The sequence below is a fragment of the Streptomyces sp. NPDC085932 genome, assembly GCF_044540525.1.
Lineage (GTDB): Bacteria > Actinomycetota > Actinomycetes > Streptomycetales > Streptomycetaceae > Streptomyces > Streptomyces levis.
Genome location: NZ_JBITSJ010000008.1, coordinates 169338 through 281573 on the forward strand (window position 1 = coordinate 169338; position 112236 = coordinate 281573).

General features: G+C 72.5%; 104 protein-coding genes (2 of these 104 running past the window's edge). 77 read left to right on the forward strand and 27 right to left on the reverse strand.

Translation table 11 applies throughout. The features are described from left to right. Positions 1-914, reverse strand: the 5' portion of a protein-coding gene (locus ACIGAQ_RS33460) for a RecB family exonuclease (RefSeq protein WP_311684108.1). The gene continues 154 nt to the left of window position 1, outside the view; 914 of the gene's 1068 nt are visible here — the first part of the coding sequence; the start codon lies at positions 912-914; its stop codon lies off the left edge, out of view. A gap of 188 nt (positions 915-1102) precedes the next feature. Here ACIGAQ_RS33460 and ACIGAQ_RS33465 point away from each other — a divergent pair, with 188 nt between their 5' ends. From ACIGAQ_RS33465 to ACIGAQ_RS33475, 3 genes are all read left to right on the forward strand, one after another. Then, positions 1103-3121, forward strand: coding sequence for a site-2 protease family protein (locus ACIGAQ_RS33465; RefSeq protein ID WP_399789670.1), 2019 nt, complete (start codon positions 1103-1105; stop codon positions 3119-3121). Positions 3122-3194: 73 nt separating this feature from the next. Next, positions 3195-4097 carry a tRNA (adenine-N1)-methyltransferase gene (locus ACIGAQ_RS33470; RefSeq protein WP_031114607.1) on the forward strand — a complete coding sequence of 301 codons (903 nt, stop codon included), beginning with the start codon at positions 3195-3197 and terminating at the stop codon, positions 4095-4097. Between the two features lie 337 nt (positions 4098-4434). Next, the gene (locus tag ACIGAQ_RS33475; RefSeq protein ID WP_311684114.1) at positions 4435-5013 is read left to right on the forward strand and encodes a hypothetical protein; all 579 of its coding nucleotides are present in this window, start codon (positions 4435-4437) and stop codon (positions 5011-5013) included. A 60-nt stretch (positions 5014-5073) separates the two neighbouring features. Here the strand turns inward: ACIGAQ_RS33475 and ACIGAQ_RS33480 are convergent, their stop codons facing one another. Further along, positions 5074-5379 (reverse strand): ferredoxin, encoded by a 306-nt coding sequence (locus ACIGAQ_RS33480; protein WP_311684116.1) that lies wholly within the window; start codon positions 5377-5379, stop codon positions 5074-5076. Between the two features lie 246 nt (positions 5380-5625). Between ACIGAQ_RS33480 and arc the strand changes: the two genes are divergently transcribed. The 5 genes from arc (at position 5626) to prcA (ending at position 11530) form a co-directional block, all read left to right on the forward strand. Next, positions 5626-7392 (forward strand): proteasome ATPase, encoded by a 1767-nt coding sequence (gene arc, locus ACIGAQ_RS33485; protein ID WP_094055291.1) that lies wholly within the window; start codon positions 5626-5628, stop codon positions 7390-7392. A 234-nt stretch (positions 7393-7626) separates the two neighbouring features. Further along, positions 7627-9138 (forward strand): depupylase/deamidase Dop, encoded by a 1512-nt coding sequence (dop, locus tag ACIGAQ_RS33490; protein WP_362279009.1) that lies wholly within the window; start codon positions 7627-7629, stop codon positions 9136-9138. 178 nt (positions 9139-9316) lie between these two features. After that, the gene (locus tag ACIGAQ_RS33495) at positions 9317-9535 is read left to right on the forward strand and encodes a ubiquitin-like protein Pup (RefSeq protein ID WP_030244016.1); all 219 of its coding nucleotides are present in this window, start codon (positions 9317-9319) and stop codon (positions 9533-9535) included. Positions 9536-9872: 337 nt separating this feature from the next. Beyond that, on the forward strand, positions 9873-10718 hold the full coding sequence (gene prcB, locus ACIGAQ_RS33500; protein WP_311684121.1) for a proteasome subunit beta: 846 nt from the start codon (positions 9873-9875) through the stop codon (positions 10716-10718). 68 nt (positions 10719-10786) lie between these two features. Continuing rightward, a complete protein-coding gene (gene prcA / locus ACIGAQ_RS33505) occupies positions 10787-11530 on the forward strand; it encodes a proteasome subunit alpha (RefSeq protein WP_311684122.1) in 744 nt (247 codons plus the stop codon). Between the two features lie 300 nt (positions 11531-11830). On the opposite strand, the gene ACIGAQ_RS33510 is transcribed toward prcA, so the two are convergent. Next, entirely contained in the window at positions 11831-12883 is a 1053-nt protein-coding gene (locus tag ACIGAQ_RS33510; protein WP_399789678.1) for a LacI family DNA-binding transcriptional regulator, read from the reverse strand. A gap of 46 nt (positions 12884-12929) precedes the next feature. Here ACIGAQ_RS33510 and ACIGAQ_RS33515 point away from each other — a divergent pair, with 46 nt between their 5' ends. The 17 genes from ACIGAQ_RS33515 to ACIGAQ_RS33595 all read left to right on the forward strand — a co-directional run bounded on the left by ACIGAQ_RS33515 (position 12930) and on the right by ACIGAQ_RS33595 (position 30387). Continuing rightward, complete coding sequence (locus ACIGAQ_RS33515) at positions 12930-14189, forward strand: MFS transporter (RefSeq protein ID WP_399789681.1); 1260 nt, start codon at positions 12930-12932, stop codon at positions 14187-14189. Positions 14190-14198: 9 nt separating this feature from the next. Then, the gene (pafA, locus tag ACIGAQ_RS33520) at positions 14199-15560 is read left to right on the forward strand and encodes a Pup--protein ligase (protein WP_311684128.1); all 1362 of its coding nucleotides are present in this window, start codon (positions 14199-14201) and stop codon (positions 15558-15560) included. A gap of 132 nt (positions 15561-15692) precedes the next feature. After that, positions 15693-16694: an FKBP-type peptidyl-prolyl cis-trans isomerase gene (locus ACIGAQ_RS33525; protein ID WP_399789684.1), complete on the forward strand. Its 1002-nt coding sequence runs from the start codon at positions 15693-15695 to the stop codon at positions 16692-16694. Positions 16695-16755: 61 nt separating this feature from the next. After that, positions 16756-17127: an FKBP-type peptidyl-prolyl cis-trans isomerase gene (locus ACIGAQ_RS33530; RefSeq protein ID WP_094055282.1), complete on the forward strand. Its 372-nt coding sequence runs from the start codon at positions 16756-16758 to the stop codon at positions 17125-17127. 128 nt (positions 17128-17255) lie between these two features. Beyond that, positions 17256-18233 carry a WYL domain-containing protein gene (locus ACIGAQ_RS33535; protein ID WP_311684133.1) on the forward strand — a complete coding sequence of 326 codons (978 nt, stop codon included), beginning with the start codon at positions 17256-17258 and terminating at the stop codon, positions 18231-18233. A gap of 17 nt (positions 18234-18250) precedes the next feature. Then, complete coding sequence (locus ACIGAQ_RS33540; RefSeq protein WP_362279013.1) at positions 18251-19384, forward strand: WYL domain-containing protein; 1134 nt, start codon at positions 18251-18253, stop codon at positions 19382-19384. A gap of 87 nt (positions 19385-19471) precedes the next feature. After that, positions 19472-19765: a hypothetical protein gene (locus tag ACIGAQ_RS33545; RefSeq protein WP_311684137.1), complete on the forward strand. Its 294-nt coding sequence runs from the start codon at positions 19472-19474 to the stop codon at positions 19763-19765. Positions 19766-19810: 45 nt separating this feature from the next. Beyond that, entirely contained in the window at positions 19811-20005 is a 195-nt protein-coding gene (locus ACIGAQ_RS33550; RefSeq protein WP_311684139.1) for a hypothetical protein, read from the forward strand. A gap of 258 nt (positions 20006-20263) precedes the next feature. Beyond that, positions 20264-20545, forward strand: a complete 282-nt coding sequence (tatA, locus tag ACIGAQ_RS33555) for a Sec-independent protein translocase subunit TatA (RefSeq protein WP_311684141.1) — start codon at positions 20264-20266, stop codon at positions 20543-20545. A 47-nt stretch (positions 20546-20592) separates the two neighbouring features. Next, positions 20593-21555 (forward strand): twin-arginine translocase subunit TatC, encoded by a 963-nt coding sequence (gene tatC, locus ACIGAQ_RS33560; RefSeq protein ID WP_311684143.1) that lies wholly within the window; start codon positions 20593-20595, stop codon positions 21553-21555. Positions 21556-21586: 31 nt separating this feature from the next. Next, positions 21587-22477: a diacylglycerol kinase gene (locus ACIGAQ_RS33565; protein ID WP_399789692.1), complete on the forward strand. Its 891-nt coding sequence runs from the start codon at positions 21587-21589 to the stop codon at positions 22475-22477. A gap of 56 nt (positions 22478-22533) precedes the next feature. Continuing rightward, entirely contained in the window at positions 22534-25380 is a 2847-nt protein-coding gene (locus ACIGAQ_RS33570; RefSeq protein WP_399789695.1) for a DEAD/DEAH box helicase, read from the forward strand. A gap of 373 nt (positions 25381-25753) precedes the next feature. Continuing rightward, on the forward strand, positions 25754-27397 hold the full coding sequence (locus tag ACIGAQ_RS33575) for a sensor histidine kinase (RefSeq protein WP_399789698.1): 1644 nt from the start codon (positions 25754-25756) through the stop codon (positions 27395-27397). Further along, complete coding sequence (locus ACIGAQ_RS33580) at positions 27394-27801, forward strand: roadblock/LC7 domain-containing protein (protein WP_010045319.1); 408 nt, start codon at positions 27394-27396, stop codon at positions 27799-27801. Before ACIGAQ_RS33575 ends, ACIGAQ_RS33580 begins: the two co-directional genes overlap by 4 nt. Continuing rightward, a complete protein-coding gene (locus ACIGAQ_RS33585) occupies positions 27798-28202 on the forward strand; it encodes a DUF742 domain-containing protein (RefSeq protein ID WP_311684154.1) in 405 nt (134 codons plus the stop codon). Before ACIGAQ_RS33580 ends, ACIGAQ_RS33585 begins: the two co-directional genes overlap by 4 nt. After that, the gene (locus tag ACIGAQ_RS33590; protein ID WP_311684156.1) at positions 28183-28803 is read left to right on the forward strand and encodes an ATP/GTP-binding protein; all 621 of its coding nucleotides are present in this window, start codon (positions 28183-28185) and stop codon (positions 28801-28803) included. The genes ACIGAQ_RS33585 and ACIGAQ_RS33590 overlap by 20 nt, the downstream gene beginning before the upstream one ends. Positions 28804-28863: 60 nt before the next feature. Further along, on the forward strand, positions 28864-30387 hold the full coding sequence (locus ACIGAQ_RS33595) for a cytochrome P450 (RefSeq protein ID WP_362279017.1): 1524 nt from the start codon (positions 28864-28866) through the stop codon (positions 30385-30387). On the opposite strand, the gene ACIGAQ_RS33600 is transcribed toward ACIGAQ_RS33595, so the two are convergent. Then, on the reverse strand, positions 30381-31382 hold the full coding sequence (locus ACIGAQ_RS33600; RefSeq protein WP_399789703.1) for an RluA family pseudouridine synthase: 1002 nt from the start codon (positions 31380-31382) through the stop codon (positions 30381-30383). The genes ACIGAQ_RS33595 and ACIGAQ_RS33600 overlap by 7 nt on opposite strands. Before the next feature lie 78 nt (positions 31383-31460). On the opposite strand from ACIGAQ_RS33600, the gene ACIGAQ_RS33605 reads away from it, so the two are divergent. Beyond that, the gene (locus ACIGAQ_RS33605) at positions 31461-32042 is read left to right on the forward strand and encodes a GNAT family N-acetyltransferase (RefSeq protein ID WP_399789706.1); all 582 of its coding nucleotides are present in this window, start codon (positions 31461-31463) and stop codon (positions 32040-32042) included. A gap of 109 nt (positions 32043-32151) precedes the next feature. On the opposite strand, the gene ACIGAQ_RS33610 is transcribed toward ACIGAQ_RS33605, so the two are convergent. Continuing rightward, positions 32152-32994 carry a siderophore-interacting protein gene (locus ACIGAQ_RS33610; protein WP_362279019.1) on the reverse strand — a complete coding sequence of 281 codons (843 nt, stop codon included), beginning with the start codon at positions 32992-32994 and terminating at the stop codon, positions 32152-32154. A 79-nt stretch (positions 32995-33073) separates the two neighbouring features. Then, complete coding sequence (locus tag ACIGAQ_RS33615) at positions 33074-33979, reverse strand: 5'-3' exonuclease H3TH domain-containing protein (protein WP_399790121.1); 906 nt, start codon at positions 33977-33979, stop codon at positions 33074-33076. A gap of 221 nt (positions 33980-34200) precedes the next feature. On the opposite strand from ACIGAQ_RS33615, the gene ACIGAQ_RS33620 reads away from it, so the two are divergent. The 4 genes from ACIGAQ_RS33620 (at position 34201) to ACIGAQ_RS33635 (ending at position 39527) form a co-directional block, all read left to right on the forward strand. Next, positions 34201-35292 carry a glycine betaine/L-proline ABC transporter ATP-binding protein gene (locus tag ACIGAQ_RS33620; RefSeq protein WP_399789709.1) on the forward strand — a complete coding sequence of 364 codons (1092 nt, stop codon included), beginning with the start codon at positions 34201-34203 and terminating at the stop codon, positions 35290-35292. Next, the gene (locus ACIGAQ_RS33625; RefSeq protein WP_399789712.1) at positions 35285-37903 is read left to right on the forward strand and encodes an ABC transporter permease/substrate binding protein; all 2619 of its coding nucleotides are present in this window, start codon (positions 35285-35287) and stop codon (positions 37901-37903) included. The genes ACIGAQ_RS33620 and ACIGAQ_RS33625 overlap by 8 nt, the downstream gene beginning before the upstream one ends. A gap of 335 nt (positions 37904-38238) precedes the next feature. Next, positions 38239-38811 carry a helix-turn-helix domain-containing protein gene (locus tag ACIGAQ_RS33630; RefSeq protein ID WP_399789715.1) on the forward strand — a complete coding sequence of 191 codons (573 nt, stop codon included), beginning with the start codon at positions 38239-38241 and terminating at the stop codon, positions 38809-38811. Then, on the forward strand, positions 38808-39527 hold the full coding sequence (locus ACIGAQ_RS33635) for a helical backbone metal receptor (protein ID WP_399789717.1): 720 nt from the start codon (positions 38808-38810) through the stop codon (positions 39525-39527). The genes ACIGAQ_RS33630 and ACIGAQ_RS33635 overlap by 4 nt, the downstream gene beginning before the upstream one ends. Here ACIGAQ_RS33635 and ACIGAQ_RS33640 read toward each other — a convergent pair. Next, the gene (locus ACIGAQ_RS33640; protein WP_399789719.1) at positions 39439-40590 is read right to left on the reverse strand and encodes a TDT family transporter; all 1152 of its coding nucleotides are present in this window, start codon (positions 40588-40590) and stop codon (positions 39439-39441) included. The two genes, ACIGAQ_RS33635 and ACIGAQ_RS33640, sit on opposite strands and share 89 nt — an antisense overlap. Positions 40591-40660: 70 nt before the next feature. Here ACIGAQ_RS33640 and ACIGAQ_RS33645 point away from each other — a divergent pair, with 70 nt between their 5' ends. After that, positions 40661-41590 (forward strand): LysR family transcriptional regulator, encoded by a 930-nt coding sequence (locus ACIGAQ_RS33645; RefSeq protein WP_399789722.1) that lies wholly within the window; start codon positions 40661-40663, stop codon positions 41588-41590. A gap of 333 nt (positions 41591-41923) precedes the next feature. On the opposite strand, the gene ACIGAQ_RS33650 is transcribed toward ACIGAQ_RS33645, so the two are convergent. The 3 genes from ACIGAQ_RS33650 to ACIGAQ_RS33660 form a co-directional block, all read right to left on the reverse strand. After that, entirely contained in the window at positions 41924-42595 is a 672-nt protein-coding gene (locus ACIGAQ_RS33650) for a gamma-glutamyl-gamma-aminobutyrate hydrolase family protein (RefSeq protein WP_399790124.1), read from the reverse strand. Between the two features lie 29 nt (positions 42596-42624). After that, entirely contained in the window at positions 42625-44070 is a 1446-nt protein-coding gene (gene eat / locus ACIGAQ_RS33655; protein WP_362279026.1) for an ethanolamine permease, read from the reverse strand. Between the two features lie 150 nt (positions 44071-44220). After that, the gene (locus tag ACIGAQ_RS33660; RefSeq protein WP_362279027.1) at positions 44221-44955 is read right to left on the reverse strand and encodes an FCD domain-containing protein; all 735 of its coding nucleotides are present in this window, start codon (positions 44953-44955) and stop codon (positions 44221-44223) included. An 86-nt stretch (positions 44956-45041) separates the two neighbouring features. Between ACIGAQ_RS33660 and ACIGAQ_RS33665 the strand changes: the two genes are divergently transcribed. From ACIGAQ_RS33665 to ACIGAQ_RS33680, 4 genes are read left to right on the forward strand one after another with little or no spacing between them, the layout of a single operon-like run. Continuing rightward, on the forward strand, positions 45042-46406 hold the full coding sequence (locus tag ACIGAQ_RS33665) for a glutamine synthetase family protein (protein ID WP_399789726.1): 1365 nt from the start codon (positions 45042-45044) through the stop codon (positions 46404-46406). A 38-nt stretch (positions 46407-46444) separates the two neighbouring features. Continuing rightward, positions 46445-47818, forward strand: a complete 1374-nt coding sequence (locus ACIGAQ_RS33670; protein WP_399789729.1) for an aldehyde dehydrogenase family protein — start codon at positions 46445-46447, stop codon at positions 47816-47818. Further along, the gene (locus tag ACIGAQ_RS33675; RefSeq protein WP_362279030.1) at positions 47815-48600 is read left to right on the forward strand and encodes a 3-oxoacyl-ACP reductase; all 786 of its coding nucleotides are present in this window, start codon (positions 47815-47817) and stop codon (positions 48598-48600) included. The genes ACIGAQ_RS33670 and ACIGAQ_RS33675 overlap by 4 nt, the downstream gene beginning before the upstream one ends. 47 nt (positions 48601-48647) lie before the next feature. Continuing rightward, positions 48648-49556, forward strand: coding sequence for a DUF2510 domain-containing protein (locus ACIGAQ_RS33680; protein WP_399790127.1), 909 nt, complete (start codon positions 48648-48650; stop codon positions 49554-49556). A gap of 12 nt (positions 49557-49568) precedes the next feature. Here the strand turns inward: ACIGAQ_RS33680 and ACIGAQ_RS33685 are convergent, their stop codons facing one another. Beyond that, the gene (locus tag ACIGAQ_RS33685) at positions 49569-50771 is read right to left on the reverse strand and encodes an amino acid deaminase/aldolase (protein ID WP_362279031.1); all 1203 of its coding nucleotides are present in this window, start codon (positions 50769-50771) and stop codon (positions 49569-49571) included. A gap of 263 nt (positions 50772-51034) precedes the next feature. Here ACIGAQ_RS33685 and ACIGAQ_RS33690 point away from each other — a divergent pair, with 263 nt between their 5' ends. The 3 genes from ACIGAQ_RS33690 (at position 51035) to ACIGAQ_RS33700 (ending at position 55014) form a co-directional block, all read left to right on the forward strand. Continuing rightward, positions 51035-53017 carry a hypothetical protein gene (locus tag ACIGAQ_RS33690; RefSeq protein ID WP_399789734.1) on the forward strand — a complete coding sequence of 661 codons (1983 nt, stop codon included), beginning with the start codon at positions 51035-51037 and terminating at the stop codon, positions 53015-53017. 16 nt (positions 53018-53033) lie between these two features. After that, the gene (mycP, locus tag ACIGAQ_RS33695) at positions 53034-54212 is read left to right on the forward strand and encodes a type VII secretion-associated serine protease mycosin (RefSeq protein WP_399789737.1); all 1179 of its coding nucleotides are present in this window, start codon (positions 53034-53036) and stop codon (positions 54210-54212) included. A gap of 73 nt (positions 54213-54285) precedes the next feature. Continuing rightward, entirely contained in the window at positions 54286-55014 is a 729-nt protein-coding gene (locus ACIGAQ_RS33700) for an SseB family protein (protein WP_311684195.1), read from the forward strand. A 4-nt stretch (positions 55015-55018) separates the two neighbouring features. On the opposite strand, the gene ACIGAQ_RS33705 is transcribed toward ACIGAQ_RS33700, so the two are convergent. Continuing rightward, complete coding sequence (locus ACIGAQ_RS33705; RefSeq protein ID WP_094057204.1) at positions 55019-55375, reverse strand: DUF1844 domain-containing protein; 357 nt, start codon at positions 55373-55375, stop codon at positions 55019-55021. A gap of 397 nt (positions 55376-55772) precedes the next feature. On the opposite strand from ACIGAQ_RS33705, the gene infC reads away from it, so the two are divergent. The 10 genes from infC to ACIGAQ_RS33755 all read left to right on the forward strand — a co-directional run bounded on the left by infC (position 55773) and on the right by ACIGAQ_RS33755 (position 66626). Further along, the gene (gene infC / locus ACIGAQ_RS33710; RefSeq protein WP_218829481.1) at positions 55773-56411 is read left to right on the forward strand and encodes a translation initiation factor IF-3; all 639 of its coding nucleotides are present in this window, start codon (positions 55773-55775) and stop codon (positions 56409-56411) included. 108 nt (positions 56412-56519) lie between these two features. Continuing rightward, positions 56520-56714 carry a 50S ribosomal protein L35 gene (gene rpmI / locus ACIGAQ_RS33715; RefSeq protein ID WP_003977225.1) on the forward strand — a complete coding sequence of 65 codons (195 nt, stop codon included), beginning with the start codon at positions 56520-56522 and terminating at the stop codon, positions 56712-56714. A 94-nt stretch (positions 56715-56808) separates the two neighbouring features. Beyond that, entirely contained in the window at positions 56809-57192 is a 384-nt protein-coding gene (gene rplT / locus ACIGAQ_RS33720; protein ID WP_003989074.1) for a 50S ribosomal protein L20, read from the forward strand. An 88-nt stretch (positions 57193-57280) separates the two neighbouring features. Then, complete coding sequence (locus tag ACIGAQ_RS33725; RefSeq protein WP_311684200.1) at positions 57281-58141, forward strand: RNA methyltransferase; 861 nt, start codon at positions 57281-57283, stop codon at positions 58139-58141. A gap of 53 nt (positions 58142-58194) precedes the next feature. Further along, positions 58195-59346 carry an ATP-binding protein gene (locus tag ACIGAQ_RS33730; protein WP_399789743.1) on the forward strand — a complete coding sequence of 384 codons (1152 nt, stop codon included), beginning with the start codon at positions 58195-58197 and terminating at the stop codon, positions 59344-59346. Between the two features lie 154 nt (positions 59347-59500). Next, positions 59501-60628 carry a phenylalanine--tRNA ligase subunit alpha gene (gene pheS / locus ACIGAQ_RS33735; RefSeq protein ID WP_362279035.1) on the forward strand — a complete coding sequence of 376 codons (1128 nt, stop codon included), beginning with the start codon at positions 59501-59503 and terminating at the stop codon, positions 60626-60628. Beyond that, positions 60628-63141, forward strand: coding sequence for a phenylalanine--tRNA ligase subunit beta (gene pheT, locus ACIGAQ_RS33740; RefSeq protein ID WP_399789747.1), 2514 nt, complete (start codon positions 60628-60630; stop codon positions 63139-63141). The genes pheS and pheT overlap by 1 nt, the downstream gene beginning before the upstream one ends. Before the next feature lie 206 nt (positions 63142-63347). Then, positions 63348-64364: a PP2C family protein-serine/threonine phosphatase gene (locus tag ACIGAQ_RS33745; RefSeq protein ID WP_399789750.1), complete on the forward strand. Its 1017-nt coding sequence runs from the start codon at positions 63348-63350 to the stop codon at positions 64362-64364. A gap of 268 nt (positions 64365-64632) precedes the next feature. Beyond that, complete coding sequence (locus ACIGAQ_RS33750; RefSeq protein ID WP_399789753.1) at positions 64633-65973, forward strand: transcriptional regulator; 1341 nt, start codon at positions 64633-64635, stop codon at positions 65971-65973. Positions 65974-66080: 107 nt separating this feature from the next. Further along, positions 66081-66626, forward strand: coding sequence for an NUDIX hydrolase (locus tag ACIGAQ_RS33755; RefSeq protein ID WP_362279039.1), 546 nt, complete (start codon positions 66081-66083; stop codon positions 66624-66626). Between the two features lie 12 nt (positions 66627-66638). Here ACIGAQ_RS33755 and ACIGAQ_RS33760 read toward each other — a convergent pair whose 3' ends face one another. After that, entirely contained in the window at positions 66639-66896 is a 258-nt protein-coding gene (locus ACIGAQ_RS33760; protein WP_399790131.1) for a hypothetical protein, read from the reverse strand. 219 nt (positions 66897-67115) lie between these two features. On the opposite strand from ACIGAQ_RS33760, the gene ACIGAQ_RS33765 reads away from it, so the two are divergent. After that, on the forward strand, positions 67116-67346 hold the full coding sequence (locus tag ACIGAQ_RS33765; RefSeq protein WP_399789756.1) for a hypothetical protein: 231 nt from the start codon (positions 67116-67118) through the stop codon (positions 67344-67346). 22 nt (positions 67347-67368) lie between these two features. Here ACIGAQ_RS33765 and ACIGAQ_RS33770 read toward each other — a convergent pair whose 3' ends face one another. Continuing rightward, positions 67369-68244, reverse strand: a complete 876-nt coding sequence (locus ACIGAQ_RS33770) for a 3-hydroxybutyryl-CoA dehydrogenase (protein WP_311684215.1) — start codon at positions 68242-68244, stop codon at positions 67369-67371. A gap of 179 nt (positions 68245-68423) precedes the next feature. On the opposite strand from ACIGAQ_RS33770, the gene ACIGAQ_RS33775 reads away from it, so the two are divergent. Then, positions 68424-69653, forward strand: coding sequence for a glycoside hydrolase family 10 protein (locus ACIGAQ_RS33775; protein ID WP_399789759.1), 1230 nt, complete (start codon positions 68424-68426; stop codon positions 69651-69653). A gap of 1 nt (position 69654) precedes the next feature. On the opposite strand, the gene ACIGAQ_RS33780 is transcribed toward ACIGAQ_RS33775, so the two are convergent. Both ACIGAQ_RS33780 and ACIGAQ_RS33785 read right to left on the reverse strand, forming a co-directional pair. Next, positions 69655-69855: a DUF1918 domain-containing protein gene (locus ACIGAQ_RS33780; protein WP_010045242.1), complete on the reverse strand. Its 201-nt coding sequence runs from the start codon at positions 69853-69855 to the stop codon at positions 69655-69657. Between the two features lie 88 nt (positions 69856-69943). Further along, on the reverse strand, positions 69944-70864 hold the full coding sequence (locus ACIGAQ_RS33785; RefSeq protein ID WP_362279040.1) for a DMT family transporter: 921 nt from the start codon (positions 70862-70864) through the stop codon (positions 69944-69946). On the opposite strand from ACIGAQ_RS33785, the gene ACIGAQ_RS33790 reads away from it, so the two are divergent. The 3 genes from ACIGAQ_RS33790 to ACIGAQ_RS33800 all read left to right on the forward strand — a co-directional run bounded on the left by ACIGAQ_RS33790 (position 70863) and on the right by ACIGAQ_RS33800 (position 73446). After that, complete coding sequence (locus ACIGAQ_RS33790; protein WP_399789764.1) at positions 70863-72299, forward strand: PLP-dependent aminotransferase family protein; 1437 nt, start codon at positions 70863-70865, stop codon at positions 72297-72299. The two genes, ACIGAQ_RS33785 and ACIGAQ_RS33790, sit on opposite strands and share 2 nt — an antisense overlap. A 39-nt stretch (positions 72300-72338) precedes the next feature. Then, positions 72339-72779 (forward strand): GNAT family N-acetyltransferase, encoded by a 441-nt coding sequence (locus ACIGAQ_RS33795; protein ID WP_311684222.1) that lies wholly within the window; start codon positions 72339-72341, stop codon positions 72777-72779. A 73-nt stretch (positions 72780-72852) separates the two neighbouring features. After that, positions 72853-73446 (forward strand): histidine phosphatase family protein, encoded by a 594-nt coding sequence (locus ACIGAQ_RS33800; protein ID WP_311684223.1) that lies wholly within the window; start codon positions 72853-72855, stop codon positions 73444-73446. Positions 73447-73693: 247 nt separating this feature from the next. Here the strand turns inward: ACIGAQ_RS33800 and ACIGAQ_RS33805 are convergent, their stop codons facing one another. Continuing rightward, complete coding sequence (locus ACIGAQ_RS33805; protein ID WP_399790134.1) at positions 73694-74134, reverse strand: DUF6314 family protein; 441 nt, start codon at positions 74132-74134, stop codon at positions 73694-73696. 137 nt (positions 74135-74271) lie between these two features. On the opposite strand from ACIGAQ_RS33805, the gene ACIGAQ_RS33810 reads away from it, so the two are divergent. From ACIGAQ_RS33810 to ACIGAQ_RS33835, 6 genes are all read left to right on the forward strand, one after another. Beyond that, entirely contained in the window at positions 74272-76755 is a 2484-nt protein-coding gene (locus ACIGAQ_RS33810) for an alpha-L-arabinofuranosidase C-terminal domain-containing protein (RefSeq protein ID WP_399789768.1), read from the forward strand. A 123-nt stretch (positions 76756-76878) separates the two neighbouring features. Further along, positions 76879-77907: an N-acetyl-gamma-glutamyl-phosphate reductase gene (gene argC, locus ACIGAQ_RS33815; RefSeq protein ID WP_399789771.1), complete on the forward strand. Its 1029-nt coding sequence runs from the start codon at positions 76879-76881 to the stop codon at positions 77905-77907. After that, entirely contained in the window at positions 77904-79055 is a 1152-nt protein-coding gene (gene argJ, locus ACIGAQ_RS33820) for a bifunctional glutamate N-acetyltransferase/amino-acid acetyltransferase ArgJ (RefSeq protein WP_399789774.1), read from the forward strand. Before argC ends, argJ begins: the two co-directional genes overlap by 4 nt. Next, positions 79052-79963, forward strand: a complete 912-nt coding sequence (argB, locus tag ACIGAQ_RS33825) for an acetylglutamate kinase (protein ID WP_311684232.1) — start codon at positions 79052-79054, stop codon at positions 79961-79963. The genes argJ and argB overlap by 4 nt, the downstream gene beginning before the upstream one ends. Beyond that, positions 79960-81159 carry an acetylornithine transaminase gene (locus ACIGAQ_RS33830; RefSeq protein WP_399789777.1) on the forward strand — a complete coding sequence of 400 codons (1200 nt, stop codon included), beginning with the start codon at positions 79960-79962 and terminating at the stop codon, positions 81157-81159. The genes argB and ACIGAQ_RS33830 overlap by 4 nt, the downstream gene beginning before the upstream one ends. A gap of 7 nt (positions 81160-81166) precedes the next feature. Further along, entirely contained in the window at positions 81167-81712 is a 546-nt protein-coding gene (locus ACIGAQ_RS33835) for an arginine repressor (RefSeq protein ID WP_031114708.1), read from the forward strand. 150 nt (positions 81713-81862) lie between these two features. Here the strand turns inward: ACIGAQ_RS33835 and ACIGAQ_RS33840 are convergent, their stop codons facing one another. The 6 genes from ACIGAQ_RS33840 to ACIGAQ_RS33865 form a co-directional block, all read right to left on the reverse strand. Then, positions 81863-82603: an FAD:protein FMN transferase gene (locus ACIGAQ_RS33840; RefSeq protein ID WP_399790137.1), complete on the reverse strand. Its 741-nt coding sequence runs from the start codon at positions 82601-82603 to the stop codon at positions 81863-81865. A 55-nt stretch (positions 82604-82658) separates the two neighbouring features. Then, the gene (locus ACIGAQ_RS33845) at positions 82659-83735 is read right to left on the reverse strand and encodes an FMN-binding protein (protein ID WP_399789780.1); all 1077 of its coding nucleotides are present in this window, start codon (positions 83733-83735) and stop codon (positions 82659-82661) included. A gap of 40 nt (positions 83736-83775) precedes the next feature. Continuing rightward, entirely contained in the window at positions 83776-85158 is a 1383-nt protein-coding gene (locus ACIGAQ_RS33850; protein ID WP_179272624.1) for a ferric reductase-like transmembrane domain-containing protein, read from the reverse strand. A gap of 127 nt (positions 85159-85285) precedes the next feature. Continuing rightward, entirely contained in the window at positions 85286-85984 is a 699-nt protein-coding gene (locus tag ACIGAQ_RS33855; RefSeq protein WP_399789785.1) for a L,D-transpeptidase, read from the reverse strand. Between the two features lie 3 nt (positions 85985-85987). Next, a complete protein-coding gene (locus tag ACIGAQ_RS33860; protein ID WP_311684243.1) occupies positions 85988-86575 on the reverse strand; it encodes a pyridoxamine 5'-phosphate oxidase family protein in 588 nt (195 codons plus the stop codon). A 132-nt stretch (positions 86576-86707) separates the two neighbouring features. Continuing rightward, positions 86708-87631 carry a hypothetical protein gene (locus ACIGAQ_RS33865; RefSeq protein ID WP_399789789.1) on the reverse strand — a complete coding sequence of 308 codons (924 nt, stop codon included), beginning with the start codon at positions 87629-87631 and terminating at the stop codon, positions 86708-86710. A gap of 243 nt (positions 87632-87874) precedes the next feature. Here ACIGAQ_RS33865 and argH point away from each other — a divergent pair, with 243 nt between their 5' ends. The 4 genes from argH to ACIGAQ_RS33885 all read left to right on the forward strand — a co-directional run bounded on the left by argH (position 87875) and on the right by ACIGAQ_RS33885 (position 92663). After that, positions 87875-89308: an argininosuccinate lyase gene (argH, locus tag ACIGAQ_RS33870; protein ID WP_399789792.1), complete on the forward strand. Its 1434-nt coding sequence runs from the start codon at positions 87875-87877 to the stop codon at positions 89306-89308. A gap of 214 nt (positions 89309-89522) precedes the next feature. Then, positions 89523-90494: an aldo/keto reductase gene (locus tag ACIGAQ_RS33875; RefSeq protein WP_399789795.1), complete on the forward strand. Its 972-nt coding sequence runs from the start codon at positions 89523-89525 to the stop codon at positions 90492-90494. A gap of 85 nt (positions 90495-90579) precedes the next feature. After that, the gene (locus ACIGAQ_RS33880) at positions 90580-91131 is read left to right on the forward strand and encodes a TetR/AcrR family transcriptional regulator (protein ID WP_399789797.1); all 552 of its coding nucleotides are present in this window, start codon (positions 90580-90582) and stop codon (positions 91129-91131) included. Then, positions 91128-92663, forward strand: coding sequence for an MFS transporter (locus ACIGAQ_RS33885; RefSeq protein ID WP_399789800.1), 1536 nt, complete (start codon positions 91128-91130; stop codon positions 92661-92663). The genes ACIGAQ_RS33880 and ACIGAQ_RS33885 overlap by 4 nt, the downstream gene beginning before the upstream one ends. A gap of 130 nt (positions 92664-92793) precedes the next feature. Here the strand turns inward: ACIGAQ_RS33885 and ACIGAQ_RS33890 are convergent, their stop codons facing one another. Next, positions 92794-93468: a lysophospholipid acyltransferase family protein gene (locus ACIGAQ_RS33890; protein ID WP_311684394.1), complete on the reverse strand. Its 675-nt coding sequence runs from the start codon at positions 93466-93468 to the stop codon at positions 92794-92796. A gap of 385 nt (positions 93469-93853) precedes the next feature. On the opposite strand from ACIGAQ_RS33890, the gene ACIGAQ_RS33895 reads away from it, so the two are divergent. The 3 genes from ACIGAQ_RS33895 to ACIGAQ_RS33905 all read left to right on the forward strand — a co-directional run bounded on the left by ACIGAQ_RS33895 (position 93854) and on the right by ACIGAQ_RS33905 (position 96158). Beyond that, the gene (locus ACIGAQ_RS33895) at positions 93854-95020 is read left to right on the forward strand and encodes a glycerophosphodiester phosphodiesterase (protein WP_399789803.1); all 1167 of its coding nucleotides are present in this window, start codon (positions 93854-93856) and stop codon (positions 95018-95020) included. 88 nt (positions 95021-95108) lie between these two features. Further along, positions 95109-95603 (forward strand): RNA polymerase sigma factor, encoded by a 495-nt coding sequence (locus ACIGAQ_RS33900; RefSeq protein WP_399789806.1) that lies wholly within the window; start codon positions 95109-95111, stop codon positions 95601-95603. A 57-nt stretch (positions 95604-95660) separates the two neighbouring features. Further along, positions 95661-96158: a GNAT family N-acetyltransferase gene (locus ACIGAQ_RS33905; protein ID WP_311684396.1), complete on the forward strand. Its 498-nt coding sequence runs from the start codon at positions 95661-95663 to the stop codon at positions 96156-96158. Positions 96159-96226: 68 nt separating this feature from the next. On the opposite strand, the gene ACIGAQ_RS33910 is transcribed toward ACIGAQ_RS33905, so the two are convergent. Together ACIGAQ_RS33910 and ACIGAQ_RS33915 are read right to left on the reverse strand one after the other, a co-directional pair. Then, positions 96227-96658: a hypothetical protein gene (locus ACIGAQ_RS33910; RefSeq protein WP_311684260.1), complete on the reverse strand. Its 432-nt coding sequence runs from the start codon at positions 96656-96658 to the stop codon at positions 96227-96229. Next, positions 96639-96998 (reverse strand): hypothetical protein, encoded by a 360-nt coding sequence (locus tag ACIGAQ_RS33915; protein ID WP_311684261.1) that lies wholly within the window; start codon positions 96996-96998, stop codon positions 96639-96641. The genes ACIGAQ_RS33910 and ACIGAQ_RS33915 overlap by 20 nt, the downstream gene beginning before the upstream one ends. Before the next feature lie 69 nt (positions 96999-97067). Here ACIGAQ_RS33915 and ACIGAQ_RS33920 point away from each other — a divergent pair, with 69 nt between their 5' ends. The 10 genes from ACIGAQ_RS33920 (at position 97068) to ACIGAQ_RS33965 (ending at position 110331) form a co-directional block, all read left to right on the forward strand. Beyond that, complete coding sequence (locus ACIGAQ_RS33920) at positions 97068-97718, forward strand: HAD-IA family hydrolase (RefSeq protein ID WP_311684263.1); 651 nt, start codon at positions 97068-97070, stop codon at positions 97716-97718. A 373-nt stretch (positions 97719-98091) separates the two neighbouring features. Beyond that, a complete protein-coding gene (locus ACIGAQ_RS33925; protein WP_311684265.1) occupies positions 98092-99126 on the forward strand; it encodes an ATP-binding cassette domain-containing protein in 1035 nt (344 codons plus the stop codon). Then, entirely contained in the window at positions 99123-99830 is a 708-nt protein-coding gene (locus ACIGAQ_RS33930) for a methionine ABC transporter permease (RefSeq protein ID WP_311684267.1), read from the forward strand. Before ACIGAQ_RS33925 ends, ACIGAQ_RS33930 begins: the two co-directional genes overlap by 4 nt. Positions 99831-99891: 61 nt before the next feature. Continuing rightward, the gene (locus ACIGAQ_RS33935; RefSeq protein WP_399789811.1) at positions 99892-100716 is read left to right on the forward strand and encodes a MetQ/NlpA family ABC transporter substrate-binding protein; all 825 of its coding nucleotides are present in this window, start codon (positions 99892-99894) and stop codon (positions 100714-100716) included. A 139-nt stretch (positions 100717-100855) separates the two neighbouring features. Then, positions 100856-101488: a GNAT family N-acetyltransferase gene (locus tag ACIGAQ_RS33940; protein ID WP_399789814.1), complete on the forward strand. Its 633-nt coding sequence runs from the start codon at positions 100856-100858 to the stop codon at positions 101486-101488. 145 nt (positions 101489-101633) lie between these two features. Further along, a complete protein-coding gene (gene cbiE / locus ACIGAQ_RS33945) occupies positions 101634-102854 on the forward strand; it encodes a precorrin-6y C5,15-methyltransferase (decarboxylating) subunit CbiE (RefSeq protein ID WP_311684273.1) in 1221 nt (406 codons plus the stop codon). A gap of 379 nt (positions 102855-103233) precedes the next feature. Beyond that, on the forward strand, positions 103234-107592 hold the full coding sequence (gene cobT, locus ACIGAQ_RS33950) for a nicotinate-nucleotide--dimethylbenzimidazole phosphoribosyltransferase (RefSeq protein ID WP_399789817.1): 4359 nt from the start codon (positions 103234-103236) through the stop codon (positions 107590-107592). A gap of 202 nt (positions 107593-107794) precedes the next feature. Beyond that, positions 107795-109045 (forward strand): uroporphyrinogen-III C-methyltransferase, encoded by a 1251-nt coding sequence (gene cobA / locus ACIGAQ_RS33955; RefSeq protein ID WP_399789820.1) that lies wholly within the window; start codon positions 107795-107797, stop codon positions 109043-109045. A gap of 64 nt (positions 109046-109109) precedes the next feature. Then, positions 109110-109928 carry an RNA methyltransferase gene (locus ACIGAQ_RS33960; protein WP_311684279.1) on the forward strand — a complete coding sequence of 273 codons (819 nt, stop codon included), beginning with the start codon at positions 109110-109112 and terminating at the stop codon, positions 109926-109928. A 10-nt stretch (positions 109929-109938) separates the two neighbouring features. Beyond that, complete coding sequence (locus tag ACIGAQ_RS33965; protein WP_311684281.1) at positions 109939-110331, forward strand: NUDIX domain-containing protein; 393 nt, start codon at positions 109939-109941, stop codon at positions 110329-110331. 19 nt (positions 110332-110350) lie between these two features. Here ACIGAQ_RS33965 and ACIGAQ_RS33970 read toward each other — a convergent pair whose 3' ends face one another. Further along, positions 110351-111802 (reverse strand): protein kinase, encoded by a 1452-nt coding sequence (locus tag ACIGAQ_RS33970; protein WP_399789825.1) that lies wholly within the window; start codon positions 111800-111802, stop codon positions 110351-110353. A 195-nt stretch (positions 111803-111997) separates the two neighbouring features. Between ACIGAQ_RS33970 and ACIGAQ_RS33975 the strand changes: the two genes are divergently transcribed. Beyond that, positions 111998-112236 carry the 5' portion of a hypothetical protein gene (locus ACIGAQ_RS33975; protein ID WP_311684285.1) on the forward strand. The gene runs 1 nt beyond the window's last position, so 239 of the gene's 240 nt are visible here — the first part of the coding sequence; the start codon lies at positions 111998-112000; only part of the stop codon is in view: it crosses the right edge, with 2 bases visible at positions 112235-112236.

Sequence of the window (112236 nt, forward strand, 5' to 3'; positions counted from 1 at the left end):
GGCCGCGGCCGCCAGTCACCCGTCTCGGTCGCCAGCCGGATCGCCTCCCACAGCGCCAGCAGCTTGCGCTCGACCCGCTCCAGATCCGCCAGGACCGGGTCGTACGTGAGCACCTCGCCACTGCCGAGGTAGACCAGCTGCAGCCGGCGCGGCACCACGTTCTTCAGCCGCCAGACGACGAGGGCGTAGAACTTCATCTGGAACAGGGCGCCCTCGGAGTACTCGGGCCGGGGCGCCTTGCCCGTCTTGTAGTCGACGATCCGGACCTCGCCCGTGGGCGCCACGTCGACCCGGTCGATGATGCCGCGCAGCCGCAGCCCCGAGTCCAGCTCCGCCTCGACGAACAGCTCCCGCTCGGCCGGCTCCAGCCGGCTGGGGTCCTCCAGGGTGAACCAGCGCTCGACGAGCCGCTCCGCCTCGCCCAGCCAGCGCGCCAGCCGCTCGCCCTCGGGGTCGTCGGCGAACAGCTCACCGACCTCCGGCCGCGTCTCGCGCAGCCGGTCCCACTGGCCGGGGATCAGCGACTTCGCCCGGGGCGGCGTACGCTCCGCCGCCGGGGCGTCGAAGAGGCGCTCCAGGACCGCGTGCACCAGCGTGCCCCGGGTCGCCGCCTCGCTGGGCTTCTCCGGGAGGCGGTCGATGACCCGGAAGCGGTAGAGCAGCGGGCACTGCATGAAGTCACTCGCACGGGAGGGGGAGAGCGAGGCGGGCGGTATGGCGCGGGGTCCCGTCACGAGGTCGCTGACGGCGGCCGTCTCGGCAGCCGCCTCCGCCACGGCCTGCGCGGCGGTGTCCTCCGTCCCGGTCTGCGCGGCCGTGTCCACCGCCGCCCCGGGCACCGCCGGGACGGGCGGCTCCACCGCCGGGGCGGGGCCGCTCTCGGGCTGCGCCGTGCCCTCGCTGCTCGTCTCCATGCCACAGACCTTACGGCCCGCCACCGACAGTGAGCCGAGCGCGTCGCGTGGGGGAAGCCGGGAGGGACCGTCGACGTACGGGAAACACAGGGGTGCCGGGGCGGAACGCGCCTCGGCGGACGCATACCATCGACTCGAGACCCTCCCGTCCGGCAGGCGCGGGAGACGCTTCGAACGAGGGGACACCGGTGGAGGAGAGCGGCGGGCGCGGGCAGCCGCGGTCCGGCAACGACGAGTCGGCCGAGCACCACGCCGGACCCCCGGCCCGGCCCGCCGGCCCGGCCTCCCCCGACGAACGCCCCGTCGAGGACCGCCCCTTCACCCCGGCCGGACCGGACACCGCCCCACCGAAGCCCGAACCGGCCACGGCGGAGAAGCGGACATCGGGAACGCCGACGGAGGAGCAACTGGCGGAGGAGAAGCCGGCGGGGGAAATGCCGACGACTGGAGAGCCGGCGGGGGAGGAGCCGACGGCGGAAGGGCCGGCGGGGGAGAAGCCGACAGGGCCGAGCCCGGCACCCGGTCCCGTCGCGGCGGATGCCCCGGCGGCCGGGCCCGCTCCGGCGAACGAGCCGGCGGGAGACGGTTCAGGACCGGGACCGGCAGCGGCCCCCTCTCCGACACCTCGCCCCGCAACGGCGAACACCCCCGAGGCCGGCACGGCAGAACAGCAGGACGCCACGGGGGCTCCCCGGACGGATGCTCCGGCGGGCCCGACCGGCCCCGCCGCCGACGCCCACCCCGACCGCGCCTACGCCGGCGACCCTCACCCCGGTCCCGCGCCCCACGGGTCCACCACGGACGATCACCACGCGCCCCCTGCCGACGGCCGCCCGGCGGCGGACCCTGGCCACCGCGCCCCCGACGCCGACGAGCCCGGCGCGGACCGCGGTCACCCGGGCAGCGCCCCCTCCGGCCAAAGTCCGGACCGCCACGCTCCGGCCCCCGGGGCCCCGGATCACCGGCCCGGGGCCCCGGCCGGACCCCCCTCCGCCGCCGGTCACCGCCCCCTCGCGCACTCCGCCGACGGCAAGGGGCCCGCCCCCCAGCGGCCGGAGCCCCGGGGTGGGCTGCTCATGGGACGGCCCTTCGGGGTGCCCGTGTACGTCGCCCCCAGCTGGTTCCTGGTCGCCGCCCTGATCACCTGGGTGTTCGGCGGGCAGCTGGAGCGCGTGCTGCCGGAGCTCGGCGCCGCCCGCTACCTGGTCTCGCTCTTCTTCGCCGTGGCCTTCTACGCCTCCGTGCTGGTCCACGAACTGGCCCACACCGTCGCCGCCCTCCGCTTCAAGCTCCCGGTCCGCCGCATCCAGCTCCAGTTCTTCGGCGGCGTCTCCGAGATCGAGAAGGAGGCCGAGACCCCTGGCCGGGAATTCGTGCTGGCGTTCGTCGGCCCGCTGCTCTCGCTCGTCCTGGCCGGCGTCTTCTACGCCGGCCTGCAGGCCGTGGACCCGGGCACCGTCCCGGGCGTGCTGCTGGCCGGCCTGATGATCTCCAACCTGATCGTGGCCGCGTTCAACCTGCTGCCCGGCCTGCCCCTCGACGGCGGCCGCATGCTCCGCGCGGTCGTCTGGAAGCTCACCGGCAAGCCGATGAGCGGCACCATCGCCGCCGCCTGGGTCGGCCGGGCCCTCGCCGTCTCCGTCCTCATCGGCCTGCCGCTGCTCACCCAGTCCGGCGCGCTCGGCTCCGACGCGGTGGACAACGTCGGCATGGACACGGTCCTGGACGCCCTGCTCGCCGCCATCCTCGCCGCGATCATCTGGACCGGCGCCGGCAACAGCCTGCGCATGGCACGGCTGCGCGAGCACCTCCCCGAGCTGCAGGCACGCACGCTCACCCGCCGCGCGGTCCCCGTCGAGGGCGACACCCCGCTCTCGGAGGCCCTGCGCCGCGCCAACGCCGCCGGAGCCCGCGCCCTGGTCGTCGTCGACGCCGACGGCCGGCCCCTCTCGCTCGTCCGCGAGGCCGCCATCGTCGGCGTACCGGAGCACCGCCGCCCCTGGGTCGCCGTCAGCGGTCTCGCCCAGGACCTCACCGACGGCATGCGCGTCTCGGCGGAGCTGTCCGGCGAGGAACTCCTCGACGCCCTGCGCGCGACCCCCGCGACCGAGTACCTGGTGGTGGAGGAGACCGGCGAGATCTACGGCGTGCTGTCGGCGGCCGACGTGGAGCGCGCCTTCGTCAAGGCGATGGCCAGGCCGTCCTGACGGGGGCGCGGCGGTGGTCCCGGCGGCCGTCCCGGTGGTCGGAGGCCCTCCCGGAGGCCGGTAGGCTGGTCACATGTCCGAACCGACCGGTGCCGCCCGCAGGCGCGGGCCCTTCAAGGTCGGGGACCAGGTTCAGCTGACCGACCCCAAGGGCCGCCACTACACGTTCACGCTCGAGGCCGGGAAGAACTTCCACACCCACAAGGGTTCCTTCCCGCACGACGAGCTGATCGGCGCTCCCGAGGGCAGCGTTGTCCGCACCACGGGGAACGTCGCCTATCTCGCGCTGCGCCCCCTGCTCCCCGACTACGTCCTGTCCATGCCCCGCGGGGCAGCCGTCGTGTACCCGAAGGACGCGGGGCAGATCCTCGCCTTCGCCGACATCTTCCCCGGCGCGCGCGTCGTGGAGGCCGGCGTCGGCTCGGGCTCGCTCAGCAGCTTCCTGCTGCGCGCCATCGGCGATCAGGGCATGCTGCACAGCTACGAGCGCCGCGCCGACTTCGCCGAGATCGCCCAGGCGAACGTCGAGCGCTACTTCGGCGGCCCGCACCCCGCCTGGCAGCTCACCGTCGGCGACCTGCAGGACAACCTGTCCGACACCGACGTCGACCGCGTCATCCTCGACATGCTCGCCCCCTGGGAGTGCCTGGAGGCCGTCTCCAAGGCGCTCGTCCCCGGCGGCATCCTCTGCTGCTACGTCGCGACCACCACCCAGCTCGCGCGGACCGTCGAGTCCATCCGGGAGATCGGCTGCTTCAACGAGCCGACCTCCTGGGAGACGATGATCCGTAACTGGCACATCGAGGGCCTGGCCGTCCGCCCGGACCACCGGATGATCGGCCACACCGGCTTCCTGCTCACGGCCCGCCGCCTGGCCGACGGCGTCGAGCCGCCCATGCGCCGCCGCCGCCCCGCCAAGGGCGCCTACGGCGAGGACTACGCGGGACCCAACGCCGACGGCGGCACCGCCCGCTGAGACGGCTCACCACCCCGCACAACGCACAGGCGCCGTGGCGCAGTTCCCGGACACCGCACCGGAACTGCGCCACGGCGCCTCTCCGTTGCCGCCCGAGGTGAACGCCGCCCGGGGTGAACCCGCGCGCGACGCCCTTGACCAGCCCCGCGGCACTCGGCTGCCGCCACCCGCGCCGGCAGCGGCCCGAGCGGGCACCGGCCCGCTGACACGACGGCAGGAACCGCAACCCTTCTGACTTCCCCGCCTCAGTCAGCCCACACCCCGCCGTTCCCTCGCGGTGTGACGTGTGGCACCATCTTGGCCACCCCACCGGTACAGCCCTCAGGAGACACTCCTAGTGCAGCCTTCCGCCGTCCCGGAGCTCGCCCACACCCACACCCGCCCCATCCACTGGCTCGCCACCGCCACGGCGCTCGCCGGCGTGGTGGCCCTCTCCTCGGTCCTGCAGCCCGGAGCGGCGACGGCCGCCCAGCCCGATGCCCCCGAGACGAGAAGCGCGCCGGCGCCGTTGGCCGCGCCCGACCCCGCCGCTGTGGAGTTCCCCCTCGAATGCGGCCCCGTGAAGGCCGTGGTGCAGAAGAAGGCGACCGGAGACCTCGACGGCGACGGCAACCCCGAGACGGTGGCCGTGGTTCACTGCGACTCCCCGATGGGCACCCCGCCGGACGGCGTGTACGTCCTCACCCGGGGCGGCGCCGACGGCAAGCCGCGCCTGGTGGCGACCCTGCTCGACCCCAAGGACGGCACCACCGTCGGCGACTTCGCCGTCCGCGCGGGCGCCGTGACGGCCACCCTCCTCGGCTACTCGTCCCCGGACGTGCCGCGTTGCTGCCCCGACGAGAAGAGCGACGTGAAATGGCGTTGGCAGGACGGCACGTTCGTCCGCTCCACGCCGGCCGGTGCCCGCAGCGTGTGAAGCCCGTGTGGCAGCGGTGTGTGAGATATCAGACAGTAGTCACGGAACGTGGAGAACTGGTCACTCCGCGTCCGGACCGTAGACCTCGGCCTTGTCCGAAACTCGCCGTACGTGGATGCACTCGCCCGGACACTCCTTCGCCGAGTCGATCACGTCCGTGAGGAGCGGCAGCGGAACGGGCGTTGTCGCCCCCTTGTCCTGGAGCAACGCGTCGTCGGCGCTCTTCACGTAGGCCAGACCGTCGATGTCCAGCTCGAACACCTCGGGCGCGTACTGGGCGCAGATGCCGTCGCCGGTACACAGGTCCTGGTCGATCCAGACCTCCAGCGCCTCGCCCTCGACCCCGGCCTCCTGCTGCACGCTCATGTCTCCTGCCGTTTCATGCGTCGAGCCGCACCGGGAATCCGGCCAGCTCTGACGGGTGTTGAACGCTTCGACCGTACCTGAGGCTGGGTTCCAATCATGTTCGCTGGGTATCCCCCTGGCGTGAGGGAGAGCGCAAGGGTGAAGATCGGACACACCCCGACCGTCTTTGTGATCTAGGGGTTTCAATCGACACCCGCCCAGGTAGGGTCTGGAAGCGTCCAGCTCCCCTTGGAGGAGGTGAGGACCGTGGCAGCCCACGACGACGACATGAACCGCGGCATCCGCCCGGGACGCGGGTCCGACGACCCGGCCGGGCAGATCGCCTACCTTGAGCAGGAGATCGCCGTCCTGCGACGCAAGCTCGCCGACTCTCCGCGACACACGAGGATTCTCGAAGAGCGGATCGTCGAGCTGCAGACCAATCTGGCCGGCGTGTCCGCGCAGAACGAGCGACTGGCGAACACGCTCCGTGAGGCCCGGGACCAGATCGTGGCCCTCAAGGAAGAGGTCGACCGGCTCGCGCAGCCGCCGGCCGGCTTCGGCGTCTTCCTGACGGCGAACGAGGACGGCACCGCCGACATCTTCACCGGCGGCCGCAAGCTCAGGGTGAACGTCAGCCCCAGCGTCGAGCTCGAGGAGCTCCGGCGCGGCCAGGAAGTCATGCTCAACGAAGCGCTCAACGTGGTCGAGGCCATGGAGTTCGAGCGCGTCGGTGACATCGTCACCCTCAAGGAGATCCTCGAGGACGGCGAGCGGGCCCTCGTGCTCGGGCACACCGACGAGGAGCGGGTGGTGCGGCTCGCCGAGCCGCTGCTGGACGTCACCATCCGCCCCGGCGACGCCCTGCTCCTGGAGCCCCGCTCCGGATACGTCTACGAGGTCGTCCCCAAGAGCGAGGTCGAGGAGCTCGTCCTCGAAGAGGTCCCCGACATCGGCTACGAGCAGATCGGCGGACTCGGCGGCCAGATCGAGGCCATCCGGGACGCCGTCGAGCTCCCCTACCTGTACCCGGACCTGTTCAAGGAGCACGAACTGCGGCCGCCCAAGGGTGTGCTGCTGTACGGACCCCCTGGATGCGGTAAGACACTGATCGCGAAGGCCGTGGCCAACTCGCTGGCCAAGAAGGTCGCCGAGGTGACCGGCCAGGCCGCCGGCAAGAGCTTCTTCCTGAACATCAAGGGCCCCGAGCTGCTCAACAAGTACGTCGGTGAGACGGAGCGGCAGATCCGCCTCGTCTTCCAGCGGGCCCGTGAGAAGGCCAGCGAGGGCACCCCCGTCATCGTCTTCTTCGACGAGATGGAGTCCCTCTTCCGCACCCGTGGCTCCGGTGTCAGCTCGGACGTGGAGAACACCATCGTCCCGCAGCTGCTCGCCGAGATCGACGGCGTGGAGGGCCTGCAGAACGTGGTCGTGATCGGCGCCTCCAACCGCGAGGACATGATCGACCCGGCCATCCTGCGTCCCGGCCGGCTGGACGTGAAGATCAAGATCGAGCGTCCGGACGCCGAGGCGGCCAAGGACATCTTCGGCAAGTACCTCACCGAGCGCCTCCCGCTGCACTCCGACGACCTCGGGGAGCACGGCGGCGACAAGGGTGCCACGGTCCAGAACATGATCCAGACGGCCGTCGAGCACATGTACGCCGAATCCGAGGAGAACCGCTTCCTGGAGGTCACCTACGCCAATGGTGACAAGGAAGTCCTGTACTTCAAGGACTTCAATTCCGGCGCCATGATCGAGAACATCGTGGGCCGGGCCAAGAAGATGGCGATCAAGGACTTCCTCGAGAAGAACCAGAAGGGCCTCCGCGTCTCCCACCTCCTCCAGGCCTGCGTGGACGAGTTCAAGGAGAACGAGGACCTGCCGAACACCACCAACCCCGACGACTGGGCCCGCATCTCCGGAAAGAAGGGCGAGCGGATCGTGTACATCCGTACGCTCATCACCGGAAAGCAGGGCGCGGACACCGGGCGCTCCATCGACACGGTGGCGAACACCGGTCAGTACCTGTAAAAGGCAGGGCGGCTGCGGGTGCCCTCGGCGGGTACCCGCAGCCGACTGTTTTTCAGGCCACGGCTGGAGCAACGCAATGACGCAAATGATCTCCCCACCAGCGCAAAGGCGTTCTAGGCTCTTGCGTACCGCCGAGTCGCGCAGTGCGGGGACGGGCACCGCACACGCAACCGAGCGCCAGCGGTATCTGAGTGGCGCCCACGACCGAGGGTGCCGCCGGGCAAGGAGGGCCGCATGACCGTACGGCGAGTAATGGGCATCGAGACGGAGTACGGGATCTCCGTCCCCGGCCACCCCAACGCCAATGCCATGCTCACCTCGTCCCAGATCGTGAACGCCTACGCGGCGGCGATGCACCGGGCCCGCCGGGCCCGCTGGGACTTCGAGGAGGAGAACCCGCTGCGGGACGCGCGAGGCTTCGACCTCGCCCGCGAGGCCGCCGACTCCAGCCAGCTCACGGACGAGGACATCGGCCTGGCCAACGTGATCCTCACCAACGGCGCACGGCTCTACGTCGACCACGCGCACCCCGAGTACAGCGCGCCCGAGGTGACCAACCCCCGGGACGCCGTCCTCTGGGACAAGGCCGGCGAGCGGATCATGGCCGAGGCGGCGGAGCGGGCCGCGCAGCTCCCCGGTGCCCAGCCGATCCACCTGTACAAGAACAACACCGACAACAAGGGCGCGTCCTACGGCACGCACGAGAACTACCTGATGAAGCGGGAGACCCCCTTCTCGGACATCGTGCGCCACCTGACGCCGTTCTTCGTCTCCCGTCAGGTCTTCGCCGGAGCGGGCCGCGTCGGCATCGGCCAGGACGGGCACGAGCACGGCTTCCAGCTCAGTCAGCGGGCCGACTACTTCGAGGTCGAGGTCGGCCTGGAGACCACGCTCAAGCGCCCGATCATCAACACCCGCGACGAGCCGCACGCGGACGCCGAGAAGTACCGGCGCCTGCACGTGATCATCGGCGACGCGAACCTGTCGGAGATCTCGACCTACCTCAAGCTGGGCACGACCTCGCTGGTGCTGTCGATGATCGAGGACGGCTTCATCGCCGTCGACCTGGCCGTCGACCAGCCCGTGCGCACCCTCCACCAGGTGTCGCACGACCCGTCCCTGAAGCGCCTGGTCACGCTGCGCAGCGGCCGCACGCTCACGGCGGTCCAGTTGCAGATGGAGTACTTCGAGCTCGCGCGCAAGTACGTGGAGGAGCGGTTCGGGGCGGACGCCGACGAGCAGACGAAGGACGTCCTGTCCCGTTGGGAGGACACCCTCACCCGTCTGGAGCACGACCCGATGAGTCTGGCCGGCGAGCTGGACTGGGTCGCCAAGCGGGAGCTCATGGAGGGCTACCGCCGCCGGGACAACCTCGACTGGGACGCGGCCCGGCTGCACCTCGTCGACCTCCAGTACGCGGACGTACGGCCCGACAAGGGCCTGTACAACCGCCTGGTGGCCCGGGGGCGCATGAAGCGGCTGCTGACCGAGGAGGACGTCGAGCGGGCCCGTACGGCGCCGCCCGAGGACACCCGGGCGTACTTCCGCGGCCGCTGCCTGGAGCAGTACGCGGACGACGTCGCGGCCGCCTCCTGGGACTCGGTGATCTTCGACCTGCCGGGGCGGGACTCGCTGCAGCGGGTCCCAACCCTGGAACCGCTTCGCGGAACGCGTAATCACGTCAAGGAGCTCCTGGACCGCTGCCGCACCGCGGAGGACCTGGTCAGGGTGCTTTCGGGAGGATGAACGCGATCAGCGGGTACTCGGGTGGGGCCCGCCGGACAGGGTGGAAAATCCCAGGTCCGGGAATCATCGAGGTGGTCCCCGTACGTTGGAGCAACTGCGGGGCCATCGTCAGACCCGGCGAGTAGGGTCTGATCTTGACCGAGCAACTGTGTCGGGCGAACCGAGCGGGGTGAGGGATATGGCGACCAAGGACACCGGCGGCGGACAGCAGAAGGCCACCCGGTCCACCGAGGAGGTCGAGGAGCAGGCGGCAGAGGCGCAGGCTTCCGAGGACCTCAAGGAGCGTCAGGAGAAGCTGAGCGACGACGTGGACTCGGTCCTGGACGAGATCGACGACGTCCTCGAGGAGAACGCCGAGGACTTCGTCCGGTCCTTCGTGCAAAAGGGTGGCCAGTAAGGCGCCTGTGCCTTCATTCCGAAGGTGAATGGGGTGCGCGGGTGACGGACGGGCGAAGCGCGGAGCGCTGCGCGCGGGACAGGGTGTGACGTGCTGTCCTCGTGTGCGGCGCTCCGGGCGTCGACGGCGTCCCGAGCCCGGTGGCCCGCCGCCGGGGCGCGGCGGGCAAGTGCGGCATCGCTCCGGCGGAGTTGGGGTCGCCGGGCATGTGGATCACCGCCGCAGGACGGGTAGGGTCCGTGGCATACCGTGCCCCCGGTCGCAACCGGACCGGGGTTGTTCCAAAGGATCGGCCCGACGTCACAGGGCGGGCTGTCGCATACGTGGAAGGAATCGCGTGGAAGCCAACACTCGTAGCACCGGGCGTCTACCAGCTGCCTTCCTGACGCCAGGCTCCTCCTCCTTCATGGACTTCCTGTCCGAGCACCAGCCGGAGATGCTGCCCGGCAATCGGCAACTGCCGCCCACCCAGGGCGTGATCGAGGCACCGCACGGGACGACGATCGTCGCCGTGACGTTCCCCGGCGGCGTCGTCCTCGCCGGCGACCGGCGGGCCACGATGGGCAACGTCATCGCGCAGCGGGACATCGAGAAGGTCTTCCCCGCCGACGAGTACTCGGCGGTGGGCATCGCCGGCACGGCGGGTCTGGCCGTGGAGATGGTGAAGCTCTTCCAGCTGGAGCTGGAGCACTTCGAGAAGGTCGAGGGCGCGCAGCTGTCCCTGGAGGGCAAGGCGAACCGGCTCTCGACGATGATCCGCTCGAACCTGGGCATGGCCATGCAGGGGCTGGCCGTCGTCCCGCTCTTCGCCGGGTACGACGTGGACCGGGAGAAGGGCCGGATCTTCTCCTACGACGTCACGGGCGGTCGCTCCGAGGAGCACGGCTACGCGGCCACCGGTTCCGGCTCGATCTTCGCGCGCGGCGCGATGAAGAAGCTCTACCGGGACGACCTGAGCGAGGACGAGGCCACCACGCTCGTGGTCCAGGCGCTCTACGACGCGGCAGACGACGACTCGGCGACCGGTGGTCCCGACGTCGCCCGCCGGATCTATCCCATCGTCACCGTGATCACCGAGGACGGCTTCCGCCGGCTCACCGAGGACGAGGCGTCGCAGATCGCGCGCTCGATCCTGGAGCGGCGGCTGGAGCAGCCGGACGGTCCGCGGGCCGCGCTGCTGTGAGCGGCGCGCTGTCGTGACGAGGTGGTCCAGTGAACCGACGGAATCCTGAAGAGAGGGACGGATAACCGGTGTCGACGCCGTTCTATGTCTCACCCCAGCAGGCCATGGCCGACCGGGCGGAATACGCCCGCAAGGGCATCGCCCGCGGTCGCAGCCTGGTCGTGCTGCAGTACGCCGACGGCATCGTGTTCGTCGGTGAGAACCCGTCCCGTGCGCTGCACAAGTTCAGCGAGATCTACGACCGGATCGGCTTCGCGGCCGCCGGCAAGTACAACGAGTACGAGAACCTGCGGATCGGCGGGGTGCGCTACGCCGACCTGCGCGGTTACACCTACGACCGGGACGACGTGACGGCCCGGGGCCTGGCGAACGTGTACGCGCAGACGCTGGGCACGATCTTCTCCAGCGCGGCCGAGAAGCCGTACGAGGTGGAGCTGGTGGTCGCCGAGGTCGGGGAGACGCCCGACGGCGACCAGATCTATCGGCTGCCGCACGACGGGTCCATCGTGGACGAGCACGGCTCGGTCGCGGTCGGGGGCAACGCGGAGCAGATCAGCAGCTACCTCGACCAGCGCCACCGGGACGGCATGACGCTGGCGGAGGCGCTGAAGCTGGCGGTGCAGTCGCTGTCCCGTGACACCAACGGCAGCGAGCGGGAGATTCCCGCGGAGCGGCTGGAGGTGGCGGTGCTGGACCGCACGCGGCCGCAGAAGCGCAAGTTCAAGCGCATCAGCGGGCGCCAGCTGTCGCGGCTGCTGGAGGAGGCGGCCGGGGCGAGCGGCTCCGAGACGACGCCGAAGGACACCGAGTAGTCGTACCCGGCAGTTGCGCACGGCATCGGCGCCCCGGTCACGGTTGTGGCCGGGGCGCGGGCGTGTGGGGGCGCGCGTGCCTTCGCCTGACGGTGGGGGGTGGCTCGGGGCCGCGCCGGGGGGTGTCCGTCCTCGGAACGGCGCGATGGGGTGAGACACCGACTCGCTGTCCGTTGACGCGCCAACCGCTGCGGGCGGACCCCGGCACGGCCCCTTCCGTGCGTCGGCGGCCGCGGGAGTGTGGTGGCTCGCCCAGCGGACAACGGATGTGGCGGGCCTCCGCCGCAACGCCGGGTACGGCTAGCGCGACGGTGCCGTGGAGGCCCGTTCCACCAGCCGTACCGGGATGTCCCCGCTCTCGGGCTCCCGGCCCTCCAGGACCGCCAGCAGGGCCCGCATGCCCCGTTCCCCGAACAGCTCCGCGTCCAGACGGACCGTGGTCAGCTCCGGGTCGATCGCCGTGGCCAGGGCCAGATCGTCCAGGCCGGTGACCGACAGGTCGTCCGGGATGCGCAGGCCCAGGCGGCGGGCCGCCTTGTAGACGCCCGCGGCCAGGAGGTCGTCGTCGCACACCACGGCCGTGGGGTGCGGCCCCGGGGCCGACAGGGCGGCCACCGCCGCCGGCACGGCGCCCTCGATGGAGATCGGGGAGCGGGCCGTGGAGACCGAGGTGCCCGGCACCGCGGCCAGGCGGGAGGCCAGTTCACGCGAGCGCACCTCGAACGTCCACGAGGGCACGTCCGCCGCGAAGTGGAGGAAGCGGCGGTGGCCCAGGGACAGCAGGTGCTCCACGACCTGGCGGACACCGTCGGCGATGTCCAGGTTGACCGTCGCCGCGCCGAGGCTGCCCGCCGGGTCGCTGTCCAGCATGACCAGGGGGAGCGCCTCGCCGCTGATCGCCGTCAGCGCGTCCGCCGCCATGGACGAGGCGATGACGCCGTCCAGGGCCGCCTGCGCGGAGGCGAAGGGGTCGCGGGCGGGACCGATGCCCTCGGGGGAGGGGTAGAGGACCACGCCGAAGCCGTGCTCGGCGGCGACCCGGGCGGCACCCGTGTAGACGCCGGCGAAGAACTCGGTGGTGAGGGCCGGGACCACCAGCAGGACCGTGCGCGTACGGCCCAGACGCAGGTTGCGGGCGGCCAGGTTCGGGCGGTAGCCCAGGTCGCGGGCGGCCTCGCGGACGCGTTCGGCCGTCGCCTCCGAGACCCGGCCGCGCCACTTGTCGCCGAGGACCAGGGAGACGGCCGCCTGCGAGACGCCGGCGGCCTGGGCGACGTCCCGGCTCGTGGGTCGGGTGCTGCCTCGTGCCACCGTCGGGCCGCTCCTTCGTCTGGACTCGTGAACAGCGGACATGGTACGTATGGAAGCCTACGTTATACGTAAAACCTAGGGCGGGGACATGGCCACGGGATACCTGGAGATCCTTCGGGCGCGACACGCCGCCCGACTGCTCGTCGGCACGCTGGTCGGCCGGCTGCCCAACGCCACGGCCGCCATCGCGATCGTGCTCTTCGTCCGCGCGGAGGGCGGCACGTACAGCCTGGCCGGCGTCCTGGCGGCCGTGTACGGCGTCGCCAACGCCGTCGGGCAGCCCGTGCTCGGACGGCTGGTGGACCTGCGCGGACAGCCGCGGGTGCAGCTGCCCGCCGCCGTGCTGTCGGCGCTCGCGATGGCCGCCTTCGCCGCCTGCGGTATCGCATCGCTCCCGCTCGCCCATCTCGCCGTCGCCGCCGCCGGCCTCTTCACACCACCCCTGGAGGGCGGGCTGCGGGCGCTGTGGCCGTCGGTGCTGCGGCGCGAGGACCAGGTGCACACGGCGTACGCCATGGACGCCGTGGCCCAGGAGGTGATGTTCACCGTCGGGCCGCTGCTGGTGACCCTGTGCGTGTCCCTGTGGTCGGCCCAGGCCGCGCTGCTCGTGCTGAACGTCGTGGGAGTGGTGGGGGCGCTGTCCGTGGTCGTGTCGCCGCCCTCGCGGGCCTGGCGGTCGGCGCCGCGCGAGGCCCACTGGCTCGGCGCGCTGCGCTCGGCGGGGCTGCTGGCCCTGCTCGCGGCGTTCCTGTTCATCGGCATGGCGCTGGGCTCCATCACGGTCGCCTCCGTGCCGTACGCGGACACACACGGCGGCGACGCCGTGTACGGCTGGCTGATGGCGGCCCTGGGGTTCGGGGCGCTGGTCGGCGGTGCCGTGTACGGGGCCCGGCAGTGGGCCGGGGAGCCCGCGCGGCGACTGCAGGTGCTGGTGGCGCTCCTGGTGGTGTGTTACCTGCCGCTGACGCTCATGCCGGACGCCGTGCCCATGGTGGCGCTGACCGCGCTCGCCGGGGTCTTCCTCGCGCCCGCCATCGCCTGCGCGTTCGTCCTGGTCGACCGGCACGCCCCGCGCGGCACGGTCACCGAGGCGTTCTCCTGGCTGGTGACCACCTTCACGGTGGGCCACTCGGTCGGAACGGGCGTCGCCGGGCCCGTGGTGGAGGCGGGTGGGGCGCAGTGGGGCTTCGCCGTGCCGGCCGTCGCGGGTGGCGTGTCGTTGCTGGTTTTGCTGGCCACAGGACGGGTAGTCGCAGCTCCCGGCCAGGGAGCGGTCGTTGCGGCCGGTTCGGAAAATGATCCAAACCGTGCCGTCGAACCCCGTTTCAGTTCAGGGGATCGGGCGTAATGTTCCCTCATGGACCGCCGCATTTTCGGGCTGGAGAACGAGTACGGCGTCACGTGCACGTTCAGGGGACAGCGCCGCCTGTCTCCTGACGAGGTGGCGCGGTACCTCTTCCGCCGTGTCGTGTCATGGGGCCGCAGCAGCAATGTCTTTCTGCGAAACGGCGCCCGCCTCTATCTCGACGTGGGATCGCATCCGGAATACGCCACACCCGAATGTGACAACGTGATCGAACTGGTCACCCACGACAAAGCCGGCGAGCGCATCCTCGAAGGACTCCTGGTGGACGCCGAACGACGCCTGCACGAGGAGGGAATCGCGGGCGACGTCTACCTCTTCAAGAACAACACCGACTCGGCGGGCAACTCCTACGGGTGCCACGAGAACTATCTCGTGGCACGGCACGGGGAGTTCTCGCGTCTCGCGGACATTCTGATCCCGTTCCTGGTCACACGGCAGCTGCTGTGCGGCGCCGGCAAGGTGCTGCAGACACCGCGCGGGGCCGTGTACTGCGTCAGCCAGCGGGCCGAGCACATCTGGGAGGGCGTCTCCTCGGCGACGACCCGCTCCCGGCCGATCATCAACACCCGCGACGAGCCGCACGCGGACGCCGAGCGCTACCGCCGCCTGCACGTCATCGTGGGCGACTCCAACATGTCCGAGACGACCATGCTGCTCAAGGTCGGCGCCACCGACCTCGTGCTGCGCATGATCGAGGCGGGCACGGTGATGCGGGACCTGACCCTGGAGAACCCCATCCGGGCCATCCGGGAGGTCAGCCACGACATCACCGGCCGGCGCAAGGTGCGCCTGGCCAGCGGACGCGAGGCCTCCGCCCTGGAGGTGCAGCGCGAGTACTACGAGAAGGCCGTGGACTTCTGCGAGCGCCGCGGCATCCGCACCGGCACCGTCGAGCGGGTCCTGGAGCTGTGGGGCCGCACGCTCGACGCGATCGAGGCCGAGGACCTCGACCGCATCGGCACCGAGATCGACTGGGTCATGAAGTACAAGCTCATCGAGCGGTACCGGGCCAAGAACAACATGACCATGTCGCACCCCCGGGTCGCGCAGATAGACCTCGCCTACCACGACATCCACCGCCGTCGCGGCCTGTACTACCTGCTGGAGAAGAAGGGGCAGGCCGCCCGCGTCTGCAACGACCTGAAGATCTTCGAGGGCAAGTCCGTACCGCCGCAGACCACTCGGGCCCGGCTGCGCGGCGACTTCATCCGCCGCGCCCAGGAACAGCGCCGCGACTTCACGGTCGACTGGGTGCACCTCAAGCTCAACGACCAGGCCCAGCGCACCGTGTTGTGCAAGGACCCGTTCCGGTCGGTGGACGACCGGGTGGAGAAGCTGATCGCCGGAATGTGAGCCGACGCACCGGCGCGGAAAATCGCCGGAACGCCACACGGGCGCCGTACGTTACCAGTGCGGCGCCCCGCTCACGCCGTAGAGTTGCGCGCACTTCCATCCAAGAGATCAACCGATTACGAGGCCCCCACAGTGCGCCGACGCTCACTTCTTCTCACCGTGCCCGCAGGTCTGGCCACGCTCGCCGCGTGCGGCGACGACAAGTCCGACTCGAGCAAGGCCAGCGACAGCCCGTCGCCCTCGGCGTCCGGCCCGTCCGCCGCTCCGTCGCCGAAGATCGTCGACGGCCCGCTGCCCGCGGTCACGGCCGGGACCAAGTTCGACGAGAAGCCCACGGTCGCGAAGGGCAGCGGCGAGCCGTCCAAGGACCTCGCGGTGAAGACCCTCATCGCCGGCAGCGGCAAGACCGTCGCGGAGAACGACTTCGTCGTGGCGAACTACCTGGGCCAGATCTGGAACACCGGCAAGGTCTTCGACAACTCCTACGACCGCAAGGCCCGCCTGGCCATCCAGCTCACCCAGGGCCAGATCATCGACGGCTGGCGGTACGCGCTGGCCGGCAAGAAGGCCGGCAGCCGCGTCGAGATGGCCGTCCCGCCCACCTGGGGCTACGGCACGCAGGGCAACGCCCAGGCGGGCATCAAGGGCACCGACACGCTGGTCTTCGTCGTCGACATCCAGGAGGCGTTCAACGCCACCAGCTCCGCCAAGGGCAAGGAGGTCCCGCAGCAGAACGCGGACCTGCCCAAGGTCGGCACCAACACCGACGGCAAGGCCCCCTCCATCGAGGTGCCCAGGACGGCCGCCCCGAAGAAGCTCGTCGCGGAGTACGTCCTGGAGGGCGACGGCGAGGAGGTCGCCGCCGAGAACAGCGTCCTCGTGCAGTACAAGGGCGTGCTGTGGGACGGCGGCAAGGAGTTCGACTCCTCGTACGCCAACAAGCAGCTCGTGTCGTTCTCGCTGCAGCAGGTCGTCAAGGGCTGGGCGCAGGGCCTGACGGGCAAGAAGGTCGGCAGCCGCGTCCTGATCGTCATCCCGCCGGAGCTGGGCTACGGCGACAACCCGCCGCAGGGCAGCGGCATCAAGAAGGACTCCACACTGGTCTTCTCGGTGGACATCCTCGCGAAGCTGTGAAGCGTGCGGGATGTAAGACTGTGCGTGTTCGCCTTTCCGCAGACAAGCAGGAGCAACAGACGTGAGCATCGACAAGCCCGAGATCGACTTCCCGGGCGGCGAGCCCCCGGCGGACCTCGAGATCAAGGACATCTGGGAGGGCGACGGCCCGGTCGCCGAGGCCGGCCAGACCGTCACCGTGCACTACGTCGGTGTCGCCTTCAGCACGGGTGAGGAGTTCGACGCCAGCTGGAACCGCGGCACCCCGTTCCGCTTCCCGCTGGGCGGCGGCCGTGTCATCAAGGGCTGGGACCAGGGCGTGCAGGGCATGAAGGTCGGCGGCCGCCGCCAGCTGACCATCCCCGCCCACCTCGCCTACGGCAACCAGAGCCCGACCCCGGCGATCAAGCCCGGCGAGACGCTGATCTTCGTGGTCGACCTGCTCGGGGTCTGAACAAGGTCCGACAGACTCGGTCACGTGGGGCCCATGCCTGCTCGGGCATGGGCCCTCCGCTTTTGCCGTACCACCCTGTGGCGGTACGGTCATCGCTCGTAAGCACCATAGGGAGGCGAAGCGCGTCGATGGCCATTGCCAAGGCCGAGCGGCTGATGAACCTGGCGCTGTGTCTGCTCGGGACACGGCGGCCGCTCAGCAAGCGCGAGCTGCGTGACTCCATCGAGGCCTACGTCGAGGCCTTCGGGCCGGGCAACGGCCCGAGCGGCAACGACGACTCCTTCAACCGCATGTTCGAGCGCGACAAGGACGACCTGCGCGAACTCGGACTGGTTATCGAGACCGTCGAGAGCCTCGACGGCGACATCGGCTACATGGCCCGCCGCGACAGCAACCGCCTGCCGCCCATCACGCTGGACGCCGAGGAGGCCGCCGCGCTGGGCCTGGCCGCCAAGGTGTGGCAGCAGGCCCGGCTCGCCGGCGCGGCCAGCGGCGCGCTGCAGAAGCTGCGCGCGGCCGGGCTGCCCGAGGACGTCGACCCGTACGGCTCGCACGGCGCGCTGGAGCCGCGGATCCCCGTGCACGAGGCCGCGTTCGAGCCGCTGATGCTGGCCTGCCGGGACCGCAGGCCGGTCGTCTTCGACTACCGCAAGGCGACGGCCGCCCACCCCGAGCAGCGGCACGTGGAGCCGTGGGCGCTGGAGTGCTGGCGGGGCCACTGGTACCTGGCGGGCTGGGACCGCGACCGCGGCGCCGAGCGGGTCTTCCGGCTGTCCCGGATCACCGGCAAGGTCCGCTCCCGCGGCGGTCGCTACACCGCTCCCGTGCCGGACGTCGTCACGGTCCGGGAGACCGTCGCCGGCTGGGCCGGGGAGATCGCCGACCGCTCGGCCCGGATCCGGCTGCGCTCGGACGCCGGGTACCCCCTTCGGGCGAAGGCCACCTCGGTCCGGGAACTCGGCGACGGCTGGGACGAGTTGGAGATTCCGTACGGCCACGGGCTGGACGCCTGGCTGGTGGAGTTCGGGCCGGACGTGGTGGTCCTGGAGCCCGCCGAGCTGCGGGCCGACGTGGTGGACCGGCTGCGGGCCGTGGCCAAGGGCTGAGGGGGAGCGGAGCGACAGTGGCAGGCAAACCGGTCAGGGCCGTGAACGCCATCGACCAGACCCGGCGGATGCTCTCCCTGGTGACGTATCTCAGGGAGCGCCCCGGGGCCCGGGTCGAGGACGTCGCGCGCGCCTTCGGGATCACCGAGGACGAGCTGGTCTCCGACCTCGACGTGCTGCCCATGTGCGGCACGAGCTTCCGCGGCGGCGACCTCCTCGACATCGACACCGACGGCGAGCGCATCTGGTGGCACAACCCGGCCGCGCTCGCGGCGGAGGCCGCCGAGCCGCTCAGACTCGCCGCCGACGAGGCCACCGCGCTGCTCGTCGCCGCCCGGGCCGTGTCCACCCTGCCGGGGCTGCGCGAGAGCGACCGGCAGGCCCTGCTGCGGGCGACGGCCAAGGTGGAGACGGCCGCCGGTGAGGCCGCGGGCGCCAGCTCGCGGCTGTCGGTGACCTTCGAGTCCGAGGGCGGCGTCTTCGCGGACGTCGACCGGGCGATCGCCGAGCGCCGGCGGCTGTGGATCCGCTACTACTCACCCGCCCGCGACGAGGTCACCGAGCGGGAGATCGACCCCATCCGCCTGGTCAGCGTCGGGCACACCTACGTCGAGGCCTGGTGCCGCCGCTCCGAGGCGCGCCGGACCTTCCGCCTGGACCGCGTCGCCGAGATCAGGATCCTGGACGAGCCGTCGGCGCCGCCGGAGATCGAGCTGCGCGACCTGTCCGAGGCGCTGGTACAGCCCGCGGCCGAGGATCCGGAGGTCGTGATCGAGGTCGGGCCCGGCGGCCGCTGGGTCGCGGAGTACTACCCGCACGACAGTGCGGATGAGCTGCCGGACGGCGGGCTGCGTATCACTCTGCGCACGCCCGACCCCGCGTCGCTGCGCCGCCTGGCGCTGCGGCTCGGCCGGGACGGCCGGATCGTCTCCCCGCCGGAGCTGGCCGACAGCGCCCGGCAGGCGGCCCGTGAGGCACTGGCGGCGTACGACGGCGTCGAGGCGGCCGCCTCGGACACCGTGGTCGGCACGGCCGGTGCGGCCGGCGCCGTGGGGACCGTCGACGTCCCCGAGCCGGCCGGGCCGGCCCCGGCACGGCCCGTTCCGGCGGCGCAGGCGGTTCCGGACGGGCCGGGCGGCGGGCGCGAGTGAGCCGAGGCGCCCACCGCGCCGGCAGCCGGGCCAGGCCGCCCGGCGCGGCCGCGCAGGCGAACGACCCCAGAAAGAGGAGCGAGGGCTGTGACCGAGTCGGCGACGTCCGGTGTGCGGGGCATGACGGTGGAGTCCGCGTTCGCCGGGATGAGAAGCGTGTCCCCCGTGGTGTTCCGGGCGGGCTGCCCGGACTGCCGGGAGCGCTTCGAGCTCACCGCGAGCGCCCTGCGCCTGGCCATCGGCGCCACGAGCCGTACGACCTTCTACTCCTTCACCTGCCCCGAGTGCGGTGCGGCCGTCCGCAAGCCCGCGGGGGAGCGGATCGTGGAGCTGCTCACCGGCGGCGGTGTGCGGACGCTGCGGCTGCACTCCACCGTCTAGAGGGTCGCGGCGTCCGGCCCCGCGGGACGGTCTAGGCTCGGCGTCATGTTCTGGCCGATGTTCGCGATCGCTGTGGGTTTCGTGGGTCTCGCCGTGCTGGGGGTGCTCGCCGTGCGGGTGTTCGTGGAGGCACAGCGTCTGGGCAGGCAGGTCACGGACTCGGCGCGCCGGATCAGCCGCGCCGCGGAGGACCTGGAGCGGGCGACGGAGAGCGCCGCCCGGGCCGTGGACGCCCTCTGAGTCGCCGGGCGGGCGGCCGTGAGTCGCGTTTTGGGCCACTTCGCCCTGTCACCTCGCCGGTTCGGGCAGGTACGCTGCTGGTCGCGACCCGGTTAACGAGGCACTGGTCGCGGACGGGAGTACGCACAGGGGTTGCAGAGGGATTGCCTGACGTTCACCCCCGGGCGTTACGATCGCTGTCGTGACGATCGTTCGGACGTTTGTCCGACCGGTCGGACAGCACCCCACACAGCCGCCTCGGTGAGAAGGTAAAGACTTATGTTCGGAAGGCTCGGAGCCCCCGAGATCATTCTCATCCTCGTCGTCATCATCCTGCTGTTCGGCGCGAAGAAGCTTCCGGACATGGCTCGGTCGCTCGGCAAGTCGGCCCGCATCCTCAAGAGCGAGGCCAAGGCGATGAAGGACGAGAACAAGTCCTCCACGACCCCGGCCGGCCCGCCCAGCAACGACGAGCCCGCGCAGCGCACCATCCAGGCCGCTCCCGGTGACGTGACCAGCTCGCGCCCGGTCAACGAGCCGACGGACACGACCAAGCGCTGACGCAGGGCCGGTGACCTCCGGCCCGCCGCACGAGATGGGAACGTGGGTTGCTGAAGTCTGCCCGCAAGAAGGAGAGGGACCCCGAGGGGCGGATGCCCCTCGCGGAGCACCTTCGCGAGCTCCGCAACCGGCTCGCCAAGGCGATTTTGGCGATCGTCGTCGTCACGGTCTTCGCCGCCTTCTTCTACAACGACATCATCAACTTGATCACCAAGCCGATCCTCGACTCGGTCGGCTGTGACAAGACCTTCGCGGAACTGGCCAAGTCGCAGGCGGGCACCGAACCGTGTGCCCAGATCACCATCAACGGCCTGCTCACGCCCTTCACGCTTGCTTTGAAGGTGTCCCTGATGGCCGGCGTCGTGCTGGCCTCGCCGGTCTGGCTCTACCAGCTGTGGGCCTTCGTCGCGCCCGGGCTGCACCGCCACGAGAAGAAGTACGCCTACGCCTTCGTCGCCACGGGCGCCCCGCTGTTCCTCGTCGGCGCCTACTTCGCGTACACGGTCCTGCCCACCACCGCGAAGGTGCTGCTGGAGTTCACGCCGGGCGGCACGTCCAACCTCCTCCCGCTGGACGACCTGCTCGACCTGGTCATGCGGATGGTGCTCGTCTTCGGCCTCTCCTTCGAGCTGCCGCTGCTGCTGGTCATGCTGAACCTCACCGGAGTGATCACCGGCAAGCGGATGCTCGGCTGGTGGCGCGCCATGATCATGGGCATCACGGTCTTCGCGGCCGTCGCCACGCCCAGCACCGACCCGCTGACCATGCTGGCGCTCGCGGCGCCGATCTGGATCCTGTACTTCGCGGCCGTCGCGTTCTCCCTGGTGAACGACCACCGCCGCAGCCGCCGCGAGGCCCTCGGCCCCGCCGACGACGAGGCCTCCGAGCTGGACCTCACCCCCGAGGACATCGGCGAGATCGAGCCCGTGACCACCAGTCGCGCCGCCCTGCCCGAGCAGGCGAGCGCGGACCGGACGGAGCGGGTCAACGGTTATGACGACGTGACCTGAGGACCACCGGGCAGCTCATAAGGTCACTCTCGTGACCAGCGAGATCACCCTCTTCGTCAACCCCACCGCGGGCCGCGGCCGGGGCGCCCGCGCGGCGCAGCCGGCCGCTTCCGCGTTGCGGGCGGCCGGCTTCTCCGTGCGTACCGTGCTCGGGGAGGACGCCGACGACGCCCTGGTCCGCGCGCGTGCCGCCGTCGAGGGCGGCACGGGGGCGCTGATCGCCGTCGGCGGCGACGGCATGGCCAACCTCGCCCTGCGGGCGGTCGCGGGCACGCGCACCCCGCTCGGCCTGGTCGCGGTCGGCACCGGCAACGACTTCGCCCGCGCCCTCGGACTGCCCGTGCGCCGGCCGGACGCGGCGGGCCGCATGATCGCCGACGCCCTCAAGTGCGACCGGATCCGGGACGTCGACCTCGGCCGGGTCGGCGACCGCTGGTTCGGCACGGTCCTCGCCTCCGGCTTCGACTCCCGCGTCAACGACCGGGGCAACCGCATGCGCCGCCCCGCCGGACGCCTGAAGTACGACCTGGCGATGGTCGCCGAACTGGCCGCGTTCCGGCCCCTCCCGTACCGCGTCCGGCTCGACGACGGCGAGGTGCGCGAGATCGAGGCCACCCTTGTGGCCGTCGGCAACGGCTCCTCCTACGGCGGCGGCATGCGGATCTGCCCCGGCGCCGACCTGACCGACGGGCTGTTCGACATCACCGTGGTCGGGGACTGCAGCCGTACGACACTGCTGCGGGTGTTCCCGAGGGTGTACCGGGGGACGCACGTCGACCACCCGAAGGTGACGGTGCTGCGCGCGGCCCGGGTCGAGATCGCGGCCGAGGACGTCACCGGCTACGCAGACGGGGAGCCGCTCGGCCCGCTGCCGCTGACCGCGCGCTGCGTGCGCGGGGGCGTGCGGGTCGTCGGCCCCTGAGGTCCGCCGCCCCTGAGCTGCGCCGATTCCGGGTTTGACGGGAACGGATCCGGATAATGATCGTCCTGTTGTCAGTGCGGCCCGGTACGCTCGAAAGCACGATGACAGAGGACCTCTCACCGGCCGAGCGGTACGCGGCAGCCCGCAAGCGCGCTGCCGAGCAGGCCACCGCGCTCGCCTCCTTCCGCGAGATGTACGACTTCGGCCTCGACCCCTTCCAGATCGAGGCCTGCCAGGCGCTCGAAGCGGGGAAGGGCGTGCTGGTGGCCGCGCCCACCGGCTCGGGCAAGACGATCGTCGGCGAGTTCGCCGTCCACCTCGCCCTCCGGCAGGGCAAGAAGTGCTTCTACACGACACCCATCAAGGCGCTGTCGAACCAGAAGTACGCCGACCTGTGCCGCCGCTACGGCACGGACAGGGTGGGCCTGCTCACCGGCGACAACAGCGTCAACTCCGACGCCCCGGTGGTCGTGATGACCACCGAGGTGCTGCGGAACATGCTGTACGCCGGTTCGCAGACGCTCCTGGGCCTGGGCTACGTGGTCATGGACGAGGTGCACTACCTCTCGGACCGGTTCCGGGGCGCCGTCTGGGAAGAGGTGATCATCCACCTGCCCGAGTCCGTCACGCTGGTCTCCCTCTCCGCGACCGTGTCGAACGCCGAGGAGTTCGGCGACTGGCTGGACACGGTCCGCGGCGACACCGAGGTGATCGTCTCCGAGCACCGGCCGGTGCCGCTGTTCCAGCACGTACTGGCCGGCCGGCGGATGTACGACCTGTTCGAGGAGGGCGAGGGCCACAAGAAGGCCGTCAACCCCGACCTCACGCGCATGGCGCGCATGGAGGCGAGCCGGCCGTCGTACCAGGACCGCCGGCGCGGCCGGCTGCGCGAGGCCGACCGCGAGCGCGAGCGCAGACAGCGCTCCCGCGTGTGGACGCCGAGCCGGCCCGAGGTCATCGAGCGGCTCGACGCCGAGGGGTTGCTGCCCGCCATCACCTTCATCTTCAGCCGCGCCGCCTGCGAGGCCGCCGTCCAGCAGTGTCTGTACGCGGGCCTGCGGCTCAACGACGACGAGGCGCGGCACCGGGTCCGCTCCCTGGTGGAGGAGCGCACGGCGTCCATCCCGCGCGAGGACCTGCACGTCCTGGGCTACTACGAGTGGCTGGAGGGCCTGGAGCGCGGCATCGCCGCCCACCACGCGGGCATGCTGCCGACCTTCAAGGAGGTCGTCGAGGAACTGTTCGTGCGCGGTCTGGTCAAGGCCGTGTTCGCGACCGAGACCCTCGCCCTCGGCATCAACATGCCCGCCCGCTCGGTGGTCCTGGAGAAGCTCGTCAAGTGGAACGGCGAGCAGCACGCGGACATCACCCCGGGCGAGTTCACCCAGCTGACCGGCCGGGCCGGGCGGCGCGGCATCGATGTCGAGGGCCATGCCGTCGTGCTGTGGCAGCGCGGTATGAACCCCGAGCACCTGGCCGGTCTCGCGGGAACGCGCACGTACCCGCTGCGCTCCAGCTTCAAGCCGTCGTACAACATGGCGGTCAACCTGGTCGAGCAGTTCGGGCGGCACCGCTCGCGCGAGCTGCTGGAGACGTCGTTCGCGCAGTTCCAGGCGGACAAGTCGGTCGTCGGGATCTCGCGCCAAGTGCAGCGCAACGAGGAGGGCCTGGAGGGCTACAAGGCCTCCATGACCTGCCACCTCGGCGACTTCGAGGAGTACGCGCGGCTGCGCCGCGAGCTGAAGGACCGGGAGAACGAGCTGGCCCGGCAGGGCGCGGCACAGCGGCGCGCTGAGGCCGCCGTCGCGCTGGAGAAGCTCAAGCCGGGTGACGTCATCCACGTGCCCACCGGCAAGTACGCGGGTCTGGCGCTGGTGCTGGACCCGGGCCTGCCCGCGGGCCGTTCGAACGGCCACCGCGGCTTCGACCACCACGACGGGCCGCGTCCGCTGGTGCTGACCGCCGAGCGGCAGGTGAAGCGGCTGGCGTCCATCGACTTCCCGGTCCCCGTGGAGCCGTTGGAGCGGATGCGGATCCCGAAGTCCTTCAACGCCCGTTCCCCGCAGTCCCGCCGGGACCTGGCGTCGGCGCTGCGCACCAAGGCCGGACACATCCCGGCCGACCGGCACCGCAAGCGGCGCTCCCAGGCGGCGGACGACCGCGAGATCGCCCGGCTGCGGAACGCGCTGCGCGCGCATCCGTGCCACGGGTGCAGCGACCGTGAGGACCACGCCCGCTGGGCCGAGCGGTACCACCGGCTGCTGCGGGACACCTCGCAGCTGGAGCGGCGGATCGAGGGCCGTACGAACACCATCGCCCGGACGTTCGACCGGATCGTCGCGCTGCTGACCGAGCTGGACTACCTGCGCGCCGACGAGGTCACCGAGCACGGCAAGCGGCTGGCGCGCCTGTACGGCGAACTGGACCTGCTCGCCAGCGAGTGTCTGCGCGAGGGCGTCTGGGAGGGGCTCGGCCCTGCGGAGCTGGCCGGGTGCGTCTCGGCGTTGGTCTACGAGTCGCGCGTCGGGGACGACGCGATGGCGCCGAAGCTGCCGACGGGCAAGGCCAAGGCCGCGCTGGGCGAGATGGTGCGGATCTGGGGGCGGCTGGACGCGCTGGAGGAGGAGTTCCGGATCACCCAGACCGAAGGGGTCGGGCAGCGCGAGCCCGACCTCGGCTTCGCCTGGGCCGCGTACGAGTGGGCCTCCGGGAAGGGGCTCGACGAGGTGCTGCGCGAGGCGGAGATGCCGGCGGGGGACTTCGTGCGGTGGTGCAAGCAGGTCATCGACGTGCTGGGGCAGATCGCGGCGGCGGCGCCGCAGGGGTCCTCCGTGGTGAAGAACGCGCGCAAGGCCGTCGATCTGTTGCTGCGGGGAGTGGTCGCCTACTCGTCCGTCGGCTGATCGGCCGGTGCGCGGGCGCGGCTCCGTCGCGGTCGTTCGCGCAGTTCCCCGCGCCTCTCCGGCGGCGTCGTACTGAAGCCCATTCACCCGTCACGGTGAGTGGGCTTTCGTACGCCTGTTCCTGACTACGGTGCGCATTCGAACGGTGTCGCAGCGTGCAACCGAGTGAGCCTACTATCCCTCCGTGTCCGCTTTCCGGCACTTGCTGAATATGACACGGCGATGATCCGGTCGGACTAAGCTCGCCCGCAGCGCACCGGCTTGAGGTGAATTCGTGCGCTTGTTCCCCCATGTGTGGAAAGTCCGACAGTTACATGACCTACCCCTCTGCACCTTCCCCTGAACCCCAGCCGACTTCTGTCAGAAGGCCTACATGGTGAGTGTTCAATCCCCCCCTGTTCGCGGTGAACGTCCCTACGCCCGCCTGCTGTTGCTGCCCGCCATAGCGATGGCCGCGGCGACCGGAGCCGCTGTCGCCCTGGTGTCGGCGCCGGCCCGGCCCGCCGTGGGCTGGCTGGGTGGCATCGCCACCGTGCTGGTCATCGCCATGGCGGTCGTAGCGGTGCGCCGCGGCCGTGCGCTGCGCAGGCAGCAGGATGAGCACGCCCGTCACAGCGCGTATCTGGAACAGCGGATCGCCGCCCACGAGAAGGAGTTCCACCGGTTCGCCCGGGAGATCTTCCCCGCGGCGCTCAACCTGCTGCACACCGGAGAATCCCCCAGAGAGGCGATTCGCAAGCTGGGCCTCGCCCACCCCCAGTACCGCGACCTCCCGGCGCCGCTGCACGAGACGCTGCTGACGGCCCTGAAGATCGTCGACCACGAAGTGGTCATGCGGGACGCCGCGGCACGGTCCTTCGTCTCCGTGGCCCGCCGGGTGCAGGCGATCATCCACCAGCAGGCCCAGGAACTCCGGGAGATGGAGGAGGACCACGGCCGCAACCCCGAGGTCTTCGACGACCTGCTGCGCATCGACCACGGCAACGCCCTGATCGGCCGCCTCGCCGACTCCGTCTCCGTCCTCGGCGGCGGCCGTCCCGGCCGCCAGTGGCCCGAGCCCGTGTCCCTCTACAGCACGCTGCGCGGCGCCATGTCCCGCATCCTGGAGTACCGGCGCATCCAGCTGGCCTCCATCGCGAAGGTCAGCGTCAAGGGCATCTACGTCGAGCCGGTCATCCACGCCGCCGCCGAACTCCTCGACAACGCCACGCGCTACTCGCCGCCCCAGACCAAGGTCCACGTCACCGCCACCGAGGTGCAGACCGGCGTCTGCATCGAGATCGAGGACGGCGGCGTCAACCTCAACGAGGAGGCGCGGACCCGGATCGAGGGCATGCTGGAGGCCGCCAAGGCCGGCGTCGACCTCCAGGACATCGGTGAGCACCCGCGCCTGGGCCTGGCCGTCGTGGGCCGGCTGTGCACGGCGTACAACATGGAGGTCTCGCTGCGCGCCTCCGCCTACGGCGGGGTCCGGGCCATCCTCATCGTCCCGAGCGAGATGATCACGCACGCGCCCGGTGTGGGACTCGCCCACGGCATCGGCGCCACCGGCATCCCGATGACGGTCGGCATCCCCGAAGGGCCGAAGCGCACCCCGAAGAAGCGCCGCCCCACCATGCCGAAGCTCCCCGCCACCGTCTCCCTGGAGGACGACGACGTCCCCGAGGTCACCGAGTGGACGGCGAACGGCCTGCCGCAGCGCCGCAGCCGGGTGAAGATGCCGCTCGCCGAGCGCCTCGCCCAGCAGGCCGCCTACGAGAAGGAGGACCGGGAGGCCGAGGAACGGGGCGAGTACAACCCGTGGGCCGCGGCCAAGGAACCCGAGGTGCCGCCGCTGCGCGACATGAGCGCACCCGACGCCCCCGGCAAGGGCCTGGAGGCCTTCTGGGAGGGGCTCAAGCAGGGCATCGAACCCGGCACCCACCCGACCGACTTCATCCGCAACCCCACCAAGTACCTGCACCTGCTCAATGACCCGGCCCCGACCGAGGCCGACGACGAGGGGGACCTCAAGTGATCCAGCAGCGAGGCAACTTCGACTGGATGCTCAAGCAACTCGCCGACGGCGTGCCGGGCATCGAGATGATCGTGGTGCTCTCGGCCGACGGCCTGCGCATCGCCCGCTACGGCGGCGAGCCCGACGCGGCCGACCGGGTCGCCGCGGCCTGCGCCGGCCTGCAGTCCCTGGCGAGCAGCGTCTGCCAGGAACTCACCGTCGGCGACGGCGAGATGAAGCTCGTCATGATCGAGATCGACCGCGGTTACTTCTATCTGATGAACGCGGGCGCCAACGCCTTCCTCGCGGTGCTGTCCGACGTGCGGTGCGAACCCGGACGGATGAGCGCGATGATGCGTGACCTCGTCGTCCGGATCGGTGGGCACCTGACCAGTCCGCCCCGGCGGAACGGGCAGATCGTATGACCCCTCCGCAACGCCAGAGGCGCAGCCCCGCACCCGAACCGCCCCCGCAGCCCGCCCAGGAGGGCGAGGGCAAGGTCAAGAATCCCGAGCGGATGTACGTGGTGGCCGGCCCGGACGGCGAACGGGCCGAGCTCGACCTGGTGACGTTAATCGTGGCGCGTGCCGCGGACCCGCCGCCCTCCGCCTCCCCCGAGCAGGCGGCGCTGCTCCGGCTCTGCGCCGCCCCGCTGTCCGTGGCCGAGCTGTCGGCCTACCTCCACCTGCCGTTCAGCGCGATGGGCGTGCTGCTCACCGAGATGCTGACGGCGGAACTGGTACAGGCGCGCGCCCCGATCGTCCGCAAGGCGCGTTCCGACCGTTCCCTTCTCGAAGCGGTGATGAATGGACTTCAAAGGCTCTGACACCATCCCGGGCCCCCGGGCCGAGGACCAGCTGCCCCACACGGCGCAGGCCGCGGCCAAGATCGTGATCGTGGGTGGCTTCGGCGTCGGCAAGACGACCATGGTCGGCTCCGTCAGCGAGATCACACCGCTGACCACCGAGGAGACCATGACGCAGGCCGGCATCGGTGTCGACGACAACTTCGGCTCCGCGTCCAAGACGGCCACCACCGTCGCCATGGACTTCGGCCGCATCAGCATCACCGAACAGCTCGTGCTGTACCTCTTCGGCACGCCCGGACAGCAGCGCTTCTGGTTCCTGTGGAACGGCCTGTTCGAGGGCGCGCTCGGCGCGGTGGTCCTGGTCGACACCCGCCGGCTGGAGGTCAGCTTCGACGTCATGGGGCGCCTGGAGGAGCGCGGCGTGCCCTTCGTGGTCGCCATCAACACCTTCCCCGACGCGCCCCGTTACGACATCGAGGAACTGCGCACGGCCCTCGACCTCACCCCGGACATCCCGATCATGGAGTGCGACGCACGCCGTCGGGCCTCCAGCCGGGACGTCCTGATGACGCTGATGCGGTTCCTCCACTCGCTCGCCATGCAGGGCGCGACCACCTGACCCCGCCCCGCCCCCGACCCACCTCCCCCCAGACACCTGGAAAGTTTCGGAGCGACCACTGTGACGCCTGAATCCCACGCCCCGGCCGGTACGGACCGGCCCCGGCTCGATCCGCCCCCCGGCTGCCCCGCGCACGGCCTCGGGCCCGGAGGGCTGCACCGGCTGCACGAGTCGGAGGACCTGGGAGCGCTGTACGAGAAGCTGCGGGAGGAACACGGCCCCGTCGCGCCCGTGCTGCTCCACGACGACGTACCGATCTGGATCGTCCTCGGCCACACCGAGAACCTGCACATGGTGCGCTCGCCCTCGCAGTTCTGCCGGGACAGCCGCATCTGGACCCCGCTGCGGGAGGGGCTGGTCAAGCCCGACCACCCGCTGATGCCGCACATCGCCTGGCAGCCCATCGCCTCGCACGCCGAGGGCGACGAGCACAAGCGGCTGCGCGGAGCGGTCATGGGCGCCATCTCGACCATCGACTTCCGCAGTCTGCGCCGCTACATCAACCGCAGCACGCAGGCCATCGTCAACCGCTTCTGCGAGCAGGGCGAGGCCGACCTCGTCGGCCAGTTCACCGAGCACCTGCCGATGGCCGTGATGTGCGAGATCCTCGGCATGCCCGACGAGTACAACGACCGGCTCGTCGAGTGCGCCCGCGACGCGCTCAAGGGCACCGAGACCGCCATCGCCAGCCACACCTACGTCATGGAGACGCTCAGCCGGCTCACCGCCCGGCGCCGCGCCCAGCCGGAGGAGGACCTCGCCAGTTACCTGATCACGCACCCGGCCCGGCTGACCGACGACGAGGTCAGGGAGCACCTGCGTCTGGTCCTCTTCGCCGCCTACGAGGCCACCACGAACCTGCTCTCCAACGTGCTGCTGACGGTGCTCATCGACCCCCGCTTCCGGGCCCAGCTCAACGGCGGCCAGATGACGGTGCCGGAGGCGGTGGAGCAGTCCCTGTGGAACGAGCCGCCGTTCAGCACGGTCTTCGCGTACTTCGCCAAGCAGGAGACGGAGCTCGGCGGGCAGCGCATCCGCCGGGGTGACGGACTGCTCTTCGCCCCGCTGCCGGCCAACGTGGACCCCCGGGTGCGGCCCGACCTGAAGGCCAGCATGCAGGGCAACCGGTCCCACCTGGCGTTCGGCGGCGGGCCGCACGAGTGCCCGGGCCAGGACATCGGCCGCTCCATCGCCGACGTCGGCGTCGACGCGCTGCTGCTGCGGCTGCCCGACGTCGAACTCGACTGCGACCAGGACGAGCTGCGCTGGACGGCGTCCATCGCCTCGCGGCACCTGGTGGAGCTGCCCGTGCAGTTCTCGCCCAAGCCGCCGCAGGACGTGTCGGAGACGCCGCATCACAAGGCGGTGCCCACGCAGCGGGCCGACTGGCAGATCAGCATCTCGCAGTCGGATCCGAAGCCCGCCCCGGCGGCCGCGCAACCCCAGCCCCAGCCCCAGCCTCAGCCCGAGCCGGTCGTGGTGCAGCCGCAGCCCGTCGCGGTGCCCCCGCCGCCCGCGCCCGGGCAACCGGCGCGCCCCAAGGGGGTCTGGCAGCGCTTCCTGCTCTGGTGGCGCGGCTACTGACCGGGCCGCGGGCCGTCGGACGCCCCGGCGGCCCATCGGTCGTACGACGCCCAGGCGGTGAGCACCCGGCCGCTGCGGAAGCGGTGCTCCGTGCCCGTGACCGGGTCGGTGAACTCCAGGACCCTCGCCAGCAGTTGCAGCGGGCGCCGGAAGTCGCCGGCCGGCGCGGGCCCCGTCACCTCGGGGTAGAGCGGATCGCCGAGGATCGGCACGCCCAGCGCGGTCATGTGGACCCGCAGCTGGTGGGTCTGCCCGGTGGCGGGGACCAGCCGGTACCGGGCCAGTGGGCCGGTGCCTTCCGCGGTGGCTTCCGCCGGGCGGTGCCCGAGGAGTCCGACGCGGCTTTCGGCGTTGGGCTCGCCCGGCACCTCTCGGGCGGTCAGCACGCCGCGCTCCTTCACGATCCGGCTGCGGACGGTGCGGGGGAGGGCCAGGGCGGGGTCGTAGGGGGCGACGGCCTCGTACTCCTTGCGGACCCGCCGGTCGCGGAACAGCGTCTGGTACGCGCCGCGTTCCTCGGGGCGCACGGTGAACAGCACGAGCCCCGCGGTGAGGCGGTCCAGCCGGTGTGCGGCGGTGAGCGTCGGGAGGTCCAGCTCCCGGCGGAGCCGGGCCAGCGCGGTCTCGGCGACGTGGCCACCGCGCGGGGTGGTGGCGAGGAAGTGGGGCTTGTCGGCGACCACGATGTGCTCGTCCCGGTGGACGACCTCCAAGGGGAACGGCACCGGCACCTCGGCGGGCAGTTCGCGGTGGAACCACACGAACATCCCGGGCACGTAGGGGGCGTCCGCCGCGACGGGCCGGCCGTCCGCCCCGACGATCAGGCCCGCGTCGAACATGCCGTCGACGGTGCCGTCCCCCGCCCCGCTCAGCCGCTCGACCAGGTGCTCGCGCACGGTGGCCCAGGAACCCGTGGCGGGCAGCCGCACCCGGACCGGGTCCACGCCGTGGCGCTGCGGCAGGGGAGGGGGCGGGGTGCGGGTCTTGCGTCTCATCGCGGCCCAGCGTACGAGGCCCGGCGGGCCGCCGAAAATCGCTGGGCGCGGGCGTCCGCTCCTTGCCAGGATGCGTTCATGCCGTTCCTCATCAGCCCGGTCCTGACCAACGGGACCCTCGCACGCCGGCCGCAGCCCGCCCTGCCCGCCGACGGCGGACTCCTCCTGCGCCCCTGGCGTGAGCAGGACGCGCCCGCCGTGTACGCGGTCTTCCAGGACCCGGTGATGCACCAGTGGCACGCCCGGGCCGCCGGCTCCGAGGAGGAGGTCACCGGCTGGATCCGCGAGTGGTGCGCGGCGTGGGAGGAGGAGCGGGAGGCACAGTGGGCCGTCGCCGACGGCGCTTCCGGCGTGCTGCTGGGCCGGGTGGCACTGCGCGAGATACGGCTCGACGAGGGGACGGCGGAGGTGGCGTACTGGACCGCCGCGGCGGCACGGGGCCGGGGCGTGGCCGCCCGGGCCACGACCGCGCTCGCCCGGTGGGCCCTCGACGAGGTCGGCTTCCACCGCCTGGAACTCCTGCACGCCGTGCGCAACGGGGCGTCCTGCCGGGTCGCGGCCAGGACCGGGTTCGCCCTGGAGGGCACCAAGCGCAGCGCCGTCCTGCACCCGGACGGCTGGCACGACATGCATCTGCACGCACGGGTGCGCGGGGACTGAGCGGCCGCACGGCGGAAGCCCGCGGCATCCGGGGGGCGCGTCACACGGCGTGCGCGGCGAGGTTCGTCACGCGACGGCCGGTGCGGCGGAGGGGATCAGGCGGAGGGGATCAGGCGGCGGGGGCCTTCTCCTGTTCCGCTTCGATGCGGGCGTTCCACTCCCGCTTGGAGGCCTGCCAGCCGTCCTCGTTGTGGCCGAGCCGCCAGTAGCCGGAGATCGACAGGTCCTCGCGCGGGATGCCGCGCTCGACCCGCAGCAGACGGCGCAGCTCCTTCACGAAGTGCGCCTCGCCGTGGACGAAGGCATGCACCCGGCCCGCGGGGAACTCCAGGCCCCGTACGGCCTCCACCAGTGCCTCGCCACGGGGGCGGGCGCCGCGGTGCAGCCAGACGACCTCGACGTCGGAGTCGATCTTCTGCTCCTCCTCGGGGCCCGAGATCTCCACGAAGGCGTACGCTCTGGCCCCGTGCGGGAGCGCCTCCAGGGCGCAGGCGATCGCGGGCAGCGCGCTCTCGTCCCCGACGAGCAAATGCCAGTCGGCCTCCGGGTCGGGCGCGTACGCCCCGCCGGGCCCCATGAACAGCACCGTCTCGCCCGGCTGCACCCGCGTGGCCCACGGGCCGGCCAGGCCCTCGTCCCCGTGGATCACGAAGTCCAGTGTCAGCTCACGGTGCTCGGCGTCCCACTGCCGCACCGTGTACGTCCGGGTCACCGGCCACTGTTCGCGCGGCAGCTCGTCGCGAACGCGCTGCAGGTCGAAAGGCTCCGGGTAGGTCACGCCCGCCGGCGGGAACAGCAGCTTCACGTAGTGATCCGTGCACGTGTCCGCCGCGAAGTCGGCGAGGCCCTCACCACCGAGCACCACCCGCTGCATGTGCGGGGTCAGCCGCTCGGTGCGGACGACCTGAGCGGAGTGCGGCTTGCGCGGCTGGCGTCCCGGTCGCTCTGCCATGAGGGCCTCCCTGTGTCACATAGTTAGGGTTACCTAAGTTAGCACCCCGTCCCCGCTTCACACCTCTCATACACGAAGGTCACGCCCCGAGCGTCGTCAGCAGACGCTCCAGGGAGCCGCCCAGTCCCCAACGGGCCGCCAGCGCCTCCAGCGCCGCCGGATCACGCGGGGCCCGCGGCAGCGCCGTCGACACCTCCGGGAGCGGCACGTCGTCCGCGACCCGGACCACCTTCGGCGCGACCGCGAGGTACGGGCGCGCCTCGTCCAGCCGCCTGCGCTGCGTCGGCGTCAGCTTCGACCGCCGGTCCTCGACCGCCGCCAGGATCCCGGTCAGGTCCCCGTACTCGGCCAGGAGCTTGGCGGCCGTCTTCTCACCGACGCCCGGCACTCCCGGCAGGCCGTCGCTGGGGTCGCCGCGCAGCAGGGCCAGATCCGCGTACCCCTTCCCGTCCACCCCATACTTCGCACGCAGCACCGCCTCATCGGTGAGCTGCAGCGTGCCCACGCCCTTCAGCGGGTACAGCACGCGCACCCCGCGCGCGTCGTCCACCAGCTGGTACAGGTCGCGGTCGCCCGTGACGATGTCGACCGGGCCCTTCGCCCGCGCGGTGAACGTGCCGATCACGTCGTCCGCCTCGTACCCCGCCACGCCCACACGGGCGATGCCCACCGCGTCCAGCACCGCCTCGATGACCGGCACCTGCGGCGACAGCGTGTCGGGCACCTCCTCCTCGTCCGGGCCGGCCGCGTGCTCCTCGGTGACGCGGTGGGCCTTGTAGGAGGGGATGAGCTCCACCCGCCACTGCGGCCGCCAGTCCGCGTCCATGCAGGCCACCAGCGCGTCCGGCCGGTGGTCCCTGACCAGGCGGTCGATGAAGTCGAGCAGGCCGCGCACGGCGTTCACCGGCGTGCCGTCCGGGGCCTTGACCGACTCGGGCACGCCGAAGTAGGCGCGGAAGTACAGGGAGGCGGTGTCGAGGAGCATCAGTCGTCCGGTCACGCCACGCATCATGCCGTACGCCACCGACAGCCGGTCGCCGCTGCGCAACGCGTTGCGTCCTGCGCGTCCCGTGTGAACCGCCCCACCTTTCCGTTTGCCCGGCGGGATCGGGGGGAGGCGCGGCCCCGGAGCGAGGCTGGTTGCGCATTTCAACTGTTTGCGTCCTGTCCTCGCTCTGTTCTGTTGCCAAGGAAATAGAGGTGCACGTGTCAGCGACCCTTCAGGCGGAGAGCCTGTACAAGGTGTTCGGCAGGAGACCGGACCGGGCGGTCGAGCGGCTCCGCGACGGAGCCGACCGGGAGGACCTGCGTGCCGAGGGCACGACCGCCGCGGTGATCGACGCGTCGTTCACCGTCGAGCCGGGCCAGATCTTCGTCGTCATGGGGCTGTCGGGCTCCGGCAAGTCCACCCTGCTGCGCATGCTGAACGGCCTGCTCGAACCGACCGCGGGCCAGGTGCGCTTCGACGGCCAGGACCTGACCGCGCTGAGCGGCCGTGAGCTGCGCGAGGTCCGCTCCAGGAAGATCAGCATGGTCTTCCAGCACTTCGCGCTCTTCCCGCACCGCAGCGTCCGCGAGAACGCCGCCTACGGTCTGGAAGTGCAGGGCGTGCCCCGCGCCGAGCGTGAACGCCGCGCCGACGAGGCGCTCGCCCTGTGCGGCCTGGCCGGCTGGGAGAAGTCCTGGCCCGACGAGCTGTCCGGCGGCATGCAGCAGCGCGTCGGTCTCGCCCGCGCGCTGGCCACGGACGCCGACCTGCTGCTGATGGACGAGTCCTTCAGCGCCCTGGACCCGCTGATCCGCCGGGACATGCAGGACCAGCTGCTGGAGCTCCAGCAGAAGCTCAAGAAGACGATCGTCTTCATCACGCACGACCTGAACGAGGCCATGCGCCTGGGCGACCGCATCGCCGTCATGCGCGACGGCCGCATCGTCCAGAACGGCACCGCCCAGGACATCCTGCTGCGGCCCGCCGACGACTACGTCGCCTCCTTCACCCAGGACGTCGACCGCTCCCGCGTGCTGACCGCCGGCGAGCTCATGGACCCCTCGGTCACCGCCGAAGGCCCCGGCTGCCACTGCGAGACCGCCACCCCGGACACCCCGTTCACCGAGCTGTGCGCGATCAGCGCCCGGCTCACCCACCCGGTCGCGGTCGTGGACGGGGACAACCGGCAGCTCGGCGTCGTCCCCCGGCAGCGCCTGGTCGGCTTCCTCGGCGACGAGGAGGACACCGCCCCGCGGCCCTGCGACTCCCCGCGCGACAAGGGCGGAGAGAAGGTGACCGCCCGTGCCTAGGATCCCGCTCGGCACCTGGGTCAACGACGCGGTCGACTGGCTCACCACCCACATGGCGTGGCTGTTCGACTTCTGCAAGACCGTCTTCCTCGGCCTCTACGACGGCATCAACGCCGTCCTCCAGGCCCCCGAACCGCTGCTCCTCGCGGGCATCTTCGCGGTCGTCGCGTTCTGGCTGCGCGGCACCCTGGCCGGTGTCCTCGCCTTCGCCGGATTCGCGTTCATCGACTCCCTCGAACTGTGGGAGAACGCGATGATCACCCTGGCGCTCGTCCTCGTGGCGACCGTCATCGCCCTGGTGATCGCCCTGCCCGTGGGCATCTGGGCGGCGCGCTCGGACCGTGTCAGCGGTCTGGTCCGGCCCGTGCTGGACTTCATGCAGACGCTGCCCGCGATGATCTACCTCATTCCGGCGATCCTGTTCTTCGGCACCGGCGCCCCCGCGGGCATCGTCGCCACCCTGATCTTCGCGCTCGCCCCGGGCGTGCGCATGACCGAGCTGGGCATCCGGCAGGTCGACAAGGAACTCGTCGAAGCGGCCGAGGCGTTCGGCACCACACCCCGCAACACGCTGCTGCGCGTCCAGCTCCCGCTCGCCCTGCCCACGGTCATGGCCGGCGTCAACCAGGTCATCATGCTGGGCCTGTCCATGGCCGCGATCGCCGGCATGGTCGGCACCGGCGGTCTCGGCGGCGACGTCAACGAGGCCATCGGCCAGCTCAACGTCGGGCTCGGCTCCGAGGCCGGCGTCGCCATCGTGATCCTGGCGATCTACCTCGACCGCATGACCAGCGCGCTCGGCACCCAGGTGTCCCCGCTCGGCCGCCGCACCGCCGCCAGGCTGCGGGCCGCCCAGGGGCTGAAGGTCTGGTCGTACCGGCCCCGCCCGGTCGTCGCCATGGCCGGCGTGCTCGTCCTCGCGCTCACGGCGGGCGGCATGGGCGTCCTCGGCGGTGGCGACTCCGGCACCGAGGCCGCGGCCGGCGGCAAGGACATCGGCCGGGGCAAGAAGATCAGCATCGGCTACATCCCCTGGGACGAGGGCGTCGCCTCCACCTTCCTGTGGAAGGAGGTCCTGGAACAGCGCGGCTACGAGGTCGAGGCCAAGCAGTTCGACGCCGGGCCGCTGTACACCTCCCTCGCCCGGGGCGACGTCGACTTCCAGACGGACGCCTGGCTGCCCACGACGCACGCCCAGTACTGGAAGAAGTACGGCAGGCAACTCGACGACCTGGGCGCCTGGTACGACAAGACGTCCCTGGAGCTCTCCGTGCCCTCCTACCTGAAGGGCGTCGACTCCCTGGCCGACCTCAAGGGCAAGGCCTCGCAGTTCGGCGGGAAGATCACCGGCATCGAGGCCGGCGCCGGCGAGATGGCCCTGCTCAAGAGCAAGGTCCTCAAGGAGTACGGCCTGGACAAGGAGTACGAGGTCGTCGACAGCTCCACGCCCGCGATGCTGGCCGAGCTGAAGCGCGCGTACGCCCGGAAGAAGCCGATCGTCGTCACGCTCTGGTCGCCGCACTGGGCGTACAACGACTACGGCCTCAAGAAGCTGAAGGATCCGAAGGGCGCCTGGGGCGAGGGCGACGGCGTGCACACCCTGGCCCGCAAGGGCTTCGCCGCCGACGACCCGACGGTCGCCGGGTGGCTGAAGGACTTCGGGATGAGCGAGAAGGAGCTCACCGGCCTCGAAGCCGAGATCAACAAGGCGGGCAAGGGCAGGCAGCAGGACGCCGTCCGCGCCTGGCTGAAGCGGCACCCCGGCTACGCCGACAAGATGGCCCCGGTGCGGGGCGCCGCGGGCGGCACGCCGGCCGAGGCCGCCCAGCCCCTGGACGTGGCCTGGTTCCCCTGGGACGAGGACATCGCGGTCACCTACCTGTGGAAGAACGTCCTGGAGCGGCGCGGCTACCGGCTGAACCTGAAGCAGATGGACGTCGGTCCGGTCTACACCGGCCTCGCCTCCGGTGACCTCGACCTCAACTTCGACGCCTGGCTGCCCCACGCCCAGAAGAACTACTGGGACAAGAACAAGGACCGGCTCAAGGACCTCGGCACCTGGTACGAACCGACCTCGTTGGAGATCGCCGTGCCGTCCTACGTGAAGGGCGTCGACTCCCTGGAGGACCTCAAGGGCAAGTCGGGCACCTTCAAGGGGAAGATCATCGGCATCGAGCCGGGCACCGGCGAGATGGACCTGGCGAAGAACAAGGTCCTGCCCGCCTACGGCCTGGACGAGGAGTACGAGGTCGTCGACGGCTCCACCCCGGCCATGCTGGCCGAGCTGAAGCGTGCCTACGCCAAGAAGGAGCCGATCGCCGTCACCCTGTGGTCGCCGCACTGGGCGTACAGCGACTACGAGCTGACCAAGCTGAAGGACCCGAAGAAGGCCTTCGGCGAGGGCAACACGATCCGTACCATCTCCAACGAGGAGTTCCCCGAGCAGTATCCGCAGCTCACGAAGTGGATCAAGAACTTCAGGATGAGCGAGGACGAGCTCGGCAGTCTGGAGAGCGAGATCAAGGACCGCGGCCAGGGGCATGAGGAAGAGGCCGTCGCCGCGTGGCTGAAGCGGCACCCGGACATGGTGAACCGGATGACACCGCAGTAGGGTTCCGGGGTGGGACGCGCGACACGCCCGCGTCCCGCCCCGCACCCCCCGGATCCACGATCAGGATCCGGACAACCACACAGCGCTACACCACCCCCCGAACCCCCTCTCCCTCCCTGTTCCTCCCGCAGAGGAATCCCGGTCCCGGCCTCCCGGGCGGCGGATCCCCTGGCGTGAACCGTGAGGTCGCGCCCCGCCCCGGACGACGTCGATGTGACGGGCGCATGAAACGGTTTGCCGAACATGCGTAGGGTGCAGACAACTCAACAGAAGCCGTGCGCCGGGCCCTCGGCACACTGGACGCGGATCGACGGGCGAAGGAGGGAGCCGGAGCGATGGGCGACCACAAAGAGCAGCCCCTGCGGGTGGGCGCGGCCGTGCGCCGCCGCCGCCGCGCGCTGGAGCTCACCCTCGCCGTCGTGGCCGAGCGCAGCGGCCTGTCGGTCCCGTTCCTGAGCCAGATCGAGAACGACCGCGCGCGCCCCAGCACCAGCTCCCTGGAGAAGGTCGCCGACGCCCTGCGCACCACCGCCGTCGAACTCCTCGCCGCGGCCGATCCGGCGTGCAGCGTGGACGTCGTCCGCGCGGACGGCACCGAGCCGCCGGCCGACCAGCCGCGCACCCGGTCCCTGGTGCGCGGACACCACCAGATGCACGCCTCCGAGTTCATCGGCGACCACGACGCGGGCCGTGAATTCCAGTACCGCAACGACCAGTTGATGTACGTCGCCGACGGCGCCGTGGAGATCGAGGCGGAGGGCCGCGCCTACCGGCTCGGCCGGGGCGACACGCTGTACCTCACCGGCGGGGTACGGCACCGCTGGCGGGCCGCGGAGTCGGACACGCGCGTGATCGTCGTGGCCGTGGCGGAGCACATCGAGGCGGTCCGGGACCGGCCACGCCGGTGAGGGCCGTCTCGCTGGTTCCCTCGCTGACCGAGGCCGTGGCCCGGTCCGCGCCCGGCGTCCTGGCCGGGGCCACCGACTGGTGCTCGCACCCGCCGGACCTGGACGTGGTGCGCGTCGGCGGCACCAAGAACCCGAAGACCGAACGGATCGTCTCCCTCGCGCCCGACCTGGTGATCGCCAACGAGGAGGAGAACCGCGAACCGGACCTGGCGGCCCTGCGCGCGGCGGGTGTGGAGGTCCTGGTGACGGAGGTCCGTGACGTGCCGCAGGCCTTCCGGGAACTGGACCGGGTCCTGGCCGCCTGCGGTGTGACGGCCCGGCCCCGCTGGCTGGACGAGGCGGAGGAGACCTGGTCGGCCCTGCCGCCGCCGGAAGTGCGGCGCACGGCGGTCGTGCCGGTGTGGCGCCGCCCGTGGATGGTCCTGGGCCGTGACACCTTCGCCGGTGACGTCCTGGCCCGCCTCGGCGTCGACCACGTGCACGCGGCGCACCCCGAGCGGTATCCGCGCGTCCCGCTGGAGGAACTGCGGGCGGCGGCGCCGGACGTGGTGGTCCTGCCGGACGAGCCGTACCGCTTCACGGCCGACGACGGGCCGGAGGCCTTCCCCGGGCTGCCGTGCGCGCTCGTCAGCGGACGGCACCTGACGTGGTACGGGCCGTCGCTGGCCGAGGCACCGCGGCTGCTGGGCGGGGCCCTGCGAGCAGCTCGCCCCTGACCACCCCGCGCACGGTGCCCACGACGGCCGTGCCCCAGGCGGCGACCAGCACCCCGTAGAGCACGACGGTCGGCCCCGCGTAGGCCAGGAGCCCGGTGTGCCGGGCCAGCGCCTCGGCGCCCGTGACACAGGTGCCGACCGGGAAGGTGAAGGACCACCAGCTCATCGCGAACCGCATCCCCTGCCGCCGGGCACGCCACACATGAACGCCGGCCAGGCAGAACCAGAGCAGCGCGAACCCCATCACGGGCACGCCGTAGAGCACGGCGAGGGCGCCGAGACCCTGGCTGCAGGGCTCCGGCACGACAACGGGGGCGACGTCCGCGAAGGCGCCGACGGCGGTGGTGGACTGGCCGATCGGGCCCAGCACCAGGAACAGCGTCGGGGTGAGGGCGAGGGGCAGCGGCCCTCCGGTGAGCAGCCGGGCGAAGACCAGGGGCAGCATGAGCGCGGTCGCGAGCAGGCTGAGCCCGAACAGCGCGAAGCAGAGCAGCAGCAGCGTCCGGCGGGCCTGACCGGGAGGCAGATACGGCACCAGCCGCGGCCCCACGGCGGCCGACACCATGGGCGCGACCAACGGCAGCAGCCACACCGGCGTGGCCTGCCCCGGCTCCACCCGGTGGCGTACGGCCATCAGGTACGGAACGGCGACGGCGGCGGCCAGCCCGACAGCCGTGCCGGCGGTGAACAGCACGGCGTCGAGCGCCACCGCGGCCCGCAGGCCGATCACGTCCCGGCCGACGGCGAGGGCACCGCCGCCGACGGCGAGCAGGGCCATGGCGAGGCAGCCGTAGAACGGCGCCGTCGCCGGGTCGAGCAGATGGGCGCGCGCCTGGTCGCGGTGGCGGGCCCAGTGCGCGGACCGGGCGGCGAGCAAGGCCAGGAGCAGGACCAGGGAGAGGACCCAGACGCCGCAGAGCACGCCGCGCAGCCCCGCGACGTGCCCCGGGAGAGCGGCTCCGGCGGTGGCCACCACGGCCGTGCCCATCACGGTGGCGTACCAGTTGGGCCCGAGGTGCCGGACGGACAGCGGGTGCGCGAGGGGCGGGGCTGCGGTGACCATGACTCCACGGTCGGGCCGGGGCAGGCGTACCACCAGGGAGTTCGCTTCTATGGCGACATAAGCTGGCTTTATGAGCAACACGGAGGAGCAGCCCGGTCCGTCGGTCGGCGGGTCCCTGGCGCACCGGGTGCCGGACCTGGGGGCCCTGGAGCTGCTGCTGGCGGTGGCGCGGGTCGGCAGCCTCGGCGGGGCGGCGCGCGAGCTCGGCATCACCCAGCCCGCGGCCAGCAGCCGGATCCGGTCGATGGAGCGGCAGCTCGGCGTGGCGCTGGTCGACCGTTCGCCCCGCGGGTCCCGGCTGACGGACGCCGGTGCGCTGGTGACGGACTGGGCGCGGCGGATCGTGGAGGCGGCGGAGGCGTTCGACGCGGGGGCGCAGGCGCTGCGCGACCGGCGTGACTCACGGCTGCGCGTGGCGGCGAGCATGACCATCGCGGAGTACCTGCTGCCGGGGTGGCTGCTGGCGCTGCGGGCGCAGCGGCCCGACACGGCGGTGTCCCTGCTCGCGGGCAACTCCACGGTGGTCGCCGAGCGCCTGCTGTCGGACGAGGCGGACCTGGGCTTCGTGGAGGGGCTTTCGGTGCCGACCGGACTGGACTCGGTGGTCATCGCGCACGACCGGCTGATAGTCGTGACCGCACCGGGACACCCCTGGGGGCGCCGTGGGCGGCCGGTGGCGGCCCAGGAACTGGCCTCGACCCCGTTGATCCTGCGGGAGAAGGGCTCCGGGACGCGCCAGGTGCTGGACGCGGCTCTGGGCGGACTGGCCCGGCCGCTGATCGAGTTGTCCTCGACGACCGCGGTGAAGGCCGCGGCGGTCAGCGGGGCGGGACCGGCGGTGCTGAGCGAACTGGCGGTGGGGGAGGAACTGGCGATGCGGCGGCTGGTGCGGGTACCGGTGGCCGGGGTGGCCCTGGCACGTGACCTGCGGGCGGTATGGCCGACGGGCCACCGCCCGACGGGACCGGCCCGCGACCTGCTGTCGCTGACGCGGGACTAGGCCGTGTCCGCACAGTCCCTCCTGCCCCGCGACGCCCGGCACGCACTCTCTCGCCGCACCGGACGCAGTCCCGAGTACGCCCAAGTACGAGGGACCGGGTCCGGCACGCCGAGAGCACGCACCGGACGCGGCAGGTACCGCCCTCCGGGCGGAGGGAGGGACCCTTCGGACACGACCCAGGCCACCGAACGGGGGCACGGGGGCGCGCACGGCACCGGCCCGGTCCGGGTGCCGCCCCCGCGCACGGGGGTCCGGTGCCGCCCCACGAGAGCCGGGCGCCATCGGTCCGGTGGCGCCGGCCGGCCCCGGAACGAGGCGTCGGCCGGGCGCGGGTCACCGCGACGCCGCCTCCACCAGGGCCCGCATCACCCGTACGTCGTCCCCCATCTCCGGATGCCACTGCACGCCGAGCGCCCAGGCCGGGGCGGGGAGTTCCACCGCCTCCACCGTGCCGTCCGCGGCGTACGCCGACGGGACCAGGCCCTCGCCGAGGCGGTCCACGGCCTGGTGGTGGTAGGTCGGCACCGACGCCTCCTCCGGCACGATCCCGGCGTACAGCGTGCCCGGCACCGGCTTCACGGGGTGCCCGCCGAACACGCCGACGACCTCCGCGTGCCCCTCCAGGTGCTGCACGAGCGTGCCGCCCAGAGCCACGTTCAGCAGCTGCATCCCCCGGCAGATCCCCAGCAGGGGCACCCCGGCCGCGAGCGCCGCGTCGATCAGGGCCAGTTCCCACGCGTCCCGCTCCGGCGCGGGCGGCCCCGTCCGGGGCTCGCGCTCGGCGCCGTAGCGCACCGGCTCCACATCGGGACCGCCCGCGATGACCAGCCCGTCCAGCCGGGCCACGGCCTCGGCGGCCCGCTGCGGGGCGTCCGGCGGCAGCATCGCGGCCAGGCCGCCCGCCCGCTGCACCAGCCGCGGGTAACCGACCGGCAGCAGCGCCGCCTCCAGCTCCCACACACCCCAGCGCGCACCCGACTCCAGATAGGTGCTGACCCCGATCAACGGCCTGGCCACAGCGACTCCTCCTCGACTCAGTCCCGTGCCAACTCTGCCTCGGCCGCGGCCAGCGCCGCGAACTCCTCCTCCGGCGCCTTGGCCACCAGCCGCTTGCGGCTGTACAGGCCGAAGTACGCGACGGCGACGGCGTACACCACGAGCGCGATGAACGCGGCCGTCACGTCCACCAGGAACGTCGCCACCAGCGCCGCACAGGCCAGCACCAGCGCGATCGACGAGGTCAGCACCCCGCCCGGCGTGCGGTACGGCCGGGGCAGCTCCGGTTCGCGGCGGCGCAGCACGATGTGCGACAGCGACATCAGCGCGTAGGAGATGGTCGCGCCGAAGACGGCGATGTTCAGCATGCGGGCGCCGTTGCCGGACACCGCGGCCAGCAGGAAGCCGATCGTGCCGGGCACGAGCAGGCCCAGGTAGGGCGCCTTGCGGCGGCTGGTGAGGGACAGGAAGCGGGGCAGGTAACCCGCGCGGGAGAGGGCGAACAGCTGGCGCGAGCCCGCGTAGATCAGGGAGAAGAAGGAGGCCACCAGGCCCGCGAGACCGGCGTAGTTGACGATCCGGCTCAGGGTCGTCGCCTCGCCGTCCGGCTGGAGCGCCTCCACCAGCGGGTTGCCCGCCTCCTGGATCGCGGCGGAGCCGCGCGCCCCGGCCGCCGCGAAGAACGTCACCACCGCGAGCACCACCAGGATGGCCATCGACCAGCGGATCGCCTTCGGCAGCGTGCGGGCCGGTTCCCGGGTCTCCTCCGCGGCCAGCGGCACGCCCTCGACGCCCAGGAAGAACCACATGCCGAACGGGAAGGCCGCCCAGATGCCGAGCAGCCCGAACGGCAGCCAGGAGTTCGCCCCGGCGGCCGAGGCGTCGACCGGGATGTCGTCCAGCGCCCCGAAGGAGAAGTCCGGCAGCGCGGCCAGCGCGAACACGATCAGGGCCGCCACCGCGATGCCGGTGACGACGAAGCTGAAGCGCAGCGCCTCGCCCACGCCCCACAGGTGGATGCCGAGGAAGATCGCGAAGCAGACCAGGTACATCGGCCAGCCCGACTCCAGGCCGAACAGGCCGAGCGACTCGACGTAGTCGCCGATGAAGATGACGATCGCGGCGGGCGCGAGGACGTACTCGATGAGGATCGCCGTGCCGGTCAGGAAGCCGCCCCAGGGGCCCAGCGCGCGACGGGCGAAGCCGTAGCCGCCGCCCGCCGTGGGCAGGATCGAGGACAGTTCGGCGAGGGCGAAGACCATGCAGGCGTACATGGCGCCCATCAGCACCATGGCGATGGCCAGACCCCCGAAGCCGCCCTCGGCGAGGCCGAAGTTCCAGCCCGAGTAGTCGCCGGAGACGACGTAGGCGACACCGAGACCGGTCAGCAGCACCCAGCCGGCGCTGCCGCGGCGGAGCGCTCTGCGCTCCAGATAGTCGTCGCCCTCCGGGGCGGCGGGTGGGGTGGTGGGTTCCTCGGACATGGGCAGACTCCCGACGGGGCGGCGATCACGGGGCCGAGCGCGCTACGACTCAATGGAATGAGGCCATACCTTTGCGGTGCCGACCGAGGGAAGGCAAGACCCGTGCGTTAATCGCCCGTAAATCCTCACCGGGTCCGGCCGCGGGCGGGCTCAGCCCAGGAACCCGCGCAGCAGCGCCGCCGTGCCCCCGCAGTGCTCGCGCATGATCTCCCGCGCCTGGTCGGCGTCGCCCTCGATCACGGCCTCCACCAGGGCGGTGTGCTGCCGCTGCGAGTGCTCCAGGTTGCGCACCAGCAGCGGGATGCAGTCGAGCAGGTCGTTGACGCTCGCGCGCACCGCCGCGTACTGGGCGGTCAGCGTGGGGGAGCCGGACAGCTCGGCGAGCGTGAGGTGCAGCAGCGTGTCGCGGCGCCGGTAGTCGCTCAGCGGCGCGTCGTGCGTGCCCGCCAGCGCCGCCCGCAGCCGTGCCTCCTGGTCCCCGGTCAGTCCGTGCGCCGCGCACAGCCCGGCCGCGCCCACCTCCAGCACCTCCCGGAACCGCAGCACGTCCTCGATGTCGGTCTCGGCGATCCGGCGCCGCAGCTCGTCCTCGCCGCCCGCGTCGGAGCGCGGCAGCACGAACGTGCCCCCGTAGCGCCCGCGCCGCGACTCGACCAGACCCTGGTCCTGGAGCACCTTCAGCACCTCGCGCAGCGTCACCCGGCTGATCCCCAGCCGCTCGGCCAGCTCCCGCTCGGCCGGCAGCCGCTCGCCCCCCGCCACCAGGCCCAGCCGCACGACCTGGAGGATCTGCTCCAAGGCCTCCTCGAAGCCGTTGCCCGCGCGCACCGGCCGCAGCACCGGCGTCAGCCGGTCCCGCACCCCGCCGACCGCTTCCTCCGGCATGTGGCCGTACCCCCTTCCCAAGCAATGGTCTTCCGCAATACCTTATGGCTCCCGGCTCGCCGAAAGAAGCCGAAGGAGGCTCTCCCGTGGCAGACCGCACACCCCCGCTGAGCGTCGAGGAGCTGCACGCCCTCGTCGCCGGCGGTGAGATCGACACTGTCGTCCTGGCCTTCCCCGACATGCAAGGGCGGCTCCAGGGCAAGCGGTTCGCCGCACGCTTCTTCCTCGACGAAGTCCTCCACCACGGCACCGAGGGCTGCAACTACCTGCTCGCCGTCGACACCGAGATGAACACCGTCGACGGTTACGCCATGTCCTCCTGGGACCGCGGCTACGGCGACTTCGCCATGCACCCGGACCTGGCCACCCTGCGCCGGGTGCCGTGGAACGAAGGCACGGCGATGGTCCTCGCCGACCTCGCCTGGGAGGACGGCTCCCCGGTGGCCGCCGCCCCCCGCCAGATCCTGCGCCGCCAGCTGGACCGCCTGGCCGAACTCGGCTACACCGCCCAGGTCGGCACCGAGCTGGAGTTCATCGTCTTCAAGGACACCTACGAACAGGCCTGGGACGCGAACTACCGCGGCCTCACCCCGGCCAACCAGTACAACATCGACTACTCCGTCCTCGGCACCGGCCGCATCGAGCCCCTGCTGCGCCGCATCCGCAACGAGATGGCCGGCGCCGGCCTGACCGTCGAGTCCGCCAAGGGCGAGTGCAACCCCGGCCAGCACGAGATCGCCTTCCGCTACGACGAGGCCCTGGTCACCTGCGACCAGCACGCCGTGTACAAGACCGGCGCCAAGGAGATCGCCGCCCAGGACGGCATGTCGATCACCTTCATGGCCAAGTACAACGAGCGCGAGGGCAACTCCTGCCACATCCACCTCTCGCTCGCCGACGCCGACGGCGCCAACGCCATGGCCGGGGACGGCCCGGGCGGCATGTCCGACGTCATGCGGCACTTCCTCGCCGGGCAGCTCGCCGCCCTGCGCGAGTTCTCCCTGCTCTACGCACCCAACATCAACTCCTACAAGCGGTTCCAGCCCGGCTCCTTCGCCCCGACCGCCGTCGCCTGGGGCCGTGACAACCGCACCTGCGCGCTGCGCGTGGTCGGCCACGGCCGCTCCATGCGCTTCGAGAACCGCCTGCCCGGCGGCGACGTCAACCCCTACCTCGCCGTCGCCGGACTGATCGCGGCCGGGCTGCACGGCATCGAGCAGAAGCTGGAACTGCCCGAACCCTGCGCCGGCAACGCCTACACCGCCGACTTCGCCCACGTCCCCACCACCCTGCGCGAGGCCGCCGAGCTCTGGGAGCACAGCGCCATCGCCCAGGCGGCCTTCGGGGACGAGGTCGTCGCGCACTACCGCAACATGGCGCGCGTCGAACTGGACGCGTTCGACGCCGCGGTGACCGACTGGGAGCTGCGCCGCTCCTTCGAACGTCTGTGAGGTCCTCGTTGTCTTCAGAGTCTTCAGAGTCCTCAGCGGTGTCTTCCGAGCACCTGCTGGACGTGCTGAACCCCGCGACCGAGGAGGTCGTCGCCGTCGTCGCCGGAGCGAGCCCGGCCGACGTCGACACGGCCGTCGCGCGCGCCGCCCGGGCGCAGCGGTCCTGGGCCGCCCTCGCCCCCGGCGACCGCGCCCGGCTGCTGCGCCGCTTCGCCGCCACCGTCGACGAGCACCTGGAGGAGCTGGCCCGTCTGGAGGTCCGCGAGGCCGGCCACCTGATCGGCAACGCCCGCTGGGAGGCCGGCAACGTCCGCGACCTGCTGGACTACGCGGCCGGGGGAGTGGAGCGGCTCACCGGCCGGCAGATCCCCGTGCCCGGCGGCCTGGACGTCACGATCCTCGAACCGCTCGGCGTCGTCGGCGTGATCGCCCCCTGGAACTTCCCCCTGCCCATCGCCGCCTGGGGCACCGCCCCGGCGCTCGCGGCCGGCAACGCGGTCCTGCTCAAGCCCGCCGAGACCACCCCGCTCACCGCCCTGCGCCTGGCCGAACTCGCCCTCGAAGCCGGGCTGCCCGAGCACCTCTTCCAGGTCCTGCCCGGACGCGGCGACATCACGGGCGACGCGCTCGTCCGCCACCCCGGCATCGCCAAGATCGTCTTCACCGGCTCGACCCGGACCGGCACGCGCGTGGCCGCGCTCGCCGCCGAGCAGGTCAAGCCGGTCACCCTCGAACTCGGCGGCAAGAGCCCCAACATCGTCTTCGCCGACGCCGACCTCGCGACCGCCGTCGACCCCTTCTCCTTCCTCGACAACTCCGGCCAGGACTGCTGCGCCCGCACCCGCGTGCTGGTCCAGGAGTCCGTGTACGACGAGGTCCGCGACCTGCTCGCCGACGCCCTGTCCGCCGTGGTGGTGGGCGACCCGGCCGACGAGAAGACGCAGATGGGCCCGCTCATCTCCCGGCAGCAGCTCGACCGCGTCCGCGGCTTCGTGCCCGACGACGCCCCGGCGCTGCGCGGGAGCGCCCCCGAGGGACCCGGCTTCTGGTTCCCGCCGACCGTCCTCACCGGGGAGCGACCGGACTCGCCCGCGTCCCGCGAGGAGATCTTCGGCCCCGTGGCGGTCCTGCTGCCCTTCACCGACGAGGAGGACGCCGTCCGCCTCGCCAACGACACCCCCTACGGCCTGTCCGGCTCCATCTGGACCCGCGACGTCGGCCGCGCCCTGCGCGTCTCCCGCGCCGTCCGCGCCGGCAACCTGTCCGTCAACTCCCACGCCAGCGTCCGCTACTGGACCCCGTTCGGCGGCTTCAAGCAGTCCGGCGTCGGCCGCGAGCTCGGCCCCGACGCCCTGGCCGCCTTCACCGAGACCAAGAACGTCTTCATCAGCACGGAGGGCCCCGCACAGTGACTGCCCAGGAAAGCATCTGCCGCCGTCTGGTCGGCCGCACCGCCGTCGTCACCGGAGCCGGCAGCGGCATCGGACTCGCCGCCGCGCGCCGTCTCGCCTCCGAGGGCGCGCACGTCGTCTGCGGCGACGTCGACGAGACCCGCGGCAAGGCCGCCGCCGAGGAGACCGGCGGCACCTTCGTGAAGGTCGACGTCACCGACCCGGAGGAGGTCGAGGCCCTGTTCAGGACCGCCTACGACACCTACGGCAGCGTCGACATCGCCTTCAACAACGCCGGCATCTCCCCGCCCGACGACGACTCCATCCTGGAGACCGGCCTGGAGGCCTGGAAACGCGTCCAGGAGGTCAACCTCACCTCCGTCTACCTGTGCTGCAAGGCCGCCATCCCCTACATGCGGCGCCAGGGCAGGGGCTCGATCATCAACACGGCGTCCTTCGTGGCCAGGATGGGTGCCGCGACCTCGCAGATCTCCTACACGGCCTCCAAGGGCGGCGTGCTCGCCATGTCCCGGGAACTGGGCGTGCAGTTCGCCCGCGAGGGCATCCGGGTCAACGCCCTGTGCCCGGGGCCGGTCAACACCCCGCTGTTGCAGGAGCTGTTCGCGAAGGACCCGGAGCGGGCCGCGCGCCGCCTGGTGCACATCCCGCTGGGCCGGTTCGCCGAGGCGGAGGAGATCGCCGCCGCCGTCGCCTTCCTCGCCAGCGACGACTCCTCGTTCGTGAACGCCACCGACTTCCTCGTCGACGGCGGCATCTCGGGGGCGTACGTCACACCCCTGTAGGTCGCGTCCGCGCGGCCCGGGTCGCGGCCTACAGTGCCGGGATGAGCATGACGCCCCCGCCCGGCTGGTATCCGGACCCGCACGCACCGCACCTGCAGCGCTGGTGGGACGGCACGGTCTGGACCGAGCACCGCCGCACACCCGAGGCCCCCACCGTCCCGGTGCCCACGCCGGCGGGCGGCGGCACCGGGCGGGCCAGGACGGTCGCCCTGGTCGCGGCCGGGGCCGTCCTGGTCGCGGCGATCGCCGTGGGGGCGGCGGTCCTCGGCAGCGGCGACGACGGCGGGACGGAGACCAGGACGGCCCCGACGTCCACCACCTCCGTCGCGCCCGAGTCGCCGGAGCCGACCCCCGAGGAGTCCACCTCCGAGTCGTCCCCGGACGACCCCTCGGTCGTCGAGGACCAGCTCAACGGCGTCACCTTCCCGCTCCTCGACGGCTGGGTCCGCCCCCGGCACGTCGCCCAGGACGACGTCGTCATGACCACGGACGGCACGTACGACTGCCCCGGCGACGGCGCCGTCTGCCGCCACGGCCTGGTCATCTCCCGCACCGTGACCGCCAACGACGAGACCTCCCCCGAGGCCCTGGCCAAGGCGGACATCTCCGACGCGGCCGAGGACGCCTACGACCGCGACGCCATCGGCCAGCAGCCCTACGGGGGCATGGAGTCCCACGAGCTGGTGAAGTCCGGGCCGGTCGCGGTGGCGGGCCGCGCCGGGTACTTCGTGCGCTGGCGCGTGCACACCGCCAAGGGCCCGGGCGGCTACGTCCAGTCGCTCGTCTTCCCCTCCAGCGTCGGCACCGAGTCGCCGGTGCTGGTCCGGTTCGTCTTCGACGCGGGCGAGGACGGGCCGCCGCTCGCCGACATGGACCGCATCACCAAGGGCATCCGCCCGGTCGGCGACGCGGACACCGGCGGCGGCGTGGGCAGCAGCATCGGCCCGACGGACTGACGGGATGGCCGGCTACAGGAACGTGTGGCCCTCGCCGCGGTAGGTCGGCACGGTCGCCGTCACCGCGTCGCCCTCGATCAGGTGCAGCGCGTCGAACCGCTCGCACAGTTCACCGGCCTTGGCGTGCCGGAACCACACCTTGTCGCCGATCAGCAGGTCGTCGGCGGGCGGGCCGAGCAGCGGCGTCTGCACCTCACCGGCGCCCTCCTGCGGGTCGTAGCGCAGCCCCTCGGGCAGGTACGGCACGGGCGACCGGTCCGGCCCGGCCGCACCGGAAGCCGGATAGCCGCCGCCGAGCACCGTCACGACGCCGACCCCCGGCCGCCGCACCACGGGCTGTGCGAACAGGGCGGCCGGCCTGCCGCGGAACGAGGTGTAGTTGTCGAACAGCCGCGGCACGTACAGCCCCGATCCGGCCGCGATCTCCGTGACGGCGTCCTCGGCGGCCGTGTGCTGCACCGAGCCGGTGCCTCCGCCGTTGACGAACTCCAGGGCGGGCACCACCGCCCGCACCGCCCGTACCACCTCCGCGCGGCGCTCGGCCAGTTCGCGCCTGGCGGCGGCCTGCATCAGCCGGATGGCGCGCGAGCGCAGCGGCCGTCCCGCCACGGCGTCCCCGACCCCGGCGACATGACCCTCGTACGCCATGATGCCCACGACCTCGAAGCCCGGCCGCCGGGTCACCGCGCGGGCCATGTCGGCGACCTCGGCGGGGGAGTGCAGCGGCGAGCGCCGGGCCCCGACCCGCACCCGCCCGCCCAGCAGCCTCAGGGACGTGTCCAACTCCAGGCACACGCGCACGACTTCGCGCCCGCCGCCCCGGGAGGCGTCGATCAGGTCCAGCTGGGCGACGTCGTCGACCATGACGGTCACGGCGGAGGCGAGCTTGGGGTCACCGGCGAGTTCGGCGTACGCGGCGCGGTCCGCGGACGGGTAGGCGAGCAGCACGTCCTCGAACCCCGACCGGGCCAGCCACAGGGACTCGGCGAGCGTGAACGACATGATCCCCGCGAAGCCGTCGCGGGCCAGGACGCGTTCCAGCAGCGCCCGGCACCGCACGGACTTGCTGGCCACACGGATCGGCTTGCCCCCGGCGCGGCGGACCAGGTCGTCGGCGTTGGCGTCGAAGGCGTCCAGGTCCACGATCGCGAGAGGGGCGTCGAGATGGGCGGTGGCCCGGTCGTAACGGGCCCGGTCGGCGGCGCGCGCAGTCATGAACGCAGCCTGCCAGACCCGATTACCGCAGGGTAGGGGGACGTTCCGGGCAGATGCCCCGGGCTCGTGGACTGGTTCCCGTTCGCCCAGGGACAAGCCGTAGAGTGACGCGCACGTACGGCGGACGCCGCCGGCCGCGCAGCCGTGCCGGGATGACGCTCCGTCCGTACGGGTATGTGTGCCCGGACGAGTCGGTGCCGGGCCTCGGGAGAACGACACCGGCCCGCGCGCGAAGCGGCCCGGGCCGAGGAAACGGGGGGTGCATGAGCACGGAAGCGCGACGCGCCTCCTTCCCCCCACGCCCCGCCCACCCCCCGGCCCCGACGGGGACCCCGGACGCCGCGTCCGACCCGCAGGACCGCAACGCCTTCACCACCGCGGACGCACCGGCACCGGAAGCCACCGACTCCACCGACTCCGGCACGGACGCCACGCCGGGCTCGGCCGGCTCGGGCAGAAACGGCACGGTGGGCTCCATCGGCTCGGGCACGAACGGCACCACGGGCTCCGCCGGCTCGGGCACAAGCCGCGCGACGGGCTCCATCGGCTCCGGCACGAACGGCACCACGGGCTCCGCCGGCTCGGGCACGAACCATGCGACGGGCTCCGCCGACTCCGGCACGAACGGCACGGCGGCCTCCGCCCGCTCCGGTACGAGCCGCGCGACGGGCTCCGCCGAGGACAGCGGCTCGGACGACCGTCGCCCGCACGGCCACCCTCGCTTCCCGAGCCTCGGCGCGACGGCACCCCGTCCCGCCGAACCGGCCTCACCCCCGCCGCCCCGCGCGTCGTCCCGCCTCCCGGACACGCCGCCCGGCAGAGACGCCGACCGGGACCGCCGCCGCACGACACCCACCCGTCCGTTCCGCCTGCCCCCGCCCCGCCCCTCCAGGGCCCCCGGCGAACAGGCGTCGGACACCACTGCCCGTCTGCGCCCGGCCCCCGCGGATCCCTCACCCGCCGACCCCGGTGAACCCACGCGCTCCACCGGCTCGGCCGGTCGCCCGATCGCGCAGGCCCCGCCCGCGACCCCCCGGGCATCGGCATCCCCCGCCGCCCCCGTTCCCTCCGCTTCCCCCCGCCCCGAGGCCCCACCGCGCCCGACGCACGAGCCGAGGCCCGACGCCGGTGCCGGCAGGTTCGTGTCGGCCGGTGCGGAAACCACGCGGCCCGCGCCGCCCGTTCCCCGTCTCCGCCCCGAGGCCCCACCGCGCCCGACGCACGAGCCGAGGCCCGGCGCCGGTGCCGGCAGGTTCGTGTCGGCCGGTGCGGAAACCACGCGGCCCGCGCCGCCCGTTCCCGGCCATCACCCCCCACGCTCCGCCCCGCCGAGTACGGGCCCGGTCTCCGTCTCCCCGGACCCCGCGCTCTCCTGGAGCGCGAGCGCCCCGCTCAGCCCCGGCGGGGCTCCCGGCGCCTCGCGCCCCTTCGTGTCGTTCGGGGAGCCCGAGGGGTACGACGGCGCCGCCCGGCCCCGGCCGCTCGGGCGGCGGCGGGCCTCGCAGGCAGCCGCTGCCGCCGCCTGCCTGGTGCTCGGGCTCGGGCTGATCTCGGGCGCGGTCACCGGGAGCTGGCTCGTGGGGGACTCCGGCGGTGAGGGCGCGCGCAGCACGTTCAGCGCCGCCGGGAGCCTCTGGCACAGCGTCCCGGTCGACCAGCTGTTCCCCCGCACGGTGCAGGGCCGGGGCGCCGGACCGGGCGGAGCCGACCGCACCTGGACCCGGATAGCCGTCGCCCCGGACAGCGGCTGCAAGGGCGGCGCCTTCGACCCCCTGCTGCGCAAGGCCCTCGCCCCCGTCGGCTGCGCACGCCTCCTGCGCGCCACCTACACCGACGCCACCGAGAGCCACGTGACCACCGTCGGCCTGCTCTTCACCACGGCCGACGCCCCGGGCATGACCTCCCTCGCGAACCGTTTCCGCAAGGAGCGGCTGGACCGCCGCGCCGATCTGATGCCCCTGCCGTACGCCGCGAAGGACACCCCCGCCGCGGACTTCGGGGCGAAGCAGCGGGCCTCCTGGACCGTCTCGGTGCTCACCGAGGCCCCGGTCGTCGTCTACGCCGTCTCCGGCTGGGCCGACGGCCGTACCGTCGACGACCCGCAGCCCGCCGAGGACGCCATGGCGTCCGGCGCCGCCACCGCCGCCGCCCAGGCCGGTCTCGGCCACGAGGCCAAGGGCCTCGCCGACCGCGTCGAACGCGACCTCCGCAAGAACGTCCGCTCGGCCACGGAGCAGCCGTCGTGAAAACGGAGCAGCCGTCGTGAAAGCCCTCACCTCCCGCGCGGGCGGGCTCCTGAGCGTGCTCCTCGCCGCGGGCCTCACCCTGATCCCCGCCACCACCGCCCACGCCGACGGCATCCGAGCCCAGCAGTGGGCCCTGGAGGCCATGCAGACCGCCGAGGCCTGGCAGACCACCAAGGGCGCGGGCGTCACCGTCGCCGTCCTGGACACCGGCGTCGAGGCCGACCACCCCGACCTGGCCGGCAACGTCCTGCCGGGCAAGGACCTGGTCCGCTTCGGGGCCGAACCCGGCGACCGCGCCTGGGCCCGGCACGGCACCGCCATGGCCGGCATCATCGCCGGGCACGGACACGGCCCGGGCAACACCGACGGCGTCCTCGGCATCGCCCCCGAGGCGAAGATCCTGCCCGTGCGCGTGATCCTGGAGGACGGCGACCCCTCCCGCGCCAAGGCCCGCAGCACCCGTGGCAACGCCCTCGCCGAGGGCATCCGCTGGGCCGCCGACCACGGCGCCGACGTCATCAACCTCTCCCTGGGCGACGACTCCGCCTCGGCCCACCCCGAGCCCACCGAGGACCAGGCGATCCAGTACGCCCTGAAGAAGGGCGTGGTCGTCGTCGCCTCCGCCGGCAACGGCGGCGAGAAGGGCGACCGCATCTCCTACCCGGCCGCCTACCCCGGCGTCATCGCCGCCACCGCCGTCGACCGCGCCGGAACCCGCGCCTCCTTCTCCACCCGCCGCTGGTACGCCACCGTCAGCGCGCCCGGTGTCGACGTCGTCATCGCCGACCCGGACCGCAAGTACTACGAGGGCTGGGGCACCAGCGCCGCCGCCGCCTTCGTCTCCGGAGCCGCCGCCCTGGTCAAGGCCGCCCACCCCGGTCTGACCCCGGCCCAGATCAAGACGCTCCTGGAGGACACCGCCCGCAACGGCCCCGTCGGCGGCCGTGACGACTCGCGCGGCTTCGGCTTCGTCGACCCGGCCGCCGCCCTCAGGGCCGCCGCACGCCTGAAGCCCCAGGGCCTGCAGTCGGCGTCCTACGGCGAGAAGTACTTCGGCAGCGGCCCCGACGCCGCCTCCTCCGGCGAGGGCACCGCCGACTGGGCCGCCCCCCTCGCGGGCGGCGCCGGCGGGGTGCTGCTGGTCGCGGCCGTCGTCCTGTGGCGCGGCCGCCGCACCGGCCACCAGGACTTCTGAGCCACCGTACCGGCCACCAGGACTTCCGAGCCGCCGTCCGGGGCGCGTCGCCCGGCCGATAGGGTCGACGACCGTGGCGAACAAGAACATCCCCGACCCCGGCTTCTCCGACGACGACGGCTCCGCCGACCCCCGGCTGAGCGCGGCCCTCGCCGCCTGGTCCGGGGACCGCACCGCCGTGGGACCGGTCCTGGAGGCGCTCAAGGGCGCCCGGCTGCTCGTCCCCGTCGTGGCCGTGCTCGGCGAGGTCGAGGAGGACGAGCGGGGACTGCGCCGCGAGAAGACCAGCGACATGGCCGTACCGACCCTCAAGGCCGGGAACCGCACCGCCCTGCCCGCCTTCACCTCCACGGACTCCCTCGCCCGCTGGGACCCCGAGGCACGCCCCGTCGCCGTGCCACTGCACCAGGCCCTGCAGGCCGCCGCCCACGAGAAGGCCGACACGGTCGTGCTGGACCTGGCCGGACCGGTGCCGTTCGAACTGACCGGCCCCGCCCTGCTCGCCCTGGCGGAGGGCCGCACCTCCACCGATCCGCTCGCCGACCCGGCCGTCGTCGGCGCCGTACGCGAGGCCGTGGCCGCCGAGCCGGCCGTGCTGCGCGCCCACCTCGGACCCGGACGGGCCGACGGCACCCTGGCCCTGGTGCTCGACCCGGGCGCGGACCGGGCCCAGGCGGCCCGGGCCGTCGCCGAGCGCCTGGCCGCCGACGAGACACTGAGGGCCCGCCTGGTGCGCGGTCTCGACCTGGCCCTGCTGCCGGCCGAGGCGACCCCCCCGGGCGAGCCCCTCTTCGTACGCTGAACCGCTAGCCGTAGACCGGGCCCGTGTACTTCTCGCCCGGGCCCTGGCCGGGCTCGTCCGGGACGAGCGAGGCCTCGCGGAACGCCAGCTGCAGCGACTTCAGGCCGTCCCGCAGGGGAGCGGCGTGGAACGAGCTGATCTCCGTCGTGGACGCGTCCAGCAGACCGGCCAGCGCGTGCACCAGCTTGCGGGCCTCGTCCAGGTCCTTGTGCTTCTCGCCCTCCTCGGTCAGACCGAGCTTCACGGCGGCCGCGCTCATCAGGTTGACGGCGACGGTCACGATCACCTCGACCGCCGGGACCTCCGCGATGTCGCGGGCCATGGCGTCGAAGTCGGGGGACTCAGGAGGGGTCTCACTCATGCCCCACACGATAGGCGCAGCACGGGCGCACACCGCACCAGGCCCCGACGCGCCCCAGTTAGCCCTTCCTGGCCATTGCTGGTAACCTCGTGTAACGACCGGTCGGACCCGTATGCCTCACGGCCCGCGAGCCCGACCCACAAGTGGAGGCTTTCGAACTCCCACCTGACCGCCCCCCGGGCGTCGGGTCACCGGTCAGACGGTCCCGTCCCAGCGGCGGAGATCCGTCCGAAAGCGCGCCCCGCGGCATCCCCGCGGCGGTGCTCCGGTAGTTCGAGGAGCCCCGCCTGGGAATCGTCCGGGGCATTTTTTGTGCTTCGGCGCGGTTAGGTCTGTCGAACAGAGACGTTACGCGGCCGTCCGCCAGACCGTCGCGTGGTGCTACCGAGGAGGATCCATCAGCGCCGAGCCCCGCATCAACGACCGGATTCGCGTTCCCGAGGTGCGACTTGTCGGTCCCAGTGGCGAGCAGGTGGGCATCGTCCCCCTGGCGAAGGCACTGGAGCTTGCGCAGGAGTACGACCTGGACCTGGTCGAGGTCGCGGCGAACGCCCGTCCGCCCGTGTGCAAGCTCATGGACTACGGGAAGTTCAAGTACGAGTCGGCCATGAAGGCCCGTGAGGCGCGCAAGAACCAGGCGCACACGGTCATCAAGGAGATGAAGCTCCGGCCGAAGATCGACCCGCACGACTATGACACCAAGAAGGGTCACGTCGTTCGGTTCCTCAAGCAGGGCGACAAGGTCAAGATCACGATCATGTTCCGTGGTCGCGAGCAGTCCCGGCCCGAGCTGGGCTACCGGCTGCTGCAGCGTCTCGCGGAGGACGTCCAGGACCTCGGTTTCGTCGAGTCGAACCCGAAGCAGGACGGCCGGAACATGATCATGGTCCTCGGTCCGCACAAGAAGAAGACCGAGGCGATGGCCGAGGCTCGCCAGGCGCAGGAAGCCCGCAAGGCGGACGCGAAGGCCAACCCCGGCAAGTCGCAGAACGCCGCGGAGACCGAGGCGCCGGCTGAGGAGCCCGCCGAGGCGTGACTCCCCGGGACGCCAGTCCCAGGAAGCAACCGAAACAAGACGACGCTCCACCGTGCCCGGTTTCACGACCGGGCACCGGAGCGCCACCGACGAGGAGAGAACGGCGCTATGCCGAAGAACAAGTCGCACAGCGGTGCCAGCAAGCGCTTCAAGATCACCGGCTCCGGCAAGGTGCTCCGCGAGCGCGCCGGCAAGCGCCACCTGCTCGAGCACAAGTCGTCCCGCGTGACGCGTCGCCTCACCGGCAACGCCGAGATGGCCCCGGGCGACGCCGCGAAGATCAAGAAGCTTCTCGGCAAGTGACGCCCGGCGCGTGAGCGCCGCACGTCAGGACCGGGACCCAATCGAATTCGGGCCGTGTGAGGACCACCGCGGCCCCGCTACAAGGAGTTAAGAAGTGGCACGCGTCAAGCGGGCAGTCAACGCCCACAAGAAGCGCCGGGCGATCCTCGAGCAGGCCTCCGGCTACCGCGGTCAGCGTTCGCGCCTGTACCGCAAGGCCAAGGAGCAGGTCACCCACTCGCTGGTCTACAACTACAACGACCGCAAGAAGCGCAAGGGTGACTTCCGCCAGCTGTGGATCCAGCGCATCAACGCCGCTGCCCGCGCCAACGGCATGACCTACAACCGCTTCATCCAGGGTCTGAAGGCCGCGAACGTCGAGGTCGACCGCAAGATCCTGGCCGAGCTGGCCGTCAACGACGCCGGTGCGTTCGCCGCGCTCGTCGAGGTCGCCCAGAAGGCGCTGCCGAGTGACGTCAACGCCCCCAAGGCGGCCTGACGCCGGCTTCGAGCCGATGTGACGGACAGGACCCGCAGGCCGAACGGCCTGCGGGTCCTGCTGTGCAGCTACCGAGAAAGCGAACAGGATGTCCCCTGCCACCCCCGAGCTCATCTCCCCCCGCTCCTCCCGTGTCCTGGCGGCACGCCGGCTGGCCAAGCGGAACTTCCGGGGGAAGGAGCGGCTGTTCCTCGCGGAGGGACCGCAGGCGGTGCGGGAGGCGGCCGGACACCGGTCCGGCGGTTCGGCCACGCTGGTGGAGCTGTTCGCCACGCTGGAGGCCGCCGAGCGGTACGCCGACATCGTCGGTGCCGCCCGGGACGCCGGAGCGCGGGTGCACCTCGCCGCCGAGCAGGTCATCGCCGACATCTCCACCACCGTCACCCCGCAGGGACTCGTCGGGGTCTGCCGGTTCCTCGACACGCCCTTCGAGGAGGTGCTCGCGGCCCGCCCGCGGCTGGTCGCCCTCCTCGCCAACGTGCGCGACCCCGGCAACGCCGGCACCGTGCTGCGCTGCGCCGACGCCGCCGGCGCCGAGGCCGTCGTGCTGACCGACGCCTCCGTCGACGTGTACAACCCCAAAGCGGTCCGCGCCTCCGTCGGCTCCCTGTTCCACCTGCCCGTCGCCGTCGGCGTCCCCGTGGAGCGGGCCGTCGAGGCGCTGCGCGGCGCCGGCGTCCGCGTCCTGGCCGCCGACGGGGCCGGCGACCGGGACCTCGACGAGGAGCTCGACAAAGGCACCATGGGCGGACCCACCGCCTGGGTCTTCGGTAACGAGGCCTGGGGCCTGCCCGAGGAGACGCGCGCCCTCACCGACGCCGTCGTGCGCGTCCCGATCCACGGGAAGGCCGAGAGCCTGAACCTCGCCACCGCCGCCGCCGTATGTCTCTATGCGTCGGCGCGTGCACAGCGCGCCCCCGGAGGGTGCCGCTCCGTCACCGGGAACTAGTAGGGTGACCAGCTCAGGGACCCTCCGCGGAGCCTGAGAGGTGGGGTACGGGGATGAGCGTCGGCACGAGCAGCGCACCGGGAGCCCGGGACGCCGGGAGCCCACCCGCCGCGTCCCGGCCGTCCGGTGATCTCGCCGACCTCGGCATCGACCCGGACCAGCTGCCCGACGGACTGGTCGTCGCCGACGAGCAGAGCCGGGTCATCTGCTTCAACGCCGCAGCCGAGCGCATCACCGCCGTGCGCGCCCGGGACGCCCTCGGGCAGCGGCTGGAGAAGGCGCTGCCGTTAGAGGACCTCGAAGGGCGCCGCTGGTGGCAGCTGACCGACCCCTACGGCGGCCTCGCCATCCGGGTCGGCCAGCCCGAGCGCAACCTCCTGCTGCCCGGCGGCCGCGAGGTGCTGGTCTCCGCGCGCTACGTCCGCACCCGCCCCACCGGGCCCGTGCGGCGCCTGGTCGTGACCCTGCGCGACACCGAGGCCCGCCGCCGCACCGAGCGCAGCCACGCCGAGCTGATCGCCACCGTCGCCCACGAGCTGCGCTCCCCGCTCACCTCCGTCAAGGGCTTCACCGCCACGCTGCTGGCCAAGTGGGAACGGTTCACCGACGACCAGAAGCGGCTGATGCTGGAGACCGTCGACGCCGACGCCGACCGCGTCACCCGGCTCATCGCCGAGCTGCTCGACATCTCGCGCATCGACTCCGGCCGCCTGGAGGTGCGCCGCCAGCCCGTCGACATCGCAGCCGCCGTCGGGCGCCACATCCAGGCCTACGTCGCCTCCGGCCAGCCCGCCGACCGGTTCCTGCTGCGCGTCCAGCAACCCCTGCCCGACCTGTGGGCCGACCCCGACAAGATCGACCAGGTGCTCAGCAACCTGCTGGAAAATGCCGTGCGGCACGGCGAGGGAACTGTCACGATCGACATCACGGCCACGGCGTCCCCCCGCGAGGGCGAGCACGCCGGGAACGCAGCCACGTCGGTCACGGTGAGCGACGAGGGGCCCGGCATCCCGGAGGAGTCCATGAACCGCGTCTTCACCCGCTTCTGGCGGGGCAGCAAGCGCGGCGGCACGGGCCTCGGGCTGTACATCGTCAAGGGCATCGTCGAGGCCCACGGCGGCACCATCACGGTCGGCCGCGCCCCCGGCGCCGGCGCCGAGTTCCGATTTACGTTGCCCGTGGCGGCTCCGGCGTATCTCGCCTGAGGACCACGGGCGCATTCGTCCACCTCCACCCCGTTAGACTCGGCCCCTGGCACCTTTGTGTCCCGCGGACGGCCGTCGGAGCCGGTGACGGGGACCTTCAGCCTCGGGGCACCTCCCAGCGACAGCTGGGGGACAATCGGAAGCACGGGAAGAGATGTCGGCACCGAATAAGTCGTACGACCCGGTCGAGGTCGAGACGTTGAAACCGGAAGAGATCGAGCGCATGCGGGACGAGGCGCTCGCCGCCTTCGCCGCCGCGGACTCCCTCGACGCGCTCCACGAGGCCAAGGTCGCCCACACCGGCCCCGCCTCGCCGCTGGCCCTCGCCAACCGCGAGATCGGCGCTCTGCCCCCGCACGCCAAGGCCGAGGCCGGCAAGCGCGTCGGCCAGGCCCGCGGCGCCGTCAACAAGGGGCTCGCCGCGCGCCAGGCCGAGCTGGAGGCCGAGCGCGACGCACGGGTGCTGGTCGAGGAGGCGGTGGACGTCACGCTGCCCTACGACCGCGTACCGTCCGGCGCCCGGCACCCGCTCACGACCATGATGGAGCGGGTCGCGGACGTCTTCGTGGCCATGGGCTACGAGGTCGCCGAGGGGCCGGAGGCCGAGGCGGAGTGGTTCAACTTCGACGCGCTCAACTTCCTGCCCGACCACCCGGCCCGGCAGATGCAGGACACCTTCTTCGTGCGGGGCCCCGAGGGCACCGAGGAGTCCGGTTCCGGCGTCGTGCTGCGCACCCACACCTCCCCGGTCCAGGCGCGCGCCCTGCTCGACCGTGAGCTGCCCGTCTACATCGTCTGCCCCGGCCGGGTGTTCCGCACCGACGAACTGGACGCCACGCACACGCCGGTCTTCCACCAGATCGAGCTGCTCGCGGTGGACGAGGGCCTGACGATGGCCGACCTCAAGGGCACGCTGGACCACATGGTCCGGTCGCTGTTCGGCGCGGACATGAAGACCCGGCTGCGGCCGAACTACTTCCCGTTCACCGAGCCCAGCGCCGAGATGGACATGCTCTGCTACGTCTGCAAGGGCGAGTCCGTCGGCAACCCCGACCGTGCCTGCCGCACCTGCTCGTCCGAGGGCTGGATCGAGCTCGGCGGCTGCGGCATGGTCAACCCCCGCGTGCTGCGGGCCTGCGGTGTCGACCCGGAGAAGTACAGCGGCTTCGCCTTCGGGTTCGGCATCGAGCGGATGCTGATGTTCCGCCACAACGTCGAGGACATGCGAGACATGGTCGAGGGTGACGTCCGGTTCACCCGGCCGTTCGGGATGGAGATCTGATGCGGGTCCCGCTTTCTTGGCTGCGGGAGTACGTCGACCTGCCGGCGACGGAGACCGGCCGGGACGTCCAGGCCAAGCTCATTTCGGCCGGTCTGGAGGTCGAGACCGTCGAGCGGCTCGGCGCCGACCTCAAGGGCCCCCTGGTCGTCGGCCAGGTGCTGACCATCGAGGAGCTGACGGAGTTCAAGAAGCCGATCCGCTTCTGCACGGTCGACGTCGGTCAGGCCAACGGCTCCGGCGAGCCCCAGGAGATCGTCTGCGGCGCCCGCAACTTCGCCGTCGGCGACAAGGTCGTCGTGGCCCTGCCCGGCTCCGTCCTGCCCGGTGACTTCCAGATCGCCGAGCGCAAGACCTACGGCAAGATGTCGCGCGGCATGATCTGCTCCAGCGACGAGCTGAACATGGGCGACGACGGCACCAAGGGCATCATCGTGCTGCCGCCGGAGACCGAGGTCGGCAAGGACGCCGTCGAGCTGCTCGAACTGGTCGACGAGGTCCTCGACATCGCCGTCACGCCCGACCGCGGCTACTGCCTGTCCATCCGCGGCGTCGCCCGCGAGACGGCCATCGCCTACGGCCTGCCGCTGCGCGACCCGGCGCTGATCGACGTGCCCGGCCCGAACGCCTACGGCTACCCGGTGCGGATCTCCGACCCCACCGGCTGCGACCGCTTCACCGCCCGCACGGTGACCGGCCTGAGCGCCGAGGCCCGCTCCCCGATCTGGCTGCAGCGCCGGCTGCAGAAGGTCGGCATGCGCCCGATCTCGCTCGCCGTCGACGTCACCAACTACGTGATGATGGAGCTCGGCCAGCCGCTGCACGCCTACGACCGGTCCCTGGTCCAGGGCACCATCGGCGTGCGCCGGGCCGAGCCGGGCGAGAAGCTCACCACCCTCGACGGCGTCGAGCGCACGCTGGACGCCGAGGACCTGGTGATCACCGACGACCGCGGGCCGATCGGTCTCGCCGGTGTCATGGGCGGCGCCGACACGGAGATCGCCGACCACGACGACACCGAGAACGCCACCGCGGACGTCGTCATCGAGGCGGCGCACTTCGACGCGGTGTCCATCGCGCGCACGGCCCGCCGCCACAAGCTGTCCTCCGAGGCGTCCCGGCGTTTCGAGCGGGGCGTCGACCCGCAGGCCGCCGCCGCTGCCGCGCAGCGCACGGTCGACCTGCTGGTCCTCCTCGCCGGCGGCACCGCCGAGGCCGGTGTCACCGAGGTCCTCGCGCCGAGCGCGCTGCGCACCATCACCATCCCGGCCGACCACCCGGACAAGGTCGCGGGCGTCGCCTACGGTCGCGAGACCGTCGTCCGGCGGCTGCAGGAGATCGGCTGCGACGTGTACGGGCAGGACGAGCTCCTGGTCACCGTCCCGTCCTGGCGGCCCGACCTGACCGACCCGAACGACCTGGCCGAAGAGGTCATCCGGCTGGAGGGCTACGAGAACCTGCCCTCCACGCTGCCCAAGCCGCCGGCCGGCCTCGGTCTGACGGACCGGCAGCGGCTGCACCGCCGAGTCGGCCGCGCCCTGGCGGGCGCCGGCTACGTCGAGGCACTGAACTACCCGTTCATCGGCGAGCAGGTCTTCGACCAGCTCGGCCTGGAGAAGGACGACCCGGCCCGCCGCGTCGTGAAGCTCAGCAACCCGCTGAGCGACGAGGAGCCCGCGCTGCGCACGACGCTGCTGCCGGGGCTGCTCGCCGCGCTGCGCCGCAACGACGGCCGGGGCTCGCACGACCTCGCGCTGTTCGAGTCGGGCCTGGTCTTCCTGCCGCGCGAGGAGCAGCGGATCGCCGCGGTGCTGCCCGTCGACCGCCGCCCCACCGACGAGGAGCTCGCCGAGCTGAACGCGGCCCTGCCCGAGCAGCCGCGGCACATCGCCGTCGTGCTCGCCGGTGCGCGCGAGCAGGCCGGCTGGTGGGGCAAGGGACGCCCGGCCGACTGGGCCGACGCGGTCGAGGCGGCGCGCTCCGTCGCCCGCGAGGCCGGTGCCGAGCTGATCGTCCGCAAGGGGCAGTACGGGCCGTGGCACCCGGGCCGATGCGCCGAGCTGGCCGTGACCGTGGACGGTGCCGAGCGGGTCGTGGGGCACGCCGGTGAGCTGCACCCGCGGGTCGTCAAGGCGCTGGGGCTGCCCGCGCGCACCTGTGCGATGGAGCTCGACCTGGACGCCGTCGAGGCGGCGGGCGACGCCACGGTGGCGGCGCCGCGGATCTCCACGTTCCCCGTGGCCACGCAGGACGTCGCCCTGGTCGTCGACGCGGTGGTTCCGGCCGCGGAGGTCGAGGAGGCCCTGCGCGACGGGGCCGGCGAGCTGCTGGAGTCCATCCGGCTGTTCGACGTGTACGAGAACGCCGAGCAGCTGGGTGACGGCCGGAAGTCGCTCGCCTATGCGCTGCGGTTCCGGGCGGCCGACCGGACGCTGACCGTCGACGAGGCGTCCGCGGCCCGGGACGCGGCCGTCGCCCTCGCCGGCGAGCGGGTGGGGGCCGAGCTGCGGAGTTAGCGCCGTGGGGGCTGCGCGGTGACTCCGGCTGCGGGTTCGCTGCGGCTGGTCGCGCAGTTCCCGCGCCCCTGGCGGGTCACCTCACTCTTTTGAGTGGTAAAGGTGGCTCATCCCGCCTTTTCGGGCGGACTGTCCCACAGAATCGGACCGGCCTTCTCGGGCCGGTCCGATTCTGTGTGTCAGGGGCCTGATGGGGGGCCATCGGCATGATCCGCGTCCGTGCTCGGGTGCGTTGCCTCGGACTGCCGACGGTGTGGGGCGCGGCGGCCGTCACGTACAAGCTGGCCTGTCCGCTCGCCCAGCAGGACGATCTCCCGGCGCGCCTCCTCACCAGCGCCGTGTTCTTCGCGGTCGGCACCGGGCTGATCCTCCACGTGCGGCGGTCGCTGACGCGTGAGCTGCGGCAGCTGCGCCGGATCGCGGGCGCCGCGCAGCACGCGCTGCTGCGTCCGCCGCCGTCCCGGGTCGGCGGGCTGGACGTCGCCGCCGCCCAGGTGTCGGCGGAGCGCGGGGCCGCGATCGGGGGCGACCTGTACGAGGTCGTGGCCACCGAGCACGGTGTGCGGGCCGTGATGGGCGACGTCCGCGGCCACGGGATCGGCGCGTTCGGCACCGTCGCCGCCGTGCTCGGCTGCTTCCGAGAGGCCGCACACGACGAGAAGGACCTCGGCGGCGTGCTGCGCCGGCTGGAGCGCGCCCTGGACCGGCATCTGCGCCAGGAGCATCCGGCCGGTGACATCGAGGAGTTCGTGACCCTGCTGCTCGTGGAGATCCGGGCCGACGGCGAGATCGTCGCCCTGAACTGCGGTCACCCGTGGCCGTACCGGGTGAGCGGCCGGGAGGTGGAGCAGCTCGCCGCCGGTGACCCGTATCCGCCGCTGGGCCTGTTCCCGCTGCCGCCGGTACTGCCGACGGTCGGGCTCGGCCGCCTCGAGCCCGATGACGCGCTGTTCCTCTTCACGGACGGTGCGCAGGACGCCCGGGACGCCCGTGGCGCGTTCTTCCCGCTGGCGACGGCGCTGACGGGGGCGGCGGCGGACGGGCCGCTGTCCGCGCAGGGTGTCGTCGGCAGGATCTCGGCCGCGCTGCGGCACCACATCCGGGGCACACCGCCGGACGACATCGCGCTGCTCGTCGTGAGGAACGGGCGGTCGGCCCCCCTGGGGGCGCGGGGAACGGCGCGAACGACCACGACGCACCCGCAGACCACGACGGCACCCTAGGCGCCGCGGCGCACGACGCACGGCCGGCGGTGCCGTCCGCCCCGCCACGGAGTGTCGGGCAGGCGGCCGGGCGGACGGCGGAAGCGGGCCGCCGCACTGTACGAGGGGGAGCCGGCGGCCCGGCCGGCCTCTTGCGAGGCATTTCAGTCAACCGGTCGGCGACGCAGAGCGACAGCGCGCACACAGCGCGGATTCGGGCACTCCGTTCACACCCCGTGTGAACCCGGAACCACTAACCTGTCCGCACCGAGCCACCCGGGGGGCCCACATGCAGCCCAACACTCTGCTCGACGCGATCCTGGACGAGGCGGGGATCTCGCACGCGGGGCTGGCCGCACACGTGAACCAGGCGGGACGGGCGCGAGGCCTGTCCCTGCGTTACGAACACACCGCCGTCGCCCGGTGGTTGAAGGGGCAGCGCCCGCGCGGGCAGGTGCCCGACCTCATCTGCGAGGTGCTGGCCGCCCGGCTGCAACGGCAGGTCACCCTCGACGACATCGGCCTCGGCGTGCCCGGCGAGCCGTCCGCCCCGCACACCGGCTCGCTCTCCGGGTTCGTCGAGCGGGCCACCGCCCTGTGGCGCTCCGACCAGCAGCAGCGCCCGCACATCCTCGGCGCGCCGGCCCTCACCGGCACCCCCGCCGTCATGCCCGTGTGGGAGTGGGAGAACCCGCCCGAGGACGTCGACGTCTCGCGCGGCGGCAGACACCGGGTCACCCCGGGCGACCTGGAGATGCTGCGGGCCGCCCGCGCCCACTACGAGCAGATGTACCGCAAGGCCGGGGGCATCGCGACGCGCGCCCGGATCGTCGGCTTCCTCAACGCCGAGGCCGCCCCGCTGCTGCGCGGCAGCTACACCGACGAGACGGGCCGCCAACTGCACCGCGCCACCGGCGGCCTGGTCGCCGTCGCCGGGATCTGCGCCTACGACTCCGACGCGCACGGCCTCGCCCAGCGCTACTTCCACCAGGCGCTGCGTCTGGCCAAGGCCAGCGGGGACCGGGGACTCGGGGCGTACGTCATCGCCCTGCTGGTCAACCAGTCGCTGTTCATGCGGGAGTACCGGCAGGCCGTCGCCTTCGCCGAGGCCGCGCTGCGCGCCGCCGGCAAGCACATCACCCCGGCGCTCGCCTCCGACCTCTACGCGATGCAGGCCAAGGCCTACGCGCATCTCGGCGACGGCGGCAGCGCCCTGTCCTGCATCCGGCGCGCCGAGCAGGCCGCCGAGCGCATCCGGCGCGGCTACGAGCCCGACGAGACCGGTTACGTCCAACCGGGCCTGGTCAACGTCCAGGTGGCGGAGGCGCTGCTCAGCCTCGGGGAGATCGCGGCCGCCGGGGAGCATGCAGCGGCCGCCGTCGACAACCCGGCGCACGACCGGGGGCGTGTGCACCGGCTCGCGATGCTCAGCACCATCGAGCTGCGGCAGGGCAACGCTGACAAGGCCGTCGCCATCGCCGTGCAGATGGCCGAGCAGGCCCGTGGCATGGAGTCCCAGCGGTTGCGCGACCGGCTGCGCGCGGTGCGCGAACACCTGGTGCGCAGCGGGTGCGCCGGCACGGCCGAGGCCGCCGAACTCATCGACGGGGCCCTGCGCGTACCGCTGTAACTCCCGGCCCGCGGCCCCCACCTGACCCCGAGCCGCTTCCTGTGCGCCTGCTGTCACCACGTCCCTGCTGCGATATTGCCCCTTACTCGACGGAAGGTGGCAGAACCGTGCAGTGGACGAAACACAACGAACAAACTGTGTACGCAAACCGCTGGTTCAGCGTCAATCTCGCGGATGTCGAACTGCCGGACGGCCGGCACCTCGACCACTTCCTCATCCGGCTGCGGCCGGTCGCCGTGGCCACGGTGGTCAACGAGGCCAACGAGGTGCTGCTGCTGTGGCGGCACCGCTTCATCACGGACAGCTGGGGGTGGGAACTCGCGGCGGGCGTCGTCGAGGACGGCGAGGACATCGCGCGCGCGGCCGCCAGGGAACTGGAGGAGGAGACCGGCTGGCGGCCGGGACCCCTGCACCACCTCATGAGCGTGGAGCCGTCCAACGGGCTCACCGATGCCCGGCACCACGTGTACTGGGCCGACGAGGGCGAGTACGTCGGGCACCCCGTGGACGACTTCGAGTCGGACCGCCGGGAGTGGGTGCCCCTCAAGCTCGTCCCCGACCTGGTCGCCCGCGGCGAGGTCCCGGCCGCCAACATGGCGGCCGCGTTACTCCTGCTGCACCATCTCAGGCTCGGACAGGACACGTTGCCCTGACCACGTGGCCCACTACCGTCCGAACGCCTGCCAGATCGCCACGACGAGGGCACCCACGGCGGTGAGGGCGGCGACCGCGGGCAGCGGCCAGCGCGCGTGTTCCAGTGTGTGGATCCGGGTGTTGAGTTCCTCGATCTCCTTGGCGGTCTCCTCGGTGCGGTGACTGAGCAGTGCCAGGCCGCCCTCGACGCGGGCGTACGCCACATCGAGGCGGCGTCGTAACTCTGCGAGTTCTCCATGGACGACGGGATGTTCGGGATCGACGATCACGAGTCCGCTCCTTTCCGTAGTCATGACACATCCCTGGTGTGCGCACAGGAGTCAACTCCCCTGGTGGGCGCCTGGGGAGCGTGTGCGAGGGGCATATGCGAGCCCGGTGCGCACACGGTGTGTGAATGCCGCGGGCCCGGCACCAATCCAGGTGCCGGGCCCGCCGCTTGGCCGAAATCTGACCGTCCGTAATCGGCCTCGGGGGGTATCCGGAGGGTCATGACGAAGTGGCAGAAGAACGTGGCGATCGCGCTGGCGCTCTACGCCCTCATGGCCGTCGTGATCCGGTACTCCTCCGGCGGTACGGGATGGTGCACGGCGCTGCTGGTGGCCCTGGTCGCCGCTCCGCTCGCCCTGTGGATGGGGTGGCTGCGCCGCCGCCTGAACGAACAGGCCGCGGAATGGGGACGCCGCCGCGTCCGGCCGTGGCCGGAGGAGCGGCGGCGTTGACGTGCCGGCCGTGGCCGGGCGGTCAGCCGTACGTGTAGAAGCCCGAGCCCGTCTTGCGGCCCAGGCGGCCCGCGTCGACCATGCGCTGCAGCAGCGGGGGAGCGGCGTACAGCGGCTCCTTGTACTCCTCGTACATCGACTGGGCGACCGAGGCGACCGTGTCCAGGCCGATGAGGTCGGAGAGCTTCAGCGGGCCCATCGGGTGGGCGCAGCCCATCTCCATGCCGTTGTCGATGTCCTCGCGGCTGGCGATGCCCGTCTCGAACATCCGGATCGCGGAGAGCAGGTACGGGATCAGCAGCGCGTTGACCACGAAGCCGGAACGGTCCTGGGCACGGATCGCGTGCTTGCCGAGCAGCTTCTCGGTGAACAGCTGGGCCCGGCTGATCGTGCCCTCGGAGGTGGTGAGCGCCGGGATCAGTTCGACGAGCTTCTGCACCGGGGCCGGGTTGAAGAAGTGGATGCCGATGACCTGGTCCGGCCGCGAGGTCGCCACCGCCAGCTTCACCAGCGGGATGGACGAGGTGTTGGAGGCCAGGATGGCGTCCGGCCGGGTCACGACCTGGTCCAGGACCTGGAAGATCTCGGTCTTGACCTGCTCGTTCTCGACGACCGCCTCGATCACCAGGTCACGGTCGGCGAACTCGCCGAGGTCCGTGGTGAAGCTCAGGCGGGCCAGCGTGGCCTCCTGCTCCTCCTCGGTGATCTTGCCGCGCTCGGCGGCCTTGGCCAGGGAGCCGAACAGCCGGGTGCGGCCGATCTCCAGGGCTTCGCCGGTGGTCTCGGCGACCATGACGTCCAGGCCGGCCCGGGCGCACACCTCGGCGATCCCCGCGCCCATCTGACCGCAGCCCACGACTCCGACGCGTGCAATGTCTCCCGCTGGGATGTCCGTCACATCGTCCCTTTCGCTGCTGATCCACGACCGGGCAGGCCGGCCGGGTCCCGGCGCCTGCTCCGTTCGTGCACGTTACCGCCAAGTATCGATGATCGATCGCGGGGGGCGGGTCCGGTTCGGGCATGCTGGGCGCGGAGCGATCCGCGACCGGGCGGATCCACGGCATTTGGGGCATGCGCATGGGACGAGTCTCACGCAGGGCGTTCGCCGTGGCGGCGCTGTCGGCTTTCGCGATGACGCCCGCGGCCTCGGCCGCGCCCGGGCGCAAGGGCGGGGCGCCGGCCTCCGAGATGCGGGGGGTGTGGCTGGCGACCGTGGCCAACCGGGACTGGCCGTCCAAGCCGGGTCTGACCGCTTCGCAGCAGCGCTCCGAGCTCCTCACCCACCTCGACACGGCGGTCCGCAACCGGCTCAACACCGTCGTCTTCCAGGTCCGGCCCACGGCGGACGCCCTGTGGCCCTCGCCGTACGAGCCGTGGTCGCAGTACCTCACCGGCACCCAGGGCAAGGACCCCGGCTGGGACCCGCTGGGCACGGCCGTCGAGGAGGCCCACGCCCGGGGCCTGAAGCTGCACGCCTGGTTCAACCCCTACCGGGTCGCCGCCCACACCGACCCGACCCGTCTCGCGGCCTCGCACCCCGCCCGCCGCAACCCCGGCTGGCTCGTCGCGTACGGCGGGAAGCTCTTCTACAACCCGGGGCTGCCCGAGGTCCGGGCCTTCGTCGAGGACGCGATGCTGGACGCCGTCGCGCGCTACCCCGTCGACGGCGTGCACTTCGACGACTACTTCTACCCCTACCCGGTGGCGGGGGAGACGTTCGACGACGACGACGCCTACGAGGAGCACGGCGGCGGCTTCGGGGACCGGGCCGCGTGGCGGCGGGACAACATCGACCGGCTGGTGCGCGAGACCGCGGACCGCGTGAAGGAGATCCGGCCGGGCGTCCGCTTCGGCATCAGCCCCTTCGGCGTGTGGCGCAACGCCTCGACGGACCCGGCGGGCTCGGACAGCCGGGCCGGTGTGGAGACGTACGACGATCTGCACGCGGACACCCGCAAGTGGGTGCGGGAGGGCTGGATCGACTACATCGTCCCGCAGCTGTACTGGAACATCGGCTTCGCCGCCGCCGACTACGCCAAGCTGCTGCCCTGGTGGGCGGAGGTGGCGCGCGGCAGCTCGACCCAGCTCTACGTGGGGGAGGCGCTGTACAAGGCGGGCGACCCCGCGCAGCCGGCGGCCTGGCAGGAACCGTCCGAACTGTCCCGGCACCTGGCGTTCGCCAAGGAGCACCCGCAGGTGCGCGGGCACGTGTTCTTCGCCGCCCGGGACGTGGCGGCCGACCGGGTCGGGGCGATGGCGCGGGTGGTCGCCGACCACTACGGGCAGCCGGCGGATCCGCCGCGCTGAGTCACGGCCCGGTGGTGGTCTCCCGGTGGCGGATCTCGGTGTCGGGCCCCGGCGAGCACACGCCCTCGTGCCCGTCCTCGAACCGGACGCGGTACGGGGGATTGCCCTCCTGGCCGAGCACCTCGACGATCTCGCCCACCTTGTCGTGCTGACCGACCACCCTGCCGTGCTGGACAAGCTGGTCGCCGACGGTTGCGCGCATCTGGGGCCTCCTCACAGGGAGCGGAGCAGTGGTCCGTGGCCTCGGTCCACGGCCGGGGACGCGCGCCGGCAGGGCCGTACCGTCCCGCTCAGCCGCGCGCCCGTTGTGTGACGGCGATGCAGACCAGCACCGCCGCCGCCGTCAGCGGGGCGGCCACCGTCAGATGCTCGCCCAGCAGCAGCACCGACCACACCAGTGTGAGCAGGGGCTGAGCGAGCTGCAACTGGCTGGCCTTCGGGATGCCGATGGCCGCCATGCCCCGGTACCAGACGACCAGCCCGAGGAACTGCGAGCCCGCCGCGACCCACAGCAGACCGGTGACGCTGTGCGCGGTCAGTTGCCACGGCTCCTGTGCCAGCGCCAGGGCGGCCACGGGCACGGTCAGCGGCAGGCACAGCACCAGCGCCCAGCCGATCACCTGCCAGCCCGGCATGACCCGGGCCAGCCGCCCGCCCTCGGTGTAGCCGGCCGCGCACACCAGCAGCGCCGCGAAGAGGTACAGATCCGCGGTGGACAGGGCGCCGCCGCTCTGCTGCACGGTGAAGGCGGCCACCGCCGCCGCACCCGCGAGGGCCGCGGCCCAGAAGGTGCGCGAGGGCCGGGTGCCGACGCGCAGCGCGGAGCACAGCGCGGTCGTCAGCGGGAGCAGGCCGACCACGACGGCCGCGTGCGCCGTGGTCGAGGTCTGCAGCGCCAGCGTCGTCAGCAGCGGGAACCCCAGGACGACACCGGCCGCGACGACGGCGAGGCCCGGCCAGTGCCGGCGGGCGGGCAGCGGCACGCGCAGGACCAGCAGAGCACCGCCCGCGATCAGCGCGGCCAGGACGCTGCGCACGGCGACGAGCGACCAGGGCCCGAACCCTTCGAGACCCCACGCGGTGGCGGGGAAGGTGAGGGAGAAGGCGACGACGCCGAGGGCCGCCTGGAGGGTGCCGAAGCCGGGACGGTCCCGCTCGTTGGTGGCGACTGCTATCCGGGGTGCGGCAGTAGCGCTACTCTGTGCTCTCATGCAAGAGCGTAGCAGCGTGTCTGAGCTGGCGGAACAGTTGCGGCGGGAGCTCGACCGCTACTCACCGGGTGGAAAGCTGCCGTCCAGTCGGGCCTTGGTCGAACGTTTCCGGGTCAGCCCGGTGACGGTGTCGCGGGCGCTGGCCCAGCTCGCCGCCGAGGGGCTCGTGGTCACCCGCCCCGGCGCGGGCGCGTTCCGGGCCCGGTCCCGGCCGGCTCCGGCCCCCGCCGGCGACACCTCCTGGCAGGAGGTCGCGCTCAGCGCGGAGGGCGCCGCCGACCTCGTGCCCCGCTCGGTGGACGCCTCCGGGGTGCTGGTGTCGCTGGCCGCACCGCCGCCCGGCGTGATCGAGTTCAACGGCGGCTATCTGCACCCCTCCCTCCAGCCCGAGCGGGCGATGGCCGCCGCCCTGTCACGGGCCGGGCGCCGCCCCGGTGCCTGGGGCCGGCCGCCCATGGAAGGGCTGCCGGAACTGCGGGAGTGGTTCGCGCGGACCATCGGCGGCTCCGTCACCGCCGCCGAGGTGCTGGTGACCGCGGGCGGCCAGTCCGCGCTCACCACCGCCCTGCGCGCCCTCGCCCCGCCCGGGGCCCCCGTCCTGGTCGAGTCGCCGACCTATCCCGGCATGCTCGCCATCGCCCGCGCCGCCGGACTGCGTCCGGTGCCCGTCCCCGTGGACGCCGACGGGGTGAGACCGGCGCTGCTCGCCGACGCCTTCCGCGCCACCGGGGCCCCGGCCTTCGTGTGCCAGCCGCTCTTCCAGAACCCCACCGGCGCCGTGCTCGCGCCGGAGCGACGGGCCGAGGTGCTGCGCATCGCCCGGGCGGCGGGCGCGTTCGTCGTCGAGGACGACTTCGTGCGGCGGCTGGTGCACGAGGACGCGGGGCCGCTGCCCCGCCCGCTGGCGGCCGAGGACCCCGACGGCGTCGTCGTCCACGTCTCCTCGCTGACCAAGGCGACCTCGCCGAGCTTCCGGGTCAGCGCGCTGGCCGCACGCGGGCCGGTGCTGGAGCGGCTGCGCGCCATCCAGGTCGTCGACACCTTCTTCGTGCCGCGCCCGCTCCAGGAGGCCGCGCTGGAACTCGTCGGATCGCCCGCCTGGCCCCGGCACCTGCGGGCCGTCTCCGCGGAGCTGACGGCCCGCCGGGACGCGATGACCGGCGCGCTCGGGCTGCACCTGCCCCGGTTGGAGCTCGCGCACATCCCGTCCGGCGGCTACCACCTGTGGCCGCGCCTGCCCGACGGCACGGACGAGGCGGCCCTGACGGCGGCCGCCCTGCGGGCCGGTGTCGCCGTCACGCCCGGACGGCCGTACTTCAGCGCCGAGCCGCCCGCGGCGCACCTGCGGCTGAGCTTCGCGGCGGTCGCCGGGACCGGGGAGATCGCGGAGGGGGTGCGGCGGCTGCGCACGGCGTGCGAGGAGGTGCTGGGATAACCGCTCGACCCCGGCCGGGTCATTTGCGAGCATCCCGTCATGACCGACACGCCGAGCCTGCCCGAGGGCTACGAGATATCCACCGACCGGTCGCGCGTGGACGCCGAGCGCGTGCACCGCTGGCTGTCCACCGACGCGTACTGGGCGCTGGGCCGCCTCCGCGAGAAGCAGGACCGGGCGATCGAGGGCTCGCTCAACTTCGGCGTGTACGACACCGTATCGGGGGAGCAGGTGGCCTACGCCCGGGTCGTCACCGACCGGGCGACCTTCGCCTGGCTGTGCGACGTGTACGTCGACCCGTCGGTGCGCGGCAAGGGTGTCGGCACCGCGCTCGTGGCGGCCGTACGGGAGGAGGTGCGGTCGTACGGGGTGCGGCGGGTGCTGCTCGCCACGCACGACGCGCACGGCGTCTACGAGAGGATCGGCTTCGCGCCGCTGGCCCGGCCCGAGCACTGGATGGCGCTCCTCTTCGACCAGTGAGGGGCGCCGCACCCTCGGTAACTCCCAGGTAACACCTCTTGACCTGCGGACTTGCGGAGCCCACGATCGCCGCATGTCACTTCGGGTCACGTTCGTCGCCGCCGCGCGCAGCTCATCGCCGCTCGCCGAACGTTTCGAGGACGACCGGCCGCTGGACCAGGCCGGCTGGGGCGAGGTGGAGCGCGTCGCCCACGAACTGCTGCCGCTCGCCGCGGCCGAGCTGCGCTACTGCTCGCCGGCCCCGCGCAGCCGGGCGACGGGGGAGGGGCTCGGGTACGCGCCCCTGGTGCAGTTGGGGCTGCGCGACTGCGACATGGGCCGTTGGCGCGGACTGACCCTGGGCGAGGCGATGGCCCGGGAGCCCGAGGCCGTGGACGCCTGGCTCGCCGATCCGCGCACCACGCCGCACGGCGGTGAGTCGCTGGTGGACTTCATCACCCGGGTCGGCGGCTGGCTCGACACCCGGCCCGTGGAGGACGGCTGCCGGGTGGTGGCGGTGGCTGAGCCGTCCGTGATCCGCGCCGCCCTGGTGTACGCGCTGAAGGCGCCGCCCGCGACGTACTGGAACATCGACGTCCGCCCGCTGTCGACGACCACGGTGACGGGCCGCGCGGGGCGCTGGAACCTGCGGTTCGACGGAGCGCCGGCTCAGCACTCACGCGCCTAGACCGCCCGCCCGGCGCTCGCTCGCGCAGGCCGCCCGCGGGGGGCGTTCGGGTGCGGGGGGGGGCGTCCGCCTGGAGCGCTCGCTCGCGTAGGTCGTCCGCGTGGGGTGTTCGGGTGCGGAGGCCGTCCGCCTGGGGCGTTGGGGCGCGGGGGTCGTCCGCCTGGGGCGTTCGCTCGCGTAGGCCGTCCGCCCGGGTCCGGCGCTCGTGGGCAGGGGCGGGTGCCGCGGCCGGTGTCGTCGCTCGTTCTCACGTCTCGCGTGCGTACTCCGTGCGCAGCACCAGGTCCTTCGCTGGGCCGCGCACGCGCCACACCGTGCGCCAGTGGTCCGCGTCCAGGGCCGCGAACTCGCCGCGGTAGAGGTCCGCCGCGCAGGGGTGGTCGGCGACGTACCGCCCGGACGTCAGGTCCAGGTCGTGGAAGGGCCGGCCGTCCGCGAACCGCACGTCCGCCGTGCCGTCCGGGCCCGGCAGGAACCGCAGCGTCCGCTCGGCGGGCCGGGCCACGCCCTGCCAGACGAACGTGCCCGACTCCCGGTGCAGCAGCCCGCCGCCCTCCCGCGCCTCGAACAGGGTGCCGCCGGTGAACTCGCCCTCGGCGCCGCTCGCCAGATCCCGCACCGACCGCGTCACGCGCCAGCGCCCGGCCAGATACGCCAGCACGTCCGGCACTGGCCAGAACTCGCCCATCCCGCCCCGCTCTCCGTCCCGTCCGCTGCTGCGCGACCCATTGACGCGCACCTGCCCCCTCCCTATCTTGCCGTTCGAAGTGCTGACCAATGTCTGATATTTCGAACACTCCTCTACCAGAGAGCCGCGGAGTATCCATGCCACGCACCGCCCGCACCCGATGGAGAGTCGGCCTCACGGCCACCGCCCTCCTGACGGCGGCAGCCCTCGTACCGGCCCCCGCGCACGCCGAGGACGTCACCGACTACGCGATCACCGTCGACCCGTCCGCCCGGGGCGCCTCGATCGACGACACGATGTACGGCGTCTTCTTCGAGGACATCAACCGGGCCGCAGACGGAGGTCTGTACGCCGAGCTCGTGCAGAACCGCTCCTTCGAGTACTCCACCGCCGACAACGGCTCGTACACGCCCCTGACCTCCTGGACGGCCGGCGGCACGGCCCAGGTCGTGAACGACTCCGGGCGGCTCAACGAGCGCAACCGCAACTACCTGTCCCTGGGCGCCGGTTCGTCGGTCACCAACGCCGGCTACAACACCGGGATCCGGGTCGAGCAGGGCAAGAGGTACGACTTCTCCGTGTGGGCCCGCGCCGCGAGCGGCAGCACCCTCACCGTCTCGCTGAAGGACGCCGCGGGCAGCCTGGCGACCGCCCGCCAAGTCGCCGTGAAGGGCGGCTGGGCCAAGTACCGGGCCACCTTCACCGCGACCCGCACCAGCAACCGCGGCCGGCTCGCCGTGGCCACCGCGCACGCCGCCGCGGTCGACGAGGTGTCGCTGTTCCCGCGCGACACCTACAGGAACCAGCCGAACGGCCTGCGCAAGGACCTCGCCGAGAGGATCGCCGCCCTGAAGCCGGGCTTCGTGCGCTTCCCCGGCGGCTGCCTGGTCAACACCGGCTCCATGGAGGACTACAGCGCGGCGAGCGGCTGGCAGCGCAAGCGCAGCTACCAGTGGAAGGACACCATCGGCCCCGTCGAGGAGCGCGCCACCAACGCCAACTTCTGGGGCTACAACCAGAGCTACGGCCTCGGCTACTACGAGTACTTCCGCTTCTCCGAGGACATCGGCGCCATGCCGCTGCCCGTCGTCCCGGCCCTGGTGACCGGCTGCGGCCAGAACAAGGCCACCGACGACGAGGCGCTGCTGCGGCGGCACATCCAGGACACCCTCGACCTCATCGAGTTCGCCAACGGACCGGCGACCTCCACGTGGGGCAAGGTCCGCGCGAAGATGGGCCACCCCGAGCCGTTCCACCTGACCCACATCGGCGTCGGCAACGAGGAGAACCTCCCGCGCGAGTTCTTCGCCCGCTTCGAGAAGTTCCGGGCCGCCATCAAGGCCAGGTACCCGGACATCACCGTCATCTCCAACTCCGGCCCGGACGACGCCGGCGCGACCTTCGACACCGCCTGGCAGCTCAACCGCGAGGGCAGGGTCGACATGGTCGACGAGCACTACTACAACAGCCCGGCCTGGTTCCTGCAGCACAACGACCGCTACGACTCCTACGACCGCGAGGGCCCCAAGGTCTTCCTCGGCGAGTACGCCTCCCAGGGCAACGCCTGGAGGAACGGCCTGGCCGAGGCCGCCTTCATGACCGGCCTGGAGCGCAACGCGGACGTCGTGAAGCTGGCCTCCTACGCCCCGCTGCTCGCCAACGAGGACTACGTCCAGTGGCGCCCCGACATGATCTGGTTCAACAACCGGGCCTCCTGGAACTCGGCCAACTACGAGGTCCAGAAACTGTTCATGACCAACGTCGGCGACCGGGTGATCCCCTCGACGGCCACGACCACCCCGGACGTCAGCGGCCCGATCACCGGCGCCGTCGGACTGTCGACGTGGGCGACCAGCGCCGCGTACGACGACGTGAAGGTCACCTCGGCGGACGGTGCCACCCTGCTGAGCGACGACTTCTCCGGTGACGCCTCGACGTGGCGGCACAGCGGCGCCGGCAGCTGGAGCATCCATGACGGACAGTACGTCCAGACCGACACGGCCGCCGAGAACACCATGGTCACGGCGGGCGACCCGGCCTGGAAGGACTACGACCTGCATGTGAAGGCCACCAAGAAGTCCGGCAAGGAGGGCTTCCTCGTCGCCTTCGGCGTCAAGGACACCGGCAACTACTACTGGTGGAACCTGGGCGGCTGGAACAACACCCAGTCCGCGATCGAGCAGGCCGTGGACGGCGGCAAGGGCACACTGCTGACCAAGGCCGGGTCGATCGAGACGGGCCGTGCCTACGACATCGACATCAAGGTGCGCGGCCGCCAGGTCACGCTGTTCCTCGACGGCGAGGAGTGGGGCAGCTTCACCGACGACAAGCCGGCCGAGCCGTTCCGCCAGGTCGTCACCGAGGACGCGAGGACCGGTGACCTGATCGTCAAGGTCGTCAACGCCCAGCCGGCCGAGGCCCGCACGGCCGTCGACCTCGGCGGGGCCGGAGTCGCCTCCACGGCCCGCGTGACCACGCTGGCCGCCGACCAGGACGCGGTGAACACCGAGACGGACACACCGGTGGCCCCGGTGACGTCGACGCTGCGGGGCGTGGGCCCGAAGTTCACCCACACCTTCCCGGCGAACTCCGTGACGTTCCTGCGGATCAAGCAGAGGTAGACCACGCTTCCCGCCGTGGGCCGCTGTCCTCCCGGGCAGCGGCCCACGCGCACGCGGCGCATGCATGGGATTGCATAAACGTGCAGCGAAACGTATAGTCATGCCCTCTAAGGAGGAGGTTCCATGTCGGTACGAGCGGCAGTGGCCGGAGCGAGTGGATACGCGGGTGGAGAACTGCTGCGTCTGCTCCTGGCCCACCCCGAGGTCGAGATCGGCGCCCTGACCGGCAACTCCAACGCCGGGCAGCGGCTCGGCGCGCTCCAGCCGCACCTGCTGCCGCTCGCCGGCCGCGTGCTGCAGGAGACCACCCCCGAGGTCCTCGACGGCCACGACGTGGTCTTCCTCGCGCTGCCGCACGGGCAGTCCGCCGCCGTCGCCGAGCGGCTCGGCCCGGACGTGCTGGTCGTCGACATGGGCGCGGACTTCCGGCTCGCCGACGCCGCCGCCTGGGAGAAGTTCTACGGCTCGCCCCACGCCGGAACCTGGCCCTACGGCCTTCCCGAACTGCCGGGTGCACGCGCCGCGCTGGAGGGGTCCAAGCGCATCGCGGTACCCGGCTGCTACCCCACGGCCGTCTCCCTCGCCCTCGTCCCCGCGTACGCGGCGGGCCTGGCCGAGCCCGAGGCCGTGATCGTCGCCGCGTCCGGCACGTCCGGCGCGGGCAAGGCGCCCAAGCCGCACCTGCTGGGCAGCGAGGTCATGGGCTCGATGTCCCCCTACGGCGTCGGCGGCGGGCACCGGCACACCCCCGAGATCACCCAGAACCTCAGCGCGGCGGCCGGCGGCGCGGTCTCCGTGTCCTTCACGCCGACCCTCGCGCCGATGCCGCGCGGCATCCTCGCCACGTGCAGCGCGAAGGCGACGGACGGCGTCACCGGCGAGGTGCTGCGCGCCGCCTACGAGAAGGCCTGCGCGGACGAGCCCTTCGTGCACCTGCTGCCCGAGGGGCAGTGGCCCGCCACGGCGTCCGTCCACGGTTCGAACGCCGTTCAGTTGCAGGTCGCGTACGACGAGGCCGCCGGACGGATCATCGTGATCAGCGCCATCGACAACCTCACCAAGGGCACCGCGGGCGGTGCCGTCCAGAGCATGAACATCGCCCTGGGTCTCGACGAGACCACCGGACTGACGACGATCGGAGTTGCGCCGTGAGCGTGACGGCAGCGAAGGGATTCACGGCGGCGGGCATCGCCGCCGGGATCAAGGAGAACGGCAACCCCGACCTGGCCCTCGTGGTCAACACCGGGCCGCGCCGCGCCGCCGCCGGCGTCTTCACCTCCAACCGCGTGAAGGCAGCTCCGGTGCTGTGGTCCGAGCAGGTCCTCAAGAGCGGCCAGGTCTCCGCGGTCGTCCTCAACTCCGGCGGCGCCAACGCCTGCACGGGCCCCAAGGGCTTCCAGGACACGCACGCCACCGCCGAGAAGGCCGCCGAGGTCCTCGGGCGGGGCGCCATCGAGATCGCCGTCTGCTCGACCGGACTCATCGGCGTCCTGCTGCCCATGGACAAGCTGCTCCCCGGTGTCGAGCAGGCCGCGGCGGCCCTGAGCGAGCACGGCGGGGAGAAGGCCGCCATCGCCATCAAGACCACCGACACCGTCCACAAGACGTCCGTGGTCTCCAAGGACGGCTGGACCGTCGGCGGCATGGCCAAGGGCGCGGGCATGCTCGCCCCCGGCCTCGCCACCATGCTCGTCGTCCTCACCACCGACGCGGACCTGGACGACGAGACCCTGGACAAGGCCCTGCGCGCCGCCACGAAGGTCACCTTCGACCGGGTCGACTCCGACGGCTGCATGTCCACCAACGACACCGTGCTCCTGCTCTCCTCCGGCTCCTCCGGCATCACGCCGGCCTACGAGGAGTTCGCCGAGGCCGTGCGGCAGGTCTGCGACGACCTCGGACAGCAGCTCATCCGGGACGCCGAGGGCGCCAGCAAGGACATCAAGGTCGAGGTGATCAACGCGGCGACCGAGGACGACGCCGTGGAGGTCGGCCGCTCCATCGCCCGCAACAACCTCCTCAAGTGCGCGATCCACGGCGAGGACCCCAACTGGGGCCGGGTTCTCTCCGCGATCGGCACCACACGGGCCGCCTTCGAGCCCGACCGGCTCAACGTCGCCATCAACGGCGTGTGGGTCTGCAAGAACGGCGGCGTCGGCGAGGACCGCGAGAAGGTCGACATGCGCTACCGCGAGGTGCACATCGTCGCCGACCTCGCCGCCGGGTGCGAGACCGCCACCATCTGGACCAACGACCTCACCGCCGACTACGTCCACGAGAACAGCGCCTACTCCTCATGAGCACCGGATCGACACGCAAGCACACCGCCCTGCCCAAGGCCCAGATCCTCATCGAGGCCCTGCCCTGGCTGGTCCGGCACAACGGCAGGACGGTCGTCATCAAGTTCGGCGGCAACGCCATGGTCGACGAGGACCTCAAGGCCGCCTTCGCCCAGGACGTCGTCTTCCTGCACCACGCCGGCCTCAAACCGGTCGTCGTGCACGGCGGCGGCCCGCAGATCAGCGCCGCCCTCGACCAGCACGGCATCGTCAGCGAGTTCAAGGCGGGCCTGCGGGTGACCACCGAGGACGCCATGGACGTCGTGCGCATGGTGCTGGCCGGGCAGGTGCAGCGCGAACTGGTCGGGCTGCTCAACCGGCACGGCCCGCTCGCCGTCGGCCTGACCGGCGAGGACGCGCACACCATCACCGCCACCAAGCACCAGCCGGAGATCGACGGCGAGCTCGTCGACATCGGCCGGGTCGGCGAGATCACCGCGATCGACACGGGCGCCATCGAGGCCCTGCTCGCCGACGGCCGCATCCCGGTCGTCTCCTCGATCGCCCGCTCCCAGGACGATGGGCATGTCTACAACGTCAATGCTGATACGGCGGCTGCGGCACTCGCTGCTGCGCTGGGCGCCGAAACCCTCATGGTCCTCACGGACGTCGAGGGACTCTACGAGGACTGGCCGCACAGCGACGAGGTGATCAGCCGCCTCACCGCCACCGAGCTGGAGCGGCTGCTGCCGGATCTGTCCTCCGGCATGGTGCCGAAGATGGAGGGCTGCCTGCACGCCGTGCGCAACGGCGTGAACACCGCCCGCGTCATCGACGGCCGGGTCCAGCACTCGATCCTGCTGGAGATCTTCACCGACGAGGGGATCGGCACGATGGTCGTGCCCGACGAGAAGGGGGATGCCGCATGACCGCCAACGAGGAAATCGCCGAGCGGTGGCGGGGCGCGCTCATGAACAACTACGGCACCCCGCTGCTGCCCCTCGTACGCGGTGAGGGCACCGCGGTCTGGGACGCCGACGGCACGCGCTACCTCGACTTCGTCGGCGGCATCGCGACCAACGCCCTCGGCCACGCCCACCCGGCGATCGTCGAGGCCGTGACCCGGCAGATCGGCTCCCTGGGCCACATCTCCAACTTCTTCATGGCGGAGCCGACCGTCGCCCTGGCCGAGCGGCTGCTGCGGCTGTTCGGCCGGGACGGCAAGGTCTTCTTCTGCAACTCCGGCGCCGAGGCCAACGAGGCCGCCTTCAAGATCGGCCGGCTGACCGGGCGGACGCACATCGTGGCCACCGAGGGCGCCTTCCACGGCCGGACCATGGGCGCCCTGGCGCTCACCGGCCAGCAGGGCAAGCGCGAACCGTTCCTGCCGCTGCCCGGCGACGTCACCCACGTGCCGTTCGGCGACGCCCAGGCCCTGGCCGCCGCCGTCACCGAGGAGACCGCGCTCGTCGTCCTGGAGCCGATCCAGGGCGAACTCGGCGTCGTCGTCCCGCCCGCCGGATACCTCAAGGCCGCCCGGGCCATCACCGCCGCGACCGGGGCGCTCCTCGTCCTCGACGAGGTGCAGACCGGCATCGGCCGGACCGGGCACTGGTTCGAGTACCAGGCCCACGAGGGCGTCCTGCCCGACGTCGTGACCCTGGCCAAGCAGCTCGGCGGCGGGCTGCCGCTCGGCGCGACCGTCGCCTTCGGGCGCGCCGCGGAGCTGCTCCGGCCCGGCCACCACGGCACGACCTTCGGTGGCAACCCCGTCGCCTGCGCCGCCGGACTCGCCGTCCTCGACACCATCGAGAACGAGGGGTTGCTGGAGAACGTCAAGCGGCAGAGCGAGAAGTTGCGGGACGGAATCGAGGGCCTCGGCCACCGGTTGATCGATTCCGTCCGGGGCGCGGGACTCCTCCTGGGTATCGTGCTCACCGAGCCGCTCGCGCCGCAGGTGCGCCAGGCGGCTCAGGAGGCCGGTTTCCTGGTGAACGCGCCCGCCCCCGACGTCGTCCGGCTGATGCCACCGCTGAACCTCCGCGACGCCGAGGTGGACGCCTTCCTGGGGGCACTTCCCGGCATCCTCCAGGCAGTGCACGGGGACGGACGATCCGGGGAATGAGACGACGATGAGCCAGGCGCAGGACCACGAGCAGCCGGGGGCGAACGGGCCCGCCGTGCCGCAGACCCGCACCGCACGGCACCGCCGGATCGTGGACATCCTCAACCGGCAGCCGGTCCGCTCGCAGAGCCAGCTGGCGAAGCTGCTCGCCGACGACGGGCTGAGCGTCACGCAGGCGACGCTCTCCCGGGACCTGGACGAGCTGAACGCGGTGAAGATCCGCAACACCGACGGGGACCTGATCTACGCGGTGCCGAGCGAGGGCGGGTTCCGCACGCCGCGGGCGCCGCTGGGCGGGTCGGCGAAGGAGGAGCGGATGCGGCGGCTCTCCCAGGAGCTGCTGATCTCCGCGGAGGCCTCGGCGAACCTCGTGGTCCTGCGCACCCCTCCCGGGGCCGCGCAGTTCCTGGCCTCGGCCATCGACCAGGCCGAGCTGCACGACATCCTGGGGACGATCGCCGGGGACGACACGCTGCTGCTGATCAGCCGGGAGCCGACGGGTGGGCAGGCCCTGGCCGACCATCTGCTGCGCCTGGCGCAGAACGGGCACTGAGGGCTGTCGCCGGCGCGGGTGGTGTTGCGGTTCGGGGCGGTTGTTGCCCGGGTGCGGGTACCGGGTGCCGTGCCGGGTGCCGGTGGTGGGCGTGCGCGGGTGTGCTGTGGCTGGTCGCGCAGGTCCCCGCGCCCCTTCGGGCGCGGCCGCTCAGCCCAGGCGGGTCGCCAAGCCGTCCGTGCAGCGGACCTCGTCGCCGGCCGTGATCAGGAGCGCCTCCACGTCCGGGAGTGACTCCAGCCAGGCCAGACCCTCCCGCGAGCCCATCGCGAACGCTGCCGTCGCCCAGCAGTCCGTCCACGTCAGCCGGGGTCCCACCACCGTCACGGCGACCAGGTCGGTCACGGCCGAACGGCCGGTGCGCGGGTCGACGATGTGCGCCCCCCGCTCCGCCGTACCGGACGTCGCCACCGACAGCTCCCGCACGCCGGCTGCGGAGACCACCGCCGCCAGCCCGCCCGGGCGCAACGGGTCCGACACGCCCACCCGCCACGGCCGTTGCGGCTCCGGCGTCCCCAGCAACTGGACGTCCCCGCCGCCGTTGACGCTCACCCCGCACACCCCGGGCACCTCCGTCAGCCGCCGAGCCGCCCGCTCGACCGCCCAGCCCTTGACGATGCCGGTCGGATCCAGGCGGCCCTGGTACGACGTGCTGAACCAGCCGTCGCTCACCCGCTCGGCCTCGGCCGCCAGCTCCAGCACCTCGGCGACCTCGGGATCGCACTGCCCGACGCTCACCTCACCGCGCTGGAGCCGGGAGACCTGGCTGTCCTCGCGGTAGGTGCTGAACACCTCGTCGACCCGGTGCAGACCGGCCACGACCTCGTCCAGCGCCGCGCGCACGGCGGCCGGATCCCCGCCGCGGACGTCGAGGGAGAAGACGGTCCCCATCGTCTCCTCCACGTGACGCACCGCGGCGGGAGCCTGCGCGGAGCCGGCCACTGCGTCAGCCACCGGCCTGGTCCAGCGCCGACTGGAGGGACTTCTTGTAGCCGGCGCTGGTGTAGGTGGCTCCGGAGACGGAGTCGATCTGTGCGGTGCCGGTGGCGACGGCGGCCTGGTTGAGGCGGGGGACGGAGCTGGAGGTGATCTGGTCGCTGCGGCCGCCCTGGGGCGCCTGCACGGCCTCGGCCTTGGTGACCTTCCCGTCCGTGACCGTCACCCGCACCTGCACCGGGCCGTACTGCGTCTGCGCCACGCTGCCGGTGAGCGTCCGGGTCCCGGTCTGCTCCCGGCCGCCTCCCGAACCGGCGGCCTGCGCGGAGCCGCCCCCGGCCGGGGCCTTGTCCAGGGCGGACTGGAGGGACTTCTTGTAGCCGGCGCTGGTGTAGGTGGCTCCGGAGACGGAGTCGATCTGTGCGGTGCCGGTGGCGACGGCGGCCTGGTTGAGGCGGGGGACGGAGCTGGAGGTGATCTGGTCGCTGCGGCCGCCCTGGGGCGCCTGCACGGCCTCAGCCTTGGTGATCTTCCCGTCGGCGACGGTGATCCGGACCTGGACCGGCCCGTACTGCGTCTGCGCGACATCGCCCGTCACGGTCCGTGCCGTTCCCGCGCCCCCGCCCCCGCCCTGCGCAGCGCCCGCCGAAGCCTTCGCCTTGTCGAGGGCCGACTGGAGGGACTTCTTGTAGCCGGCGCTGGTGTACGTCGCCCCGGACACGGCGTCGATGTCCGCGCTCTGCGCCGCGACGGCCGCCTGGTTGAGGCGCGGTACGGCGTTGGCGGTGATCTGGTCGCTCTGGCCGCCCTTGGGGGTCTGGACCGCCTCGGCCTTGGTGATCTTGCCGTTGGCCATGGTCACGCGGACCTGGACCGGGCCGTACTGCGTCTGCGCCGCGTCACCGGTGACCGCGCCGTTCACGCCGCCCTGCGGGGCCTGCCCGGCCGCCGCCGGCGGGAGCTGGCCGCCCGCCGCCTGGGCGGCGCCCGGGTCGGAGGCGGGCTTCAGCGACAGCAGCAGCACGATGCCGGAGACGGTGGCTGCGCCGGCGAGCACGGCACGCCGGACGGGGTGAGACTTCCTCATCGTTTCCCAAACTCCTGAAGGGCCGTTGATGTCCCGTCGCTCACATCTCGAACGACTCGTGATGGATACGGCGGGCGGGGACTCCCGCGCCGCGCAGTGCCTCGTAGACCGACTGCGCGAAGCCGGGCGGCCCGCACATGAAGACGTCGTGGTCGCCGATGTCCGGGATCTTCCGCTGGAGGGACTCGGCGGAGATGTCGGGACGTTCCCCGTCCGGGCTGTTGACCGCGTACATCAGCCGCGCGCCGCGCTCGTCGGCGATCTTGGCGAGTTCGCCCCACAGGGCCAGGTCCTGAGTGCTGTTGGCGCGGTAGAGGAGCGTGATGTCTCCGGACGCGCCGGGCAGCGTCTCGAACAGCGCCCGCATCGGGGTGATCCCGACCCCGCCCGCCACCAGCAGCACCTTGCCCCGGCTGCGGCGCTGCGCGGTCATCGCGCCGTACGGCCCCTCCGCCCACACCCGGGTGCCGGGCGTCAGGTCGCGCAGCCGCTCGGTGTGGTCGCCGATCGCCTTGACGGTGATCCGCAGCATGTCCGGGCGGGGCGCCGCCGACAGGGAGTACGGGTGGGAGCTGAAGCGCATGCCCGGCGCCATGAACCGCCAGCGGAAGAAGTGCCCGGCCTCGGCGCCCATCCGGTGCAGCTTGCGCCCGCCGATCAGCACGGACACGATGCCCGGGGTCTCCTCGATGACCGCCTCGACGCGCATGCGGTGCCGGAGGTTCAGCCGGATCGGGGTGAGGATCCGGTACCAGACCACCAGCGCGGTCACCACGCCGTACAGCCCGTACCAGAAGGTCTTGGCGGTGGGCTCGACGGCGAACTCGTTGCCCGTGGTGATCTGGTGCCAGAACGTCAGGTAGACCGCCGCGTACGTGAGCAGGTGCACGTGGTACCAGGTGTCGTACCCGATCAGCCGGCGCACACCGCCGATCGACAGGATCCCGATGAGGAACAGCAGGCCGGTGCCGATGGCCGCCTTGCCCATGTCCGGCAGCTGGTTGACGGAGTCGACGGTCTGCTGGACGACGTCGCCGAGCCCCTTGCCCGCCTGCAGGGCGTAGCCCCACATGATGAGGAAGACGTGGGCGAGGACCAGGCAGAGGGTGTAGCGGCCTGTCATGGCGTGCCAGCGCGCGACCCGGTCGGTGCCCACCCGTCGCTCCAGGGCCGGCACGCGTGCCATCTGGAGTACCACCAGCGCCATCAGGTAGCCGGCGAGCAGGCCCGTGATCCGGCCGGCCGCCACGATCTTGCTCGTGGTGTCCGCGAGGGACGGTGTGTTGTCCCACCACAGCCACAGCACGGCCGCCGCTCCCGCCCACAGGGCGATCAGCAGCGGTACGGCCGGGGAGCGGCGCGGGCGGATGCGGCGCATCGTCTGGCGGCGGGCGGCACGGCCGCCTGCGAGCGTGGTGGTCACGGTTCCTCCGTGGGGACTTGACCCTTGGCCCACAGATACGTGCCGGGACACGGGAGTGTTCAGCCGTGCACCGAGTCGTGTGCGCACAGCCATGACCGGTGGTGACACCGGCTCGGCCGGCGACGCCTCACCACCGGGTGACGGCCGTGCTCCCGCTCTGCGTCCCCACGGCGATGTGCGGCCGCCGCGCTGGGTCCGCCCAGGCCAGGATCCGCCGCATGGCGGCCCGGGAGACGGACACGCAGCCGGCCGTCGGACCCCGCCCGTGGACATGGAGGAAGATGCCCGCACCGCGCCCCCGCACGGGACGCTCGTAGTTGAAGCCGATGACCAGCGCGTGCGCGTACTGCGTCCGATAGGTGATCAGGTGCTCGGACTCGGCGGCCCGGCAGTCGGCGGCCCGGGGCTCGCTCCAGCGGTTGTACGAGCGCGAGTCGTTGTCCTGGCACCACCAGGAGTCCGGCCCCACCCGGCGGTAGGGGTAGGCCGTCCCGCGCGGCGCCGCCTCGATGCCGAACGCGTAGGGCAGGTCGTACAGGCCGGTGGGCGTGGTCTCGGTGCCCTGCGCGCGGGAGGCGCCGTCGACGAGCCCGTTCGCCCCGAAGCGCGCGGGCGCGGAACCCGCCTTCACCCACCGGCCGCCCCCGGTCCGGTTCCACCAGGTGACCGTGCCCGTCGTCGCGTCCTTGCGCGGGGCCACCGCGGTGATCAGCTGGGTGCCGCCGCCGGTGTCCGCCATCCGGGCCGGCAGCGGCGGCGGCGCGGGCGGCCCGGCGCCGAGCAGCAGAAGTGCGGAGACGGCGAGGGCGACGGCACCGGGGCGCATGCCTCAGACCGTAGAGGGCGGCAGCGGCAACGGCAGCCCGGGTAGTCCGTCCAGGCTGGTGGCGATGTGCTCCTTCTTGGCGAAGTACGCGCCGAGCGAGGCGTCGTCCTCGCGGGCGAACCGCTTGCCGTGCAGGTCCCGGTCCTCCTCGTAGGTCATGAAGGGCACCGCGTAGCCGCAGGTGTCGCGGACGAGTTCGGCGGTGACGACGATGATCGCGCGCAGGCCGTGCGGGGCCGGGTCGATGTCCGGGAAGCGGGCGAGCAGGTCCCCGAACCGGGGGTCGTCGCGGAAGACCGGCTCGCCCCTGCCGTGCACGCGCACGATGTTGGGCGGGCCCTGGAAGGCGCACCACATCAGGGTGATCCGTCCGTTCTCGCGCAGATGGGCGATGGTCTCGGCGTTGGAGCCGGCGAAGTCCAGGTAGGCCACGGTGTGTTCGTCGAGCACCGCGAAGGAGCCCTTGAGGCCCTTGGGGGAGAGGTTGAGCGTGCCGTCGGCGGACAGGGGCGCGGTGGCGGTGAAGAAGACCGGCTGCGCCTCGATGAACGAGCGGAGCCGGCCGTCTATGCCCTCATAGGTCTTTCCCATGTCTAACGATTATGGGCCCAAGTCTTTTGACTGTCTAAGGAATTGCGGGATCCGGTCACCTCTGCCGGACCCCGCCCTGCCCGTGGCCGCCCCGGCCGGCGCTCCCACGGGGCGGCCACGGCGCCTGTCACCTCACTTGGTGAGGGTGCAGGCGGCCAGGGAGTCCAGACCGGCCGGGCGCTCGGCCGTGCGGCCGATGGCGGTGGCGATGCGGTTGATCGCCGCGACGCGCTTGTCCTCCAGCGGGCCGAGGATGGCGTTCTGGACGAAGTTGGGCCCGCCCTGGCCCACGGTGTCGACGAGGCGCTTGTTGGCCTCCTGGATCTGGGTGTCCAGCTGACCCAGGTTGCGGTCGACCTCGGCCCGGGCGGAGGCCGGGATCGCGGGCAGCTGCGAGGCGACGTCCGGGCAGCTGATCACGCCGGCACCGGCGTCGCCTGCGCCACCCTCTCCGGCACCGCCCTCATCGGCGCCCGCACCGCCCTCTCCGGCACCGGCTCCGGCCTCGGCACCCGCCCCCGCCCCTGCTCCGGCCTCGCCTCCGGCGCCTTCCTCGGCCCCGGCCTCGCCCCCGGCCCCGGCACCCGCCTCGCCCCCTGCCGCGCCGCCGTCGGCGTCGAGCCGACAGGCCGCGAACGCCTCCAGGCCCTCGGGCTTCGCGGCGGCCCGTCCGATGGCGGTCTCGATGCGGTTGAGGGCGGCGACGCGCTTGTCCTCCAGCGGGCCGAGGATGGCGTTCTGGACGAAGTTGGGCCCGCCCTGGCCCACGGTGTCGACGAGGCGCTTGTTGGCCTCCTGGATCTGGGTGTTCAGCTGGGCGAGGTTGCGGTCGACCTCCGCCCGCGCCGAGGCGGGGACGGCGGGCAGCCGGGAGGTGACGTCCGGGCACGAGATGGTGCCGGGGCCCGCCAGCGTGCGGGCGTTCGTCCCGCCGTTCTCGGACGTCTCCCCGGCGAGCGCGAAGCCGGCGATCGCCGTGCCGGACAGCGCCACCGCGGCCGCGCCGCCGATGAACGCGACGCGACGCTTGTTGTACTTCGGAAGAGCCCTGGACATGGGGGTGCCTCACTAGGGGTCGGTGGGTCGTGGGTGTACAAACGCGGCGCCTGCGTTCGGCGAGAGGTACGGGTAAGCGGTTTCCCGCGTTCAATGGGCGGGCCGATTCCTCCGACGTGGCCGGAAATCGACGCCGACGGCACCTGCGATCCGCCTCGATTGACGAATCATGCAGGAGTCTGCATAATCATGCAGAACACTGCCCGTGGCGGTGCCCATCCCACCCAGTGAGGAGCCCAGCAGGTGAGCAGCAACAGCGGTGACGTCCGGCTCTGGGGCGGCCGTTTCGCCGACGGTCCCGCCGAGGCGCTGGCGAAGCTGTCCGCGTCCGTCCACTTCGACTGGCGGCTCGCGCCGTACGACATCGCCGGTTCGCGCGCCCACGCGCGCGTGCTGTACAAGGCGGGCCTCCTCACGGACGACGAGCTGACCCGGATGCTCGCCGGCCTCGACCGGCTGGAGGCGGACGTCGCCGACGGCTCCTTCACGGGCACCATCGCCGACGAGGACGTGCACACGGCCCTGGAGCGCGGTCTGCTGGAGCGCCTCGGCCCCGACCTCGGCGGCAAGCTCCGCGCCGGCCGCTCCCGCAACGACCAGGTCGCCACGCTCTTCCGCATGTACCTGCGCGACCACGCCCGGGTCATCGGCGGCCTGATCGCCGAGCTCCAGGACGCGCTGATCGGCCTCGCCGAGGCCCACCCGGACGTGGCCATGCCCGGCCGCACGCACCTGCAGCACGCCCAGCCGGTCCTCTTCGCGCACCACGTCCTCGCCCACGTCCAGTCCCTCTCCCGGGACGCCGAGCGGCTGCGCCAGTGGGACACGCGCACGGCCGTGTCGCCGTACGGCTCGGGGGCCCTGGCCGGATCCTCCCTCGGGCTGGACCCGGAGGCGGTGGCGAAGGACCTCGGCTTCGAAGGGGGTTCCGCGGCCAACTCGATCGACGGCACGGCCTCCCGTGACTTCGTCGCCGAGTTCGCCTTCATCACGGCGATGATCGGCGTCGACCTCTCGCGGATCGCCGAGGAGGTCATCCTCTGGAACACGAAGGAGTTCTCCTTCGTGACCCTGCACGACGCCTTCTCGACGGGCTCGTCGATCATGCCGCAGAAGAAGAACCCGGACATCGCGGAGCTGGCCCGCGGCAAGTCCGGCCGGCTGATCGGGAACCTGACGGGCCTGCTGGCCACGCTCAAGGCCCTCCCGCTCGCCTACAACCGCGATCTCCAGGAGGACAAGGAGCCGGTCTTCGACTCCATCGACCAGCTGGAGATCCTGCTGCCCGCCTTCACCGGCATGATGGCCACCCTCACCGTGCACCGCGAGCGCATGGAGGAACTGGCCCCGGCCGGCTTCTCCCTCGCCACGGACATCGCCGAATGGCTGGTCAAGCAGGGTGTCCCGTTCCGTGTGGCCCATGAGGTCGCCGGTGAGTGCGTGAAGGCCGCCGAGGCCGAGGGCAAGGAACTGGACGAGCTGACGGACGAGCAGTTCGCGAAGATCTCGTCCCACCTGACACCCGAGGTCCGCTCGGTCCTCGACGTCCCCGGAGCCCTGGCCTCCCGCAACGGCCGGGGCGGCACGGCCCCGAGCGCGGTCGCCGCCCAGCTGGCCGAGGTGAAGCAGGACGTGGCCGCCCAGCACGCGTGGGCGGTGGCCAGGAAGCAGGCCTGAGGAGCACGCCCCCTCGAAGCAGGCCTGAGGAGCACGCCCCCTCGGGGGCGCGGGAACTGCGCGACCGGCCGCACACTTCCCGCACGCGCCGAGGAACCGCAACGGCCGAGCCCTGAGGGGAAGGTCATCGCGGGTTACGTTGGGTCGGAGCCGAACCGGAGCCGAACCGGAGCCGAACCGGCCCCCTATCGGAGCCGACCGAACGGAGCCCTCGATGCCCTTCGCCCGCCTGGCCACAGCGACGACCCCCACCTGCCACATCGGCCTCGGCCTCGCCGCCGTCGGGCGCCCCGGCTACATCACCCTCAACCGGGACGAGGACCTCGGCGAGGATCGCAGCGTCGAGGCCCTCCGCGCCCGCACCCACGAACTGCTCGACGCCGCCTACGCCCAGGGCGTCCGCTACTTCGACGCGGCCCGTTCCTACGGCCGCTCGGAGGAGTTCCTCGCCGACTGGCTGAAGACCAGGTCCGGCCCGGACGACATCGTCGTCGGCAGCAAATGGGGTTACACCTACACCGCCGGCTGGTCCACCGACGCCGAGACGCACGAGGTCAAGGACCACACCCTCGCCACCTACGAGCGGCAGCGCGCCGAGACCGACGCCCTGCTCGGTGACCGCCTCGACCTCTACCAGATCCACTCGGTGACCCCGGACAGCCCGGCCCTCACCGACAAGGAACTGCACGCCAGGCTCGCGGAGGCCGCCGCCCAGGGCCTGACCGTCGGCTTCTCCACCAGCGGCCCCGCGCAGGCGGACGCCATTCGCGCCGCCCTCGCCGTGACGGTCGACGGCGAGCCTCTCTTCCGTACCGTGCAGTCCACCTACAACGCGCTGGAGACCTCCGCCGGCCCCGCCCTCGCCGAGGCGCACGACGCCGGTCTCACGGTGATCGTCAAGGAGGGCATGGCCAACGGGCGCCTGGCCGGGCCGCACGCCCCGGACATCCTGAAGGAGATCGCCGCGCGGACCGGGCTGGGCTGCGACGCCGTCGCCCTGGCCGTCGTCCTGCGGCAGCCCTGGGCCGGTGTGGTCCTCTCCGGCGCCGCCACCACCCACCAGCTCGCCTCGAACCTGCACGCCGCCGTCGTCGACCTCGACGACGACCAGCTGACCCGTCTCGCCGCCCTGGCCGAGGACCCGCGCGCCTACTGGGAGCGGCGCGGACAGCTGCCCTGGCACTGATCCCTCACCCGTGCTGAGGCGACCGACATGAGGCACGCATGCCCAGGGTGAGACATTGATGTCTCACATGGGGTACTGTTGTCTCATGGCTGTCGATCGTGACCATGTGCTGCGCTCCGCCGCGGCCCTGCTGACCCGCAAATCCACCGCGACCATGGACGAGGTCGCGAAGGCCGCCGGGATCAGCCGGGCCACGCTGCACCGGCACTTCGCCGGACGGGACGCCCTCGTCCGCGCGCTGGAGTCGCTCGGCATCGCCGAGTGCGAGGCGGCGCTGGACACGGCCCGGCTGGACGAGGGCACGGCCGGCGACGCCGTACGCCGGCTCGTCCGCGCGATCGAACCCGCCGCCGGACTGCTCGCCTTCCTCTACACCGAGAACCAGCTGTTCGAGGGCGAGGAGCAGAACGCCGGCTGGGCCCTCATCGACGAGCGGATCTCCGCCCTGTTCCGGCGCGGCCAGCTCGACGGCGAGTTCCGCATCGACCTCACGCCCGCCTGGCTCACCGAGGCGCTGTACGGCCTGCTGGCCTCCGGCGCCTGGCTGGTGCAGAGCGGCAAGGGCGCCCCCAAGGACTTCCCGCACATGATCGTCGAGCTGCTGCTCGGCGGCGCACTCAGGAGAGAGGAATCATGACCAGCACCCTGCAGCCGACGACCACGACCGAGGCGGTGAAGCGCCCGGGCCGCTGGCTCGCGCTCGGCGTCCTCGTGCTCGCCGTGCTGCTGGTGGCCGTCGACGCGACCGTCCTCGGTCTCGCGACCCCCTACATCAGCGAGGACCTGAAGCCGTCCGGCACGCAGTTGCTGTGGATCGGCGACGTCTACTCGTTCGTCATCGCCGGTCTGCTCGTCTCCATGGGCAGCCTCGGCGACCGCATCGGCCGCAAGCGGATCCTGCTCGTGGGCGCCACCGCGTTCGGCGCGATATCCGTCGTCAACGCCTACGCCGGCACACCCGAGATGCTGATCGTCGCCCGGGCGCTGCTCGGCGTCGCCGGCGCGACCCTGATGCCGGCCACCCTCGCGCTGATCCGCAACCTCTTCCACGACCCGCGCGAGCGCAGCCTCGCCGTCGGCATCTGGGGCGCCACCGCCTCCGCCGGCACGGCTGTCGGGCCGATCGTCGGCGGGTTCCTGCTGGAGCACTTCTGGTGGGGCTCGGTCTTCCTGATCAACCTGCCCGTGATGGCCGTCCTGGTCCTCGTCGGCATCAAGCTGCTGCCCGAGTCGCGCACCGCGAACCCCGGCCCGTGGGACCTGGTCAGCGTGGTGCTCTCACTGGTCGGCATGATCGGCATCGTGTACGCCGTCAAGGAGGCGGCGACCCACGGCTTCGCCTGGAGCACCCTGGCCGCCGGTCTGCTGGGCGCGGCGGCCCTGTACGGGTTCGTCCGCCGTCAGCTGCGGCTCCCGGCACCGCTGCTGGACATGCGGCTGTTCCGCAACCGCGGCTTCAGCGGGGCGGTGCTCGCCGACCTGCTGACCATCCTCGGCCTGTCCGGGCTGGTCTTCTTCCTCTCGCAGTACCTGCAACTCGTGCAGGGCAGGCGGCCGTTCGAGGCGGGTCTGGCCGAACTGCCCGCCGCCGTCGGCGCGGTGGTGGCCGGCCTGGTCGCCGGACGCGCGGCCCGCCGCTTCTCGGTGCGCGCGGTCGTCTCCGGCGGGCTGGCGGCGATCGGTCTCGCGCTGGCCGCGCTCACGGTCATCGGCCAGTCCACCGGCTACCCGCTGCTCGGGGCCGCGCTCCTGGTGGTCGGTGTCGGCGCCGGCTTCTCCTTCACCGTGACCGCCGACGTGATCCTCTCCAGCGTGCCCAAGGAACAGGCGGGCTCCGCGTCCGCCGTGTCCGAGACGGCCTACGAACTGGGCGCGGCCCTCGGGATCGCCGTGCTCGGCTCGATCGTCACCGGCGTCTACCGCGGCTTCACCGGCCCCGCCGGCACGCCGGCCGCCGCTCACGAATCGCTGGGCGGCGCCGTCGAGGCGGCCGCGGGCATGCCCGCGCACAGCGCCGCCGCGATGCTGGACGCGGCCCGCACGGCCTTCGTCGACGGGCTGGCGCTCGCGGCGGGCGTCGGCGCGGCCGTCCTGCTGGCGGCGGCGGTGGCGGCGTGGTTCCTGCTACGAGGCCAGAGCCTGGAAGGCGGCCCGACGAAACAGCCGTGACACGCCGAGCCAGGAAACGTCCCTGGGGATCATGCCCCTCAGGGGCGCGGGGAACTGCGCGACAAGCCCCCCACAACCCGCGGCCGCCGACGCTCCACGGCCCTCCGAGCCCGAAGGCGCCCCGGCAAACCTACGCCGCTTCCTTCGCCTTGCTCGCGTACATGTCGACGTACTCCTGCCCGGACAGCCGCATGACCTCGGCCATCACCGAGTCGGTCACCGCCCGCAGCACGTACCGGTCCCGGTCCATGCCCTCGTAGCGGGAGAACTCCATCGCCTCGCCGAAGCGCACGGTGACCTTGCCCGGCCGGGGCAGACCCGCCCCGCCCGGCTGCAGCTTGTCCGTGCCGATCATGGCGAACGGCACCACGGGCGCCCCCGTCATCAGGGTCAGACGGGCGATCCCCGTCCGCCCCCGGTACAGCCGGCCGTCGGGCGAGCGCGTGCCCTCGGGGTAGATGCCGAACACCCGCCCCTCCTCCAGCACCCGGCGCCCGGTCATCAGGGCGGCGACCCCGCCCCGGCCCCCGTCGCGGTCCACCGGGATCATGCCGACGCCGGTGAAGAACCAGGCCATCAGCCGGCCCTTGAAGCCCTTGCCGGTCACGTACTCGTCCTTGCCGATGAAGAAGACCTGACGGTCGCAGACCAGCGGCAGGATCATCGAGTCGATGAAGGTCAGGTGATTGCCGGCCAGGATGACGGGACCGTCGCCGGGAATGTGCTCCGCGCCCTCCACCTGTGGGCGGAACATCAGGCGCATGATCGGGCCGAGCACTGCCTTGATGAGCGCGAAGCGGGACAACGGACCCTCCGGTGTCAAGGGATTCATTATGAGTCTGTGCAGGTGAGGACGATACTCGCGGGCCCCGGGGTCGCGCACATCGGGCACGGCGACTTCACCGAGGCCTTACGCACTGTTGACGCGTGTTTACCTGCGGTGGCGCGCCGCCGCCGGTCCGTAACGCGGTCGACATGGTGTGACGCACATCGCCCCCGGGCCTGCCGGACGCGTTCCCGCACCAGCCGAGCCGAATCCGGCGGGACACGACGAACCGTCAGTTCATCGGCCCCACGAGCCACTAGTGACATCCCCAGTCACCCGCGTGTTCCAGCCGCGGTCTCCCGCCGGTCATGTACGCGCCCCTACGATCGGCCCGCACTGACGAGCCGACGCACGGAGGGCGCTCATGGGAACGCAGGAGTCGAACGACATCACGGGTGGGACCGGACGGCGGGCCCTGCTCGGCGCGGCGGTGCTCGGCGCCGGGGGAGCGGTCCTCGGCGTGACGGGCACGGCCCGGGCCGACGGCGCCCGGCACGGCGGCGGGGGAGTCGCCGGCCTGCCCAAGCCGACGATCATCGGCCACCGCGGCGCCAGCGGCTACCGCCCGGAGCACACCTTCGGCTCCTACCAGCTGGCTCTCGACATGGGCGCCGACATCGTCGAGGCGGGCGACCTGGTCCCGACGAAGGACGGCCACCTGGTCTGCCGCCACGAGCCGGAGATCGGCGGCACCACCGACGTCGCCGCCCACCCCGAGTTCGCCGGCCGCAGGAAGACCAAGCTGCTCGACGGCGTCTCCACCACCGGCTGGTTCACCGAGGACTTCACGCTCGCCGAGCTGAAGACCCTGCGCGCCGTCGAGCGCATCCCGGCCAACCGCCCGCACAACACCCTGTACAACGGGCGCTGGGAGATCCCCACCTTCGAGGAGGTGCTGCGCTGGCAGGACGAGCAGACCCGCAAGCGCGGCAAGCAGGTGTGGATCTACCCCGAGCTCAAGCACCCCACCTACTTCCGCAACCAGGGCCTCCCGCTGGAGGAGCGCGTCGCCAAGCTGCTGCGCAAGCACCGCAAGGACCGGCGCACCTCCCCGGTCATCCTGCAGTCGTTCGAGCCGACCAGCGTCGAGCGGCTGAACAAGCTCGTCGACAACCCGCTGGTGGTCCTGCTGTCGTCGGCGGACTCCCGCCCCTGGGACTTCGTCGAGACCGGTGACCCGCGCACGGTGGCCGACCTGGTCAAGCCGGCCGGCCTGAGGGAGATCGCCTCCTACGCGCAGGGCATCGGGCCGACCCTGGACCTGATCATCCCGCGTGACGCCCAGGGCAACCTCACCCGGCCGACCGCGCTCGTCGCCGACGCCCACAAGGTCGGGCTGATCCTGCACCCGTACACCCTGCGCAACGAGAACCCCTTCCTGCCCGCGAACTTCCGCAAGGGCACGGACGCGGACGCCTACGGTGACGTCTTCGGCGCCTACCGGACGTACTTCGCGACCGGCATCGACGGCGTCTTCACCGACCAGCCCGACACCGGCCTGCTGGCCCGGGAGGACTTCCGCAACGGCTGAGCGTCAATACGCCGGCGCACACCCACCGTTCGGGTGAGGTTCGGCCGCCCGGGCAACCCGCCGCCCGGGCTGCCGCGTCGCTCCGCATATGACGCACGACCTGGTCACCGCCCTGCGCCCCCTGCTCACCGCCGAGGCCTCCGCCGAGGCATATGCCGCCGGAACCGAGCCCGGCGACCTGGAGCAGGCGGTCTGGCTCCGCCTGCTGGAGCGCCTCGACGCCCACGGGCCGCCGGTCGACCCCGAGGAGTGGCTGCGCCGGGCCGTCCGCTCCGAGGCGCGCCGCAGCCGCCGTACGAGCCGCCTCGAACGGCCGTACGCCGGCGAACCGGTCGACGACAGGGGCCGCGACCCCGAGGAGCTGGCCCTCGCGGCGGCCCGGGGCCGGGCCCTGCGCGAGGCCGTCCGCCGCCTTCCGGGCCGCTGCCCCCGGCTGATGGAGGCCCTGCTGTCCCCCAAGGACCCGACATACCGGGAAATCGCAGGGGAGTTGGGTATCTCACAGGGGAGTCTTGGCCCGGAACGTTCCAGATGCCTGGGATGTCTGCGCAGATTGCTCACACCGGAGGTTGCGGCCCGCTGAGGACGGGGATAGGAGTGAGGGACCACCGGTGATCAGATGAGCGGGAGGCGTGCGCACATGGGCATGAGCGTGACCATCTCTGCGGCGACCGAGCAGGACGCGGAGCAGATCTTCAGGCTGCAGTACCTGTGCTTCCAGACGGAGGCGGCGCTGTACGGGAACTACCGCATCGACCCGCTCGTCCAAACCCTCGACTCGGTCCGCGAGGAGGTCGCCCGGGACTGCGTCTTCGTCGCCCGGCTCGGCGAGGAGGTCGTCGGCTCGGTCCGCGGCTCGGTCACCGAGGACGGCGCGGCCGCGATCGGCAAGCTCTGCGTCCACCCCCGCCTCCAGGGCCACGGCATCGGCGCCCGTCTGCTCCGCGCGGCCGAGTCGGCCCTGGCCGACCAGCACGGCGCCACCCGCTTCCGCCTGCACACGGGCCACCGCAGCGAGGGCAACCTCCGCCTCTACCGCAAGGTCGGCTACGAGACGGTGGGCACGTCCCAGGGCGCGGACGGCGTACCGATGATCGTCCTGGAGAAGCCGGCGAGCACGTACGCGGCGACGGCTTGATCTTCGCCCTGAAGGGGTGCGGGGACCCGCGCGAGCAACCACACACGGCCCGCGGCCGCCTGTTCACCTCAGGCGGCATCCCCTTCACGCGCCCGTGAGGCCCGCAACCAGTAGATGGCCGTCAGCGGCAGCAGCACGGGAATGAAGAGGTACCCCATCCCGAAGTCCGACCACACGGTCGCGTCCGGGAACGCCGACGGTTCGATCAGCGTCCACGTCCCCACCGTCAGCACACCCACCAGTTCGGCGGCGCAACACGCCAGCGCCGCCCTCCGCGCCGTCTCCCCGCCCCGCACCAGCGAGTACGTGATGAACCCGTACACGACCCCGGCCACGGCCGACAGCGAGTACGCCAGCGGCGCCCGGTCGAACTCCGTCGCGATCTGGTACGCCGAGCGCGACACCGCGCCCACGACCATCACGCCGTAGAGCCACACCAGCAGCGTCCCCGGACCGGACGCCAGGCGCCGCCGGCCCACCTCAGCCCGCCCAGATGTCATAGAGCCGCACCTCCAGCACCGCCAGCACCACGCCACCCGCGGCGACCGTCACCGAACCCCACCGGGTGCGCTCGGCCAGCGACATGAATCCCGCCGCCGGCACACACGCGAACGCCCCCAGCAGATACGCCACGAAGATCGTCGTGCCCTGCTCCGGCTTCTCGCCCCGGGCCAGCAGCACGATCCCGGCCACCAGCTGGACCAGCGCCAGCAGCGTGACCACGGCCATCCCGATGAAGTGCCAGTCCTTCGTCGGCTGGTCACGGTAGGCCGCCCAGCCGCACCAGGCGGCGAGCAGCAGCGCGGCGACGCCGGTCACCAGCGTCAGGACAGTGAGCATGCAGCGACCTTATTACGGCCGAAAAGGCCCGATGCCTCCGCCCCTGGCCCGCACCGTAGGGTCGAGGACATGAAGATCCGCGCGCACGCCCTGCTGTTCGACAACGACGGAACCCTGGTCTCCTCCCTCGCCTCGGTGGACCGCTGCTGGGCCCGGTGGGCCGCGGAGTACGGGATCACGCCCGAGGAGTTCGCGCGGATCGAGCTGCACGGCCGTCCGGCCGCCGAGATAGCCGCCGACCTGCTGCCCGCCGAGACCGTCCCGGAGGCCGTCGCCCGCATCGAGGACCTGGAGGTCGAGGACGTCCCGAACGGCGGTGTGGAGCTGCTGCCCGGCACCCGCGCCTTCCTCGACTCCCTGCCGGCCGAGCGCTGGGCCGTCGTCACCTCCGCCACCCGGCGCCTGGCCGAGGCCCGCCTCGACGCCGTCGGCATCCTGCCCAAGACCCTCGTCGCCGCCGACGACGTCACCCGCGGCAAGCCCGACCCCGAGCCCTATCTGCTCGCCGCCCGGTCGCTCGGTGTCGATCCGGCGCACTGCGTCGTCTTCGAGGACGCCCCCGCCGGTCTCGCGGCCGGTCGCGCCGCCGGCATGACCACCGTGGCGTTGACCACAACCCACCGGGCCCAGGAACTCGACGCCGACCTGGTCGTGGCGAACCTGTCGGCCTTGTCCGCACTGGTCACCGAGGAGGGCGTGGAGATCGCCCTCCGCCCCTGACGGACCGCCGCCCGCGTCCCACCGCTGTCCAGCATCCGGACAGCGGCGGCCGGTCAGGACCGTACGCGTGTTTTACTGACCGCATGACCACGACGAGCGACCGCATCCCGGCGACCGAGGCGACCATGACGCCCGGTGCTCGTTGTATGTGTCGAATGTGCGCCTGCTAGAGGGCCCCCGCACCACCCTGAGCTCGCGCCCCGAAGCGAGACCGCGGCCCGTCGCGCGCTCCTGAGCGCCGCGTGACACCGAGCCGCCCGCGCACATGTTCTCCGGTTCCACGCTTCAGCGAGAACCGTGCCGCGTCCCCGAACGAACGCACCCGTGCCCGGGACCACCCACGCCCGCGCACTCGACTGTGACGGAAACCCACGTGATCACCACCACGGACCTCACCAAGGTCTACCGTGCACGCGGCCGCGAGGTCACCGCCCTGGACGGCGTCGACCTGCACGTCCGCGAAGGCGAGGTGTACGGCGTCATCGGCCAGTCCGGCGCCGGCAAGTCCTCGCTCATCCGCTGCGTCAACCTGCTGGAACGCCCCACCTCCGGCACCGTGAGCGTCGACGGGCAGGACCTCACCGCCCTGGCCGGCCGCGGCCCGCGCGCCGGGAGGGAACTGCGGCGGGCGCGCAGCCGGATCGGCATGGTCTTCCAGCACTTCAACCTGCTGTCCTCGCGGACCGTCCAGGACAACGTCGAACTGCCCCTGGAGATCCTCGGCAGGACCGGCAAGGACCGCTCCCGCAAGGCTCTCGAACTGCTCGACCTCGTCGGCCTCGCCGACAAGGCAAAGGCCTACCCGGCACAGCTCTCCGGCGGACAGAAGCAGCGCGTCGGCATCGCCCGCGCCCTGGCCGGCGACCCCAAGGTGCTGCTCTCCGACGAGGCGACCAGCGCCCTCGACCCGGAGACCACCCGCTCCATCCTGGCCCTGCTGCGCGACCTGAACCGGCAGCTCGGCCTGACCGTGCTGCTCATCACGCACGAGATGGACGTCGTGAAGTCGGTGTGCGACTCGGCCGCCCTCATGGAGAACGGCCGCATCGTCGAGTCGGGCACGGTCAGCGACCTCCTGGCCACCCCCGGCTCCGAACTGGCCGCCGCGCTGTTCCCGCTCGACGGCGAGGCCTCCGGCGCCGACCGCACCGTCGTCGACGTCACCTTCCAGGGCGAGAGCGCCACCCAGCCCGTCATCTCGCAGCTCGCCCGCACCTACAACATCGACATATCGATCCTCGGCGCCGCCATCGACACCGTCGGCGGCCTCCAGGTCGGCCGGATGCGCATCGAACTGCCCGGCCGCTACGAGGACAACGTCGTGCCGATCGGCTTCCTGCGCGAGAAGGGCCTGCAGATCGACGTCCCGGGCCACGAGTCCACGCTGGTGAAGGAAGGTGCCAAGTGACCTGGTCCGAGATGCAGCCGCTGCTGGAGCAGGCGTGTTGGGACACGCTCTACATGGTCGGCTGGTCCACGCTCATCGCCGTCGTCGGCGGCCTCCCGCTCGGCATCCTGCTGGTCCTGACCGACCGCGGCGGCCTGCTGCAGAACCTGGCCGCCAACAAGGTCATCGGGCAGGTCGTGAACATCGCCCGCTCCCTGCCGTTCATCATCCTGATGGTCGCGCTGATGTCCTTCACCCGCTGGATCACCGGCACGACCATCGGCCGCGAGGCCGCCATCGTGCCGCTCGCCGTCGGCGCCATCCCCTTCTTCGCCCGGCTGGTCGAGACAGCCGTGCGCGAGGTGGACCACGGGCTCGTCGAGGCCGTGCAGGCCATGGGCGGCAACACCTGGACGATCGTGCGCAAGGTCCTCGTCCCCGAGTCCCTGCCGTCGCTGATCTCCAGCACCACCACCACGGTCGTCGCCCTCATCGGCTACTCGGCCATGGCCGGCACGGTCGGCGCCGGCGGCCTCGGGGACATCGCCATCCGGTACGGCTACCAGCGCTTCGAGACCGGGCTGATGTGGATCACCGTCGCGATCCTCGCCGTCGTCATCTCCCTGATCCAGTTCGCCGGCGACTACGCGGCCCGCTCCCTGCACCGCCGCGGCGCCCACTCCGGCCCCGCCCCGAAACTGCGGCTGCTCAAAGCCGCCTCCTAGACCCCCCGTTCACCCACAACGGGGTCGCACCCTCGCAAGGCCATAAGGAAAGGCACTTTTCGTGCGTAACACCGCCAAGATCACCACCGCCGTCCTCGCCGCCGGAGCCCTCACCCTCGGGCTCACCGCCTGCGGCGGCGACAACTCCTCCTCCTCCACCGACGGCCCCCTGATCGTCGCCGCCAGCCCCGTCCCGCACGCCGAGATCCTCACCTTCGTGAAGGACAACCTGGCGAAGAAGGAGGGCCTGGACCTGGAGGTCAAGGAGTTCACCGACTACGTCACGCCCAACACGGCGACGCAGGACGGCTCCGTCGGCGCCAACTACTTCCAGAACAAGCCGTACCTCGACGACTTCAACAAGAAGAACGGCACCGACATCGTGCCCGTCGTCACGGTGCACCTGGAGCCGCTCGGCCTCTACTCCCGCAAGGTGAAGAAGGCCGACGACCTGAAGAGCGGTGCGACCGTCGCCATCCCCAACGACACCGTCAACGAGGCCCGCGCCCTCAAGCTCCTCGCCGCCAACGGGCTGATCACCCTCAAGGCCGGCGTCGGCAACGAGGCGACCCCCGCCGACATCACCAAGAACCCGAAGAACCTGAAGTTCAAGGAGCTGGAGGCGGCCCAGACCCCGCGCTCCCTCGACGACGTGGACGCCGCCGTCGTCAACGGCAACTACGCCATCGAGTCGGACCTCAAGCCCGCGCAGGACGCCCTCGTCCTGGAGTCGCCGAAGAACAACCCCTACGGCAACTTCCTCGCCGTGAAGAAGGGCAACGAGGACGACCCGCGCGTGAAGAAGCTCGCGAAGCTTTTCACCTCGCCCGAGGTGAAGAAGTTCATCCAGGACAAGTACGCCGGCTCCGTGCTCGCCTCCTTCTGAGCCCGCGCCCGGCAGCCGTGAACCCGGGGTCCTCCCTCACCCGGTGGGGGAGGACCCCGTGGTGCGGATCAGTGCTTTCATGCTGCATGCTGGGCAGTTCAGCAGGCCCCGAAGGTTCCCGAAGGTTACGGAGCGGCGCATGACGAGCACCTTCCCCAACGTCTCCATCAGCACGGAGCGGTTGGTCCTGCGCCCCTTCGAGGAGCCGGACGTCCCCGCGTTCGCCGACATGATGAACGACGAGCTCGTCATCGCCTGGACCTCCGCCCCGCAGCCCTACACCGAGGCCCACGCCCGCTCCTGGATCACCGAACAGGCCCCCGCCGAGCGGACCGAGGGCCGCGGCATCGTCTTCGCCGTCACCGAGTTCCTCACCCAGCGTCTGGTCGGCATCGTCCACCTGAAGAACACCGACTGGCGCATCCGCTCCAGCGAGATCTCCTACGTCATCGCCCCGTGGGCCCGCGGCGAGGGCTACGCCTCCGAGGCCGCGCTCGTCACCGCGCGCTGGCTCTTCAACGACCAGAAGTTCGAGCGCCTGGAACTGCGTACCGCCGCCGACAACACCGCCTCCCAGCAGGTGGCCCAGAAGATCGGCTGCATCAGCGAGGGCGTGCTGCGCGGCGCCTGGATAGCAAGGACCCGCACCGACGGCGGCCCATGGACCGAGGTGCGCACCGACCTCATCGTGTGGAGCCTGCTGCCCGAGGACCTGGAGGGCGTCGGCGACCAGCTGCCCGACGGATTCACGTCCTTCGGCGACTGGAACTGACCGCAACCCCCCGGCGGGCGATCGCGACGAGGACACCGCCGCTCCCGCCGCAACCTCCACCGGGTACCCTCACGGAGCCCGCCCGCGGGCCGCACCCCGACACGACACACAGACGACCTGCGCAAACCCCTGGAGACTGACGACGATGGCCGACCGGGTCACGGTGATCGGCTGGGACGGCTCGCCACTGACCGCCGCGGCACGCGCCGCCCTGGGCGCCGCGACACTCGTGGCGGGCGCCGCCCACCACCTGGCACTGCCCGAGGTACCCGCGGGCGCCGAGCGCATCCGCCTCGGCAGCGTCGCCCTCGCCGCCCGCCGCATCGCGGCCCACCGCGGCACGGCCGTCGTGCTCGCCGACGGCGACCCCGGCTTCTTCGGCGTCGTCCGCACCCTGCGCGCACCCGAGTTCGGCCTGGAGGTGGAGGTCGTCCCCGCCGTCTCCTCCGTCGCCACCGCCTTCGCACGCGCCGGCATGCCCTGGGACGACGCGGAAGTGGTCGTCGCACACCCGCGCACGCTGCGACGGGCCGTGAACGTGTGCCGCGCCCACCCCAAGGTGGCGGTGCTCACCTCACCCGGCGCCGGCCCCGCCGAACTCGGCCTGCTCCTCGAAGGAGTCCACCGCTCCTTCGTCATCTGCGAGGAACTCGGCACCGACCACGAGCGCGTCACCATCGTCACGTCGGACCGGGCCGCCGACCACACCTGGCGCGACCCGAACGTCGTCATCGTCCTCGGCGGCCCGACCCGGCCCGACACGGCGGGGGAGACCGGCGGCTGGCTCGCCGGCCGCGACCCGTCCGCCGGGCCGCGCGGCTGGTCCCTGCCCGCCGAGGCCTACGGCGGCGACCTCGGCGAGGGCGAGACCCAACTGCTGCGCGCCTCCCAACTCGCCCGTCTCGGGCCCCGCGTCGGCGACCTCGTGTGGGACATCGGCTGCGGCAGCGGAGCCTTCTCCGTCGAGGCGGCACGCGCCGGCGCCGCCGTCCTCGCCGTCGACAGCGACCCGGCCGCCTGCGCCCGCACCGACGCCACCGCCCGCCGCCTCGGCGTCCAGCTGCAGATCGTGCACGGCACCGCCCCGCACGTCCTGGAGAACCTCCCCGAGCCGGACGTCGTGCGCGTCGGCGGCGGGGGAGCGGCGGTCGTCTCGGCGGTCGCCGACCGGCGCCCGCAGCGCATCGTCACGCACGCCGCCACGCGTGACGCCGCCGAACTCATCGGCCGCGACCTGACCGAGCACGGCTACGGCGTCGAGTGCGCTCTGCTGCAGTCCGTCGAACTCGACACCAGGGCCTGGTCGGAGAAGGAACGGAGCGTCGCGTTCCTGCTCAGCGGCGTTCTGCCGAAACGCGGCGCCTGACTCCCCGGACGCCCTGGCGACCGTCCCCGTGATCGGTTTGTCGTACTGCGCGCGGTAGGCTGGCCGATCGCTGCACCGCACGTGGACGTCCGGCAGTTCGTCGGCCAATGTCCGGAAAACCCGCCCGTTTTGGGGTGGGTGTGGTACGGCAGAACCGGAGGACGCGCAACGTGGCGCAGTCCACAGCGGAACCCTCGCGGATCAAGCTGCCGTGAGGGTGTCACGGCCGCAACAATGCCAGTGAATGGCTTTGTCGCCTTTTCGAGGCGGGCCGCTCGTGCCGCTGGGGACGCACGCTCGTTCTTCACTGTGGGGCGGTCGGTGCGCCGTTCCGGGTGAGCTGGTCGTAGGAGCACTAACCGATGGGCGAGGGGTACGCATGACCGACACCGGCCAGGTCCCGGGCGAGGGACTGCCGGAGAACTCAGGCATGGTGGAACAGCCGGGCGCCGCGCACGGTTCGTACACCTACCTCTCCGAACCCGCTGCCGAGGACGAAGACCTGTTGCTGCCGGGTGCCCAGGGCGCCTGGGGTCACGAGGTCGCCCCGCCCGCGCCGGAGCCGGTCGTCGAGACCGCGCACCAGCCGGGCCCGCACGAGCTCTCCGGCCGTGACAGCGGATCCGTCGACCTCAGCGGCGTCCGGCTGCCCGACCCGCCGCCGATCCCGCCGATCACCCCGCGCCGCCCGCTGCACCTCGGGCCGCCGCTGCCCGACAGCTCCGCCAGCCCGGTCCGCTCGCTGGCCGACCGCGGCCCCGCGGACGCGCCGGCACGCCAGAGCGCGCCGGCGCCCGGCCCCGAGTACCTCGACGCCCCCCGCGTCGCGGAGACGCCCTCGGCCCCGGCGGCGCCCTGGGGCGCACAGCCCATGCCGCACCCCCAGTCGAGCGCCGGGGCGGCGCCTGCCGAAACGGTTGTTCCGACTCCGGAGCCGGTGGGAGCGGCCCAGGCCGTGGTGACGCGAGTGGCGGCCGAGGCGAGCCGAACGCTCCCCGCCCCGACGCCCGAGACCGCCCCGGCGGCGTCCGCGCAGGTCGCGGAAGCCGGGCCTGCCTCTCCCGTGCAGGCCACGGAGGCGGGGCCGGCGGCTGCCGCGCAGGTCGCCGAGGCCCAGCAGGCGATGCCGGGGCAGGTGGCGGAGGCTCAGCAGGCGGTGCCAGGGCAGGTGGCGGAGGCTCAGCACGCGGTTCCGGGGCAGGTGGTGGAGGCTCAGCAGGCCGTTGCGGGGCTGGTGTCCGAGGGCGGGCCCGCGGTTCCGGCCCAGGCCACGGAAGCGGGGCCGGCGGCTGCCGCGCAGGGGGCCGAGGCTCAGCAGGCGGTGCCGGGGCAGGCGGCTGCCGCGCAGGTGGCCGAGGTCCAGCAAGCGGTGCCGGGGCAGGTGGCCGAGGGCGGGCCCGCGGTTCCGGCCCAGGCCACGGAAGCCGGGCCTGCGGCAGCCGCGCAGGTCGCCGAGGCCGTGCCGTCGGTGCCCGAGCAGACGATGGCTGAGACGCCGGCTGAGCCCGCCGGGGTCGGCGGACCGGGCGGCGAACAGACGGTTGTCAGCGAGGGCGAGCAGGTCGCTGAGGGCGCGGGTGTCTCCGCGAGCCCGGAGCCCGGGCAGACCGCCACCGGCCCTGAGGGACCTCGGGGCACCGAGGGCGCGGGTGACCCCGCTGCCGTTCTGCCTGAGGCGGTCCAGGGCGTTGACGCCCAGGACGCGGCCCCTGCCGCTCCCGGCGCCGGCCCGGACGCGGAGCAGGTGGCCGCTGCCGGGGCTGCCCAGGACGCGGCGGTTGCCGCTCCCGCGGAGGGCGCCGGCCCGGACGTGGCCCAGGCCCCCGTGCAGGACGCGGTAGCGGCCCCTGCCCCCGCCCCTACGGCTTTGGAGACGCTCCAGGCCTCTGGTGCCGAGGCGGCGCAGCCCGGTCCCGAGCAGCCCGCCCCCGAGCAGGTCGTGCCCGAGCAGCCCGCCCCCGAGCAGGTCGTGCCCGCGCCGGGCATGCCCGCTGAGGGGGAGCCCGCCCCCGTCGTTCAGGACGCAGTCCAGCCGGTCCCGGCCGAGGCCCCCGTACAGGCTCCTGCCGCCGGTGCCGAGCAGGGTGCGATGCCCGCCCCTGCTCCGGAAGCCGCGGCGGCTCCTGAAGCGGTGCCCTTCCCCGACGCCCCTGCCGGGCCCGAGCAGGCCGAAGTGGCCTCGCCGGAGGCCGTGTCCGAGGAACCGGCCGACGCCGCCGAGGCTGCCGCACCGGTTCCCGACCCGATGACCCCCGAGTCCGTGACGGCGGCCCCCGCGGTCCCGGTGGCCCCGGCAGTGCCCGACGCTCCCGATGCACCGGCACCCGCCCCGGCCGCACCCCCCGCCGAAGCCGCCGCACAGGAACCGGTCGCCACCGTCGACGGCACCGGCGCACAGCCCCCGGCGCAGCCCACCGAGCCGGCCGACACCGAGGGGACCGCACTCCAGTCCGACATGACAGCTCCTCAGATGGCAACCCCCGCCCCCGAGGCCCCCGGCGCCCCGGCCACCACCCCGGCACCGCCCGCTCCCGTCACGGAAGCCGCGCAGGCCGTCGAAGCCGCGCACGCCGCTGAAGCCGGGCAGGCCGCCGAGGCAGCCGAACCCGCCGGCGCCCCGGCCCCCGCCGAAGCCGCGCAGCCCGTCGCTGCCTCCGAACCGGCCACCCCGGCTCCCACCCCGAAAGCCGCGGCCCCCGCCGCCGAGCCCGGCCCGGCCGCCGAGGACGTCACCGTCGTCCTGCCGACGCCGCCCGCGCCGCCCGTGCCGTCCGCGGAAGAGCACGGCGGGCAGCCCGTGCAGGGCCCGCAGCAGTCCCAGCCCGCGCAGCCCGGGGCGGCGGAGCCCGTCGCCCTCGTCCCCGCCCCCCGCGACGGTGACGCCGCACTCGCGCAGAACGCCGACGACCTGGACACCCGGGGCGCCGAACAGGAAGACCTGGCGGACCAGGAACGTCCAGAGGGAGAAGGCGCACCGGCAGTGACCGAGGCACGAGAGCCCAGCGGCCCGGCCGCACCCCCCTACGACCCCGCCGAGCGCGAGGCCGTCCTGAAGGTCATGCGCGAACGCCGCGACATCCGCAACGGCTTCCGCAGCGACCCCATCCCGCACGAGGTGCTGCTCCGTGTCCTGGAGGCCGCTCACCACGCGCCCTCCGTGGGCCACTCGCAGCCCTGGGACTTCGTCGTCATCCGCTCCGCCGACACCCGGCGCGCGATGCACGAACTGGCCATGCGCCAGCGCGACGCGTACGCGAAGTCCCTCCCCAAGGGCCGGGCCAAGCAGTTCAAGGAACTGAAGATCGAGGCCATCCTCGACACGCCGGTGAACATCGTCGTCACCGCCGACCCGACCCGCGGCGGCCGCCACACCCTCGGCCGCCACACCCAACCCCAGATGGCCCCGTACTCGGCCGCCCTGGCCGTGGAGAACCTCTGGCTCGCCGCCCGCGCCGAAGGACTCGGCGTCGGCTGGGTCAGCTTCTTCGACGAGCGCGAGATGGTGCGCGCGCTCGGGCTGCCCGAGCACCTCGAGGTCATCGCCTATCTGTGCGTCGGTTACGTCGACGAGTTCCCGGACGAGCCCGAGCTGCTGCAGGCGGGCTGGTCCAAGCGCCGCCCGCTGTCGTGGGTCGTGCACGAGGAGACGTACGGCCGACGCGCACTGCCCGGAGAGGAACCGCACGACCTGCTCGCCGAGACCGTCGCGCAGATCCGCCCGCTGGACGCCAAGGCGCTCGGCGAGGCGTGGGAGCGCCAGAAGCGCATGACCAAGCCGGCCGGTGCGCTGGGCATGCTGGAGATCATCTCCGCCCAGCTGTCCGGTCTGTCCCGCCAGTGCCCGCCGCCCATCCCGGAGCCCGCGGCCGTCGCGATCTTCGCCGGCGACCACGGTGTCCACGCCCAGGGGGTCACCCCCTGGCCGCAGGAGGTCACGGCCCAGATGGTGGCCAACTTCCTCGGCGGCGGCGCCGTGTGCAACGCCTTCGCCACCCAGGTCGGCGCCGAGGTGTGCATCGTCGACGTCGGTGTCGCCGCCGACCTCCCGGCCACGCCGGGCCTGCTGCCCCGCAAGATCCGGGGCGGCACGTCCGACATGACGACCGGTCCCGCCATGACCCGCGAGGAGGCCACGCAGGCCATCGAAGTGGGCATCGAGACGGCCCGTGACCTGGTCGCCGCCGGCAACAAGGCACTGCTCACCGGTGAGATGGGCATCGGCAACACCACCGCGTCCGCCGCCCTGATCTCCGTCTTCACGGGCGCGGACCCGGCCGAGGTCACCGGCCGGGGCACCGGCATCAACGACGAGACGCTCGCCCGCAAGACCGAGGTCGTCCGCCGCGCCCTGGAACTCCACCAGCCGGACCCGGCCGACCCGATCGGGACGCTCGCCGCGATCGGCGGTTTCGAGCACGCCGCCATCGTCGGCCTCCTCCTCGGCGGCGCTTCCCTGCGCACGCCGGTGATCCTGGACGGTGTCAGCGCGGGTGCCGCGGCCCTGGTCGCCCGGGCCATCGCCCCGGAGGTCCTGGCCGCCTGCATCGCGGGCCACCGCAGCGCCGAGCCGGGCCACGTGGCGGCCCTCAACAAGCTGGGCCTGCGCCCCCTGGTCGACCTCGACCTGCGCCTGGGCGAGGGCACGGGCGCCCTGCTGGCCCTGCCCCTGGTGCAGAGCACGGCCCGGGCCATGCACGAGGTGGCGACGTTCGACTCGGCGGGCGTCACCGAGAAGTAGGGCCGCCGAAGAAGCAGGGCCGCCGGAGCACCCGGGGATCCGTGCCCATCCGCTCCGCCGTACGGAACGGATGGGCACGGATCGTGTCCGGCGCGCGGGCTGCCGTGCCCAGCCACTGGACCACCTGGGCCGCCCTTCCGCCCGCCCATTAAAATCCGCACGTCAGGGCTACCGCACCGCTGTCCACAGGAGCCGCACCCTCATGGCCGAACACCCCGCCTACCCCGTAGGCCTCCGCCTCACCGGCCGCTGCGTGGTCGTCCTCGGCGGTGGCCAGGTCGCCCAGCGCCGCCTCCCCGCGCTCGTCGCCGCCGGTGCGGACGTCCTCCTCGTGTCCCCGCAGGCCACGCCCTCGGTCGAGGCGATGGCGGACGCCGGCGAGATCACCTGGCTCAGGCGCCCGTACCAGGAGGGCGACCTCGCGGACGCCTGGTACGCCCTGATCGCCACCAGCGACGCGGAGGCCAACACCCGGGCCTCGGCCGAGGCGGAACGCCACCGCGTCTGGTGCGTCCGGTCCGACGACGCCGACCAGGCCACCGCCTGGACCCCGGCCACCGGTCACAGCGAGGGCGTCACCGTCGCCGTGCTCACCACCGACGCGCGCGGCCGCGACCCCCGCCACACCGCCGCCATCCGCGACGCGGTCGTCGAGGGCCTGCGCGACGGCACGCTGGTCGCCCCGCACCACCGCACCCGCACGCCCGGAGTCGCCCTGGTGGGCGGCGGCCCCGGTGACCCCGACCTGATCACCGTGCGCGGCCGCCGTCTGCTCGGCGAGGCCGACGTGGTCATCACCGACCACCTCGGACCGCGCGACCTGCTCGCCGAGCTCTCCCCGAACGTCGAGGTCATCGACGCGGCGAAGCTCCCGTACGGCAGGTTCATGGCCCAGGAGGCCATCAACGACGCCCTGATCGAGTACGCCAGGCAGGGCAAGTCCGTCGTGCGGCTCAAGGGCGGCGATCCCTTCGTCTACGGGCGCGGCATGGAGGAGGTCCAGGCCCTGGCCGAGGCCGGCATCCCGTGCACGGTCGTGCCCGGCATCTCCAGCTCCATCTCGGTCCCGGGCGCCGCCGGCATCCCGGTCACCCACCGGGGCATCGCCCACGAGTTCACGGTCGTCAGCGGCCACATCGCCCCCGACGACGAGCGCTCCCTGGTCGACTGGCCGTCGCTGGCCAAGCTGACCGGCACGCTGGTGATCCTCATGGGCGTCGGCACGATCGGGAAGGTCGCCGAGACGCTCATCGCCCACGGCAAGTCCCCCGACGCGCCCGTCGCCCTGATCCAGGAGGGCACCACGGCCGGCCAGCGCCGCGTCGACGCCACCCTGGCCACCGTCGGGGAGACCGTGCGCAGCGAGGACGTGAAGCCCCCGGCGGTCATCGTCATCGGCGAGGTCGTGAACGTCGGCCCGAAGACCGCCAAGACCGCCGCACCCCGCCAGTAACCCCGGGTAACACAACCCGTACCGAGCCGTTGGCACCGCACCCAGGACAAGGCGGTATCACCCTGTGGCCGATCTCATCACCGTCGAGGATCCCGACGACCCGCGCCTGCGCGACTACACCGGCCTGACCGACGTGGAGTTGCGCCGCAAGCGCGAACCCGCCGAGGGCCTGTTCATCGCCGAGGGCGAGAAGGTCATCAGAAGGGCCAAGGAGGCGGGCTACGAGATGCGGTCCATGCTGCTCTCGGCCAAGTGGGTCGACGTCATGCGCGACGTCATCGACGAACTCCCCGCCCCCGTCTACGCGGTCAGCCCCGACCTCGCCGAGCAGGTCACCGGCTACCACGTGCACCGCGGCGCCCTCGCCTCCATGCAGCGCAAGCCCCTGCCCACCGCCGCCGACCTGCTGCGCACCGCCCGCCGCGTCGTCGTCATGGAGTCGGTCAACGACCACACCAACATCGGCGCGATCTTCCGCTCCGCCGCCGCCCTCGGCATGGACGCGGTCCTGCTCTCCCCGGACTGCGCCGACCCGCTCTACCGCCGCAGCGTGAAGGTCTCCATGGGCGCGGTCTTCTCCGTGCCGTACGCCCGGCTCGACACCTGGCCCAAGGGCCTGGACTCGGTCCGCGAGGCGGGCTTCACGCTCCTCGCCCTGACGCCCGACGAGAAGGCCAGGTCCCTGGACGAGGCCGCCCCGCACACCATGGACCGCGTGGCCCTCATGCTGGGCGCCGAGGGCGACGGCCTGTCCACGCAGGCCCTGGTCGCCGCCGACGAGTGGGTCCGCATCCCCATGTCCCACGGCGTGGACTCCCTCAACGTGGGCGCGGCGGCCGCCGTCGCCTTCTACGCGGTGGCCACCGGCCGCCCCCGGGTCTAGGGCCCTCCCCGTGGAGCAGCGCGACGCCGTCGTCGCCGTCCTCCTGCGCGGCGAGCGCCTGCTCGCGATCCGGCGCGGGCCGGGCGTCGCGCGCCCCGGCTACTGGCAGCCGCTCAGCGGCAAGGTCGAACCGGGCGAGACCCAGGAGCAGGCGGTCGTCCGTGAGGTCCGCGAGGAGGTCGGTCTCACCGTCGTACCGGAGGCCAGGGTCTGGGAGTCGGAGACCGACGACCACCGCTTCCGTCTCCACTGGTGGACCGCCCGCGCGGACTCGGGAGAGGTGGTCCCGGACCCGGACGAGGTCGCCGAGGCCCGCTGGGTCACCCCCGAGGAGTTCCTGGCCCTGGACCCGGTCTTCGCCGGCGACCGCGAGTTCTTCGAGCGGATCCTGCCGGGGCTGTGACGGCCCACGGGCGCCGGCGCTAGGGCGCGTACCCGCGCGGCCCGGAGTCCCGCTGCACGTGCTCCTGCCGCACGCCGGTCCCGTCGCCGAGTCCGCGCGCCGGGCCCTGGCAGCCCTGGACCAGCGCGATGCCGACCGCCACCAGCAGGGTGACGACGACGAACACGAAGAGCCGCTGGCGCAGCAGCCGCGGGTTGGCGGGCCGCAGCCCGGTCCCCGTGTTCCTGGACGCCGGGCGTCCGGTGCCGCTGTGCGGTGCGGGCCGGCTGCCGCTGCCGGGCCGTGTCCCGTTGCGCCCGGTGGGCGTCGGCCGGGCACCCGGGCGCGACGGCGTGCCGCGCGCGGCGCCCGTCCCGCGCACCGGGGTCCGCCCCCGCCGGTCGCCGCCCGAAGGCCGGTTCCCGGTGCCCGGGGAACGGGACGTGCCCCGCGCGCCGGACCCGCCCTGGGACGCCGGGCCGCCGTCCGGCGCGACGGCTCCGTCCCGGGCCGGGGCGGAGCCGCGCGGCGGGGGAGTGCCCCGGCCCCGCTGCCCCCCGGACGTCCCCGAGCCCTGCCGGCCCCGGGTGCGGTCGGGATAGGTGTCGGCGGGCCGGTCGGACTCGCCGCCGCGCGGCGCGGGCGGCCGTACACCGGCGAGGTCCTGGGACTCGCGGGCCGCGATCTCCTTGAGCCGCAGCGACAGTTGGAGCGTGCTGGGCCGCTCCTCGGGGTCCTTCGCCAGACACGCCCGCACCAGCGGGGCCAGCGCGTCGGGCACGCCGTGTAGCTGCGGCTCCTCGTGCACCACGCGGTACAGCATCACCTCGGAACTGCCGTGCCCGAAGGGCGAGTCACCCATCGAGCAGTAGGCGAGGGTGGCACCGAGCGAGAACACGTCCGTGGCCGGTGTGACGGCGGCCCCGCGCACCTGCTCCGGTGCCAGGAAGCCCGGCGAGCCGACGGCCGTGCCCACGTGGGTCAGTGTCGAGGCGCCGGTCGCCCAGGCGATGCCGAAGTCGATGATCCGCGGCCCCTTCGGGGACAGCAGGATGTTGGACGGCTTCAGGTCCCGGTGCACGACCCCGGCCTCGTGCACCGCGACCAGGCCCTCCGACAGGGCGGCCCCGACGGCGGCGACGTCGGCCGCGCCGAGCGGCCCCTCGGCGGCGACCTTGTCGTGCAGGGAGGGGCCCGGCACGTACTGGGTGGCGAACCAGGGCCGGTCCGCGTCCAGGTCGGCGGCCACCAGCCGGGCCGTGCACCCGCCGCGGATCCGCCGGGCGGCCGAGACCTCACGGGCGAACCGCGAGCGGAACTCCTGGTCCTCCGCTAGATCGGGCCGGATGACCTTGAGCGCGACCCGCTGCCCCTTCTTGTCGGAGCCCAGGTAGACCACGCCCATCCCGCCCGCGCCCAGCCGTCTGTGAAGCTTGAACGAGCCGACGACGCGCGGGTCCTCGCGCCTCAGGCGCATCATCGCCATGTTCATCCCCGCTGCCCGGTCCTGTGACGAGCCACAGCTTACGTTTCCACGGCCGCCCGCGCGCAGAGGCCGCGCCCTCTCGGAGTGATGGATTGTCAGTGGTGGGTGGGAGACTTGAAAGGTGGTCAGGGAGGGCGCGGAGAGGCGGACTTCGCGCCGCTGGTGATCCCAACCACCCGTCGCAGAAGGGGGATTGGTCCTGTGAAGGGTGATCGCGTGGAGATAGTCGTGGACGCCGGGGACACGACGCGCACGTACGAGGTGGTGGCGAGCCGGGCCGGGCGCAGGGTGGAGACGGCGGTGCGCCGAGGTGTCGTGGAAGTGAGCGAAGTCACGCGTAGCGGGACAGTCGTACGTACGGCACGGTTCATGGCGAACCGGGTGCTGGCGCTCGTGGAACAGCCGGTTCCGCGGGAGGAGAGCTCGGAGAAAGCGGGATG

What these genes read in the sequence shown, in the direction of transcription:
- ACIGAQ_RS33470 (WP_031114607.1), top strand. Translation starts at nt 3,195, where the DNA reads ATGTCCGAACCGACCGGTGCCGCCCGCAGGCGCGGGCCCTTCAAGGTC.
- ACIGAQ_RS33480 (WP_311684116.1), bottom strand. Translation starts at nt 5,379, where the DNA reads ATGAGCGTGCAGCAGGAGGCCGGGGTCGAGGGCGAGGCGCTGGAGGTC.
- dop (WP_362279009.1), top strand. Translation starts at nt 7,627, where the DNA reads ATGACCGTACGGCGAGTAATGGGCATCGAGACGGAGTACGGGATCTCC.
- ACIGAQ_RS33495 (WP_030244016.1), top strand. Translation starts at nt 9,317, where the DNA reads ATGGCGACCAAGGACACCGGCGGCGGACAGCAGAAGGCCACCCGGTCC.
- ACIGAQ_RS33510 (WP_399789678.1), bottom strand. Translation starts at nt 12,883, where the DNA reads ATGTCCGCTGTTCACGAGTCCAGACGAAGGAGCGGCCCGACGGTGGCA.
- ACIGAQ_RS33515 (WP_399789681.1), top strand. Translation starts at nt 12,930, where the DNA reads ATGGCCACGGGATACCTGGAGATCCTTCGGGCGCGACACGCCGCCCGA.
- pafA (WP_311684128.1), top strand. Translation starts at nt 14,199, where the DNA reads ATGGACCGCCGCATTTTCGGGCTGGAGAACGAGTACGGCGTCACGTGC.
- ACIGAQ_RS33535 (WP_311684133.1), top strand. Translation starts at nt 17,256, where the DNA reads ATGGCCATTGCCAAGGCCGAGCGGCTGATGAACCTGGCGCTGTGTCTG.
- ACIGAQ_RS33550 (WP_311684139.1), top strand. Translation starts at nt 19,811, where the DNA reads ATGTTCTGGCCGATGTTCGCGATCGCTGTGGGTTTCGTGGGTCTCGCC.
- tatA (WP_311684141.1), top strand. Translation starts at nt 20,264, where the DNA reads ATGTTCGGAAGGCTCGGAGCCCCCGAGATCATTCTCATCCTCGTCGTC.
- ACIGAQ_RS33570 (WP_399789695.1), top strand. Translation starts at nt 22,534, where the DNA reads ATGATCGTCCTGTTGTCAGTGCGGCCCGGTACGCTCGAAAGCACGATG.
- ACIGAQ_RS33575 (WP_399789698.1), top strand. Translation starts at nt 25,754, where the DNA reads ATGGTGAGTGTTCAATCCCCCCCTGTTCGCGGTGAACGTCCCTACGCC.
- ACIGAQ_RS33585 (WP_311684154.1), top strand. Translation starts at nt 27,798, where the DNA reads ATGACCCCTCCGCAACGCCAGAGGCGCAGCCCCGCACCCGAACCGCCC.
- ACIGAQ_RS33590 (WP_311684156.1), top strand. Translation starts at nt 28,183, where the DNA reads ATGGACTTCAAAGGCTCTGACACCATCCCGGGCCCCCGGGCCGAGGAC.
- ACIGAQ_RS33600 (WP_399789703.1), bottom strand. Translation starts at nt 31,382, where the DNA reads ATGAGACGCAAGACCCGCACCCCGCCCCCTCCCCTGCCGCAGCGCCAC.
- ACIGAQ_RS33605 (WP_399789706.1), top strand. Translation starts at nt 31,461, where the DNA reads ATGCCGTTCCTCATCAGCCCGGTCCTGACCAACGGGACCCTCGCACGC.
- ACIGAQ_RS33610 (WP_362279019.1), bottom strand. Translation starts at nt 32,994, where the DNA reads ATGGCAGAGCGACCGGGACGCCAGCCGCGCAAGCCGCACTCCGCTCAG.
- ACIGAQ_RS33615 (WP_399790121.1), bottom strand. Translation starts at nt 33,979, where the DNA reads ATGCTCCTCGACACCGCCTCCCTGTACTTCCGCGCCTACTTCGGCGTG.
- ACIGAQ_RS33630 (WP_399789715.1), top strand. Translation starts at nt 38,239, where the DNA reads ATGGGCGACCACAAAGAGCAGCCCCTGCGGGTGGGCGCGGCCGTGCGC.
- ACIGAQ_RS33640 (WP_399789719.1), bottom strand. Translation starts at nt 40,590, where the DNA reads ATGGTCACCGCAGCCCCGCCCCTCGCGCACCCGCTGTCCGTCCGGCAC.
- ACIGAQ_RS33645 (WP_399789722.1), top strand. Translation starts at nt 40,661, where the DNA reads ATGAGCAACACGGAGGAGCAGCCCGGTCCGTCGGTCGGCGGGTCCCTG.
- eat (WP_362279026.1), bottom strand. Translation starts at nt 44,070, where the DNA reads ATGTCCGAGGAACCCACCACCCCACCCGCCGCCCCGGAGGGCGACGAC.
- ACIGAQ_RS33660 (WP_362279027.1), bottom strand. Translation starts at nt 44,955, where the DNA reads ATGCCGGAGGAAGCGGTCGGCGGGGTGCGGGACCGGCTGACGCCGGTG.
- ACIGAQ_RS33680 (WP_399790127.1), top strand. Translation starts at nt 48,648, where the DNA reads ATGACGCCCCCGCCCGGCTGGTATCCGGACCCGCACGCACCGCACCTG.
- ACIGAQ_RS33685 (WP_362279031.1), bottom strand. Translation starts at nt 50,771, where the DNA reads ATGACTGCGCGCGCCGCCGACCGGGCCCGTTACGACCGGGCCACCGCC.
- ACIGAQ_RS33690 (WP_399789734.1), top strand. Translation starts at nt 51,035, where the DNA reads ATGAGCACGGAAGCGCGACGCGCCTCCTTCCCCCCACGCCCCGCCCAC.
- ACIGAQ_RS33705 (WP_094057204.1), bottom strand. Translation starts at nt 55,375, where the DNA reads ATGAGTGAGACCCCTCCTGAGTCCCCCGACTTCGACGCCATGGCCCGC.
- rpmI (WP_003977225.1), top strand. Translation starts at nt 56,520, where the DNA reads ATGCCGAAGAACAAGTCGCACAGCGGTGCCAGCAAGCGCTTCAAGATC.
- ACIGAQ_RS33725 (WP_311684200.1), top strand. Translation starts at nt 57,281, where the DNA reads ATGTCCCCTGCCACCCCCGAGCTCATCTCCCCCCGCTCCTCCCGTGTC.
- ACIGAQ_RS33730 (WP_399789743.1), top strand. Translation starts at nt 58,195, where the DNA reads ATGAGCGTCGGCACGAGCAGCGCACCGGGAGCCCGGGACGCCGGGAGC.
- pheS (WP_362279035.1), top strand. Translation starts at nt 59,501, where the DNA reads ATGTCGGCACCGAATAAGTCGTACGACCCGGTCGAGGTCGAGACGTTG.
- pheT (WP_399789747.1), top strand. Translation starts at nt 60,628, where the DNA reads ATGCGGGTCCCGCTTTCTTGGCTGCGGGAGTACGTCGACCTGCCGGCG.
- ACIGAQ_RS33745 (WP_399789750.1), top strand. Translation starts at nt 63,348, where the DNA reads ATGATCCGCGTCCGTGCTCGGGTGCGTTGCCTCGGACTGCCGACGGTG.
- ACIGAQ_RS33750 (WP_399789753.1), top strand. Translation starts at nt 64,633, where the DNA reads ATGCAGCCCAACACTCTGCTCGACGCGATCCTGGACGAGGCGGGGATC.
- ACIGAQ_RS33765 (WP_399789756.1), top strand. Translation starts at nt 67,116, where the DNA reads ATGACGAAGTGGCAGAAGAACGTGGCGATCGCGCTGGCGCTCTACGCC.
- ACIGAQ_RS33775 (WP_399789759.1), top strand. Translation starts at nt 68,424, where the DNA reads ATGGGACGAGTCTCACGCAGGGCGTTCGCCGTGGCGGCGCTGTCGGCT.
- ACIGAQ_RS33780 (WP_010045242.1), bottom strand. Translation starts at nt 69,855, where the DNA reads ATGCGCGCAACCGTCGGCGACCAGCTTGTCCAGCACGGCAGGGTGGTC.
- ACIGAQ_RS33790 (WP_399789764.1), top strand. Translation starts at nt 70,863, where the DNA reads ATGCAAGAGCGTAGCAGCGTGTCTGAGCTGGCGGAACAGTTGCGGCGG.
- ACIGAQ_RS33785 (WP_362279040.1), bottom strand. Translation starts at nt 70,864, where the DNA reads ATGAGAGCACAGAGTAGCGCTACTGCCGCACCCCGGATAGCAGTCGCC.
- ACIGAQ_RS33795 (WP_311684222.1), top strand. Translation starts at nt 72,339, where the DNA reads ATGACCGACACGCCGAGCCTGCCCGAGGGCTACGAGATATCCACCGAC.
- ACIGAQ_RS33800 (WP_311684223.1), top strand. Translation starts at nt 72,853, where the DNA reads ATGTCACTTCGGGTCACGTTCGTCGCCGCCGCGCGCAGCTCATCGCCG.
- ACIGAQ_RS33805 (WP_399790134.1), bottom strand. Translation starts at nt 74,134, where the DNA reads ATGGGCGAGTTCTGGCCAGTGCCGGACGTGCTGGCGTATCTGGCCGGG.
- ACIGAQ_RS33810 (WP_399789768.1), top strand. Translation starts at nt 74,272, where the DNA reads ATGCCACGCACCGCCCGCACCCGATGGAGAGTCGGCCTCACGGCCACC.
- argC (WP_399789771.1), top strand. Translation starts at nt 76,879, where the DNA reads ATGTCGGTACGAGCGGCAGTGGCCGGAGCGAGTGGATACGCGGGTGGA.
- argB (WP_311684232.1), top strand. Translation starts at nt 79,052, where the DNA reads ATGAGCACCGGATCGACACGCAAGCACACCGCCCTGCCCAAGGCCCAG.
- ACIGAQ_RS33830 (WP_399789777.1), top strand. Translation starts at nt 79,960, where the DNA reads ATGACCGCCAACGAGGAAATCGCCGAGCGGTGGCGGGGCGCGCTCATG.
- ACIGAQ_RS33835 (WP_031114708.1), top strand. Translation starts at nt 81,167, where the DNA reads ATGAGCCAGGCGCAGGACCACGAGCAGCCGGGGGCGAACGGGCCCGCC.
- ACIGAQ_RS33840 (WP_399790137.1), bottom strand. Translation starts at nt 82,603, where the DNA reads ATGGGGACCGTCTTCTCCCTCGACGTCCGCGGCGGGGATCCGGCCGCC.
- ACIGAQ_RS33845 (WP_399789780.1), bottom strand. Translation starts at nt 83,735, where the DNA reads ATGAGGAAGTCTCACCCCGTCCGGCGTGCCGTGCTCGCCGGCGCAGCC.
- ACIGAQ_RS33855 (WP_399789785.1), bottom strand. Translation starts at nt 85,984, where the DNA reads ATGCGCCCCGGTGCCGTCGCCCTCGCCGTCTCCGCACTTCTGCTGCTC.
- ACIGAQ_RS33860 (WP_311684243.1), bottom strand. Translation starts at nt 86,575, where the DNA reads ATGGGAAAGACCTATGAGGGCATAGACGGCCGGCTCCGCTCGTTCATC.
- ACIGAQ_RS33865 (WP_399789789.1), bottom strand. Translation starts at nt 87,631, where the DNA reads ATGTCCAGGGCTCTTCCGAAGTACAACAAGCGTCGCGTCGCGTTCATC.
- ACIGAQ_RS33875 (WP_399789795.1), top strand. Translation starts at nt 89,523, where the DNA reads ATGCCCTTCGCCCGCCTGGCCACAGCGACGACCCCCACCTGCCACATC.
- ACIGAQ_RS33880 (WP_399789797.1), top strand. Translation starts at nt 90,580, where the DNA reads ATGGCTGTCGATCGTGACCATGTGCTGCGCTCCGCCGCGGCCCTGCTG.
- ACIGAQ_RS33885 (WP_399789800.1), top strand. Translation starts at nt 91,128, where the DNA reads ATGACCAGCACCCTGCAGCCGACGACCACGACCGAGGCGGTGAAGCGC.
- ACIGAQ_RS33895 (WP_399789803.1), top strand. Translation starts at nt 93,854, where the DNA reads ATGGGAACGCAGGAGTCGAACGACATCACGGGTGGGACCGGACGGCGG.
- ACIGAQ_RS33900 (WP_399789806.1), top strand. Translation starts at nt 95,109, where the DNA reads ATGACGCACGACCTGGTCACCGCCCTGCGCCCCCTGCTCACCGCCGAG.
- ACIGAQ_RS33905 (WP_311684396.1), top strand. Translation starts at nt 95,661, where the DNA reads ATGGGCATGAGCGTGACCATCTCTGCGGCGACCGAGCAGGACGCGGAG.
- ACIGAQ_RS33910 (WP_311684260.1), bottom strand. Translation starts at nt 96,658, where the DNA reads ATGACATCTGGGCGGGCTGAGGTGGGCCGGCGGCGCCTGGCGTCCGGT.
- ACIGAQ_RS33915 (WP_311684261.1), bottom strand. Translation starts at nt 96,998, where the DNA reads ATGCTCACTGTCCTGACGCTGGTGACCGGCGTCGCCGCGCTGCTGCTC.
- ACIGAQ_RS33920 (WP_311684263.1), top strand. Translation starts at nt 97,068, where the DNA reads ATGAAGATCCGCGCGCACGCCCTGCTGTTCGACAACGACGGAACCCTG.
- ACIGAQ_RS33940 (WP_399789814.1), top strand. Translation starts at nt 100,856, where the DNA reads ATGACGAGCACCTTCCCCAACGTCTCCATCAGCACGGAGCGGTTGGTC.
- cbiE (WP_311684273.1), top strand. Translation starts at nt 101,634, where the DNA reads ATGGCCGACCGGGTCACGGTGATCGGCTGGGACGGCTCGCCACTGACC.
- cobT (WP_399789817.1), top strand. Translation starts at nt 103,234, where the DNA reads ATGACCGACACCGGCCAGGTCCCGGGCGAGGGACTGCCGGAGAACTCA.
- cobA (WP_399789820.1), top strand. Translation starts at nt 107,795, where the DNA reads ATGGCCGAACACCCCGCCTACCCCGTAGGCCTCCGCCTCACCGGCCGC.
- ACIGAQ_RS33970 (WP_399789825.1), bottom strand. Translation starts at nt 111,802, where the DNA reads ATGAACATGGCGATGATGCGCCTGAGGCGCGAGGACCCGCGCGTCGTC.